The 115,343-nt window shown below is 63.2% G+C and carries 103 protein-coding genes, 4 tRNA genes and 3 riboswitches (2 of these 110 running past the window's edge); of the genes, 83 read left to right on the top strand and 24 right to left on the bottom strand.

Annotated features, from left to right (window positions below):
* From ACYQ0Z_RS02505 to ACYQ0Z_RS02485, 5 genes are all read left to right on the top strand, one after another.
* Positions 1 to 574, top strand: the 3' end of a protein-coding gene (locus ACYQ0Z_RS02505; RefSeq protein ID WP_459864118.1) for a PrkA family serine protein kinase. Its footprint begins 1,325 nt before the window's first position; 574 of the gene's 1,899 nt are visible here — the last part of the coding sequence; the start codon falls outside the window, past its left edge; it ends in the stop codon at positions 572 to 574.
* A gap of 36 nt (positions 575 to 610) precedes the next feature.
* Complete coding sequence (gene yhbH, locus ACYQ0Z_RS02500; protein ID WP_459865076.1) at positions 611 to 1,750, top strand: sporulation protein YhbH; 1,140 nt, start codon at positions 611 to 613, stop codon at positions 1,748 to 1,750.
* Positions 1,751 to 1,777: 27 nt separating this feature from the next.
* A complete protein-coding gene (locus ACYQ0Z_RS02495) occupies positions 1,778 to 3,202 on the top strand; it encodes a SpoVR family protein (protein ID WP_459864116.1) in 1,425 nt (474 codons plus the stop codon).
* Between the two features lie 117 nt (positions 3,203 to 3,319).
* Entirely contained in the window at positions 3,320 to 3,511 is a 192-nt protein-coding gene (locus ACYQ0Z_RS02490; protein WP_459864114.1) for a hypothetical protein, read from the top strand.
* Positions 3,512 to 3,816: 305 nt separating this feature from the next.
* Entirely contained in the window at positions 3,817 to 4,542 is a 726-nt protein-coding gene (locus ACYQ0Z_RS02485) for a C40 family peptidase (protein ID WP_459864111.1), read from the top strand.
* A gap of 73 nt (positions 4,543 to 4,615) precedes the next feature.
* Here the strand turns inward: ACYQ0Z_RS02485 and ACYQ0Z_RS02480 are convergent, their stop codons facing one another.
* Genes ACYQ0Z_RS02480 through ACYQ0Z_RS02460 form a run of 5 tightly spaced genes read right to left on the bottom strand, consistent with a single transcriptional unit; the run spans position 4,616 to position 10,306 of the window.
* Positions 4,616 to 5,092, bottom strand: coding sequence for a GNAT family N-acetyltransferase (locus ACYQ0Z_RS02480; RefSeq protein ID WP_459864109.1), 477 nt, complete (start codon positions 5,090 to 5,092; stop codon positions 4,616 to 4,618).
* A complete protein-coding gene (locus ACYQ0Z_RS02475; protein WP_459864107.1) occupies positions 5,089 to 6,384 on the bottom strand; it encodes a YheC/YheD family endospore coat-associated protein in 1,296 nt (431 codons plus the stop codon). Before ACYQ0Z_RS02475 ends, ACYQ0Z_RS02480 begins: the two co-directional genes overlap by 4 nt.
* Before the next feature lie 48 nt (positions 6,385 to 6,432).
* Positions 6,433 to 7,785 (bottom strand): YheC/YheD family endospore coat-associated protein, encoded by a 1,353-nt coding sequence (locus tag ACYQ0Z_RS02470; protein WP_459864105.1) that lies wholly within the window; start codon positions 7,783 to 7,785, stop codon positions 6,433 to 6,435.
* Entirely contained in the window at positions 7,782 to 8,906 is a 1,125-nt protein-coding gene (locus ACYQ0Z_RS02465) for a YheC/YheD family endospore coat-associated protein (RefSeq protein WP_459864103.1), read from the bottom strand. The genes ACYQ0Z_RS02470 and ACYQ0Z_RS02465 overlap by 4 nt, the downstream gene beginning before the upstream one ends.
* Positions 8,885 to 10,306: a YheC/YheD family endospore coat-associated protein gene (locus ACYQ0Z_RS02460; protein ID WP_459864101.1), complete on the bottom strand. Its 1,422-nt coding sequence runs from the start codon at positions 10,304 to 10,306 to the stop codon at positions 8,885 to 8,887. The genes ACYQ0Z_RS02465 and ACYQ0Z_RS02460 overlap by 22 nt, the downstream gene beginning before the upstream one ends.
* A gap of 103 nt (positions 10,307 to 10,409) precedes the next feature.
* On the opposite strand from ACYQ0Z_RS02460, the gene ACYQ0Z_RS02455 reads away from it, so the two are divergent.
* The 3 genes from ACYQ0Z_RS02455 (at position 10,410) to ACYQ0Z_RS02445 (ending at position 12,664) form a co-directional block, all read left to right on the top strand.
* Positions 10,410 to 11,561, top strand: coding sequence for a DUF445 family protein (locus ACYQ0Z_RS02455; RefSeq protein WP_459864099.1), 1,152 nt, complete (start codon positions 10,410 to 10,412; stop codon positions 11,559 to 11,561).
* 122 nt (positions 11,562 to 11,683) lie between these two features.
* Positions 11,684 to 12,373, top strand: a complete 690-nt coding sequence (locus tag ACYQ0Z_RS02450; protein WP_459864097.1) for a metal-dependent hydrolase — start codon at positions 11,684 to 11,686, stop codon at positions 12,371 to 12,373.
* Between the two features lie 48 nt (positions 12,374 to 12,421).
* Positions 12,422 to 12,664, top strand: coding sequence for a hypothetical protein (locus tag ACYQ0Z_RS02445; protein WP_459864095.1), 243 nt, complete (start codon positions 12,422 to 12,424; stop codon positions 12,662 to 12,664).
* 115 nt (positions 12,665 to 12,779) lie between these two features.
* Here ACYQ0Z_RS02445 and ACYQ0Z_RS02440 read toward each other — a convergent pair whose 3' ends face one another.
* The gene (locus ACYQ0Z_RS02440) at positions 12,780 to 13,094 is read right to left on the bottom strand and encodes an AzlD domain-containing protein (protein WP_459864093.1); all 315 of its coding nucleotides are present in this window, start codon (positions 13,092 to 13,094) and stop codon (positions 12,780 to 12,782) included.
* Positions 13,091 to 13,906 (bottom strand): AzlC family ABC transporter permease, encoded by an 816-nt coding sequence (locus ACYQ0Z_RS02435; RefSeq protein ID WP_459864092.1) that lies wholly within the window; start codon positions 13,904 to 13,906, stop codon positions 13,091 to 13,093. The genes ACYQ0Z_RS02440 and ACYQ0Z_RS02435 overlap by 4 nt, the downstream gene beginning before the upstream one ends.
* A gap of 139 nt (positions 13,907 to 14,045) precedes the next feature.
* Between ACYQ0Z_RS02435 and ACYQ0Z_RS02430 the strand changes: the two genes are divergently transcribed.
* The gene (locus ACYQ0Z_RS02430) at positions 14,046 to 14,600 is read left to right on the top strand and encodes a helix-turn-helix domain-containing protein (protein ID WP_459864090.1); all 555 of its coding nucleotides are present in this window, start codon (positions 14,046 to 14,048) and stop codon (positions 14,598 to 14,600) included.
* Positions 14,601 to 14,711: 111 nt separating this feature from the next.
* A complete protein-coding gene (locus ACYQ0Z_RS02425; RefSeq protein ID WP_459864088.1) occupies positions 14,712 to 16,022 on the top strand; it encodes a DRTGG domain-containing protein in 1,311 nt (436 codons plus the stop codon).
* Positions 16,023 to 16,150: 128 nt separating this feature from the next.
* Here ACYQ0Z_RS02425 and ACYQ0Z_RS02420 read toward each other — a convergent pair whose 3' ends face one another.
* Positions 16,151 to 16,636 carry a sporulation membrane protein YtrI gene (locus ACYQ0Z_RS02420; RefSeq protein ID WP_459864086.1) on the bottom strand — a complete coding sequence of 162 codons (486 nt, stop codon included), beginning with the start codon at positions 16,634 to 16,636 and terminating at the stop codon, positions 16,151 to 16,153.
* Positions 16,636 to 16,968, bottom strand: coding sequence for a YtrH family sporulation protein (locus ACYQ0Z_RS02415; RefSeq protein WP_459864084.1), 333 nt, complete (start codon positions 16,966 to 16,968; stop codon positions 16,636 to 16,638). Before ACYQ0Z_RS02415 ends, ACYQ0Z_RS02420 begins: the two co-directional genes overlap by 1 nt.
* Positions 16,969 to 17,184: 216 nt before the next feature.
* Between ACYQ0Z_RS02415 and ACYQ0Z_RS02410 the strand changes: the two genes are divergently transcribed.
* The 9 genes from ACYQ0Z_RS02410 to ACYQ0Z_RS02370 all read left to right on the top strand — a co-directional run bounded on the left by ACYQ0Z_RS02410 (position 17,185) and on the right by ACYQ0Z_RS02370 (position 28,086).
* The gene (locus ACYQ0Z_RS02410; RefSeq protein WP_459864082.1) at positions 17,185 to 20,700 is read left to right on the top strand and encodes a DNA polymerase III subunit alpha; all 3,516 of its coding nucleotides are present in this window, start codon (positions 17,185 to 17,187) and stop codon (positions 20,698 to 20,700) included.
* Between the two features lie 84 nt (positions 20,701 to 20,784).
* Complete coding sequence (locus tag ACYQ0Z_RS02405) at positions 20,785 to 22,038, top strand: NAD(P)-dependent malic enzyme (protein ID WP_459864080.1); 1,254 nt, start codon at positions 20,785 to 20,787, stop codon at positions 22,036 to 22,038.
* Between the two features lie 118 nt (positions 22,039 to 22,156).
* Positions 22,157 to 22,342 carry a glutamate decarboxylase gene (locus tag ACYQ0Z_RS02400; protein WP_188816626.1) on the top strand — a complete coding sequence of 62 codons (186 nt, stop codon included), beginning with the start codon at positions 22,157 to 22,159 and terminating at the stop codon, positions 22,340 to 22,342.
* A 32-nt stretch (positions 22,343 to 22,374) separates the two neighbouring features.
* Positions 22,375 to 23,277 (top strand): acetyl-CoA carboxylase, carboxyltransferase subunit beta, encoded by a 903-nt coding sequence (accD, locus tag ACYQ0Z_RS02395; protein ID WP_459864078.1) that lies wholly within the window; start codon positions 22,375 to 22,377, stop codon positions 23,275 to 23,277.
* Complete coding sequence (locus tag ACYQ0Z_RS02390; protein ID WP_459864076.1) at positions 23,274 to 24,248, top strand: acetyl-CoA carboxylase carboxyltransferase subunit alpha; 975 nt, start codon at positions 23,274 to 23,276, stop codon at positions 24,246 to 24,248. Before accD ends, ACYQ0Z_RS02390 begins: the two co-directional genes overlap by 4 nt.
* A 138-nt stretch (positions 24,249 to 24,386) precedes the next feature.
* Entirely contained in the window at positions 24,387 to 25,346 is a 960-nt protein-coding gene (pfkA, locus tag ACYQ0Z_RS02385; protein WP_459864074.1) for a 6-phosphofructokinase, read from the top strand.
* Positions 25,347 to 25,360: 14 nt separating this feature from the next.
* Positions 25,361 to 27,115: a pyruvate kinase gene (pyk, locus tag ACYQ0Z_RS02380; RefSeq protein WP_459864072.1), complete on the top strand. Its 1,755-nt coding sequence runs from the start codon at positions 25,361 to 25,363 to the stop codon at positions 27,113 to 27,115.
* A 47-nt stretch (positions 27,116 to 27,162) separates the two neighbouring features.
* Positions 27,163 to 27,618 (top strand): acyl-CoA thioesterase, encoded by a 456-nt coding sequence (locus ACYQ0Z_RS02375; protein ID WP_459864070.1) that lies wholly within the window; start codon positions 27,163 to 27,165, stop codon positions 27,616 to 27,618.
* Between the two features lie 54 nt (positions 27,619 to 27,672).
* Entirely contained in the window at positions 27,673 to 28,086 is a 414-nt protein-coding gene (locus tag ACYQ0Z_RS02370; protein ID WP_459864068.1) for an FxsA family protein, read from the top strand.
* Positions 28,087 to 28,199: 113 nt separating this feature from the next.
* Here ACYQ0Z_RS02370 and ytvI read toward each other — a convergent pair whose 3' ends face one another.
* Positions 28,200 to 29,321 carry a sporulation integral membrane protein YtvI gene (gene ytvI / locus ACYQ0Z_RS02365; protein WP_459864066.1) on the bottom strand — a complete coding sequence of 374 codons (1,122 nt, stop codon included), beginning with the start codon at positions 29,319 to 29,321 and terminating at the stop codon, positions 28,200 to 28,202.
* 257 nt (positions 29,322 to 29,578) lie between these two features.
* Here ytvI and citZ point away from each other — a divergent pair, with 257 nt between their 5' ends.
* From citZ to ACYQ0Z_RS02325, 8 genes are all read left to right on the top strand, one after another.
* Positions 29,579 to 30,694, top strand: coding sequence for a citrate synthase (gene citZ / locus ACYQ0Z_RS02360; protein WP_459864064.1), 1,116 nt, complete (start codon positions 29,579 to 29,581; stop codon positions 30,692 to 30,694).
* 66 nt (positions 30,695 to 30,760) lie between these two features.
* Positions 30,761 to 32,053, top strand: a complete 1,293-nt coding sequence (icd, locus tag ACYQ0Z_RS02355; protein ID WP_459865074.1) for an NADP-dependent isocitrate dehydrogenase — start codon at positions 30,761 to 30,763, stop codon at positions 32,051 to 32,053.
* A gap of 12 nt (positions 32,054 to 32,065) precedes the next feature.
* The gene (gene mdh / locus ACYQ0Z_RS02350; RefSeq protein WP_459864062.1) at positions 32,066 to 33,007 is read left to right on the top strand and encodes a malate dehydrogenase; all 942 of its coding nucleotides are present in this window, start codon (positions 32,066 to 32,068) and stop codon (positions 33,005 to 33,007) included.
* A 391-nt stretch (positions 33,008 to 33,398) separates the two neighbouring features.
* Positions 33,399 to 35,060: a peptide ABC transporter substrate-binding protein gene (locus tag ACYQ0Z_RS02345; protein WP_459864060.1), complete on the top strand. Its 1,662-nt coding sequence runs from the start codon at positions 33,399 to 33,401 to the stop codon at positions 35,058 to 35,060.
* 122 nt (positions 35,061 to 35,182) lie between these two features.
* The gene (locus ACYQ0Z_RS02340) at positions 35,183 to 36,115 is read left to right on the top strand and encodes an ABC transporter permease (RefSeq protein WP_459864058.1); all 933 of its coding nucleotides are present in this window, start codon (positions 35,183 to 35,185) and stop codon (positions 36,113 to 36,115) included.
* A gap of 3 nt (positions 36,116 to 36,118) precedes the next feature.
* Positions 36,119 to 37,060, top strand: a complete 942-nt coding sequence (locus tag ACYQ0Z_RS02335) for an ABC transporter permease (protein WP_459864056.1) — start codon at positions 36,119 to 36,121, stop codon at positions 37,058 to 37,060.
* A 13-nt stretch (positions 37,061 to 37,073) separates the two neighbouring features.
* Positions 37,074 to 38,087 (top strand): ABC transporter ATP-binding protein, encoded by a 1,014-nt coding sequence (locus ACYQ0Z_RS02330; protein WP_459864054.1) that lies wholly within the window; start codon positions 37,074 to 37,076, stop codon positions 38,085 to 38,087.
* Positions 38,084 to 39,082 carry an ABC transporter ATP-binding protein gene (locus ACYQ0Z_RS02325; RefSeq protein ID WP_459864052.1) on the top strand — a complete coding sequence of 333 codons (999 nt, stop codon included), beginning with the start codon at positions 38,084 to 38,086 and terminating at the stop codon, positions 39,080 to 39,082. The genes ACYQ0Z_RS02330 and ACYQ0Z_RS02325 overlap by 4 nt, the downstream gene beginning before the upstream one ends.
* 58 nt (positions 39,083 to 39,140) lie before the next feature.
* On the opposite strand, the gene ACYQ0Z_RS02320 is transcribed toward ACYQ0Z_RS02325, so the two are convergent.
* Entirely contained in the window at positions 39,141 to 39,542 is a 402-nt protein-coding gene (locus ACYQ0Z_RS02320; protein WP_459864050.1) for a DUF3899 domain-containing protein, read from the bottom strand.
* Between the two features lie 134 nt (positions 39,543 to 39,676).
* Here ACYQ0Z_RS02320 and ACYQ0Z_RS02315 point away from each other — a divergent pair, with 134 nt between their 5' ends.
* From ACYQ0Z_RS02315 to thrS, 20 genes are all read left to right on the top strand, one after another.
* Entirely contained in the window at positions 39,677 to 40,381 is a 705-nt protein-coding gene (locus ACYQ0Z_RS02315) for a response regulator (RefSeq protein ID WP_459864048.1), read from the top strand.
* Positions 40,378 to 41,703 (top strand): two-component system histidine kinase PnpS, encoded by a 1,326-nt coding sequence (pnpS, locus tag ACYQ0Z_RS02310; RefSeq protein ID WP_459864046.1) that lies wholly within the window; start codon positions 40,378 to 40,380, stop codon positions 41,701 to 41,703. Before ACYQ0Z_RS02315 ends, pnpS begins: the two co-directional genes overlap by 4 nt.
* A 151-nt stretch (positions 41,704 to 41,854) precedes the next feature.
* Complete coding sequence (gene polA / locus ACYQ0Z_RS02305) at positions 41,855 to 44,527, top strand: DNA polymerase I (RefSeq protein ID WP_459864044.1); 2,673 nt, start codon at positions 41,855 to 41,857, stop codon at positions 44,525 to 44,527.
* Positions 44,528 to 44,563: 36 nt separating this feature from the next.
* Positions 44,564 to 45,388, top strand: a complete 825-nt coding sequence (gene mutM, locus ACYQ0Z_RS02300; protein ID WP_459864042.1) for a DNA-formamidopyrimidine glycosylase — start codon at positions 44,564 to 44,566, stop codon at positions 45,386 to 45,388.
* Positions 45,389 to 45,398: 10 nt separating this feature from the next.
* On the top strand, positions 45,399 to 46,001 hold the full coding sequence (coaE, locus tag ACYQ0Z_RS02295) for a dephospho-CoA kinase (RefSeq protein WP_459864040.1): 603 nt from the start codon (positions 45,399 to 45,401) through the stop codon (positions 45,999 to 46,001).
* Positions 45,998 to 46,585, top strand: a complete 588-nt coding sequence (locus tag ACYQ0Z_RS02290; protein ID WP_459864038.1) for a lytic transglycosylase domain-containing protein — start codon at positions 45,998 to 46,000, stop codon at positions 46,583 to 46,585. Before coaE ends, ACYQ0Z_RS02290 begins: the two co-directional genes overlap by 4 nt.
* Before the next feature lie 184 nt (positions 46,586 to 46,769).
* On the top strand, positions 46,770 to 47,795 hold the full coding sequence (locus tag ACYQ0Z_RS02285; protein ID WP_459864036.1) for a glyceraldehyde-3-phosphate dehydrogenase: 1,026 nt from the start codon (positions 46,770 to 46,772) through the stop codon (positions 47,793 to 47,795).
* Positions 47,796 to 47,935: 140 nt separating this feature from the next.
* The gene (gene speE / locus ACYQ0Z_RS02280; protein ID WP_459864034.1) at positions 47,936 to 48,772 is read left to right on the top strand and encodes a polyamine aminopropyltransferase; all 837 of its coding nucleotides are present in this window, start codon (positions 47,936 to 47,938) and stop codon (positions 48,770 to 48,772) included.
* Positions 48,773 to 49,026: 254 nt separating this feature from the next.
* The gene (gene speD, locus ACYQ0Z_RS02275) at positions 49,027 to 49,431 is read left to right on the top strand and encodes an adenosylmethionine decarboxylase (RefSeq protein WP_459864032.1); all 405 of its coding nucleotides are present in this window, start codon (positions 49,027 to 49,029) and stop codon (positions 49,429 to 49,431) included.
* A 156-nt stretch (positions 49,432 to 49,587) separates the two neighbouring features.
* Positions 49,588 to 50,055: a transcriptional regulator NrdR gene (gene nrdR, locus ACYQ0Z_RS02270; RefSeq protein WP_459864030.1), complete on the top strand. Its 468-nt coding sequence runs from the start codon at positions 49,588 to 49,590 to the stop codon at positions 50,053 to 50,055.
* Between the two features lie 70 nt (positions 50,056 to 50,125).
* Positions 50,126 to 51,604: a replication initiation and membrane attachment family protein gene (locus ACYQ0Z_RS02265; RefSeq protein ID WP_459864028.1), complete on the top strand. Its 1,479-nt coding sequence runs from the start codon at positions 50,126 to 50,128 to the stop codon at positions 51,602 to 51,604.
* Positions 51,605 to 52,552: a primosomal protein DnaI gene (gene dnaI / locus ACYQ0Z_RS02260; protein ID WP_459864026.1), complete on the top strand. Its 948-nt coding sequence runs from the start codon at positions 51,605 to 51,607 to the stop codon at positions 52,550 to 52,552.
* A gap of 107 nt (positions 52,553 to 52,659) precedes the next feature.
* Positions 52,660 to 52,735 (top strand) — tRNA-Ala (locus ACYQ0Z_RS02255).
* 6 nt (positions 52,736 to 52,741) lie between these two features.
* Positions 52,742 to 52,818: transfer RNA gene (locus ACYQ0Z_RS02250), tRNA-Asp, on the top strand.
* An 8-nt stretch (positions 52,819 to 52,826) separates the two neighbouring features.
* Positions 52,827 to 52,902, top strand: a tRNA-Phe gene (locus ACYQ0Z_RS02245).
* 9 nt (positions 52,903 to 52,911) lie between these two features.
* Positions 52,912 to 52,986, top strand: a tRNA-Gly gene (locus ACYQ0Z_RS02240).
* Positions 52,987 to 53,229: 243 nt separating this feature from the next.
* Positions 53,230 to 54,342: a cyclic dehypoxanthinyl futalosine synthase gene (mqnC, locus tag ACYQ0Z_RS02235; RefSeq protein ID WP_459864024.1), complete on the top strand. Its 1,113-nt coding sequence runs from the start codon at positions 53,230 to 53,232 to the stop codon at positions 54,340 to 54,342.
* A gap of 75 nt (positions 54,343 to 54,417) precedes the next feature.
* Positions 54,418 to 55,398 carry a sporulation protein YtxC gene (ytxC, locus tag ACYQ0Z_RS02230; protein ID WP_459864022.1) on the top strand — a complete coding sequence of 327 codons (981 nt, stop codon included), beginning with the start codon at positions 54,418 to 54,420 and terminating at the stop codon, positions 55,396 to 55,398.
* An 85-nt stretch (positions 55,399 to 55,483) separates the two neighbouring features.
* On the top strand, positions 55,484 to 56,116 hold the full coding sequence (locus ACYQ0Z_RS02225; RefSeq protein ID WP_459864020.1) for a stalk domain-containing protein: 633 nt from the start codon (positions 55,484 to 55,486) through the stop codon (positions 56,114 to 56,116).
* 473 nt (positions 56,117 to 56,589) lie between these two features.
* A complete protein-coding gene (gene thrS, locus ACYQ0Z_RS02220; protein WP_459864018.1) occupies positions 56,590 to 58,542 on the top strand; it encodes a threonine--tRNA ligase in 1,953 nt (650 codons plus the stop codon).
* A gap of 73 nt (positions 58,543 to 58,615) precedes the next feature.
* On the opposite strand, the gene ACYQ0Z_RS02215 is transcribed toward thrS, so the two are convergent.
* Positions 58,616 to 58,915 carry an MTH1187 family thiamine-binding protein gene (locus tag ACYQ0Z_RS02215; RefSeq protein WP_459864016.1) on the bottom strand — a complete coding sequence of 100 codons (300 nt, stop codon included), beginning with the start codon at positions 58,913 to 58,915 and terminating at the stop codon, positions 58,616 to 58,618.
* Positions 58,916 to 59,196: 281 nt separating this feature from the next.
* Here ACYQ0Z_RS02215 and infC point away from each other — a divergent pair, with 281 nt between their 5' ends.
* The 8 genes from infC to sat all read left to right on the top strand — a co-directional run bounded on the left by infC (position 59,197) and on the right by sat (position 66,254).
* Positions 59,197 to 59,742 (top strand): translation initiation factor IF-3, encoded by a 546-nt coding sequence (gene infC / locus ACYQ0Z_RS02210; RefSeq protein ID WP_459864014.1) that lies wholly within the window; start codon positions 59,197 to 59,199, stop codon positions 59,740 to 59,742.
* An 11-nt stretch (positions 59,743 to 59,753) separates the two neighbouring features.
* Entirely contained in the window at positions 59,754 to 59,951 is a 198-nt protein-coding gene (gene rpmI, locus ACYQ0Z_RS02205) for a 50S ribosomal protein L35 (RefSeq protein ID WP_459864012.1), read from the top strand.
* 59 nt (positions 59,952 to 60,010) lie between these two features.
* Entirely contained in the window at positions 60,011 to 60,370 is a 360-nt protein-coding gene (rplT, locus tag ACYQ0Z_RS02200; protein ID WP_459864010.1) for a 50S ribosomal protein L20, read from the top strand.
* A gap of 164 nt (positions 60,371 to 60,534) precedes the next feature.
* A complete protein-coding gene (locus ACYQ0Z_RS02195) occupies positions 60,535 to 61,731 on the top strand; it encodes a trans-sulfuration enzyme family protein (RefSeq protein ID WP_459864008.1) in 1,197 nt (398 codons plus the stop codon).
* 67 nt (positions 61,732 to 61,798) lie between these two features.
* Positions 61,799 to 61,918, top strand: a riboswitch (SAM riboswitch).
* A gap of 134 nt (positions 61,919 to 62,052) precedes the next feature.
* Positions 62,053 to 62,961, top strand: coding sequence for a methylenetetrahydrofolate reductase (locus ACYQ0Z_RS02190; RefSeq protein ID WP_459864006.1), 909 nt, complete (start codon positions 62,053 to 62,055; stop codon positions 62,959 to 62,961).
* A gap of 145 nt (positions 62,962 to 63,106) precedes the next feature.
* Positions 63,107 to 63,220: riboswitch (SAM riboswitch) on the top strand.
* A gap of 215 nt (positions 63,221 to 63,435) precedes the next feature.
* Complete coding sequence (locus ACYQ0Z_RS02185) at positions 63,436 to 64,128, top strand: phosphoadenylyl-sulfate reductase (RefSeq protein ID WP_459865071.1); 693 nt, start codon at positions 63,436 to 63,438, stop codon at positions 64,126 to 64,128.
* Between the two features lie 23 nt (positions 64,129 to 64,151).
* A complete protein-coding gene (locus ACYQ0Z_RS02180) occupies positions 64,152 to 65,045 on the top strand; it encodes a sulfite exporter TauE/SafE family protein (protein ID WP_459864004.1) in 894 nt (297 codons plus the stop codon).
* A gap of 51 nt (positions 65,046 to 65,096) precedes the next feature.
* On the top strand, positions 65,097 to 66,254 hold the full coding sequence (gene sat / locus ACYQ0Z_RS02175) for a sulfate adenylyltransferase (protein WP_459864001.1): 1,158 nt from the start codon (positions 65,097 to 65,099) through the stop codon (positions 66,252 to 66,254).
* Between the two features lie 142 nt (positions 66,255 to 66,396).
* On the opposite strand, the gene bcaP is transcribed toward sat, so the two are convergent.
* Positions 66,397 to 67,800: a branched-chain amino acid transporter BcaP gene (gene bcaP, locus ACYQ0Z_RS02170; RefSeq protein ID WP_459863999.1), complete on the bottom strand. Its 1,404-nt coding sequence runs from the start codon at positions 67,798 to 67,800 to the stop codon at positions 66,397 to 66,399.
* Between the two features lie 833 nt (positions 67,801 to 68,633).
* Between bcaP and ilvB the strand changes: the two genes are divergently transcribed.
* The 5 genes from ilvB (at position 68,634) to leuB (ending at position 74,644) form a co-directional block, all read left to right on the top strand.
* On the top strand, positions 68,634 to 70,307 hold the full coding sequence (gene ilvB, locus ACYQ0Z_RS02165; protein WP_459865069.1) for a biosynthetic-type acetolactate synthase large subunit: 1,674 nt from the start codon (positions 68,634 to 68,636) through the stop codon (positions 70,305 to 70,307).
* Complete coding sequence (gene ilvN / locus ACYQ0Z_RS02160) at positions 70,307 to 70,819, top strand: acetolactate synthase small subunit (protein ID WP_459863997.1); 513 nt, start codon at positions 70,307 to 70,309, stop codon at positions 70,817 to 70,819. The genes ilvB and ilvN overlap by 1 nt, the downstream gene beginning before the upstream one ends.
* Positions 70,820 to 70,901: 82 nt before the next feature.
* The gene (ilvC, locus tag ACYQ0Z_RS02155; RefSeq protein ID WP_459863995.1) at positions 70,902 to 71,915 is read left to right on the top strand and encodes a ketol-acid reductoisomerase; all 1,014 of its coding nucleotides are present in this window, start codon (positions 70,902 to 70,904) and stop codon (positions 71,913 to 71,915) included.
* A gap of 10 nt (positions 71,916 to 71,925) precedes the next feature.
* The gene (locus ACYQ0Z_RS02150) at positions 71,926 to 73,557 is read left to right on the top strand and encodes a 2-isopropylmalate synthase (RefSeq protein WP_459865067.1); all 1,632 of its coding nucleotides are present in this window, start codon (positions 71,926 to 71,928) and stop codon (positions 73,555 to 73,557) included.
* Complete coding sequence (gene leuB / locus ACYQ0Z_RS02145; RefSeq protein WP_459863993.1) at positions 73,550 to 74,644, top strand: 3-isopropylmalate dehydrogenase; 1,095 nt, start codon at positions 73,550 to 73,552, stop codon at positions 74,642 to 74,644. The genes ACYQ0Z_RS02150 and leuB overlap by 8 nt, the downstream gene beginning before the upstream one ends.
* A gap of 72 nt (positions 74,645 to 74,716) precedes the next feature.
* Here leuB and ACYQ0Z_RS02140 read toward each other — a convergent pair whose 3' ends face one another.
* From ACYQ0Z_RS02140 to ACYQ0Z_RS02110, 7 genes are all read right to left on the bottom strand, one after another.
* Complete coding sequence (locus ACYQ0Z_RS02140) at positions 74,717 to 75,373, bottom strand: ABC transporter ATP-binding protein (protein ID WP_459863991.1); 657 nt, start codon at positions 75,371 to 75,373, stop codon at positions 74,717 to 74,719.
* Positions 75,370 to 76,053 (bottom strand): hypothetical protein, encoded by a 684-nt coding sequence (locus tag ACYQ0Z_RS02135; RefSeq protein WP_459863989.1) that lies wholly within the window; start codon positions 76,051 to 76,053, stop codon positions 75,370 to 75,372. Before ACYQ0Z_RS02135 ends, ACYQ0Z_RS02140 begins: the two co-directional genes overlap by 4 nt.
* A 4-nt stretch (positions 76,054 to 76,057) precedes the next feature.
* Entirely contained in the window at positions 76,058 to 76,891 is an 834-nt protein-coding gene (locus ACYQ0Z_RS02130) for a hypothetical protein (protein WP_459863987.1), read from the bottom strand.
* Between the two features lies 1 nt (position 76,892).
* Positions 76,893 to 77,696, bottom strand: coding sequence for a hypothetical protein (locus tag ACYQ0Z_RS02125; protein ID WP_459863985.1), 804 nt, complete (start codon positions 77,694 to 77,696; stop codon positions 76,893 to 76,895).
* A gap of 702 nt (positions 77,697 to 78,398) precedes the next feature.
* A complete protein-coding gene (locus ACYQ0Z_RS02120; protein WP_459863364.1) occupies positions 78,399 to 79,619 on the bottom strand; it encodes an ISL3 family transposase in 1,221 nt (406 codons plus the stop codon).
* Between the two features lie 308 nt (positions 79,620 to 79,927).
* Positions 79,928 to 81,868, bottom strand: a complete 1,941-nt coding sequence (locus ACYQ0Z_RS02115; protein WP_459863983.1) for a glycoside hydrolase family 15 protein — start codon at positions 81,866 to 81,868, stop codon at positions 79,928 to 79,930.
* Positions 81,869 to 81,973: 105 nt separating this feature from the next.
* Positions 81,974 to 83,014, bottom strand: a complete 1,041-nt coding sequence (locus ACYQ0Z_RS02110; RefSeq protein WP_459863981.1) for a LacI family DNA-binding transcriptional regulator — start codon at positions 83,012 to 83,014, stop codon at positions 81,974 to 81,976.
* 462 nt (positions 83,015 to 83,476) lie between these two features.
* On the opposite strand from ACYQ0Z_RS02110, the gene ACYQ0Z_RS02105 reads away from it, so the two are divergent.
* A complete protein-coding gene (locus tag ACYQ0Z_RS02105) occupies positions 83,477 to 84,604 on the top strand; it encodes an HAD family hydrolase (RefSeq protein ID WP_459863979.1) in 1,128 nt (375 codons plus the stop codon).
* A 57-nt stretch (positions 84,605 to 84,661) separates the two neighbouring features.
* Here the strand turns inward: ACYQ0Z_RS02105 and ACYQ0Z_RS02100 are convergent, their stop codons facing one another.
* On the bottom strand, positions 84,662 to 85,039 hold the full coding sequence (locus ACYQ0Z_RS02100; protein WP_459863977.1) for a hypothetical protein: 378 nt from the start codon (positions 85,037 to 85,039) through the stop codon (positions 84,662 to 84,664).
* 174 nt (positions 85,040 to 85,213) lie between these two features.
* Between ACYQ0Z_RS02100 and ytpR the strand changes: the two genes are divergently transcribed.
* The 5 genes from ytpR to ACYQ0Z_RS02075 all read left to right on the top strand — a co-directional run bounded on the left by ytpR (position 85,214) and on the right by ACYQ0Z_RS02075 (position 94,127).
* Positions 85,214 to 85,849: a YtpR family tRNA-binding protein gene (gene ytpR, locus ACYQ0Z_RS02095; RefSeq protein WP_459863975.1), complete on the top strand. Its 636-nt coding sequence runs from the start codon at positions 85,214 to 85,216 to the stop codon at positions 85,847 to 85,849.
* 130 nt (positions 85,850 to 85,979) lie between these two features.
* Positions 85,980 to 88,652 (top strand): DNA translocase FtsK, encoded by a 2,673-nt coding sequence (locus ACYQ0Z_RS02090; RefSeq protein WP_459863973.1) that lies wholly within the window; start codon positions 85,980 to 85,982, stop codon positions 88,650 to 88,652.
* A gap of 235 nt (positions 88,653 to 88,887) precedes the next feature.
* Complete coding sequence (locus ACYQ0Z_RS02085) at positions 88,888 to 90,573, top strand: L-lactate permease (protein WP_459863971.1); 1,686 nt, start codon at positions 88,888 to 88,890, stop codon at positions 90,571 to 90,573.
* A gap of 207 nt (positions 90,574 to 90,780) precedes the next feature.
* The gene (locus ACYQ0Z_RS02080) at positions 90,781 to 92,406 is read left to right on the top strand and encodes a methyl-accepting chemotaxis protein (RefSeq protein ID WP_459863969.1); all 1,626 of its coding nucleotides are present in this window, start codon (positions 90,781 to 90,783) and stop codon (positions 92,404 to 92,406) included.
* 92 nt (positions 92,407 to 92,498) lie between these two features.
* A complete protein-coding gene (locus ACYQ0Z_RS02075) occupies positions 92,499 to 94,127 on the top strand; it encodes a methyl-accepting chemotaxis protein (RefSeq protein WP_459863967.1) in 1,629 nt (542 codons plus the stop codon).
* Positions 94,128 to 94,261: 134 nt separating this feature from the next.
* Here the strand turns inward: ACYQ0Z_RS02075 and ACYQ0Z_RS02070 are convergent, their stop codons facing one another.
* Positions 94,262 to 95,638, bottom strand: a complete 1,377-nt coding sequence (locus ACYQ0Z_RS02070; protein ID WP_459863965.1) for a (Fe-S)-binding protein — start codon at positions 95,636 to 95,638, stop codon at positions 94,262 to 94,264.
* A complete protein-coding gene (locus ACYQ0Z_RS02065) occupies positions 95,616 to 97,052 on the bottom strand; it encodes an FAD-binding oxidoreductase (protein ID WP_459863963.1) in 1,437 nt (478 codons plus the stop codon). Before ACYQ0Z_RS02065 ends, ACYQ0Z_RS02070 begins: the two co-directional genes overlap by 23 nt.
* A 192-nt stretch (positions 97,053 to 97,244) precedes the next feature.
* On the opposite strand from ACYQ0Z_RS02065, the gene ACYQ0Z_RS02060 reads away from it, so the two are divergent.
* From ACYQ0Z_RS02060 to ACYQ0Z_RS01995, 14 genes are all read left to right on the top strand, one after another.
* The gene (locus ACYQ0Z_RS02060; protein ID WP_459863961.1) at positions 97,245 to 98,921 is read left to right on the top strand and encodes a lactate permease LctP family transporter; all 1,677 of its coding nucleotides are present in this window, start codon (positions 97,245 to 97,247) and stop codon (positions 98,919 to 98,921) included.
* Positions 98,922 to 99,042: 121 nt separating this feature from the next.
* The gene (locus ACYQ0Z_RS02055) at positions 99,043 to 99,792 is read left to right on the top strand and encodes a FadR/GntR family transcriptional regulator (protein WP_459863959.1); all 750 of its coding nucleotides are present in this window, start codon (positions 99,043 to 99,045) and stop codon (positions 99,790 to 99,792) included.
* 121 nt (positions 99,793 to 99,913) lie between these two features.
* A complete protein-coding gene (locus ACYQ0Z_RS02050) occupies positions 99,914 to 100,639 on the top strand; it encodes a (Fe-S)-binding protein (RefSeq protein ID WP_459863957.1) in 726 nt (241 codons plus the stop codon).
* A 1-nt stretch (position 100,640) separates the two neighbouring features.
* The gene (locus ACYQ0Z_RS02045; RefSeq protein WP_459863955.1) at positions 100,641 to 102,113 is read left to right on the top strand and encodes a LutB/LldF family L-lactate oxidation iron-sulfur protein; all 1,473 of its coding nucleotides are present in this window, start codon (positions 100,641 to 100,643) and stop codon (positions 102,111 to 102,113) included.
* On the top strand, positions 102,094 to 102,810 hold the full coding sequence (locus ACYQ0Z_RS02040) for a LutC/YkgG family protein (RefSeq protein WP_459863953.1): 717 nt from the start codon (positions 102,094 to 102,096) through the stop codon (positions 102,808 to 102,810). Before ACYQ0Z_RS02045 ends, ACYQ0Z_RS02040 begins: the two co-directional genes overlap by 20 nt.
* A 144-nt stretch (positions 102,811 to 102,954) precedes the next feature.
* Positions 102,955 to 103,854 (top strand): DUF1002 domain-containing protein, encoded by a 900-nt coding sequence (locus tag ACYQ0Z_RS02035; protein ID WP_459863951.1) that lies wholly within the window; start codon positions 102,955 to 102,957, stop codon positions 103,852 to 103,854.
* 115 nt (positions 103,855 to 103,969) lie between these two features.
* A riboswitch (SAM riboswitch) is annotated at positions 103,970 to 104,083 on the top strand.
* Positions 104,084 to 104,186: 103 nt separating this feature from the next.
* The gene (metX, locus tag ACYQ0Z_RS02030) at positions 104,187 to 105,308 is read left to right on the top strand and encodes a homoserine O-acetyltransferase MetX (protein WP_459863949.1); all 1,122 of its coding nucleotides are present in this window, start codon (positions 104,187 to 104,189) and stop codon (positions 105,306 to 105,308) included.
* A gap of 260 nt (positions 105,309 to 105,568) precedes the next feature.
* Positions 105,569 to 107,020 (top strand): ISLre2 family transposase, encoded by a 1,452-nt coding sequence (locus tag ACYQ0Z_RS02025; protein WP_459863947.1) that lies wholly within the window; start codon positions 105,569 to 105,571, stop codon positions 107,018 to 107,020.
* A 318-nt stretch (positions 107,021 to 107,338) separates the two neighbouring features.
* The gene (locus tag ACYQ0Z_RS02020) at positions 107,339 to 107,980 is read left to right on the top strand and encodes a succinate dehydrogenase cytochrome b558 subunit (protein ID WP_459863945.1); all 642 of its coding nucleotides are present in this window, start codon (positions 107,339 to 107,341) and stop codon (positions 107,978 to 107,980) included.
* Positions 107,981 to 108,001: 21 nt separating this feature from the next.
* Complete coding sequence (sdhA, locus tag ACYQ0Z_RS02015; RefSeq protein ID WP_459863943.1) at positions 108,002 to 109,768, top strand: succinate dehydrogenase flavoprotein subunit; 1,767 nt, start codon at positions 108,002 to 108,004, stop codon at positions 109,766 to 109,768.
* The gene (sdhB, locus tag ACYQ0Z_RS02010) at positions 109,765 to 110,517 is read left to right on the top strand and encodes a succinate dehydrogenase iron-sulfur subunit (protein ID WP_459863941.1); all 753 of its coding nucleotides are present in this window, start codon (positions 109,765 to 109,767) and stop codon (positions 110,515 to 110,517) included. Before sdhA ends, sdhB begins: the two co-directional genes overlap by 4 nt.
* A 60-nt stretch (positions 110,518 to 110,577) precedes the next feature.
* Positions 110,578 to 111,270 (top strand): DNA/RNA nuclease SfsA, encoded by a 693-nt coding sequence (gene sfsA / locus ACYQ0Z_RS02005; protein ID WP_459863939.1) that lies wholly within the window; start codon positions 110,578 to 110,580, stop codon positions 111,268 to 111,270.
* Between the two features lie 75 nt (positions 111,271 to 111,345).
* On the top strand, positions 111,346 to 111,822 hold the full coding sequence (locus ACYQ0Z_RS02000) for an acyl-CoA thioesterase (RefSeq protein ID WP_459863937.1): 477 nt from the start codon (positions 111,346 to 111,348) through the stop codon (positions 111,820 to 111,822).
* 183 nt (positions 111,823 to 112,005) lie between these two features.
* Positions 112,006 to 112,230 (top strand): helix-turn-helix domain-containing protein, encoded by a 225-nt coding sequence (locus tag ACYQ0Z_RS01995; RefSeq protein ID WP_459863935.1) that lies wholly within the window; start codon positions 112,006 to 112,008, stop codon positions 112,228 to 112,230.
* A gap of 40 nt (positions 112,231 to 112,270) precedes the next feature.
* Here the strand turns inward: ACYQ0Z_RS01995 and ACYQ0Z_RS01990 are convergent, their stop codons facing one another.
* Positions 112,271 to 113,191 (bottom strand): TIGR01777 family oxidoreductase, encoded by a 921-nt coding sequence (locus ACYQ0Z_RS01990; RefSeq protein WP_459863933.1) that lies wholly within the window; start codon positions 113,189 to 113,191, stop codon positions 112,271 to 112,273.
* Between the two features lie 299 nt (positions 113,192 to 113,490).
* Between ACYQ0Z_RS01990 and ACYQ0Z_RS01985 the strand changes: the two genes are divergently transcribed.
* From ACYQ0Z_RS01985 to ACYQ0Z_RS01975, 3 genes are all read left to right on the top strand, one after another.
* Positions 113,491 to 113,949, top strand: a complete 459-nt coding sequence (locus ACYQ0Z_RS01985; RefSeq protein WP_459863931.1) for a MarR family winged helix-turn-helix transcriptional regulator — start codon at positions 113,491 to 113,493, stop codon at positions 113,947 to 113,949.
* A gap of 47 nt (positions 113,950 to 113,996) precedes the next feature.
* Complete coding sequence (gene racE / locus ACYQ0Z_RS01980; protein ID WP_459863929.1) at positions 113,997 to 114,818, top strand: glutamate racemase; 822 nt, start codon at positions 113,997 to 113,999, stop codon at positions 114,816 to 114,818.
* A gap of 98 nt (positions 114,819 to 114,916) precedes the next feature.
* Positions 114,917 to 115,343, top strand: the beginning of a protein-coding gene (locus ACYQ0Z_RS01975) for a GerMN domain-containing protein (protein ID WP_459863927.1). The gene runs 653 nt beyond the window's last position; the window shows 427 of its 1,080 coding nt (coding positions 1-427); it begins with the start codon at positions 114,917 to 114,919; its stop codon lies off the right edge, out of view.

Raw genomic sequence — 115,343 nt, 5'->3', positions numbered from 1 at the left:
GGGGTTCGATCAGCATCCCTCGATCACCAAGGAGATGCGTGAAAAGTACCTCAATTTCATCGCGATCGCCCGCCAGGAGTACGATGAGCTGGCCAAGAAAGAGGTGCAGAAGGCCTTCGTCTACTCCTACGAGGAGTCGGCCAAGACGCTCCTCGACAACTACCTCGACAACGTGGAGGCCTACTGCAACGAAACCAAGCTGCGCGACCCGATCACCGGCGAAGAGGTGGAGCCCGACGAGAAGCTGATGCGCTCGATCGAGGAGCAGATCGGCATCTCCGAAAACGCGAAGAAGGCCTTCCGCGAAGAGATCCTTATCCGCATCTCAGCCTATGCGCGCAAAGGCAAACGCTTCGACTACAACAGCCACGAGCGGTTGCGGGAGGCCATCGAGAAGAAGCTGTTTGCCGACCTCAAGGATGTCGTGAAGATCACGACCTCCACGAAGGTTCCCGACGAAAACCAGCTGAAGAAGATCAACGAAGTGACCAAGCGGCTGATCGACGAGCACGGCTATTGCCCGATCTGCGCCAACGAGCTGCTCCGCTACGTGGGCAGCCTGCTCAACCGCTAGGGTGGCGCAGACTGGCTCAGAAAGGAGGGAACCGCGATCAACCCGGAATTCATCGTCTCCAAGGACGACTGGTCCCTCCACCGCAAAGGCTATCAGGATCAAATGCGCCATCAGGAGAAGGTGAAAGAGGCCATCCGTGAAAACCTCGGCGACCTGATCACCGAGGAGAGCATCATCCTGTCGAACGGCCGTGACGTCGTCAAGATTCCCATCCGCAGTCTTGACGAGTACCGCTTCCGGTACAACTGGCAGAAACAGCAGCATGTTGGCCAGGGCAACGGCAAGTCCCGCGTGGGAGACGTTATCGCGCGGGACGGCCAGGCGGCAGGACCGGGCAAGGGGAAGGGGGCCGGGGACCTGCCCGGCGATGACTACTATGAAGCGGAGATCACCGTGGCGGAGATCGAGGAGATGCTTTTTGCCGAGCTGGAGCTGCCCAACCTGAAGCAGAAAGAGATGGAGAACCTCGTCGTCGAGGATATCCGGTGGAACGACGTGCGCAAAAAGGGGCTGATGGGCAACATCGACAAGAAACGCACCCTCCTGACGGCCCTCAAGCGCAGCGCCCTAGCCGGCAAGCCCTTCCGCATCACCGTCGACGACCTGCGATTCAAGACATGGGAAGAGGTGGTTCGCCCCCACACCAACGCCGTCGTCATCGCCATGATGGACACCAGCGGGTCGATGGGCACCTTCGAGAAATACTGTGCGCGCAGCTTCTTTTTCTGGATGACCCGCTTTTTGCGCACCAAATACCAGTCGGTGGAGATCGTCTTCATCGCCCATCACACGGAGGCGAAGGAAGTCTCGGAGGAGGCCTTTTTCACCAAGGGGGAAAGCGGCGGCACAATCTGCTCGTCCGCCTACCGCAAGGCGCTGGAAATTATCGACACGCGCTATCCCCCTACCCGGTACAACCTGTATCCCTTCCATTTCTCCGACGGCGACAACCTGACCTCCGACAACGAGCGCTGCGTGCGCCTGGTAAAGGAGCTGATCAACCGGTGCAACCTGTTCGGCTATGCGGAGGTCAACCAGTACCAGAGACATTCAACCCTGATGTCGGCCTACCGGCACATCAAGGATCCCAAGTTCGTCCATTGCATCATCCGCGAGAAGGCCGACGTGTACAAGGCCCTCAAGACGTTCTTCAGCAATCCGCAGACGGCGAATTGACGGGGTGCGCGCGAGGAGGCGATCCGGATGCGCGACGACGAGAAGCGGGCGTTGGAGCGGGCCATCGCCGAGATCACCGAAGTGGCCAAAGGCTTTGGCCTTGATTTTTATCCGATGCGCTATGAGATCTGTCCGGCCGATATCCTCTACACCTTCGGCGCCTACGGCATGCCCACGCGCTTTTCGCACTGGAGCTTCGGGAAGGCCTTTCACCGGATGAAACTGCAGTACGATCTCGGGTTGTCGAAGATCTACGAGTTGGTGATTAACTCCAACCCCTGTTACGCCTTTCTCCTTGAGGGCAATTCCCTCATCCAGAACAAACTGATTGTTGCCCACGTGTTGGCCCACTGCGATTTTTTCAAGAACAACGTGCGCTTTGCCAACACCAAGCGCGACATGGTGGAAAGCATGGCGGCTAGTGCGGAGCGCATTCGCGCCTACGAAATCCAGTACGGCAAACTGGAAGTGGAGCGCTTTCTCGACGCGGCGCTGGCCATTCAGGAGCACATTGACCCGAGCCTCCTGCGGCCCAAGCTGCGGTGGAAACGGCATGAGCCGCCGTTGTCGGAAGAGCCGAAAAAGCCGCGCACACCCTACGACGACCTGTGGAAGCTGGATGAAACGGGCGAGGTGCGCGCGGCGAAGCGCGAACCCATCAAGAAACGAAAATTTCCGCCCGAGCCGGAAAAGGATCTGGTGTTGTTCATTGAGGAGTACAGCACCGTTCTCGAGGACTGGCAGCGCGACATCCTTACCATTTTGCGCGAAGAAATGCTCTATTTCTGGCCGCAGTTGGAGACGAAGATCATGAATGAGGGGTGGGCCACCTATTGGCACACCCGCATCATGCGCGAGCTGGACCTTACCGAGGACGAGATCATCGAGTACGCCCGTTTGCACGCCGCCGTCATCCAACCCTCCCGCACCAGCATTAACCCGTATCTCTTGGGTTACCGCATCTTCGAGGACATCGAGCGGCGCTGGGACCATCCCACCGAGGAAGAGCAGCGGCGCTTCGGGCGCAAACCGGGCCAGGGGCGGCGGAAAATCTTCGAGGTGCGCGAGCTGGATTCCGACACGTCCTTCCTGCGCGACTACTTGACCAAAGAGCTTGTGGAGGAACTGGACCTCTATTTGTACGCGAAATCCGGAAACGACTGGGTGATTACCGACAAGGCGTGGGAGACGGTGCGCGACCAGCTCGTCGCGCTGCGGATCAACGGCGGGTTTCCCTACATCACCGTGCAGGACAGCGATTACCTGCGCAACGGCGAGCTGTACCTCAAGCACCATTACGAAGGGGTGGAACTGGACCTCAAGTATGTGGAGAAGACGCTTCCCTACGTGTACCAGCTGTGGGGGCGCTCTGTCCATCTGGAGACGGTGGTGGAAAACCGCGGTGTGCTGTTTACGTATGACGGCAGAAAGGTCCATCGCCGCTTTCTGTGAACCGGGTGCCCATCCCCGCGGGACGGTACATCCGCTTTGTGGGACTCAATTTATATTGATTCTAAAGAAGGAATTTGTTTAAATTAGAGCAGAGGAACTGCGAAAGGAGGGGGTTGGATGGACCGGAAACTGTTGGCCAAGCTCGAAAAGGGGTCGATTCTGCTGTACGAGGACGAACGGGTGGTCGGCAAATTCGTGTGTGACGCGCGAGGGATCTGCCGCTTGTTGCCCGTGACGGATCCCCGCGGGGAGAACGGGGGACGTCCGACGTCCGCGTACGCCGAGAATTGCGACCTCGGTTGGTGTTGAGGACACCCATTGCACCGGGAAAACGTGGTTTGCCCTCGCGATTGGCGGGCTCCCAAGGCGGAGCCCGTTTTTGTTTTGATAAAAAATTATACATTTTCTGCTGAATTATTTTCCATTTAATTTCCATATTTTTTGGGTTGGTTTGGTGAAAGGGGTATGGTACCTTGGAACTGTCGGCGCGGTCCTGCTGTTTCCTGGCGGATGGGACAAGCCTTCCCAAACGGAGGGGACAAGCCTTCCGTTCGTTCCGGTTCGGAGGATGCGGAGGGCACGAATATGCCATGAAAATGCAAAGGAGGGATAGCGTGCGCAACCGCGCGCGAACGACGCTGAAGACGGTTGGGGCAATCTGTCTGACCACCGGTTTGACGTTTTCGATGATGGTGCCCAGCGCGGGAGCGGTATCCGTTGAAGAGATTTGGAAATCGGTAACATCGCAAACCGGAAAACCCGGAACCTTTGTTTCCGTCAACAACGGTACGGTTTCCACGGGGACCAGCTCGACGAACGGTTCGCCGACGACGGCTCCAACGCCAAAGGCAGGATCGGCACCGTCCACTTCGACGAACGGTTCGTCGACATGGGAGACGCCTTCCACCATCCCGACGAAACCGGCCGCGCCGAAAGCGGAAGCGCCAGGCCCGCGCCATGCCTCCCTGGCTGACGCCATCATCGCCACCGGCGAGAAGTATCTCGGCACGCCGTATAAGTTTGGGGCCAACTATGCGCGTGACCGCGCCTTCGATTGCTCGGAGTTCACCCGCGTGGTGTTCGGTGAAAACGGCATCACCCTGCCGCGCAGCTCGCGGCAGCAAGCCCAAGTGGGCCGCACCGTCGCGCTGAATGCCCTGCAGAAGGGTGACCTGATCTTCTTCGATACGTCGTCGGCCCGTGCCGGCATCGACCACGTGGCCATCTACGCGGGCAACGGCAAAATCCTGCACGCCATTCCGCGCGGCGGCGTCCAGTACGCCAGCTTCTCCGGCTACTGGGTGCGTACGGCCGTGACGGCCAAGCGTGTGATCCAGTGAGCAAAGCCACGCCCTCTGCCACTTACGGCAGAGGGCGTTTTCGTTTGAACGGCTGTTCCCATAGTGGGGTTTTCTACGCGTGTTTCGACGTGTCCACGTCTTCGGGCCGCCAGTCACCGCACCCGAGCCACAGTGTCGGCTTTCCGGTGGGGCCGGTGAACAGGTGAAAGGCGACCATGCCGAGGGAAAAGCAGGTTTTCAGGCTGGGGACATTGTCCACAGCGACACGGACATACAGTTTGCCGAGGCGGCGGATGACCGCGGCGGTCAGGGCCTTGGCGATGCCGCGCCGGCGGCAGGCGGAGTGGACGACGATGAGCGACTCACTCCGCCCGAAGTCTTTGGCGGCAAGGCATCCGGCGATCCTGCCTCTGTCCGTTCGGGCAAGGACAATGAGGGTACCGGGCTGGTTGAGCTCACCGGGTTTCAGATCGCGCAGCCAGCGGATGGCGCGGTGGGTGATGCGTCGGTCCCCGTGGCGATGCACCAATGCGAGTACGAGTGGGCGCAACCGCGGCCACTCCGCGGGGGTCACCACACGGATCTTCATTGCGTCGTGCCTCCGGTGCGAAAGCCGGCGGCCCATTGGGCGTAGCGGATGCGCGTTTCCAGGGCGCGACGCTGGATGGTTGGTTCGTCGAAGGTCATCGGTTTGGCGTTGGCCTCAAAGAACCACAGCTTGCCGTGGCGGTCGACCCCGAAGTCCATCGAACACTCGGCCAGACCGGGCATGTGCCGTTCGAGGGTGCGCGCGACGGCTAGGGCCACCGTTCTGAGCTGGTCCTGAACGTGGGAAGCCGCTTGGGACGGGAGCGCCCGTGCCAGCAGGAGACGGGGGTTGCCGATGTGCCCGCCTTGGGGCACATGGGTGGTAATGCCGCCCGCGGGTGCAACCCGAGCGCCGACGCCGGTGAGCTGCCACTGGCCGCTGCCATCCTTTTGCACGAGTGCCCGAAGGTCGAAGCGCTGCCCGTTGACATTCGCCAGCTCGATGCCTTGCTGGATCAGATACGGAACGTCGCCGATCCACCGCCGGCACCAGGATGCCAGCTCTTCAAAGCGGCGGAAAACGGCAGTCTTCCGCGTCCCGTTGGTCGATTGCCCAATCGCTTCATAGCCTGCGGGGGTTTTCGTGACGCGCAGGATGCCCACGCCGGCTTTTCCGCCGCACGGTTTGAGGTAGACCGTCGGGTAGCGTGCCAAAAAGGCGCGCAATGTCCCCGGGGTGGCGCGCGCCGTGTCGGGGAGGAGGGCGCGCAAGGATTTCGCGGTGCCCAGCCATTGCGCGAGCTGCCATTTGTCAAAGAAGCTGCGGTTGAACAGATGGACGCGTTTCGTCAGCCACGTAAGGAAGGCTTGTACGCCGGGCCGTTGTTCCCACTGGCGATAGGGGATGCGGTTGTACACCACGTGGGGCAGCGGAAGCGGGGCCTCGATCCACCTGCCGCGATGGGGCAGACGGCCCGTGACGGTCATGGTGGTGCGGTCCACGTCGTCCGGGGTAAACACGAAGGCGATGCCCCCGAGCCGGCGTGCTGTTTGGCAGATGGCCGCCAAATGGCCGTGGTTTCCGCGCAAGCGGCCCCGGGCATCGCGCAGGATGAGGATGCCCAAAAACGGGCCGATGCGGATGCGCTCGGGTTGGGGGTCGAGGAGGATGCGGCTGTGCCAGTGGCGCGAGCTGGACGGGGCGTCGGCCGGCCAGCGGCTGTGCATGTCAGCGGGCCACGGCTGGTCGAGGGCACCGGCCACGAGGGGCCGGCCGGACAATGGGAGGGTGGGACGGATCACATGCCACCGGTGGTCGGACAGGGAGAGCACCACGTGCGCGTGAGGCGCCATAAACGTCCTCCTTTCGAAGGGGTTGCGGTGGCCCGTTCGGCATGCCGGTCAAGCAAAATGGGCCAGGTACATGGCGTATTCGAGGAGGGCCTTTCGAGAGAGGCGGTCGGCCTCGCGCATACTTGGGTGGTGGAACACCGAACGCCCCGGCTTGGCGTTGGCTTCGAACATCCACACGTTTCCCGCGCGATCGACGCCGAGATCAAAGCCGAGTTCCCCGACAGGGGCGGAGAAGGATTCCTCCAGCGCGCGGGCCAGACGCAGCGCGGTCTGTTCAATCCGCGTCAAGACGTGCACTGCTTGTTCGCCGAAGGCGGCGCGGAGCGCCGTTTCCGCTTCCATCAGCCTTCCCCCGGTACGCAGGTGGGTGGTGACGCAGCCCGGCCCCGCCACCTTGGCGCCGACGGCGACCACCATCCACTGGTCGGCACGGGTTTTGTGGGCGTGCACGCGAAAGTCCACCGGGCGACCGTGGACGGTAATCAGCTGGATGCCTTGCTGGGCGATGTATCGGGGAAGTCTCGGGGTGAGGCCCAAGCGGCGCAACGCCTCGCCGACGCTCGAAAATCGGTAGAGAAGGTTTTTTTCTCCTCGTCGAAAGCGGACCAAGAGGCCCCAGCGCGGATGGCGCAGAAACATGTAGATCCCAAGCCCTAGGCTCCCGCCGGCCGGTTTGAGGTAGACGCGAGTATGGGTGTGCAGCAGCCGGACAATGTCCGCCACCGTGGGCATGAAGACCGTTTCCGGCAAAAGGGGGCGGATATCGGCAAAGCGGAGCAATCGCTGGTGGATTTCCCATTTGTGAAAGAATCCGGGATTGAAGATGGGGATGGCGAGGGCGCGGAGTCCGCGCTTGGCGTGTTGGACGGCTTCACGGGCTTCCGCCGTGCGGTTGGGCACGCGATCGTAGACGACGTCGGGAAACGGCGCCCAACCGGTGTGCCATTGTCCTCCCCGCCAGTAGGAGGCGCGTACGCGCCGGTTTTCCCAGTCGATATCCGCCGGTGTGAAGACGTAATAGAGGCATCCCACTTCCGGACCCACCGCCAGCAGGTGGCGGAAAAAGGGGCTGCGCAGGCCAAAAGGTTGATCGGGACGGGGCATGCGGCCGGTCGTGAGGATGCCGACAACCGGTCCGAGGCAAAGGGTGTTGCCGCTGACCTGCAGGTGAACCGGACCGCCGTGGGGGACGACCAACTCGTTCCATACCGGTGTGCCGAGTACGGCGGTGGAGGCGGATGCCCGATGCTGGCGCAGGGTGACGAGGATCGACCGCTGGCCCAAGCGCACGGACAGCGTTTGGCCAGGCGTGAGGTCCAGGGAACGCAGAACGGGCGACGAGAGGTACACAACCGGTTTGGCGATCGCATGGCGCTGGAGGGCGACGCGAATCGTGCTCATGGAAAGCGGCCTCCTGTACGTGGGGGACTCGCCGACAGCCAGCGGGCGTATTCCAAGGGGCGCAAGACCGACAACTGTGCGGCTTTCCGATCGCCCGTGTGCCAAAAGGAAGCACGCCCAGGTTTGGAATTGACCTCTAGGATCCACACGCGGCCGTCGGGTTCGATGCCCAAGTCAATGCCGAGCTCAAACAGCCGCCCGTGGTGCGCTTCCAGGTGGCGGGGCACGATGGCGGCGATGGTGTGGACTTGTTCGGTGATGGCGGCCACCGTTTGGGGAGGATAGTGGGCGTCCAGGAACGGTTGCGTGGCCAGCGCGGTCCCGCCGCCGTGGAGATTGGCGGTCAGGCTGCCGGGTTGGCCGGCGCGCACGGCAGTTCCCGTCAGCTGCCAGGTGCCCGTGCCGTCTTTTTGCACCAGCACCCGGAGGTCGAAGGGGATTTGGTTGGCGGTGTGCAGGGCGAGGTATGGCTGGATAATCAGGGAGCTGGAGCGGTGCAGCGGCAAAAGATGTGCCCACAGTGCCTCGATGCTGGCGATGTGCAGGGCCACGGGGCGGTTGCGGCTGTCCCGGCCGACCACGTGCCATCCGCCTCCCTCCGGTTTCACGCGAAGCACGCCCCGTCCTTGCGCCCCGCCGCGCGGTTTGACAACGACGCTTCCGTGACGGCGAAGCCAAAGGCGGAGTTGTGCCGCCGTGGATAAGGGAGCCGTTTCCGGCAGATAGGGCCGCAGCGCGGGTGCGGTGCGCAGCATTTGGTAGACGGCCCATTTGTGTGGCAGGCCGTGGCCGAGAAACGTGACGTGGGGCAGGGCCTTGATTGCCGCCACGAAAGGCGCAAGGCGACGGTATGCGGCGCGACTGGGGTAGTAGCAGCGATCGTACAGCAAGGCGGGCAATTCGACGGACGCGCGTTGCCATTGCCCCTTTTGCCAGCCGTAACCGGAGGCGCGCCGCGTGCCCGGGTGAACGGACCGCGGATCCAGGACCAGTACCTGGATCTTGCGTTCCTGTCCAGCTTTCGCCAATTGCGTGAAAAACGCCCCTTCGGCAAAGGGGAAGGGTGCGGATGTGGCCCTCGTGGCGAAGGAAAGAACACCTAGCGCGATCCAGGAGGCCATGTTGGTTCGCTCCTCGTGATCTGTTGGCGGTACACGTACCATGCATAATCGGCCAGGCGGAGGGCGGAAGGTCGTGGGCGGGGTAACGCCGCAGGCGATCCCGGTTCGTCCGGCCGTTCCTCGGTTTTTGACGGCTTGGCGTTGGCTTCAATAACCCATATTTTCCCATGTACATCGACGGCCAGATCGATCCCCAGCTCGGCGAAGTGTCCCGGTATGGTCTGCTCGATGCTTTTGGCCACGAGAAGGGCTTTTTGGCGCAGGGCGGTGAGCGACGGGCGTGGGGCCGAAAGGGGCAAGGCTTGTGTCAGCGCCTGTGCAGCTGGAAGGGATGCCCCGCCGCGGGCGAGGTTGGTCACGATGCCACCGGCCGGACCGGTGCGCGCCACGATCGAGGTGACGCCCCACGCACCGGTTCGCCCTTTTTGCACCAGCACGCGAAAGTCGACCGGCGCTTGCTGGTAGGTGAGGAGCAGGAGCCCCTGTTGCACGAGATACGGCCGTTTGCCGAGCCGAGGCACCAAAAACTGCGCCGCCTGTGCCCAACGCGAAAAGACGCGTCGTATCGTGCCCGACAGCGTGGTGTACGAGACGACAAACCGCCGGCGCTCCTTGCTGACGCGGTAGATGCCCCGCCCCAAGCTGCCGTTTGACGGCTTGAGGTAGATGAGGCCATAGCGGTCGAGCAATTCCTTTACCGTGGCCGGTCCCTGATAGAATCGCGTATCGGGCAAATGCGGTGCCAGTTCAGGAACGGCGGCCAGCTTGCGATGTACCGTCCATTTGTCGAGAAACCGCTCGTTGAAAATGGCCACGCCGCCGTTTCGCAACTGAAGAAGGAGCTTTTGGCTGGCGGCGGTCCCTTCGCTGAGCCGGGAAGAAAGCCGGTTGTAGACAGCGTGCGGCAGGGGCAGGTGGACGCGGTGAAAGGCGTTGTGGCGGTAGATCCATCCACAAATGGTGGACGGGTTGGTTGCGACGTCCTCCGCTGTAAAGGCGTAGACCAGCATACCGTGCCGCGCGCCGCTGGCGATCAGTTCGAGAAAGAACGGGGTAAAATGACCAAAGGGGCGCGCCGGTTCGTTTTCGTACGCCCGGGAGACCAACACCCCCAGGATTGGCCCGAGATCGAGGCGATGCTCGTCTCGGAAATACACAATGTGCGCCAAGCGCGGTCCCGGAAGGCACAAGGTTTGCGCGAGCGGCTGGTTGAGGCGGATGAGTGCCGTCGAGCTGCCGCCGATGGCCACCGCCGCTGCTGCTTGGCGCGAGCCAAAGGAGACGCGCAGGGGAAGCGAGGTCGAAAGGGCCATACGCTTCGCCAGGCTTTGGGGAAAGATGATGGTGGGGGGTTTCCCGGTATCCGCATCGATTTGGATGAACACGCGCATCACGAGCATGACGCCACCGTCCCCTTCTTTGTCTCCCGATTGGCTACTGTATCGTATGTAGGCTTGCGCGGGCCGGTGCGCGGATCGGGCTCGACCATGAGGAGGCGCTGCGGTGAACGAAGTGCTGGGGATTGGATTTGGGACGCTCATGGGGGCGTTTATTGGCGGGGCTACCAATTACCTGGCGATTCGCATGTTGTTTCGGCCGCACAGGCCGTGGCGGATTGGGCAGTGGACCCTGCCGTTTACCCCCGGCCTGATTCCCAAGCGACACGGTGCGTTGGCCCGGCAGCTGGGGGAACTGGTGGCCCGCCACCTCGTCACCGCCAAGGGGCTGCGGCGGGCCATGGCCAGCCCGGCGTGGCGTAACGCCGTCACCGCGTGGGTCCGTAGGTGCCTGCGCCGCGCCCTGACCGACGAGCGTCCGCTGTGCGACATTGTAGCGGCCTTGCCGGGCGAGGTGCGGCGGACAGGGCTGCGGCTCTTTTTACGTCTCGTGCGCGAGGGGGAAACGGTGGCAACGGCGGTCCTCCGGCGCCGGCTGGTGGGCGCGGGCGCGCAACCCATCGGCGCGCTCGTGCCGCCAAACGTGCGGGTGGGGGTGGAGCGGCTGGCCGAGCGGGCAGCACCGCATGTGGCGCGCCTGCTGGCGGATTTTCTGGCCAGCGAGCAAGGACGGCGGGCGCTGGCCCGGATCGTTCGGGAGGCGGTTGCCCAACGTGGCGTGGTGGGGGCGCTTGCCGGTGCCCTGCTGCCGGAGGAGCGGGTGGCGCTTGGATTGTCCCGCGTCCTCGCGGACAGGTTGAGGCGACCGGCGGCGGAGGATGCGCTGGCCCGCCTGCTGCGCGCGCTGGTGACCGAGCTGTGGCGGTGTCCGGCGGTGACGTTTGTCACGATGCTGCCGGAACGGCCCGGAAGCCACCTGGTGACGCGCCTCCTTCGCCTGCTGGCCTCTCCCCGTCGGGCAGGGGTGACTTTGGCCGAGATGGGCCGCCTCTTGCCCGCCCGGGTGGTGGACGTGTGGATCCCTGCCGCCGTGCTGGCGATTCTTGACGGGCTTGCCGCGCGCGCAGACCGGCTTCTCGGGTCGCTGCCGTTGGCCGAAGCGGTTCGAGAGGAAGTGGAAGCCTTCTCGCTTCCGGAACTGGAGGCGCGGATCGTCGAGGTGGCCGGACGTGAACTGCGGTGGATCACCTGGATCGGGGCCGTGATTGGCGGCGTGGTTGGTGCGGTGCAGACGGTCATCCTGTGGGGACTGGGATAGGCCGTGCGGCGGAACGCAACAAGGCTACGGAGCAGGAAACGGGGCATGGATCGCGAAATTAGAGAATACTAGCGTGAACGTGGAAAGCAAACCGGAAACACGCCGTTTCGGGAGGGATCGTCATGGAACTGGTGTACCACGGGCACAGCTTTGTGGAGGTGCGCCACGAAGGGAAAACCATCCTCATTGACCCGTTTGTCACGGGCAACCCGCTGGCCAAGGTGCAGCCGGAAGAGCTGTCCGCCGATTTCATCCTGCTCACCCACGGCCACGGCGACCATGTGGGGGACACGGTGGCCATCGCCAAACGCACTGGGGCGACGGTGGTGGCCGTCTTTGAGCTGGCCACCTACCTGTCTTGGCAAGGGGTTTCCGTCCATCCGATGCACATCGGGGGGGCGCGCGATTTTGGAGTCTTTCGCGTGAAGTTTACCCCCGCGTTTCACGGGTCGAGTTTTGTGGAGGAGGAGGGACGCCGGATCGTCTACACCGGGATGCCGGCGGGCATTCTGCTGTCTCTTGGAGGCAAGACGATCTACCACGCCGGGGATACGGCGCTCTTTGGCGACATGAAGCTGATTGGCGAGCGGCATGCGCCGGACGTGGCGTTCTTGCCCATCGGTGACAACTTCACGATGGGGCCCGAGGATGCGCTCTTGGCCGCGGAATGGGTGAAGGCCAAGACGGTGGTGCCCATCCATTACAACACCTTCCCGCTCATCGAGCAGAATGCCCACGCCTTTGTTCAGGCGCTGAAGGAGAAGGGCATTAACGGCGTGGTGTTGGAAAGCGGGCAGTCGCTGACCCTGTGACTGCTGCGAGGGTGGGGGATATGCGTTAGGAATCGGGGGAGGGAGCGCGTGAGCCGGGAGGCGTACATCGAGCGGTGGTTTGTGCGGGAAGACGAGGTGCTGCGCGCGGTGCGCGCGGGGATTGCCGGAGATTTCCGTGACGCCCAGTTGGGGCGGCTGTTGCATTTGCTCGTGAAGCTGGTCGGGGTGCGACGCGGGGCATCCGCGCGTTTCATGAGCGCCTGGTCTCCCATCCGCGCCTGGAGGCCACGTTGCTACCCCTCGACGACGGGTTCGCGGTGGCGCGCGTGAAAGCCGAGGCGACTGAGAACATCCGCGTCCCGGGTTGACGCGGGACAATACCGGCGGGCAGGACGTGAAGTGCCGGCGCGTCAAGCCGGCGCGCGTCTTGCCCGCCGTCATGCTGTTACCGGATCATGAGGTCGACAGCCAGTGCCCCGGCGATGCCGGCGGCCACGACGAGGAGGAGATGGGCACGACGCCATGCGAGGGCTGCTGCCGCCAGCGCGCCAACGGTGGCGGATGCGGGATGCCCCGTGGCGGTGAACACCCCGGGCACGATGAGGGCGCCGAGGGCGGCGTAGGGGAGGAAACGGAAAAAACGCTCCACAACCGGCGACCACGCGCGCCCCGGCAGGAAAACGAGCGGCAACATGCGCGGCAGGTAGGTCACCAGTCCCATCGCTGCAATGAGGGCCAGCAGGGCGGTTGTGTCGTTCACGGTCTTACCTCCTTGGTGGACGTTGCCGCGTTCTGGGGATGGGGGATTCCTTGCCCCGCGGAAACCTTCTTCTTCGTGGCGGCTGAGGACGCGCGCGGTTTCTTGCCGCCTTCGCGGTCCTCCATGAGGACGGTGCCCACGGCGGCACCGACGACGGTGGCCAGCACGATGCGCCAGCCTGGCGATAGCGGCACGGCAGTGAGGGTGGCCAAGGCGGCGTGGGTGAGGGCGGCTGTGGCGGCGACGGCGGCCACGGAGCGGGAGGTGCGCATCGGCGGGATCACAAGGCCGAGAAACATGGCGTACAGGGCGATGCCCAGGCTGGCTTGCAACGCCTCGGGAAGGGCTGCCCCGGCGACCAGCCCGAGGGCCGTGCCGATGTTCCACGCGGTAAAGGCGATGGTACCCAGTCCCAGCAGGAAGGCGGGGCGCAGCGTGGCGTCCGGCTCGAGGGACGCGACGGCAAAGGTTTCGTCCGTCACGCCGTAGGCCACGAGCGCGCGCAGCGGTTTCGGCACGCCCGGCTCGATGCGCCGGGAAAGGGCTGCCGTCATGAGCAGGTGACGCAAGTTCAGGAGGAACGTGGTCATCACGATTTCGCTCCACGCCACGCCCAGTGCGAGGAGGTTGACGGCGACAAACTGGCTGGCGCCGGCATAGACGAGCACCGACATCGCCACTGCTGCCACCTCCGGCAAGCCGGCCGACCGGGCGAGCACGCCAAAGGCCATGGAGATGGGCAGGTAGCCGACGGCAATCGGCACTCCCGTTCGAACGCCGCGGAAAAAGGCGCGGTGCGCGTCGCGGTTCATGGGTTGCGGCCTCCTTGTTCGCAAGTCGAAGAGTTTATAATGTATTATACATTCGTACAATATAACATACAACTTGGTTCACACGCGGGAAGGCCGATTCCTGTGGGTCAACACGTTTTCCGACAACCGGGGTGAGCCCATGGAACCCATTCACGTGCAGATTGGCCGCAACTTGCAGCGCCTGCGCAAACAGCGCGGGCTCAGCCTCGACAAGCTGGCTGAGCTCACCGGTGTGAGCAAGGGCATGCTTGCCCAGATCGAGCGGGGCGAGTCGAGCCCGACGGTGACCACGCTGTGGAAGATCGCCGCGGGGTTGAACTTGACCTTTTCGGCGCTGATCGAGCCCGAGCCCCCAACGGTTACCGTCGTCCCCCGCGTCGCCACCTCCCCCGTTGTCGAGGAAGGCGGCGGATATCGCGTCTACCCCGTCTTTCCCTTCGACCGTGCCACACGCCTTGAGGTGTACCGGGTGGAGATGGACCCCGGCGTGATCCACGCCTCCGAGCCGCATCCCGCCGGCGTCGAGGAATACCTGCTCATCGCCGAGGGGGAGCTGTCGGTTGACGTGGACGGCTGTACGTACACCCTGCGCGCCGGGGACGCCCTACGCATGGTCGCGGACCGCCCCCATACGTACCGCTGCGGTGACCGGCCGACACGGGTCCATATGCTGCTCGTATACCCGCCCCGCTGAGGGCGCGGTTGTGCGGCGGCCCGCTCGGCGCTATAATAGGGCAAAGCCATGTGGAGCACAGCAGCGGCGAGACGGTAAAACAGATTTTCCAACAAGCGTGGTGACGGGGATTTGACGACGAAACACGAGCAGATTCTCCAGTACATCGAGTCGCTGGACGTGGGGACGAAGATCTCGGTGCGCCAGATTGCCCGGGACATGGGGGTCAGCGAGGGGACGGCCTATCGGGCAATCAAGGATGCCGAGGCGCGCGGCCTGGTCAGCACCATCGAGCGCGTCGGCACGGTGCGCATCGAGAAAAAACAGAAGGAAAACATCGAGAAGCTGACCTTTGCCGAAGTGGTGAACATCGTGGAAGGCCACGTCCTCGGCGGGCGCGAGGGACTGCACAAAACCCTGAACAAATTTGTGATCGGGGCCATGAAACTGGAGGCGATGATGCGCTACGTTGAGCCGGGCAGCCTCTTGATTGTGGGCAACCGTGACCAGGCCCACAAGCTGGCTCTCCAGCACGGCGCGGCGGTGCTGATCACCGGCGGGTTTGACGCCAGTGACGAGGTGAAGCGTTTGGCCGACGAATACGCGCTGCCGCTCATCTCGAGCAGCTATGACACCTTTACGGTGGCGTCGCTAATCAACCGGGCGATCTTTGACCGGCTGATCAAGAAGGAAATCATCCTGGTCGAAGACATTCTTGTTCCCCGCCACGCCACGGTGGTGTTGCACCCGGACGACACCGTCGCCCGCTGGGAGGCCTTGCAGATGGAGACCGGGCATTCGCGCTATCCCGTTGTCGATGAGCACGACCGCGTGGTCGGCATCGTCACCACCAAGGACGTGATTGGCCTCGAGCCCGATACGCCGATTGAGCGGGTGATGACCAAGCAGCCGCTGACGGCATCGCCCAACATGTCGGTGGCGGCAGCGGCCCATCTGATGGTGTGGGAAGGCATCGAGCTTTTGCCCGTCGTGGACGGCCAGCGGCGCCTCTTGGGAGTCGTCAGCCGTCAGGATGTCCTCAAGGCCTTGCAGTACATGCAAAAGCAGCCGCAAGTCGGCGAAACCTTCGCCGATCTGATTACCACCCGCTTCACGGAAACCCGCGTCGATGGCCAGGTGGTCCTGGAGGGTGACGTGACGCCGCAGATGACCAACCATTTTGGGATGATGGCCACCGGCGTGCTCACCCAGGTGATCGAGGAAGCGGCCCGTCGCGCCCTGCGCCAGCACAAAAAGGGCGAATTTGTATGCGAAAACCTCAGCGTCTACTTTCTCAAGCCCATCCAGATCGACAGTGCCATCGACGTCCACCCGCGTGTTCTTGAAGTCAGCCGCAAGTTCGGGAAGGTGGACGTGGAAGTGTACCGCGAAGGCCAGCTGGTGGCCAAAGCCGTCCTGACGGCGCAGCTTTTTGAACGGTAACAATCCCCCGGCGGAACCCGTCGGGGGATTGTCTGTATCCCCACCACCCAAGCGCGGTTCCCGTCAAAGCGGCGGGGGTGGCGCCTGGGGCGGGCTTTCGCGCCCGAGAGTGGCAACGAAAGCGCATTTTATGGATTGGACGGATTTACTTCCATGTACAGGGCAATCGTTTCCCCGACAACGAGTGTGCGCAGGGCGAGGCGAAAGGTGCGGTCCTCGACGGTGAGGGTCTGGTTGTTCAGCAGGCGCACGAGGGCCCGGTGCGTTTCCAGCAGGCTGTCAATGGGAAGGCCGACCAGGAACCGGGTCTCCTTTTTTACATGACTGATCACTTCGGCCTTCAGAAAGGCGTCGAGGTTGTCGCCGAGGACCACCACGTCGACCTTGCGCACCACCGGTTTGGCCGACTGTGCCTTTAGCTTGTCCTGCAGGGCACGGATCTCTTCTTGGAGTTTGGCGTTTTCCAGGGTGAGGGTCTTGAGGGTCAGGTGGTAGCGGTCGATCTGCTGGCCGACGACGTAGAGGCACAACACGGCACCGCATAACAGGCCGAAGAGAAAGACCATTTCGTAGCGAAACAGGCGAGGATGGCGGCTCGCGGGGACGATGCGCATTACAGCCCCTCCCCTTTCGCAATCCAGTGCAGGAGGAGCGTGCCGCAGTAGGCACCGGCGAAAGCCGACGACAGGAGCAGCACCTGTTTGATGAGCACCGAGGAGAGGTTTCCGTCCGTGACGCCGCTTTCAATGTGCTTGATAACGTCGAAGGTGCCGCCCACGGCGGCAACCAGGGCCCAGATTTTCAGCTTTTCCGCCAGGCTGAGCATCGTGTGCAGCGGCGGCAGGTTCACCAGCAGGGCGCCGAGCCCGCCGACGGAGGCTCCTCCCACCAGTACACCGAAGGCGACGAAAAAGTACAGCACGGCGGTGGAGACAAATTCACTCATGGCTTCCCCCCGCATCCCGCGAGATTGGGGCCGCCCGCGGCGGCGCGGATGGCGTGCGGGTCGGCGCGCGTCTCGTCTGCTAGATTGTATGACTCGTCCGCCGCAACCATGCGAAGGCGAATATATGTTTGGTTTCGCCTTTCGGCTTGCGCTATGATAAGTAAAGAAAGGGAACGTGAGCAAGGATAGGGAACGTGACGCGAGGGAGGAAGGGACGTGGCCGCCTTCGTCCATCTGCATGTGCACAGCGAATACAGCCTGCTTGACGGTGCGGCGCGCATTGACGACTTGGTGGCGCGGGCGGCGGAGTTAGGGATGGAGGCCCTCGCCCTGACCGACCACGGCGTGCTCTACGGTCTCATTCCCTTCTACCGTGCCTGCCTCGAACGCGGCGTGCGACCGATTCTCGGCATGGAGGCATATGTGGTCAATGGCTCGGCGGCGGACCGAGCACCGCGGGACCGCCAGCCGGTGTACCACCTCACCTTGCTCGCCGAAAACGAGACCGGGTACAAAAACCTGATGCGCCTGGCCACGGCGGCGCACCTGTCGGGCATGCATTACGGCAAGCCGCGCGTCGACAAGGAGATGCTTCATCGCCACCGCGACGGCCTCATCGCCCTCACCGGATGCCTGAGCGGCGAAGTGCCGCAGCTGCTCCTTTCCGGAAAGACGGCGGAGGCCGAGCGGGCGCTGGGGCAGTACGTGGAGATCTTCGGGCGGGAGAACGTCGTGGTCGAAGTGCAGGACCACGATCTGCCCGACGAGCGGCTGGTGAACGCCCAATTGGTGGAGCTGGCCCGTCGCTTTGGCCTGGCGGTGGCGGCGACGAACGATGTCCATTACGTTCGTCGCGAGGATGCCCGTGTGCAAGAGGTACTGATGTGCATCGCCACCGGCAAGCGCCTGGCCGACGAGAATCGGTTGCGGCTGCCCAATGACCGGTTTTACTTCACGTCGGCCCAGGAAATGGCTGCGCGCTTTGCCCATCTCCCCGAGGCGCTGGAAACCACCGTGCGCCTTGCCGACCGCTGCCACGTGACCATTCCCCTCGGCCGGCCGGTCCTGCCACGCTTTCCCCTCCCGCCCGGCGAGCCGTCGGCCGAGGCTTACCTGCGCAAGCTGTGCGAGGCCGGCGCCCGCCGGCGGTACGGTACGGTGAGCGAGACGGTGCGCGCGCGGCTTGACCACGAGCTGGCCGTCATTGCCGAGACGGGCTTCGCCGACTACTTTCTCATCGTCTGGGATTTCATGCGCTATGCCCGCGAGCGGGGCATCCTTACCGGTCCGGGACGGGGATCGGCGGCGGGCAGCCTGGTGGCGTACTGCCTCGGGATTACCCAGGTCGACCCGCTCGAACACGGCCTTCTCTTTGAGCGGTTTTTGAACCGCGAGCGCGTCAGCATGCCCGACATCGACATCGATTTTTCCGACGAGCGGCGTGACGAGGTGATCCGCTACGTGGTCGAACGCTATGGTGCCGACCGCGTGGCCCAGATCATCACCTTCGGGACGATGGCCGCCCGCGCCGCGGTGCGCGACGTCGGGCGCGTCCTCGATCTGCCCCACGGCAAGGTGGACACCGTGGCCAAGCTGATTCCCGGCGGGCCGGGCATGACCCTCGAGCGGGCATTGCAAGAGGTGCCGCAGCTTCGCGCGCTGTACGAGCGGGACGCCGAGGTGCGCCGGCTGATCGACACGGCCAAGGCCGTGGAGGGGCTGCCCCGTCACCCGTCGACCCACGCCGCGGGGGTGGTGATCTCGCGCGACCCGCTCACCGAGCACACACCGCTGACGGCCGGCAGCGGCGTGTGTCCCCTCACTCAGTACGACATGGAGGCCCTCGAGGCGATCGGTCTCCTCAAAATGGACTTCCTCGGCCTGCGCAACCTGACGATCATCGAGCGCACCCTCGATCACATCGCGCGCATGACGGGCAAGCGGCCGCATCTCGAGGCGATCCCCTTCGACGACCCCGACACCTACGCCCTGCTCTCTCGCGCCGAAACAACCGGGATTTTTCAGCTCGAGTCGGCCGGCATGCGGCGCGTCTTGCGCGAGCTGAGGCCCTCGTGTTTTGATGACATCGTCGCCGTTCTCGCCCTGTACCGGCCGGGACCGATGGCCTTCATCGACCAGTACATCGCCGGCAAGCGCGGTGAGCGGCCGGTCATCTATCCCCATCCCGATCTCGAGCCGATCCTCGCTCCCACCTACGGCATTCTCGTCTACCAGGAGCAGATCATGCAGGTGGCGGCGAAACTGGCCGGCTTCACCCTCGGTGAGGCCGACATCCTGCGCCGCGCGGTGGCGAAGAAAAAGCGCGAGCTTCTGGACGAGATGCGCGAGCGGTTTGTGGCCGGCTGCCGGCGCCAGGGGTACGACGAGGCGCTGGCCCATGCCGTCTACGACCTGATCGTCCGCTTTGCCGACTACGGGTTCAACAAGGCCCACGCCGTCGCCTACGGGGTCATCGCCTATCAGATGGCCTACCTCAAGGCCCATTACCCGGCAGCGTTTATGGCCGCTCTCCTCTCCTCGGTGATGGGCAACCACGACAAGCTGGCCGAGTATGTGGAGGCCTGCCGGGAGATGGGGCTTGCGGTGCTGCCGCCTGATGTCAACGAGAGCGACGAGTCTTTCACCGTCGTCCCCGGTGGTATCCGCTTTGGCCTGGGGGCGATCAAGCACGTCGGCCTGCACGCTGTGCGGGCTATCCTCGAGGCGCGTAAGGCCGGCCCGTTCCGCAACCTGTACGATTTCTGCCTGCGCGTCGACCCGCGGGCGCTGAACCGGAAAGTGCTCGAGGCGCTCATCTTCTGCGGGGCGATGGACAGCCTGGAAGGGGACCGCGTGCAAAAGCTGGCCGTTCTCGACGACGTGTTGGACGCCGCCGTCGAGGCGCGCCGGGCGCGGGATGACGGACAGCTGGCCCTGTTTGCCGAACCGGTCCAAACGGCCATGCCCGTCTCCTATCCCGATCTGCCGCCCTTCAGCCTGCGTGAGCGACTCGACCACGAGCGCGAGTACCTCGGCTTGTACGTGTCCGGCCATCCCCTTGACGCCTACCGGCACATCCTCGACCGTCCGGGGATTTTTTCCCTTTCGGCCCTGGCCGAGCTGCGGGACCGCACCGTGGCCAAGGTGGCCGGCCTGGTGCGGGAGAAGAAGGGGATCCAGACGCGTAAGGGGGAGCCGATGCTCTTTCTCACCCTCGAAGACCGCGCCGGGCGTGTTGAGGTGGTGGTCTTCCCCGACGCGTATCGCCGGTACCGTGCCGTCATCGAGGGAGCCGAGGCCCTCGTAATCGAAGGCACGGTCGACCGCCAGGACGAGCAGGTGAAGCTGCTGTTGCGCCGCGCTTGGGACCTCGACGCCGTTGCCGAGCGCCTGCGCGCGTCGGAAACACGCGGCGTGGCGTCTTCTTCTCCGGTCGATCCACCGGTGTCCCCCGCGGCCGGTTCGCCGTCGCCTGCGGACGCGTCTCCTCCGCCGGACGCAGAGGCCAGTCGCGTGTATATCAAGGTGCCGCGCCATGCCCAGACCCGTACCCATCTGGCTCGGCTGAAAGCGGTACTGGCCCTGCACGCCGGAACGGTGCCGGTGGTGCTCTACCTCGAGGCCACGGGCGAGGCTCGCGCCCTTTCCGCCCGCTACGCTGTCGCCCCCAGCGATGCCCTGCAGGCCGCCGTGGAGCGGCTCTTTGGCCCCGGCACCTATGCCGTTCGATGAGCGACGGCGCCCTCGCGCCGTTTGTGAAGACTTTGCTATAATAGAAAAAATGCCCGGAAACCGGGCAAAAGGAGGAACGTGACGGTGGGGGAGTTCAGCCTGCGCGAGGCAGCGCTCAAGCTGCATCGTGAGTACCAAGGAAAACTGACAATCCAGGGCAGGATGGCGGTACGCAACGCCCATGACCTGAGTTTGGTGTACACGCCGGGCGTGGCCGAACCGTGCAAGGAGATTCACGCCGATCCCGACCGCGTCTACGACTACACCGTCAAGGGCAACCTGGTAGCGGTGGTGACGAACGGAACGGCGGTGCTGGGACTGGGCAACATCGGACCGGAGGCGGCCTTGCCGGTGATGGAGGGAAAAGCCCTCCTGTTCAAGTTGTTTGCCGACGTGGATGCAGTCCCGATCTGTGTCCGGGAGGTGGAGGTCGAGGCGTTTGTCGAGGCGGTGAAGCGCCTTGAGCCCACCTTTGGGGGCCTCAACCTGGAGGACATCGCCGCACCGGCATGCTTTGCCATCGAGGAGCGGCTCAAAACGGAGGTACGCATCCCCGTCTTTCACGACGACCAGCATGGCACGGCCATCGTTACCGCTGCCGGGCTCCTCAACGCCCTGCGCGTGGTCGGCAAATCTTTTTCCGCCGTACGGGTGGTGGTGAATGGCGCCGGTGCGGCGGGCATTGCTATTGTGCGCCTTCTGCTCCAGCTGGGCGTGGGCGATGTCGTCTTGTGTGACCGGTACGGCGCGCTCTATCCCGGCCGTCCCGAAGGAATGAACGCGATCAAGGCCGAGATGGCGGCGGTGACCAACCGCGAGCGCGTGCGCGGTACGCTGGCGGATTGTCTGCGCGGCGCAGACGTCTTCATCGGGGTCTCGACGGCCGGGGTGCTCACCCCCGACATGGTGCGCACGATGGCCCGGGACGCCATCGTCTTCGCCATGGCGAACCCCGTTCCCGAGATCCTGCCCGATGAGGCCAAGGCTGCCGGCGCGGCCGTTGTGGGAACGGGGCGTTCGGACTTTCCCAACCAGGTGAACAACGTCCTCGCCTTCCCCGGTGTGTTCCGCGGCGCGCTGGATGTGGCGGCGACGGAGATCAACGACGCGATGAAATTGGCGGCGGTAAACGCCATTGCCGGCCTCGTCGGGGAGGAACAGCTGTCGCCCGACTGCGTGATCCCCTCGCCCCTTGATCGGCGTGTGGCCCCGGCGGTGGCGGCGGCGGTGGCCGAGGCGGCGATGCGCACGGGCGTGGCCCGCAAAGCGGTCGACCCTGAGGTGATCCGCCGCCGGACGACCGCCCGCATCGCGGCCCAATTGCCTACGGGCGTGTAGGTCCTTCGTCCGCTTTTCCTTGACGGATGGCGGCGCGGTCCAAATAATAGATATGATGTGATCGCGCACAGCGCAACGAAGACGAAGCCGAGTTGCGGCAGGTGAAGGAGGAACCCCCATGTGGACCGTGATCTATATTGCGCCCAGCGAAAAGGCGGCCGAGCGGATCAAACAGCGGCTTGAAGAAGAGGGGTTTCTGGTGAAGATTCGCCCCAGCGGGGTGTCGAAGCAATACGAAGTGCTCGTTCCCGGCTCCGAAGTGCGGGAAGTCCAAGAGGTGCTCAGCGCCATTCTTCACGAATGAAGGGCGCCGAGTGTCGCAGGTGGGGTGTAAACGTGTTCAAGGACTGGTTTGGGAAACGGAAGCGGTACGCTACGCTGCCCGGCGTGCAGCCTGTGCGCCGGGAAGACGCGGCCGACGCGGCGGCGCGCGAGGAACGGCGGGAGATTCCCGAGGGGTTGCTCATCAAGTGCGACCGCTGCGGCACGATCACATATGTCAAGGAACTGGACAAAAACCTGAAGGTCTGTCGGGGATGCGATTACCACTTTGCCCTGTCTGCACCGGAGCGGATTCGCATTACGCTCGACGAGGGATCGTTTGTGGAGTACGATGCCGACCTGGTATCGGAAGACCCCCTGGGCTTTCCCGGCTATCCCGACAAGCTGGCCAAGTCCCAAGCCCAGTCGGGCCTGCGCGAAGCGGTGGTGACCGGGGAAGGCACGATTGACGGCTTCGCGGTCGTCATCGGCGTGATGGACAGCCGATTCATCATGGGCAGCATGGGATCGGTTGTGGGGGAAAAGATCACCCGCGCCATCGAGCGGGCCACGGAGAAGCGCCTTCCCCTCCTCCTCTTTTCCGCATCCGGCGGGGCGCGCATGCAGGAAGGCGTGCTCAGCCTGATGCAGATGGCCAAGACATCGGCGGCCCTGGCTCGTTTCCACCGCGAGGGGCTCCTGTTCATCAGCGTTCTGACCAACCCGACGACCGGCGGCGTGTCGGCCAGCTTCGCCTCCCTCGGCGACATCAACATCGCCGAGCCCGGCGCGCTGATCGGCTTTGCGGGGCGGCGCATCATCGAGCAGACCATTCGGCAGAAGCTGCCCGACGATTTCCAGACGGCGGAGTTTCTGCTCAAGCACGGCCAGCTCGACCTCGTCGTGCACCGCAAGGAAATGCGCGCCACGCTGGCCAAGCTGCTCGATCTTCACCAGGTGAGGAGGGTCGGCTCGTGAGCGGGGAACTGCCTTTTGAACAGCCGCTCGTGGAGCTTCGCCGCAAGATTGCCGAGCTGCGCGCCTTTTCGGAGGAAAAGGCCCTTGATTTGTCCCAGGAGATTGCCCGCTTGGAGGAGAGGCTGCGCGAGCTGGAGCAGGAGATTTACGGCAATCTGACCCCGTGGCAGAAGGTGCAGATTGCCCGCCATCCGGGTCGGCCCACCACACTGGATTTCATCGAGCGCCTGCTTGACGACTTTGTCGAGCTGCACGGCGATCGCGTGTTTGGTGACGATCCGGCCATTGTGGGCGGCATTGGCAAGTTCCGCGGTATTCCGGTCACCGTCGTCGGGCACCAGAAGGGCAAAGACACGAAGGAGAACATCGCCCGCAACTTCGGCATGCCCCATCCCGAGGGTTACCGCAAAGCGCTGCGGCTCATGCAGCAGGCCGACAAGTTCGGGCGCCCGATCCTTTGCTTCATCAACACACCCGGCGCCTACCCCGGCATGGCCGCCGAAGAGCGCGGGCAGAGCGAGGCCATCGCCCGCAACCTGCGCGAGATGGCGGCGCTTCGCGTGCCCATCATCTGTGTGGTGACGGGCGAGGGTGGAAGCGGCGGGGCGCTGGCCCTCGGCGTGGGCAACCGGCTGTACATGCTGGAGAACAGCTTCTACTCGGTCATTTCTCCGGAAGGGGCGGCCGCCCTGCTGTGGAAGGATGCCTCCCAGGCGCAGCGGGCCGCGGAGACGATGAAGATCACCGCTCAAGACCTGCTGGAAATGGGGGTCATCGACGGGATCATCCCCGAACCGATGGGCGGGGCGCACCGGGACGTCGACTGGACGGCCCAGCGCCTCGGCGAGGTGATCGCGAAGGCCCTCGACGAGCTGATGCGCCTCAGTCCGGAGGAGCTGATCGAGGACCGGTACGAAAAATATCGGCGGTTGGGCGTCTTCACGTCCCTGGTGGGGATGGCTGATCGCTGATCCCGAGAAAGCTTCCCGTAGCCGTGCGGGAAGCTTTTTCGGTACAATGGGTGTACCATCATCGTGGTCACACGGCCGTTTCGTATGGCAGGCTCGTGCATCTCAGAGAAATCAGAGAAATAAGGAGAGGTGATCGGCGTGAAGCGCATCGCCGTCCTGACGAGCGGCGGCGACGCCCCGGGCATGAACGCGGCGATCCGGGCCGTCGTGCGCAAGGCGCTGTACCACAAGGTGGAGGTGTTCGGTGTCTACCACGGCTACCGTGGGCTGATCGAAGGGGATATCCGTCCGATGGATGTCGGAAGCGTGGGCGACATCATCCACCGCGGCGGAACGATTCTCTACAGCGCCCGCTGCGAGGAGTTCAAGACGCCGGAGGGGCAGGAGAAGGCCGTCGCGCAGCTTCGCGCCCGCGGCATCGAAGGGCTGGTTGTGATCGGCGGGGACGGCTCGTTCCGTGGCGCCTTGGGGCTGCACGCGCGGGGCATCTGCACCATCGGCGTTCCCGGGACCATCGACAACGACATTCCCGGCACCGATTTCACCATCGGCTTCGACACCGCGGTCAACACCGTGATCCAGGCCATCGACAAGATCCGCGACACGGCAACATCCCACGAACGGACCTACGTGGTCGAGGTGATGGGGCGCCACGCCGGCGACATCGCCCTGTGGGCGGGCTTGGCCGACGGCGCCGAATCGATCCTCATCCCGGAGGAACCCTATAACCTGGACGACATCGTCGAACGGCTCCAGCGCGGCCACCGGCGCGGCAAGAAGCACAGCATTATCCTCGTCGCCGAGGGCGTGGGCAGCGGAGTGGACATCGCCCGTGAAATCGCCGCCCGCACCGGTTTCGAAACGCGCGTTACCGTGCTGGGCCACATCCAGCGCGGCGGCTCGCCAACGGCCTTTGACCGTGTCCTGGCCAGCCGCATGGGGGCCATGGCCGTCGACCTGCTGCTTCAAGGCCGTTCCGGTCGCATGGTGGCCATCCGGAACAACCGGCTCGTCAACCTGGACATCGCCGAGGCCCTCGCGCAGACGCATACCGTTGACCTTTCGATGTACCATTTGGCGCGGATTCTGTCGATTTGAGGGGGAGGAGCGCGGTGATTCGCAAGACGAAGATTGTCTGCACCATTGGTCCGGCGAGCGAAGACGTGGCCACGCTCAAACGGCTCATCCAGGCGGGGATGAACGTGGCCCGGCTCAACTTCTCCCACGGCACCCACGAGGAGCATGCGCGGCGGATTGCGAACATCCGCCGGGCAGCGGCCGAGCTGGGCGCGACGGTGGCCATCCTCCTCGACACGAAAGGGCCGGAAATCCGTACCGGCATGCTCAAGGAAGAGCCGGTGACGCTGCGTGAGGGAGACATCTTCACCCTGACCACCGAGGACGTGCCCGGCGATGCCACGCGGGTGTCGATCACCTACGATGGGCTGCCCCGTGACGTGAAGCCCGGCAACACCATCCTCATCGACGACGGGCTGATCGCCCTTACCGTCCTGGAGACGACGGAAACGGAGATCCGCTGTCGGGTGGAAAACGGCGGGGAGCTCAAGTCGCGCAAGGGGGTCAACGTGCCCGGCGTGCGGGTGCGCCTGCCGGGCATCACCGAGAAGGATGCCGCGGACATCCGTTTCGGCATCGCCCAGGGCGTTGATTTCATCGCCGCCTCCTTCGTCCGTAAAGCGGCCGACGTGCTGGAGATTCGCGAGATTCTGGAAGGGCACGGTGCCGACATCAAGATCATCGCCAAGATTGAAAACCGCGAGGGCGTGGCCAACGTCGACGAGATCCTCGAGGTGGCCGACGGTCTCATGGTGGCCCGCGGCGACCTGGGCGTGGAGATTCCGGTCGAGGAAGTGCCGCTGGTGCAGAAGGAACTGATCGCCAAGTGCAACCGTGCCGGCAAGGTGGTCATCACCGCGACGCAGATGCTGGACTCGATGCAGCGCAACCCGCGGCCGACGCGGGCGGAGACCAGTGACGTTGCCAACGCCATCTTGGACGGCACCGACGCGGTGATGCTCTCCGGCGAGACGGCGGCGGGCAAGTACCCCGTCGAGGCCGTGGAAACGATGGCCCGCATCGCCTTGCGCACCGAGCAAGCCCTGCCCTACGCTGAGTGGTTGGCCAAACAGAAGGCGGCTCAGGGGCAGACGATCACCGAGACGATTGGCCAGGCGGTGGCGGGTGCCTCGGTGGCCCTTAACGCGGCGGCGATTATCGCCCCGACGGAAAGCGGATACACGGCCCGAGTGATTGCCAAGTATCGTCCCAAGGCGCCCATTGTCGCCGTCACCCCCCACGAGCGGGTGCAGCGGCAGCTCACCTTGGTGTGGGGCGTTATCCCCCTCGTCGGCCAGACGGCGACGACGACCGACGAGATGCTGGAGGAGTCGGTCGCTTGTGCGGTGGCCTCCGGCGCGGTGCGCCACGGCGACCTCGTCATCATCACGGGCGGCGTCCCGGTGCGCGAGGCGGGGACGACCAACCTGATGAAGATCCACGTCGTCGGCGACATCGTGGCCAAGGGCCTGGGGATCGGTCGCACAGCGGTAACAGGCAAGGTAGTCGTTGGGCGGACGGCGGAGGAGGTGCTGGCCAAGATGACCGACGGGGCCATCCTCGTCACGGTGGCCACCGATCGGGACGTGATGCCGGCCATCGAGCGGGCGACGGCGGTCATCACCGAGGAAGGGGGGCTCACCTCCCATGCGGCCGTGGTGGGGCTTTCCCTCGGCATTCCCGTCGTTGTCGGCGTAAAGGGCGCCACCGAGCGGTTGAAGGACGGCATGGTGGTGACGGTTGATCCCGAGCGAGGGCACATCTATGCCGGGTACGCCAAGGTGCTGTGACCGGCTGCCGCGGCGCCAAGCCCATCCGGGCAACGGGAGGTGGACTGATGCGTACGCCAGGGGAGAGCCGGGTGCGGTGGACGGAAACGTCGCTGCGGGTGCGCTATGCCGAAACCGATCAGATGGGCGTGGCCTATTATGCCAACTATCTGACGTGGTTTGAGATCGGGCGCACCGAGTGGATCCGCGCGGTGGTTCCGTATCGCGAAATCGAAGCGCGGGGTCTCCTGCTTCCCGTGCTCGAAGCGCGGTGCCGGTACCTCGCCCCGGCGCGTTACGATGACGAGCTCATTGTGCGCACGGCTCTCACCCGGTGGGGCCCGGTGCGCCTGACCTTTGTCTATGAGATTCGGCACGCGGATCACCCGCAACCGATTGCCGAAGGGGAGACGGTGCACGCGTGGGTAGATCGGGCGTTTCGCCCCGTCAACCTCAAGAAGCACAGCCCCGATCTCTACCGGCTTCTGTCGGCGGCGGTTTCGGACGGGCCGGAATCGGCATGACCGGGACGAGCGCAGCCGCTCCGAGGGCTGCAGGCAGTGCGCGCAAGGGAGGCGATGGTGCTGGTTCGGCTCTTGCTGTTCTTGGTGTTCCTGGTTGTTCCGCTCCTCGAGCTGTGGGGCCTGATTCGCGTGGGCCAGTGGATCGGTGCGTGGCCGACGGTGGCTCTCGTGCTGGCCACCGGCCTGGTTGGCGTCTCCCTGGCCCGTGCGCAGGGGTGGCGCATTTGGCGAAGGGCGCAGGAGAAACTCGCGTACGGCGAGCTTCCCGGGGACGAGCTCCTCGACGGTTTGGCCGTATTTGTCGGCGGCGTGCTGCTCTTGATGCCGGGATTTTTCACCGATGTGCTTGGGCTCGTCTTCCTGCTGCCCCCGAGCCGGGCGCTCATCAAGCGCAGGGTCAAGCGGCGGCTGTGGCACCAGCTGGCGCGCGGGACGCACGTGGTGTGGTGGAGGCGCCAATGGTGGTAGATGCGCGGGATACGGAGCGGACAGCACATGCGCATCGACGGTCGGCGCCCGAAGGACAGGGTGGAACCCAAGCAAAAACGCGGGAGGACGCGCATCGTCCTCCCGCGTTTTTCTCATACCCGCGTGATGTAGGTCCACAGGTCGCGGAACACGCCCGCCCGCTTGAGGGCACCCAGGATGACAACGAAGGCAGGTCCCGCGATGAGGCCGACAAATCCCCATAGCTTCAGCCCCACAAACAGGGCGATGAGCGTCACCAGGGGATCCAGCCCGACGTTGGTGGCCAGCACCTTGGGTTCGAGAATCTGGCGGACAATAATGATGATCACGTACAGTGCCGACAGGCCGATGGCCAGCGCAATCTGCCCGGTAATGAACAGGTAGGCGATCCACGGAACGAAGACCGCCCCGGTGCCGAGATAGGGGAGCAGGTCAACCAGGCCGGTGAGCAGGGCAATCGTGACCGCGTAGGGCACGCGGAGGAGAAGCAGCCCGACCAGGACGAGCAGGGCGGTCACCGAGGTCAGCGTAAGCTGGGCTTTCACGAAGCCAACAAGCGCCCGCCGCAGGTCGACCATCACCGCCCGCGTGCTGTCGTGCAAGGGAACGGGGATCCACTCCACGAGGGTGCGCCGGATGCGCCGGAAGTCTTTGCTGATGAAAAAGGTGGCCAGCAGCACGATGACCATGACCGTCGCCGCGTTGGGGAGCGACAACAACAGATTTTGCAAGGCTTGCAGGAAACCAACGGCCAGTTTGCCCCCGCTATCGGCCAAGCGCTCCACGACATCCTGCACATGCTGGTGGATGCGCGCCTGGCTTTCTGGATCAAGGGCCTCGTAGAAGTGGTTGAACCGCTCGTACAGCGACTGGGTCAGCTCGACCGTGAGCAGCTGGGTGAGCCGGTAGCGGAATTCGGTGATATACCGCGGAATTTGGTTGGCCAGCGTGCCGATTTCGCCGATGATCTCCGAGATCACGATGCCGAGGATCGAGAGCATCAGGGAAAGCAGCAGGGCCATGGTCAGGATGACGGCTAGCCAGCGCGGCAGCCGGGCCTGTTTTTCCAACCGGTTGACGAGCGGATTGAAGGCGATGGCCAGCAAGAACGCGATGAGAAACGGGTAGATCAAGGGCAGAACGGTGTACACGCCCCACGCGAGGAGGCCGACGATTACCGCCACCTTGAACAGTCGGTACAGACGAACCGCATCGCGGATCCATTCCGGAGACACCGCGTTCGCTCCTTTCCCTCGCGTTGGACCAAATTCTCTTTTCATTGCCATTGTACGGGTATTGCGGACGTGTACGCAATGTGCCGGGCTTGCGGATTTGCCGTTTGGAATCTGGTTTCACCTTGTGCTACAATGAAAAACGTGGTGAAACACGGAGGTTGGCGCGGAGCGACGGAAGCGTGTCGTCTCTTGCCGCTTAGCTTTTTCGTGTCAGGAGACGCAGTTTTTCGAAAATACGCGCGGAAGGAGAGATCTGCATGACGGCGAACACGGGGCTTGAAGGCGTGGTTGCCTGTTCTTCGGCGATCAGCTCCATCATCGACGGTGTGCTGACGTACCGCGGCATCAACATCGACGAGCTGGCGGAGCGGGCCACCTTTGAAGAAGTGGTCTTCCTGCTGTGGAACGGGCGGCTCCCGAAACGGGACGAGCTGGAGACGCTCAAGCGGGAGCTCGTAGAAAACGGCTCCATTCCGGACGAAATCGTGACGCTGCTCAAATCCCTTCCGATCCGCACCACCCATCCAATGGCCACCCTGCGCACGACGGTGTCGGCGCTGGCGGCATTTGATCCGGAAGCCGAAGACAACAGCGAAGCGGCCAACCGTCGCAAAGCGCTGCGCCTCCTGGCCAAGGTCGGCACCCTTGTGGCGGCCATCTCGCGCGTGCGGGAGGGTAAGGAGCCCCTCATGCCGCAGCCGGGACTGTCGTTCGCCGAGAACTTCCTCTACATGCTGAAAGGCCAGAAGCCGGAACCCGTGGCGGCCGAGGCCTTTGACAAGGCACTCATCCTCCATGCCGACCACGAACTGAACGCCTCCACCTTCGCCGCGCGGGTCACCGTGGCCACCCTCGCCGACATATATGCCGGGGTGACGGCGGCCATCGCCACCCTCAAGGGACCGCTGCACGGCGGGGCCAACGAGCGCGTCATGGCCATGCTCGAGGAAATCGGCGATGTGGACCGCGTGGAGTCCTACTTGGACGACAAACTGGCCAAGAAGGAAAAGATCATGGGCTTTGGCCACCGCGTGTACAAGAACGGCGACCCGCGGGCCAAGCATTTGCAGAAGATGGCCGAGAAGCTCTCTGCCCTTACCGGAAACGAGCGCTACTATCAGATGTCGGTGAAGCTGGAACGCTTGATGCTCGAGAAAAAGGGCCTGAAACCCAACGTGGACTTCTACTCGGCCACGGTCTACCACTGCCTGGGCATTCCCCGCGACCTGTTTACGCCCATCTTCGCCGTCAGCCGCACGTCGGGGTGGACGGCGCACATCCTCGAGCAGTATGCCAACAACCGCCTGATCCGTCCGCGGGCGGAATACGTCGGGCCGCAAAACGTCCGCTACGTGCCCATCGACCAGCGGTGAGGGGCGGTCGACCGCCTCTCCCGCCGGGTTTGGTAGGTTAGAAACGTGGGAGGGATTGCCTTGGCCTTGTTCCAGTTATACGAGGAGCCGAAAACCGGGGAGAAGATCACTATTGAAGGCGGAAAGCTTCGCGTTCCGGATCACCCCATCATCCCCTTCATCGAGGGGGACGGCACCGGTCCGGACATCTGGGCGGCGGCAAAGCGCGTCCTCGATGCAGCCGTGGAGAAAGCCTACGGCGGGAAGCGCAAAATCGCGTGGTTTGAGGTGTATGCCGGCGAAAAGGCATACAAGACCTTTGGCACGTGGCTGCCCGAGGACACGCTGACAGCGATTCGGGAATACCTGGTGGCGATCAAAGGGCCCCTCACCACGCCGGTTGGCGGCGGGATTCGCTCCCTCAACGTCGCCCTGCGCCAGGAGCTCGACCTGTACGCCTGCGTGCGCCCGGTGCGGTGGTTCCCTGGGGTCCCCTCTCCGGTGAAGCATCCTGAACTGGTCGACATGGTCATCTTCCGCGAGAACTCCGAGGACATCTACGCCGGGATCGAATGGCCCGCGGGGAGTGAAGAGGTCCGGAAGGTGATCGCCTTCCTGCAGAACGAGATGGGCGTCAAGAAGATTCGCTTCCCCGAGACGTCGGGCATCGGCATCAAACCGGTGTCGAAGGAGGGTACGCAGCGCCTGGTCCGCGCGGCCATCGAGTACGCCCTCCAGCACGGCCGCAAGAGTGTGACGCTCGTCCACAAGGGCAACATCATGAAGTTTACCGAAGGGGCCTTCAAGAACTGGGGCTACGAGGTGGCCGAACAGGAGTTTGGCGACAAGGTCTTCACGTGGGCGCAATACGACCGCATTAAGGCCGAACACGGTGTTGAGGCGGCCGACAAGGCCCAGAAGGAGGCGGAAGCGGCCGGGAAGATCATCGTCAAGGATGTCATCGCCGACGCCTTCCTGCAGCAGATTCTCCTACGCCCGGCGGAGTACGACGTGATCGCCACCCTCAACCTGAACGGCGACTACATCTCCGACGCGCTGGCGGCGCAGGTGGGCGGCATCGGCATTGCGCCGGGGGCGAACATCAACTACGTGACCGGGCATGCCGTGTTCGAGGCCACGCACGGCACGGCGCCGAAGTATGCCGGATTGGACAAGGTCAACCCGTCATCGGTCATCCTTTCCGGGGAAATGATGCTGCGGTACCTCGGCTGGACCGAGGCGGCCGACCTGATCATCAAGGCGATGGAACGGACCATTGCCAACAAGACGGTCACCTACGATTTTGCCCGCCTGATGGACGGGGCCAAAGAAGTGAAGTGTTCCGAGTTTGGCTCGCTGCTCATCGAGAACATGGGATGAGGGGGAACAACCATGGCATTTCGACGGCACAAAATCGCGGTGATCGGCGCCGGCTTCACCGGCGCGACGACGGCCTTGATGCTGGCGCAGAAAGAGCTGGGCGATGTCGTGCTGGTGGACATTCCGCAGCTCGAGAACCCGACGAAGGGCAAGGCCCTCGACATGTACGAGGCGACACCGGTGCTGGGCGTTGACAGCCGCATTGTGGGCACGGCGGACTATGCCGACATCCAGGGGTCCGACCTCGTCATCATCACCGCCGGCGTGGCCCGCAAACCCGGCATGAGCCGCGACGACCTCGTGCACACCAACGCCAAGATCATGAAAGCGGTGGCCGAGCAGGTGAAGGAACACGCGCCGAATGCGACGGTGATCGTGCTCACCAACCCGGTCGACGCGATGACCTATGTCGTGTACAAAACGACCGGTTTCCCGAAAAACCGCGTCATCGGGCAGTCGGGCGTGCTCGACACGGCCCGCTTCCGCGCCTTCCTGGCCGAAGCGCTGGGCGTCTCTGTGGAGGACGTGACGGGCTTCGTCCTCGGCGGCCACGGTGACGACATGGTACCGCTCGTCCGCTATTCCTACGCCGGGGGTATCCCGATCGAGAAGCTCCTACCCAAGGAGACCATCGACGCCATCGTCGAGCGCACCCGCTACGGCGGCGGCGAGATCGTGAAACTCCTCGGCACGGGCAGTGCTTACTACGCGCCGGCGGCAGCCCTCGTGGAGATGGCCGAGGCCATCCTCAAGGACAAGAAGCGCATCCTGCCGGCCATCGCCTACCTGGAGGGCGAATACGGCTACCGCGACATGTACCTCGGCGTGCCGACAATTCTTGGCGGAAACGGGCTGGAGAAGGTGATCGAGCTCGACCTGACGCCGGAAGAGAAGGCGGCCCTCGACAAGTCCGCCCAGTCGGTGCGCAACGTGATGGCGCTGCTTGATGTGTGAAAGGAGCGAAGAGGAAACGGGGCCGGGCATTCGGCCCCGTTTCCGGTTTTTTGGGGCCGTTTTTGACCGGGGAGGAATGCGGAAGGCTGGTGTGTCCCTCGCCTTGGTTGTAAGCGTTTACGGAAGAAGCCGTTTGTGGGCTTGGGAAACGCTCTTGCACCAAACGAGGGAGAAAAATGACGCGAATTTGTAAGAAATCGGTCTTGTATGACGGTGGCCAAACCGGTAGAGTAGAAAGTAGTGCATTTTCAACTCGTGGGGGATTCAGACACTTGAATCGATTCTTTCGGATCCTTCGTTTTTCGGAATTGAGAAAACCGGTAGGGGTCTTCGGCTGCCCGCGGTGCAGCCCTGACCATAGAACACCAAGGACAAAGGGGGTTTGCTTCGCATGGGCAAGCGCAAATGGCTTGCATCGCTTCTGTCTCTTTTCCTCGTGACCAGCTTGGCCCTTGCCGGGTGCGGTTCCACGGAGACCGCACAGCAGGGCGGGCAGTCCAGCGGTGGCGACGCGAAATCGTCGGAGCCGCAAATCCTCACGGTTCAAATCCGTTCGGAGCCGCCGTCCCTTTCGCCGACGAAAGCAACGGATAGCGTCTCCGGTGAGATCCTTAACCACCTTATGGAAGGGCTCACGCGCCTGAACGACAAGGGCGAGCCGATTCCGGGGATTGCCGAAAAGTGGGAGGTTTCGAACGACGGCCTGACCTACACGTTCCATCTGCGCAAAGACGCGAAGTGGAGCGACGGCCAACCGGTCACGGCCCACGACTTCGTGTACGCATGGCTGAAGTTGCTGGACCCCAACTCGGCGGCTGACTACGCGTACCAGCTCTTCTACTTGAAGAACGGCGAGGCCTACAACCAGGGCAAGGTCAAGGCTGAGGACGTCGGCGTCAAGGCGCTGGACGACTATACGCTGCAGGTGCAACTGGAAAAGCCCACGCCGTACTTCTTGAGCCTGTGTGCATACAAGTCGCTGTTCCCGATCCCGAAGCATGTGGACGAGAAAAACCCGAATTGGCACGCCGAGGCGTCTACCTATGTGAGCAACGGGCCGTTCGTGTTGGCTGAATGGGCCCATGACTCGAAGGTCGTCCTGAAGAAGAACGAGCACTACTACGCGAAGGACGAAATTAAGCTGGAACAAATTAATTTCCTCATGATAAACGATCGAAATACGGCGTACCAGATGTTCGAAACCGGGCAACTCGATGCCTTGGAGGACAACTCCATCCCGAACGACCTGCTGAAACAGCTGATCGACGAGGGCAAGGCCAAAGTGATGCCGTATTTTGGCACGTACTACTACGTGTTCAACACGAAGGACAAAATCTTCAGCAACGCGAAGATCCGCAAGGCCTTCGCCCTGGCCATCGACCGTCAGGCCATTGTCGAAACGATTACCCAAGGCGGTCAGAAACCGGCCCTTGCCTTCGTGCCGCCGGGTGCGCAGGGTGCAAACGGCGACTTCCGCGAAGAAGGCGGAACCTACTTCAAGGACAACGATGTTGAAACGGCGAAAAAGCTGCTTCAAGAAGGGCTTACGGAGCTTGGCCTGAGCAAGCTCCCGCCGGTTGAGCTGAAGTACAACACCGACGAAGGGCACCAAAAGATTGCCGAGGCCATCCAGCAGATGTGGAAGCAAAATCTTGGTGTCGAGGTCAAGCTGTCCAATCAGGAGTGGAAGGTCTACCTCGATTCCATCGACCACGGCAGATTCCAAGTGGGCCGCATGGGATGGATCGGTGACTATGTTGATGCGATGACGTTCCTCGACCTCTTCGTCACGGGGGGCGGGAACAACTATCCGAAATGGTCCAACAAGCAATATGACGAGCTGATCGCCAAGGCGAAGTCCTCGAACGATCAGGCGGAACGGGCCAAGTACATGCACGAGGCCGAAAAGATCCTGATGGACGAAATGCCGATCGCCCCGATCTACTTCTACACGCGCCAAGTCCTCGAGAAGGACTATGTCAAAGGTGCGGTCCGCGTGCTGTTGGGTGAGCCCGATTACACGCGGGCGTGGATTGAGGGCAAGCAGCAGTAAAATCTTCGGTTTTCGGTCTGCAGGGCACGATACCGGTAATTGGGACGAGGTATACCCCGTTGACGGGGTATACCTCTTGTTCCGATCGAAAGAATTTGCCGTGCGATTGGAGTGGGACGACCATGGTGCGGTATCTCCTGAAACGCCTTGGATGGATGGTCTTGACGTTGTGGCTGATCGTAACCTTGACCTTTATTCTCATGCACAGCATTCCCGGGGATCCGTTTAGTCAAGACGGGAAGAAGTATCCGGAGCAGATCCTCAAAAACCTCCGCGAGAAATACCACTTGGATGAGCCGCTTCCGGTGCAATACGTCCTGTACCTGAAGAACCTGTTGATGTTCGACCTCGGCCCTTCGATCAAGTCGGAAACGCGCACGGTCAACGATGTAATCGCGGACGGGTTCCCGGTATCGTTTCAGTTGGGGATGGCGGCAGTCACATTGGCCTTGGTGGTGGGGATTGCGCTGGGCATGATTGCCGCGCTCAAGCACAATTCCGTCCTTGACAACACGGCGACGGCACTGGCCGTCATTGGGGTGTCGGTGCCGAACTTCATCATGGCACCGCTGTTGCAAAAGTATTTCGGGTTGAAATGGAAACTTCTTCCCATCGCACAATGGGGCTCCTTTGAGCACGTGATCCTACCGGCTGTTGCGCTGTCCTTCCTGCCGCTGGCCGTCATTGCCCGCTTCACCCGTTCGAGCATGCTGGAGGTCCTCAACCAAGATTACATTCGCACGGCGAAGGCAAAAGGGCTATCCCAAAGCGCGATCATCTTTCGTCATGCGCTGCGAAACGCGCTGATGCCGGTCATTACCTACCTGGGACCGTTGCTGGCCACCATCTTGACGGGTACGTTCGTGGTGGAGAAAATATTTTCCATTCCTGGGCTTGGAAGATATTTTGTGGAAAGCATAACCAACCGTGACTACCCCATGATCATGGGCACGACCATTTTTTATGGCGCGGTCTTGGTGGTGATGATGCTGTTGGTGGACCTGGCCTACATGTTGGTGGACCCGCGCATCAAGCTGGCGAGCGAGGAGGATTGAGGCATGGCGGCGACGATTCCCAACGAGCTGTTTCGCCCGTTAGACCGAACAGAGCTTAACGCCGAGCGCATCGCCCGCCCTACGGTGACGTACTGGCAGGATGCGTGGCGGCGTTTGAAACAGAACAAGCTGGCCATGGTCGGGCTGGCGATCATTGTGCTGTTGGCGGTGTTGGCGATTGTCGGTCCGCTCTTGACGCCGTACAGTTACGAGTATCAGGACCTGCGGCAAAAAAATCAGGCTCCCTCGGCGGAGCACTGGTTTGGCACGGACGACCTCGGCCGTGACGTGTTTACGCGCACGTTGTACGGGGCACGAATCTCCCTTACCGTCGGCGTGGTGGCCGCGCTGCTTGACTTGATCATTGGTGTCATCTATGGCGGTATTGCCGGCTTTATGGCAGGGCGAGGCAAGCGGGGCGAGCAGATCGACAACGTGCTCATGCGCATCGCCGACGTCTTGTACGCCATCCCGTATCTCCTTGTCGTCATCCTGCTGCTTGTGGTGATGGAGCCCGGGATGGTGCCGATCATCATCGCCCTCGTGGTGACCGGATGGGTGAACATGGCCCGTCTCGTGCGGGGGCAAATCTTGCAAGTGAAGCAGCAGGAGTTTGTGCTTGCCGCGCAGACGTTGGGGGCCGACGTGCCGCGCCTGTTGCGCAAGCATTTGATCCCCAACGTCATCGGCGTGATCATTGTGCAGCTGACGTTCACCATCCCCAACGCCATTTTTATTGAATCGTTTTTGAGCTTTCTGGGCCTCGGCGTGCAGGCCCCGATGGCCAGCTGGGGAACGATGGCCAGCGAAGCGGTGGGCGTGGTCTTCAGTGGGCAGTGGTGGCGCCTGTTTTTCCCGGCCTTCTTCATCTCACTAACCATGTTCGCCTTCAACGTGTTCGGCGACGGGTTGCGCGATGCGCTCGATCCGCGGCTGCGGAAGTGAGGAGGGAGAGGAAATGCGCGAAAAACTGCTGGAAGTGCGCAACTTGGCCGTGTCCTTCAAGACGTACGGCGGTGAAGTGCAGGCCGTGCGCGGCGTCAGCTTTCATGTGTACAAGGGGGAGACGGTGGCCATCGTCGGCGAGTCGGGCTGCGGCAAGAGTGTCACGTCGCAGACCATCATACGCCTGACACCCGGCATCGTAAAAAGCGGAGAGATCCTCTTTGAAGGGCGTGATCTCCTGAAGCTGACGGAAAAAGAGATGCAGCGGGTACGCGGCAAAGAGATCGGGATGATCTTTCAGGATCCGATGACCTCCCTCAACCCGACGATGACCATCGGGCGGCAGATCGCCGAAGGCCTGATGAAACACCAGGGGCTGAGCAAGAAGGACGCCCTTGACCGCGCGGTGGAGATGCTGCGCCTTGTCGGGATTCCGCAGCCGGAGTCGCGCATCAAGCAGTATCCGCACCAGTTCAGCGGCGGGATGCGCCAGCGGGTGATGATCGCCATTGCCCTGGCCTGCAACCCGAAGCTGCTCATTGCCGACGAGCCGACGACGGCCCTCGACGTGACGATCCAGGCGCAGATTATCGACCTCATGAAGGAGTTGCAGCGGAAGACGGGGACCTCGATCATCCTGATCACGCACGACCTCGGCGTGGTGGCCGACATCGCCGACCGCGTGATCGTCATGTACGCCGGCAAGGTGGTGGAAGAGGGCACCGTCGACGAGATCTTCTACAACCCGCAGCATCCCTACACCTGGGGGCTGTTGCGGTCGGTGCCGCGCCTCGACGCCGATCGTTCGCAAGAGTTGGCGCCCATCCCCGGAACGCCGCCGGATCTCTTCGCCCCGCCGAAGGGCTGCCCGTTTTGCGCGCGCTGTGACTATGCGATGGAAGTGTGCCGTGACCACATGCCCGAAGAGACGGCCGTCTCGGCGACGCACCGCGTCTCGTGCTGGCTGCAGGACCCGCGTGCGCCGAAGGTTGAGCGGCCGCTTGTGGCGGAAGGGGTGAACGCATGATGCAGACGCTCACGCAGCCGAAGGTGGCGCAAGCGCCGCAACAAGACATCATTCTCGAGGTGCGCAACCTGAAAAAGTACTTCCGTGTCGGCCGCACCGGCGTGCTCAAGGCCGTCGACAACGTCAGCTTCTTCATCCGCCGCGGCGAGACGCTGGGGTTGGTCGGCGAGTCGGGGTGCGGGAAGTCGACGACCGGCCGGACGATCATCCGCCTGTACGACGCCACGGACGGCGAGGTGCTGTTCAAGGGGAAGAACGTCCACAAGCTGAAGGGGGCCGAGCTGAAGCGCTTCCGCCGCGAGATGCAGATGATTTTCCAGGACCCCTATGCGTCGCTCAACCCGCGCATGACCGTGGCCGACATCATTGCCGAGGGGCTGGACATCCACGGCCTGGCCTCGGGTAAGGAGCGGATGGAGCGTGTGTACGAGCTTCTGGAGACGGTCGGCTTGAACAAGGAGCACGCCAGCCGCTTCCCCCACGAGTTTTCCGGCGGCCAGCGCCAGCGCATCGGCATTGCCCGCGCCCTGGCCGTGGAACCCGACTTCATCATCGCCGACGAGCCAATTTCGGCCCTCGACGTCTCCATTCAGGCCCAGGTGGTCAACCTGATGAAACGCCTGCAGCGGGAGAAGGGGCTCACCTACCTCTTCATCGCCCACGACCTGTCGATGGTCAAATACATCAGCGACCGCGTGGGCGTGATGTACCTGGGCACACTGGTCGAGCTGACGGAAAGCGAGCGGCTGTACGAGAACCCGCTGCATCCGTACACCGAAGCGCTGTTGTCGGCCATCCCCATTCCCGATCCGCGCGTCGAGCGCACGCGGGAGCGCATCATCCTCCAGGGGGATGTACCTAGCCCGATCAACCCGCCGAGCGGCTGCCGGTTCCGCACGCGCTGCCCCAAGGCCAAGCCGGTCTGCGCCGAGATGGAGCCAGTGTGGAAAGAGGTGGAACCCGGGCACTGGGTGGCTTGCCACCTGTACGCGTAGGCGCAGAGAGCATGAAAAAGCCGTGGGTCGTGCAACCCACGGCTTTTTCGTCGCATCATCAGGTTTGCTCGAAGAAATAGAGCAGGCCCAGCGAGAGGCCGAGGAAATAGACCGCCATCAAAAACGGCACCAAAAGCAGGCGCGCGCGGCGTTGGGCGCGCCGCACCTCTTGCGGGGCGCTTCGGGCGGGAGAGGGGGCGAGTTCCGAACCGTGCGAAGGGTTTCCCGAACGGGCGAGCCGCCGGAAACCGGCGAAAAAGGCGTCAAGAAACCCCGACTGGTAAATGGCGGCGGCTGCGGTGAACGACAGGAAGGTCAGACCGATCAGGAAGGTGGTGTTCACAATCCATAGCTTTTGTGTGGGCGTCGTCAGCGGCACGAGTGCCACCAGTGTCAACACGAGGGCGAGCACGGTGAGGTTGAAGCGGGCAATCCAGGCGTGCTTGGGCTCGCGAGGCACGGCGGTCCCTCCTTTTTGGCGAAGCATTCTTCGGCGCGGTCGGCAATCTTTACGCGGACTTAAAATTTTCCTTCTTCTCTCTATGGTATCATGATGGAGCGAAGGGTAGGACCATCCCATCGGGGGGACCCCACGTGGAAAAGATCTTGGTCGTCGATGACGAGGTGCCCATTGTCACGCTGCTGCAGTTCAACCTCGAAGCAGCGGGATATGTGGTGGTGACGGCGCTCGACGGTCAGTACGGGTATGAGCTGGTGAAAAAGGAGCGTCCCGATCTGATCATCCTCGACCTCATGCTGCCGGGGATGGACGGGATGGAGTTTTGCAAGCGGCTGCGCCAGGAGAACGACCACACGCCGATTTTGATGCTCACCGCCCGCGACGACGAGTTGGACAAGGTCCTCGGCCTGGAACTCGGGGCCGACGACTACCTGACCAAGCCCTTCAGTCCGCGGGAACTGGTGGCGCGCGTCAAGGCCATCTTGCGCCGCGCGCGGCGGCCCGCACAGGAAAGCGGCGAGGAGGCGGAACGGCTGGCCGTGGGCGAGCTGGTTCTTTACCCGGAGAAGCGCGAGGTGTACAAGGGGACGGAACCGGTTGAGCTGACGCCCAAGGAGTTCGACCTGCTGTGCTATTTGATGCGTCACCGCGGCAGGGTGATGACGCGCGACCAGCTCCTCAATGCGGTGTGGAACTACGAGTACGTCGGCGATTCGCGCATCGTGGACGTGCACATCAGCCACTTGCGCGAAAAAATTGAGGACGACACCAAGCGCCCGGTGTACATCAAGACGGTGCGCGGCATTGGCTATAAGCTGGAGGGACCGAAAGACAGATGACAGGGCAACCGGGGAGCGGACCGGTGGCGGGGATTGTCTTCCGCTGTGCCGCCTTGTTTGCCGCGGGATTTCTTGCCGCCTGGGTGGTCAAGGACGTGGGCGGGGCCGCCGGAGGTGCGGCCCCGTCGTACAATGGCTGGCTGGGGGCGGGCGTCATCCTGCTGGTCGTCCTTGTTTTCGCCGGAGCGGCCGTTGTGTCCATGGTGCGCGCGTTTTCCCGACTGGGAAGCGCCTTGGGCGCCCAGATCACGAGCCTGGAAGAAAACGCGGCGCGCCTATCCGGCGTCCTCCAACAGATGGCCAGCGGCGTGCTGGTGGTGGACGACGCCGGGCGGGTGGTGCTTGTGAACCGGGCCTTCGAGCAGCTCAACGGGGTTTCCCGGGAGCGCGTCATTGGTCGCTCGTACAAGGAAGCGGTGCGCTCGATGGAGCTGGCCCGACTCGTGGAGCGCGTCTTTCGCCGGCAGGAACCGGCACGGGACGAGCTGCGCTGGACGTTTTCCCGCGAGTGCATTCTGGACGTTCACGCCGTGCCGTTCCGCCGCGGGACGACAGGCGAGCTGGTTGGCGTGGTCGTCGTGTTGCACGACATCACCGAGATTCGCCGCCTGGAGCAGGTGCGCCGCGAGTTTGTCGCCAACGTGTCGCATGAGCTCAAAACGCCGGTGACGTCCCTCAAAGGCTTTGCCGAAACCCTGCTCGATGGGGCGATGTACGACGAGAAGACGTGTCGCGCCTTTTTGGAAATCATCTACGAGGAAAGCGAGCGCCTCAGCCGGCTGATCCAGGACCTCCTGCAGCTGTCCCAGATTGAAAACCGGCAGATTGTCCTGCGCAAAGGGCTGCTTTCCGCCCGCGACGAGATGGCCGACGTGCTCCGGCTCATCGCCCACACGGCAGAGGCGAAACGGCAGACGGTGGAAAATCGCGTGCCCGAAGGCGTGCGCGTGTATGCCGATCGCGATCGCCTGCGCCAGATCCTCCTCAACCTACTGAACAACGCGATCGCCTACACGCCGCCGGGTGGCCGCATCACGCTGACCGGCGGCGAAAACGAGGAGAGCACCTGGCTGACGGTCCGGGACACCGGCCCCGGTATCCCGCGCGAGCATGTCAGCCGCATCTTTGAGCGCTTCTATCGCGTTGACAAGGACCGCTCGCGGCGCTCGGGCGGCACGGGATTAGGACTGGCCATCGTCAAGCACCTGGTGGAAGCCCATGGCGGGCGAATTGAGGTGAAAAGCAAGCCCGGCAAAGGTACCGCCTTCACGGTGTACCTGCCCAAGCCCGAGCACACGGAACCGGAAACGGGGGTCGAGTAAGGGGCCCCCGTTTCCCGTTTTTATGAGAAGGAAGGATCGCCTTACAGGTGGGCGGTGCCGAGGCTTGCCGGGCAGTCCGGCCGACTCGTTTTGCCCGCCGCTTCGGCCCTGTGGTATGATGGACGGGAGAGACGAAGAGGAGCGGGTGTGAATGGAAAAGCTGGTCCTCATCGACGGCAACAGCATCGCCAACCGGGCGTTCTACGCGTTGCCGCCGCTCACTCTGGCCAGCGGGCAGCACACCCACGCGGTGTACGGGTTTACCACGATGCTGCTGAAGGTGCTGGAAGAGGAGCGGCCCACGCACCTTTTGGTCGCCTTTGACGCCGGCAAGGTGACCTTTCGCCATGCCCGATTTGAGGCGTACAAGGGCAAGCGACACAAGACGCCGAACGAGCTTTCGGAACAGTTCCCGCTGATCAAGGACGTCCTCGACGCCTTTGGCATTCGCTATCATGAGCAGGAAGGGTTTGAAGCCGACGACATCATCGGCACGGTAAGCGCATGGGCCGAAGCGCGCGGACTGGCCACGCGCATCGTAACCGGCGACAAGGATCTGCTTCAGCTGGTGTCGCCCCATGTCACGGTTGCCCTCACAAGAAAGGGCATCAGCGAGACGGAGCGCTACGATGAGGCGGCCATCCGTCAGAAGTATGGCCTGACCCCGGCGCAGCTTGTCGACCTGAAGGGGCTGATGGGTGACGCATCGGACAACATCCCCGGCGTGCCGGGGGTGGGGGAAAAGACGGCTCTCAAGCTGCTTGCGCAATTCGGGTCGGTGGAGGAAGTGGTGCGCCGGGTGGACGAGATTTCCGGCCCCAAGCTGCGCGAGGCGATTGCCGCGCATCGCCAGCAGGCCCTCGTGAGCAAGGAACTGGCGATCATCCGGCGCGATGTGCCCCTCCCCTTTGCGCTGGAGGACCTGCGCTACGAGGGGTTTGCACCGGAGTCGGTGCGCGAGGTGTTTCGCCGACTGGAATTCCGGTCGCTCATCGAGCGCCTGCCCAATGTGCCGGGGGCGCGCACACCGGAAAACGCCGCGAGCGGAGGGGGAGAAGGGGATGCGGCGCCGGCCGTCCTCGATGTGGCCATCGCGGGGACGTTGGAGGATACCGAGCTGGAGCGCCTGTTGACGGCACCGGCGGCGGTGGTGATTGAGCTCGACGGCGACAACTACCACGAGGCGGAGCTCTTGGGTGTCGGCGTTTACAGCGACGCGGGGGCTCTCTTCGTGCCGGCCGCCGAGGTGAAGCGATGGGCGGCCTTTCGCGCTTTCCTTGCCGATCCGGCGCGGGAAAAATGGGTGTACGACGGCAAGCGCGGCGAGGTGGCCCTGCGCTGGCGGGGCCTTGCGCTGGAGGGCATCGCCTTTGACGTCCTGATCGCTTCCTATCTCCTGAACCCCACGGAAAGCCGCCACGCCCTTTCCGATCTGGCCCCGCGGGTCGGCCTGCCGCTTGCGCCTGACGAGGAGGTGTACGGCAAGGGGGCCAAACGCCGCACGCCGCCGGTGGGTGAGCTTGCCGCCCACGTATGCCGCAAAGCGCAGGCCATCTACCGGCTCAAGCCGCTCCTGGAACGCGAGGTGGAAGAGGCGGAGATGAACGGCCTCTTCTATGACCTCGAATTGCCCCTTTCGCGCATTCTAGCGGCGATGGAGCACGCCGGCTTCCGCGTCGACACCGATCGGCTCAGGGAGATGGGCGCAGAATTGGAACGGCGCCTGGAGGAGCTGACCGATGAAATTTACCGCCTGGCGGGCACGCCCTTCAACATCAACTCGCCCAAACAGCTCGGGGAGATCCTCTTTGACAAGCTGGGTTTGCCGCCGCTGAAAAAAACGAAGACCGGTTATTCCACGAGTGCCGATGTGCTTGAGAAGCTGCAGGATGCCCATGAGATTGTGCCGAAGATTTTGTATCACCGTACCTTGGGCAAGCTGAAGTCGACGTATGTGGACGGCCTGCTGAAGGAAGTTCACCCCCGTACGGGGAAGATCCATACCATCTTCAACCAGGCCCTGACCGCCACCGGGCGGCTCAGCAGTGCCGAACCCAACCTCCAGAACATTCCCATACGCATTGAGGAGGGCCGGCGCATTCGCCAGGCCTTCGTCCCGTCAGAGCCGGGATGGAAGCTCCTTTCCGCCGACTATTCGCAGATTGAGCTGCGCGTCTTGGCCCACCTGTCGCAGGATGAGGTCCTGGTTGACGCCTTCCACCGCGACATGGATATTCACACGCGCACGGCGATGGACGTTTTCGGTGTGCCGGAGGAGGCCGTCACCCCGCTGATGCGGCGGCAGGCCAAGGCGGTCAACTTCGGCATCATCTACGGCATCAGCGACTATGGGCTGTCGCAGAACCTTGGCATTCCACGCAAGGAGGCGGCGGCGTTCATTGCACGCTACTTCGACGTGTTCCGCGGCGTCAAGCGGTACATGGAGGACGTGGTCGAAGAGGCGCGCCGAAGGGGGTATGTGACGACACTCCTCGGTCGGCGCCGCTTCTTGCCAGACATCCACAGCCCCAACTACAACCTGCGCAGTTTCGCTGAGCGGACGGCGCGCAACACGCCGATCCAGGGCACGGCGGCGGACATCATCAAGCTGGCGATGGTCAACCTGGCGCGCCGCCTGAAGGAGGAAGGGCTGCGCAGCCGGCTCATCCTGCAGGTACACGACGAGCTGGTGTTCGAGGTCCCGGAAGAGGAACTGCCCGTCATGCGCGAGCTGGTGCCGGCGGTGATGGAGCGCGCCGTGCGCCTTTCCGTGCCACTCAAGGTGGACGTGCACGTCGGCGCCACGTGGTACGACGCGAAATAGGCCCGGGGGTGACAGGGGGAGAAGGGAGGGACGGCTGTGCCGGAACTGCCCGAAGTGGAAACGGTGGCCCGCACGCTGCGCGAGCTCGTCGTCGGCAAGCGCGTGCAGGAGGTGGACGTGCGCCTGACCAAAATCGTCAAGTACCCGCCCGATCCGGTGCGGTTCGCCGACCACCTGGCCGGCCAAACGGTGCGGGGAACGGGCCGCCGCGGGAAATACCTGAAGCTCGTGTTCGACGATGTTGTTCTCGTGTCGCACATGCGCATGGAGGGACGCTACATGCTGCATGCCGCGGGCGATCCCGAGGAGCCCCACACCCATGTCGTGTTCCGCTTTACCGACGGCACCGAACTCCGCTACCGCGACACGCGCCAGTTCGGGACGATGCACCTGTTCCCGAAGGGTGCGGAGGAGTGCCAGCCGCCCCTGTCCGCCCTGGGGCCCGAACCGCTTGACCCGGGATTTTCCGCGGAGGACTTTTCCACCCGCCTGCGTGCGCGGCGGACGCGGTTGAAGGCGCTGCTCCTTGATCAGACGTTCCTGGCCGGACTGGGCAACATCTATGTCGACGAAGCGTTGTTTGGCGCCGGCCTGCATCCGGAGCGTCCGGCCCATACCCTGACGGCGGACGAGGCGGTGCGGCTGTTCCACAGCATTCGCCGGACGCTGGCGCGCGGAATCGCCCGCGGCGGGGCGTCGGTCCGTTCGTACCGAAACGGGAAAGGCGAGATGGGAATGTTTCAATTGGAGCTGGACGTATACGGCCGGCGGGGGGAGCCCTGCCGCCGCTGTGGAACGCCCATCGTGCGCATTGTGGTGGCCGGACGGGGCACCCACCTGTGCCCAACGTGCCAAACGTGAGGAAGGAGCGGTGGCCGTGCGATTGGGATTGACCGGGGGGATTGCCTGCGGGAAAAGCACTGTCCTGGCGATGTTCGTCAAGTGGGGCATCCCGACGGTGGACGCCGATGTGCTCGCGCGCCGCGTGGTTGAGCCGGGCGCACCGGCGTGGCGGGAGATCGTCGAACGGTTTGGGCCGGACATCTTGCTTCCCGATGGCCGGATTAACCGCAAGCGCCTGGGCGCGCTCGTCTTTGCCGACGAACAGGCCCGGCGCGAGTTGAACCGCATTGTCCACCCGCGGGTGCGCGAGATCATGTGGCGCGATGTGGAGGAGGCCGAGCGGCGGGGTGCGAAGTTGGTCGTGTGCGACGTGCCGCTCCTCTACGAGAGCGGGTTGGAAGACCGCTTTGATGCGGTGATGGTCGTCTACGTTCCGCCGGAAGAGCAGCTCCGGCGGCTGATGGTCCGCGACAGCCTTACCCGGGAGGAGGCCCTGGCCCGCATCCACGCCCAGATGCCGATCGAGGAGAAACGCCGCCGCGCCGATTACGTGATCGACAACAGCGGCTCCCTCGCGGAAACCGAACGGCAGGTGAACGCCTTTCTCCGCCAAGTGGGGGTGGCGCCATGAGGTTTTCGCGGCGGGAGTGGGCGCTCCTCTTCCTGCTGGCCACGCTCTTTGCCCTGTTCAACGCCTCGCTCGTGTGGGAATGGCTCTACCCCATTCGGTATGAGGGGGAGATTGCCCACGCGGCGGCGCAATACGAGGTGGATCCCTACCTGCTCTTGGCCATCATTCGCATCGAAAGCAAATTTAACCCCTACACCGTTTCCGAAAAGGGAGCCGTCGGCCTCATGCAGCTCATGCCGGAGACAGCGGCGTGGGTGGCGAAAAAGGCCGGTTTGCCGCGGGAGCTGGCGATGCACCTCGAGGATCCCGCCGTCAACGTGACCCTGGGGGCATGGTATGTTCGTTACCTGCTGGACCGGTTTGCGGGAAATACTGCGCTGGCCGTGGCGGCGTACAACGCGGGGCCCAACGCCGTTGACCGCTGGCTGGACCGCAAGGTATGGGACGGGCGGTGGGAGACGGTGTCGGCCATCCCGTATGGGGAAACCCGCCATTTTGTCCAGCGCGTCCTGTACTACCACGGTCGATACCGGGCGGTGTACGAAGACCGCTTTGCCCACCTGTTGGAAAGGGCACAGCGGTAAGCCCTCCATCCGCACGTGGCGCGAGGTGTTGCGTTGCGTGCGGGTTTTTTGTTTCCGCGCGGCGTCGGACGGCAGGTAGATGATATACCATTGCCAAATGTGACATACTGATTATAATAAAAATGGGGTTATCGTATGGATGATTTTCGGGGAACGGAAAGCCAGTTGGAGGGGATGCGTGTTCATGGCGGTAAAGATTGGGATTAACGGATTTGGACGCATTGGCCGCATGGTGTTTCGCAAGGCGATCGGCGATCCGGAAATCGAGGTGGTGGCCGTCAACGCGACATACCCCGCGGCGACGCTGGCCCACCTCGTCAAGTACGACACGATCCATGGCCGCCTGGATGCCACCGTCGAGGCGAAGGAAGACGCGTTGATTGTTAACGGCAAGGTGACGAAGCTGCTGGCCGACCGCGATCCGGAACGCCTAGCGTGGGGAGAGCTGGGCGTTGACATCGTCATCGAAGCCACAGGAAAGTTCCGTGACCGGGAAGGAGCATCCAAGCACCTCAAGGCCGGTGCCAAGAAGGTGATCATCACCGCGCCGGGGAAGGACGAGGACGTCACCCTCGTCATGGGGGTCAACGAGCACGTCTACGATCCGGAGAAGCACCACATCATCTCGGGTGCCTCGTGCACGACAAACTGTTTGGCCCCGGTGGTGAAAGTGCTCCATGAAGCCTTCGGTATCGAAAACGGCCTCATGACCACCGTGCACGCCTATACCAACGACCAGAACAACCTCGACAATCCCCACAAGGACCTGCGCCGTGCCCGGGCGTGCGCGCAGTCGATCATCCCCACCACCACCGGTGCGGCGAAAGCGGTGGGCAAGGTTCTGCCGGAGCTGGCCGGCCGTCTGAACGGCATTGCCCTGCGCGTGCCGACGCCCAACGTTTCCATTGTGGACCTGGTGGCCGATCTGAAAACCGATGTGACGGTGGAAGACGTCAACCGTGTGCTCCGCGAGGCGAGTGAAGGGCCGATGCAGCCCTACCTCTTGTACACGGAAGAGCCTCTCGTGTCGAGCGATTTCATCGGCACCGAGCAGTCGGCCATCGTGGACGGGCTGTCGACGATGGTGATGGGCTCGCGAAAGGTGAAGGTGTTGGCATGGTATGACAACGAATGGGGGTATTCTTGCCGGATGCTCGACCTGGCCAAGTTCGTGGCCAAGCGGCAGATGGCGGGCGTCTACGCGGGTTAACCATAAAATAACAAACAATTGTCTCGGATCCACGCGCCTCGGTGAGGCGCGTTTTCGCTTGTTTACCGGGACAAAATTGGATACAATAACGATGAATTTTTGTTGGGGGAAGGAAAATGGAGCCAAAAGGAGGGATTGGCGTGAAGGCGACGCAGCTGTGGTTTACCGAGGATCAGACCCCCAGTTACAAGGTGCAGTGGCGCCTGCGCGAGGTGTTGCATACGGAACAGACGCCGTTCCAGGAGCTGGCCATCGTTGACACCTACGATTTCGGCAAGGCATTGCTTCTTGATGGCATCATCCAGGTTACCGAGAAGGATCACTTCATATATAATGAAATGATTACGCACATTCCCCTGTCTGCCCACCCCAACCCGCGGCGCGTGCTGATCATCGGCGGTGGTGACGGCGGGGCCCTGCGGGAATGCCTGAAGTACGAAACCGTTGAACGGGTGGACATGGTGGAAATCGACGAACGGGTGGTGGCCAACTGCGAAAAATACCTCCCCGAGATCGCCAGCGAGTTTCGCAACCCGCGTGCCCGCCTGATTTTCGAGGACGGCTTGAAATACATTAAAACGGTGCGCAACGAATACGACGTGATCATCGTCGACTCCAGTGACCCCGTCGGCCCGGCGGTGCAGCTGTTCGAGCGCCCGTTCTATGAAGATGTGGCGCGCGCGCTGAAAGACGACGGGTTGATGGTTTGCCAGAGCGAATCGCCCTTTTTCAACCTGGACGTGCTGCGCAAGGTGGTGGCCGCGCTCCGCGACCTGTTCCCGATCGTTCGCCCCTATCTGGCGGTGATCCCGACGTACCCGAGCGGCTTGTGGAGCTTCACACTGGCCTCAAAGAAAGTGGACCCGCTTGCCGTTCCGCGGGAGCGGCTCAAAACGTTCGATACCCGCTATTACAATCCGGACTTGTTCTACGGGGCGTTCGCCCTTCCGGAAATGGTGAAGCGCGCCATAGAATAAGCAGAGGAGAAGGAGAGGTACGGTACCCGGTTTTCCGGCCGGCGGTGTCCGGCCGGAAACTGGGTAAAGTTTTTATTGCATTCCGAGGGTGAACGACGTATACTATCTCTCGTGAACTTTTTTCAACAAGAAAAGGGAACCAGCATCTACTTAAAGGGTTAGGACCTCTTCGGACTAACTTGCCCCCGTGGTAGATGGCGCAGGTCCCTCATGCTTGAAAAGCATGCGAATTTCAAGTAAAGGGGGATTCTTCCATGGACACGATGGGTCGTCACGTCATCGCTGAACTTTGGGGATGCGACTTCGATAAGCTGAATGACCTGAAGTTCATCGAAAAGGTGATGGTCGAAGCCGCGCTGGAAGCCGGGGCGGAGATTCGAGAGGTCGCCTTCCACAAATTTGCGCCACAAGGCGTCAGCGGCGTGGTCATCATTTCGGAATCCCATCTGACGATCCACAGCTTCCCAGAACACGGCTACGCTAGCATTGACGTCTACACGTGCGGGCATCGCATTGATCCCCAAGTTGCAGCGAATTACATTATAGAGAAACTGGGTGCGACCACCGTCGAAGCGGTCCAGGTACCACGTGGGATGGGTCCGGTGAGGGTGGAACACGTCCAGCCCTTCAAGCCGAAAGCCAAAGCGAAGGCCGTTTGACCGCACAGGAAAGTGCCGATGCACTTCGGTGCACTTCCCTGTTGACATACGCGCGCAGGAAATGAGGAACCCGCTGCCGGGTTCCTCATTTCCTATGTAGCCATGGTATCATGAAAGGGACAGGGAAACGACAGGCCAGCGAGTGAGGGACGGCCCATGCGTTGTCCGTACTGCGACCATCTCGGCACGCGGGTGCTTGACTCGCGCCCCGTCAACGACGGCAAGTCAATTCGCCGACGCCGCGAGTGCGAAGCGTGCAGCCGACGCTTTACCACCTTCGAGGTGGTGGAGGAGACGCCGCTGATCGTGATCAAGAAGGACGGGACGCGCGAGAGCTTCAGCCGGGAAAAGGTGTTGCGCGGGATGATTCGCGCCTGCGAAAAGCGGCCGGTGCCGCTCGAGACACTGGAGCGGATCGTCGATGACATTGAACGCCAGCTCCGGGCCAGCGCCCAGTCGGAAGTGCCGAGCAAGACGATTGGCGAGATGGTCATGGAAAGGTTGTATGAGGTGGACGAGGTGTCCTACGTCCGCTTCGCCTCCGTGTACCGGCAGTTCAAGGACATCAACGTGTTCATGAAGGAACTGCGTGAACTGCTTGCCCGAACCAAACAGCGGGAATAAACCGGGGGGATGTGCGGGCGGTGTTGGCGGACGGAGCGGGCCGGCCATTGGGCGGAAGGGGGAAACCGGGATGACCGCGCCGACTTTGAAGGATGCCTATGTGGTTCGGTTCATCCGGCCCATTGCCCCGGCGGAACTGGGGTATGTGCTGCACTTGTACCAGCCGATCGTTGGTCATGCTGCCTGCGCGCTGTACCTGACGCTGCTGTTCAGCGTACCGCAGGACAGTGGTGTGCCCCAGACGGGAATGTTTCGCTGGCTGGTTGCCACCACCGGCCTCAGCCTTGACGCATTAACCCAGGCGCGTCGCCGGCTGGAAGCCGTCGGGCTCATGCGGACATTTCATGTCTCGCAGGATGACGGTGAGGCGGTGTTCGAGTTCTTGCTGTATCCCCCCCTTCCGCCGGCGCGCTTTCTGGCCGACGACGTGCTCAACGTGCTCCTCTTCAACGCCCTCAGCCCCAACCAGTACCGAATGCTGTGCGACCGGTACGGGGCCGATGCCCGCGATGTCCACGCCGCGCACCGCCTCCTGTCTCCCCATGCCGCGCGCACGGAGCTGACCGCCTCCTTTGGCGACGTCTTTGTGGCCGTATCGCCCGAAAAGCTGTCCCGCGAGGGCGACGCGGAGGCGGAGCGGGAGATCGCCGCCGCGCGCGAGGGGCGGGTGTTACCGGAGATGGATCCCTTCGTGCAGGGGGCGGTTTCCTTCGGCACGGTCATCGATGAGGGGGAGCTGGAGGCGTACCTGCCTCCGGATTTTCCCCGCGTCGCCGAATGGCCTCCCGACGCGCGCGATGCGGTGCAGCGCCTGGCTTTTCTGTTCGGGCTGGATGCCTATGCCTTGTCCGTGCACCTGCAGGATCCCTTTGTATGCGGCGATGACGGCATGCCTGACGCCGAGCGGCTCAAGCAGGTGATCAAGCAGGCGTACCTCCACCGCAGCAAGGGCAAATGGCCGCGCGTTGCTGAACGCGTGCAACCTCCCGCTCTGCGCACGGTGCAGGGGGAACCGAAGAGCCGCGAAGAGGCCCATATCCGCACCCTGGAGACACTGTCCCCGGTACGGCTCATCGAGCGCCACCAGGGGGGTGCGCCCGTCTCGGAGGCCGACTTGCGGATTGTGGAGGCGCTGCTGGACGACTACCAACTTCCGCCGGGTGTGGTGAACGTTCTCATCGAGTACGTGATGATTACCAACGACTACAAACTGCCGCGCAACCTCGTGTTCAAAATCGCGGCCCACTGGAAGCGCAAAAAGGTGAAAACGGTGCCCGAGGCCATCGCCGTGGCCCGTGAAGAGCACCAACTTTACCAATCCTGGCGCGGGGGCCGAGACGCTTCTGCGACCAAGGGGCAGGCCAAGGGCGAGCGGCGCACGCGTCGGGCGTCGGGCGGGGAAGACAAGCTGGCCTCCAGTATCGCGCATCAGCTGGAGCGCGAGCGGGAAGGCGCGTACGAGGAACGTCGCGAACGGCCCATCGCCGAAGACGAGGAGCTGCTGCGCCTGGTTCATGAACTGGAGGAGCGGAAAAAGGGGAAATCGTAGATGCGAAGGATTGGCGAGCTATTGGCCAAGTGGCGCGAACAGGACCGGGAAGTGGCCAAGCGCCGGGAGGCGCTTGTGCGGCACCCCGATGTGGCTGCGTTTTTGGACGAACATCCGAACGTTCCCTCGGTGGCCATCGACCGCAGCCTGCCTACGCTGGCCCAGTTTGTGCGCGAACAGGAGAATTGTCGGCGGTGTCCCGGTCTGGAAAGCTGCCCCAACATGATGAAAGGCCACGTCACGCAACTCGTCCTGCACGGCGAGCGCATCGTGCCCGCGCTCAAGCCCTGTTCGCTCTACGCGGCCGAAGCGCGACGGCGCCAGCAGCAGGCCCGTTTTCGCAGCCACCACATCCCCGCCGACGTGCGGGCGGCCCGTTTCACGGAGAACACCATTTTCGATCAGTACAACCGCGAGGCGATTGCGGCGGCGATCCGCTTCTGCCAGCGGTTTCAGCCAGGGAAGAGCCCCATGGGACTCTATTTTTATGGGCCCTTCGGCGTGGGAAAAAGCCACCTGATGGCTGCCCTGGCTAATGAGCTGGCCGCCATGGGGTACGATTCGCTCATGGTGTATGTGCCCCTGTTTTTGCAGGAGATGCGCGATGCCGTAAAGGACGGGACCTTTTCGGCCAAACTAGAAGAGGTGTGTGCCGTCCCCGTTCTCATCCTCGACGATATCGGGGCCGAAACGCCGTCGCCGTGGGCCCGCGACGAGGTGTTGGGAGCGGTGCTCCACCACCGTGTGGCCCACAATCGACCAACGCTCTACACCTCCAATCTGAGCTACGACGAACTGGAGGAGGCCCTCGCCGCCGTGGGGGGCAGCGCCGCCGACCGCACCAAGGCGAAGCGAATCATGGAGCGCATCCGGCACTATACCGAGGCCTATTTTCTCGATGGGCCCAATCGTCGCAAGCGGAACAAAGAGGCGGGTCGACCATCCTGAAATTTTTTTTTGCACGAGGGGTTGATTTTTACGAGACCATGGTATATACTCAAAACTGTCGTGAGCGGACAACACGACAGCAAAACGAAATATGCAAGCGAACGCGTGGGGCCATAGCTCAGTTGGGAGAGCGCTTGCATGGCATGCAAGAGGTCAGGGGTTCGAATCCCCTTGGCTCCACCATCACGCGGAGCTGTGGTGAAGCTGGAGTTCACGCCGGTCTGTCACACCGGAGGTCGCGGGTTCGAGTCCCGTCAGCTCCGCCATATCCCGTGGTCCGGTAGCTCAGCTGGTAGAGCAGAGGACTGAAAATCCTCGTGTCGGCGGTTCGAGTCCGTCCCGGACCACCATTTTTCTTTGCGGAAGTGGCTCAGGGGTAGAGCACCGCCTTGCCAAGGCGGGGGTCGCGGGTTCGAATCCCGTCTTCCGCTCCATATCTTTTTGCGTCTTTTGTATTGAATTTTTTATTTCTTTAGGTATTTTATCGCGTAGCGGCATGTGCGGCGCGCACCGATGGGGTGCGCGCTTTTTCATTGGCTGGCTTGCGGGCTGCCAAACGGATGCCGTTGTGCTAGGATGAAGGAAGGACGGGATGGCGAACGGGAAGGATAAAACGGGGCGGAATGCGGGAGGGCGCCTGCGGTGGCGCGCCCGCTGACGGAAGGGAGGAGAAACGGATGTCGGCCATCGACCGCATCTTGGCGCGGGCCCTTGCCGGGGAGCGTCTGGGGCTGGAGGACGGCATTGCGCTATTTGAGAGCGACGAGGTGGAAAAGATCGGATACGCCGCCGACCAGATCATGAAACGGTGGCATCCGGAGCCGATTACCACCTTCGTCATCGGACGAAACATCAACTACACCAACGTGTGCGACACCTACTGCCGGTTCTGCGCCTTCTATCGCCCGCCGGGCCATCCGGAAGGCTACGTGTTGCCCAACGAGATCATCTTCCAGAAGATCCAGGAGACGATCGACGTGGGCGGCACGGAGATCTTGATGCAGGGCGGCACTCATCCCGATTTGCCGTTTGACTACTATTTGAATTTGCTGCGGGAGATCAAGCGGCGGTTTCCGCAGATCCACATCCACTCCTTCTCCCCGGCGGAAATCTGGAAAATGGTCGAGGTATCCGGGCTTCCGCTGGAGGAGGTGATTCGCCAGCTCAAAGAGGCGGGCCTTGACTCCATCCCGGGCGGTGGGGCGGAGATTCTCGACGATCGCACGCGTCTGCGCATCAGCCGCAGGAAAGGGTCGTGGACGAAATGGATGGAGGTTATGCAAACGGCTCACCGTCTTGGCATGCACACCACGGCGACGATGGTGATCGGCTTCGGCGAGACCCTTGAGGAGCGCGTGCTGCACCTGCTCCGCATTCGCCAGGCTCAAGACGAGACGCGCGGATTTCTTGCCTTTATCGTGTGGACGTTCCAGCCGGAAAACACCCGCCTTCCGCGGGAGAAGCTTTCCCCGGAGGAGTATCTCAAGGCGGTGGCAATCAGTCGCCTGATGCTGGACAACATCCCCAACTTCCAGTCGTCGTGGGTGACGATGGGACCGGAGATTGGCAAAATGTCGCTGTCGTATGGCTGCAACGATTTCGGCAGCACGATGATCGAGGAAAACGTCGTCTCCGCAGCCGCCTGTACGCACAAGGTGAACACCAACCTGATCCTGCGCCTGATCCGCGAGGCCGGAAAAATTCCCGCCCAGCGCAACACGCGGTACGAGATCTTGCGCGTGTTCCGGGAAGGGGAGACCGTCGAGAGGGACTTCGTGATGCAAAACTGAGAAGCATGGCCGGGGCATATTCGTGCTGGCGTCCCCATATGCTATCCATGATCGTCCAATTAAGGGGGCGCGATCGTGGAAGGCGTGTACATGGTTTTCGATTTTCAGCGCAGACCGATCGACGCGCTGAAACCGTATGTGGTGCACCAGCTGACGCCGATAAAAGCCGAGGGGATGCCGGTGCGCGTCCTGGTCCGGCCGACCGAAAGCGGCTACGCGCTGTGGTGTTACTCGTTGTCGGATGGGCCACATACCGTGGGTTCCAACGCGGTGCGCCACGCGTTGGCCTCGGCCCTGGCCGACTACATCGTCGCCGAGCGGGAAAAGGAGCTGGTTCGGGGTTGGCTTCGACGCATCTTGCGTCATGCCGACGCCGAGGAAACCGCCCTGATCTTGCGCTATGCTCAGGCGTATTTGGGAGCCGAAAACGGTGAAGCCGCGAAGGGCCGGCGCGCGAAGCGGAAACGCTTCCTCGTCGCCGGCCTTCTTCCGTTTCTGGTTCCGGGCAAGCCCCTCATCCTCGAGGGGGTACTACGCTTTCGCCTGCGCGCATACCAACGGGAGCTGGTTCGCGCGGTAGAAAAGGGGATTGACGACTACCGGAGCGAGTGCCAGTACCGGAACTTTGTCCGCTTGCTCCGCTTGTTTGTGGGCAGCAAGCCGCCCCGCCTCCCCCATCTCCACCTGGTTTATACGGACGAGCGAACCGTGCGCCTGCTGGACGACGCCCTTCGTCCCATCGAGGCGGAGGCGATGCGCGCCGTGTTGCGGGAGGTTCCCGATGCCCTGGAGGACGCCCTGATGAGCACCCTGGTGGCCCTCGCCCCCGAGCGGCTGACGCTGCACGTTCGGGCAGCCAACGGCCGCACGGTGGAGACGTTGTGTCGGGTGTTTGAGGGGAAAGTTTCGCTGTGCCCTGGATGTGCGCTGTGTGCTGTCCCCGATTTCGCCCCTTCCACTGCCCAACGCGTACAAAGCGAGGCAGAGGATCGCCGGACTGCTGTGGTGGAAAGGACGACCGTGCGGAAAAGGCACGAGGACGCGGCGCCCCGATAAGCGAACGACCCCGGCGGCGTGCGGCAAGGCTGGGGGTGGAGGGCCCAAAAGCCGATCGATGGTGGGGTGGAAGGAGGCCATTTCCGTGCACAAGCGGTGGGGAAGGATTCTGATTATCGTGGTCGCGATGTTGGCGGTGTGTGGAGGCCTTGCTTCTGCGCATCTTCCCGTGCAGGTCCTGGTCGACGGGAAGGAACTGGAAGCGAAACGACCGCTCCAGATCGTGGAAGGAACGGTGCTGGTTCCTGTGCGGACGCTGGCGGAAGCCCTCGGGGCCACGGTGGACTGGGACGCGAAAACCCGGACGGTTCATGTCGACAACCGCGCCAAGCGCAGTCTGGAACGGCGGGTGGCACGGTTGGAGGAAGCATTGGCTCCCGAGACGCCCCAGGCAGCGGTTCACACCTGGGCTCGGGGGGTGAAGGCGCGCAACGGTGCGCTGCAGTTTGCGGTGATGACCCCAGAGTTGAAAGCGAAAATGGAACCCTACTTGAGTCCGTCGTGGGTCACGGGGGTTTCCAGTCCCTGGGTGGACGATTATACCATCACTGAGGTTAACGGCGCAGGTGACCGGCGGCAGTTTACCGTGCGCTTTGCCCTGAGGACCTCCACCGGGCCTGCCGGCTCCTTTGCCTCAACGGTAACCGTCGAAAAGCGAGACAACCACTGGTATGTCGCGGCGGCACGGCCCTATCCTTGGCTGAACCTGGAAAACTGATCGTGCCGCGCCCGGTGGAATCCTTTCGCTCCGCCATTGACGAACGGCATAAATGCGGTAAAATAGATCACGACACGGTTATACTGGGGAATGCGATGACGAGGCCATGGATCCGTTCCCACGGTTCCCAGAGAGAGGGGCCTTGGCTGGAAGCCCCTCAACACGGGGAGCGGGTTCACCCCCTCGGAGCAGCAGCGGGGAAACGGGGGTTGTACGTCCCGGAGTATCCGCTTGCCGGCGATGTGCGCCGTTATCGCAAGGAAGGGCAGGCCAACGCCGCATCTGTGGCGTGCCGTTTGAGCCTGTGCGCGCGACCCGAAAGGAGGCGGATACGCCTCATGGTGTTGCGCCAGAAGCGCATGGCATGCGCTGCCGGCCTGCCAAAGTAGGGTGGAACCACGACACGCTCGTCCCTATGGATGGGCGTGTTTTTTGTTTGGGGAAAACACACCACGAGGAAAGGAGCGAGGGGCATGACGGTGCAGGTGACGTTGCCGGACGGTTCGGTACGCACCTACGAACGCGGTGTCACGCTGGAGGCGATCGCCGCGTCCATCGGCCCGGGCCTGAAGAAAGCGGCCGTGGCCGGCAAGCTCAATGGCAAGCTGGTGGACCTGTCCACGCCGGTGGAGGAAGACGCGGCGGTGGAGATTGTGACCGTTGATTCGCCGGAAGGGCTGGAGGTGCTGCGCCACAGTGCGGCACACCTGTTGGCTCAGGCGGTGAAGCGCCTCTATGGGGCCGACAAGGTGAAACTGGGCGTGGGGCCGGTCATCGAAAACGGCTTCTACTATGACATGGACGTGCCCCATCCCCTCACGCCGGAGGACCTGGAAAAGATCGAGGCGGAGATGCGCAAGATCGTGCAAGAGGACCTGCCGGTGCGCCGCCGGGTGGTGACGCGTGAGGAAGCCAAACGGCTGTATGAGGCGATCGGCGACCACCTGAAGCTGGAGCTGATCGACGAGATTCCCGAGGGCGAGCCGATCACGATTTATGAACAGGGCGAGTTCTTCGACCTTTGCCGCGGGCCGCACGTGCCGTCGACAGGTAAGATTAAGGTGTTCAAGTTGCTCTCGGTGGCCGGGGCGTACTGGCGCGGCGATGCCAATCGGCCGATGCTCCAGCGCGTCTACGGCACGGCGTGGGCCAAGCAGAGCCAGCTGGAGGCGTATCTGAAGCAGCTGGAGGAGGCGAAGGAGCGCGACCACCGCAAACTGGGCAAGCAGCTGAAGATCTTCACCTTCTCCCCCGAAGTGGGGCAGGGCCTGCCCATCTGGCTGCCCTACGGGGCGACGGTGCGGCGGATTATCGAGCGGTACATTGTCGACAAGGAGCTGGCCCTCGGCTACCAGCACGTCTACACGCCGCACCTGGCCAGCGTGGAGCTGTATAAGATCTCCGGTCACTGGGATCATTACCACGAGAACATGTACCCGCCGATGAAGATGGACAACGAGGAACTGGTGCTCCGCCCGATGAACTGCCCGCATCATATGATGGTGTACAAGCAGGAGGTGCGCAGCTACCGGCAGCTGCCCATCCGCATTGCCGAGCTGGGCACGATGCACCGCTATGAGATGTCCGGGGCGCTAACCGGGCTACACCGTGTGCGGGCGATGACGCTCAACGATGCCCACATCTTCTGTCGGCCGGACCAGATCAAGGAGGAGTTCACCAACGTCGTCAAGCTGATCCTCGCCGTGTACGACGACTTTGGCATCCGTGATTATTGGTTCCGCCTGTCGTATCGCGACCCGAACGACAAGGAGAAATACGTGCAGAACGATGAAATGTGGGAGCTGGCCCAGGGCATGCTGCGCGAGGCGATGGAGGAAATGGGCTTTGACTATGTCGAGGCGGAAGGGGAGGCCGCCTTCTACGGCCCGAAGCTGGACGTGCAGGTGCGCACGGCGACTGGCAAGGACGAGACGCTGTCGACGGTGCAGCTCGATTTCCACCTGCCGGAGCGTTTTGGCCTCGAGTACATCGGCGAGGACGGCAAGCCGCACCGCCCGGTGGTGATCCACCGCGGGATCGTCGGCACAATGGAGCGCTTCGTTGCCTTCCTTCTCGAGTACTACAAGGGGGCCTTCCCGGTGTGGCTGGCGCCGGTGCAGGCGCGCATCCTCACCATTACTGACGCCCAGGTGCCCTACGCGCGCCAGGTGCGCGACAAGCTGGCCCAAGCCGGCATTCGCGTGGAGCTGGACGAGCGGAGTGAGAAGATCGGCTACAAGATTCGCGAAGCGCAGTTGATGAAGATCCCCTACATGCTCGTGGTCGGGAACAAGGAGGTCGAAAACGGCACCGTCGCGGTACGTAAGCGTGGTGCCGGCGATCTCGGTCCGCAGCCGGTCGACGAGGTGATTGCGACCATCGTGGAGGAGGTACGGTCGAAGAAAGACGCGCAGCCCGGCGCCTAGAGCCGGGCTGCCGCCGTGCCGCATGGGGCTTTCGCACCGGGACGCGAGGTGCAGCGGCGCGCGGGCGGAGCCCTTAGTGCAGCTGCGCCTGCACCGTTTCCACCTGCTGGCTCATCGTCAGGGGTTTGTCTAGCCGGTCGTCGATGGTAATGTGCGTCACCAGACGCGTCGCCCCGTTCTGCAGGCAGGCGCGATGCACGTCCTGGACGCAGGCCAGGAGCTGGTCCAGGGGGCCTTCTATCACCGTTGCCGTCGGCGTGACTTGGTAGGGCAGCCCCTTCTCCTCGATGATGCGGCAGGCCGTGGTCACGAGGGCGCTAAAACTGGAACTCCCCGTACCCACCGGTGTGACGCTGATTTCCAAGATGGCCATGAAACCTTTCCCTCCTTCCGCGGTTGGTTCCTGCCTAGGACAGGGCTATGGTTAGTGTGGGCGAAGGCGTTGGAAATCAAACTTGACGTCCGGTCGGGAAGCGTGATAAAGTGTAGAAGAAGTAAACGTATAACGGAACAGGAACGGATGGGAACCAAGCAGAAGCACCCGCTGCTTCTCACCTGATCGGCGCTCGGCGGAGCAGCTGACAGGTTCGCGCGTACGAATCCTCGCGATGTTGCCTGGAGTCGGCGGGTGGCGTTCGCCCGCCGATTTTTGATTTGAGTTTTTCCTGGAGGTGGCAAGCAATTAGCAAGGAATTTTTGGTCAACGAACAGATCCGCGCACGGGAAGTCCGTTTGATTGGGCCGGACGGCGCACAGCTGGGCATCAAGCCGTTTCGCGAAGCCTTGCGCATCGCGCAGGATATGGGCCTCGATTTGGTGAACGTGGCGCCGCAGGCCAAACCGCCCGTTTGTCGCATCATGGATTACGGCAAATTCAAGTACGAGCAAAGCAAAAAGGAGCGGGAGGCCCGCAAGAAGCAAAAGGTTGTCCAGATCAAGGAAGTGCGCCTGACGCCGAACATTGAGGAGCATGACCTGCAGACCAAATTGCGCAACGTGCGCAAGTTTCTGGAAAGCGGGGACAAGGTGAAGTTGACGATTCGCTTCCGCGGGCGGCAGATTACCCATGCCGAATTGGGGCAGCAGGTACTCGACCGCCTGGCTAAGGAAGTTGAAGATATTGGCGTCATCGAGCGCAAGCCTGTGCTTGAAGGACGCCAGATGATCATGATTCTCGCGCCGAAAACGCCAAAAGGATAGGAGGAATCACCATGCCCAAAATGAAGTCGCGGCGCGCTGCAGTGAAGCGCTTTAAAAAGACGGCTACGGGGAAAATCAAGCACTATCGGGCCTACAAGAGCCACCTCAATGAATGGAAACCGGCCAATCGCAAGCGTCGCCTGCGTGGCTCGGCCATTGTCAGCAAGGGCGATGCCAAGCGCATCAAGCAGTTGATCGCCTACCTGTAAACGCTCCGTACACGTTTTGATTCGCCAAGGGATGTGCGCAACGTAAAGGAGGGATTACGATGCCGCGCGTAAAAGGTGGACCATATACGCGCCGTCGTCGGAAAAAAATCTTGAAGATGGCCAAAGGGTACTTCGGGTCGAAGCATGCCCTGTACCGCACCGCGAAGCAGCAAGTGATGAAGTCGCTGATGTACGCCTACCGCGACCGTCGTCAGCGCAAGCGCGACTTCCGCAAGCTGTGGATCGCGCGCATCAATGCGGCGGCGCGGATGAACGGCCTGTCCTACAGCAAGTTCATGCACGGCCTGAAGTCGGCCGGCGTGGCCATCAACCGCAAGATGCTGGCCGAGCTGGCCGTCAACGACCAGAAGGCCTTTGCCGAGCTGGCCAATCTGGCCAAGCAAAAGCTGAACGCGTAACGCTCGAGAACCAGAAGCGGCACCCTCGACGTACCGAGGGTGCCGCTGTTTTCTTTTGGCCCGTTGGGCGCTACCGGATCACGTCGGTGGGTAAGGGTCCGTAACGAATATGGTATCCTCAAGAAAAAGCCCTGCGCAGAACCGGAGCGAAGGAGGACCGAGCGATGACCTGGCGATTCGACACCCGCGTCGTCCATTTCCGCCCCAAAGGCCTGGAGCGCGAGACCCCCAAGGCGCCGCCGATTTACCAAACGTCGGCCTTTGTCTTTTCCAATCTCGAGGAGCTGGAGGCGTACTTTACCGGCGAGCGGCCGTACCTGTACACGCGGTATCGGAACCCCAACGCTGACGACTTCGCCCGCGGCGTAGCTGCGCTGGAAGGCGGCGAGGACGGGGCGGCGGCAGCGTCGGGCATGGCGGCGATCCTGGCCGCGACGCTGGCCGCTGTGAAACCCGGGGAGCGCATCCTGTGCCCGGAAGAGGTGTACGGCGGGACATACCTCTTGTTCACACGCGAACTGGCGCGCCTCGGCATCGGCGTCGACTTCGCACCGGCGCAGGATGTGGACGCCTTTGCCCGCGCCTTTACGTCGGCCACACGCCTCGTGTTTCTGGAGACCATCTCCAACCCGCTCCTCCGCGTACCGCCGCTCCCAGAGCTGGCCGCCCTCGCCCGGAAGCGCGGTGCTGTTGTTGTGGTGGACAACACCTTTGCTACGCCGTACCTGGCGCGGCCCCTCGAGTGGGGCGCCCACCTCGTTGTGCACAGTGCGACGAAGTTCCTCGCCGGTCATGGCGACGTGACGGCGGGGGTGGTGGTCGGCGAAGGGCGCTTCGTAAAGCGGGCGCGGGAGATCATCGCCGCATACGGATGCCACCTGAGCCCCTTTGAGGCGTGGCTGGCCGCACGGGGTCTGAAAACCCTGTCCGTGCGCATGGAACGGCATTGCCAAAACGCCGCCCGGGTGGCGCGTTGGCTTTCCGAACACCCGGCTGTCGCACATGTCTTCTATCCCGGGCTTTCCCACGACGAGGATCGCGTTCACACCCTTCTCGGCGGGCGCGGCGGGGCGCTGGTCACCTTTCGCCTGCGCGAGGGGGCGAACGTGCGGGACTTTTTCCGCGGCTTGACCTGGATCAAGCTGGTTCCCACCCTGGCCGGCGTGGAGACCACGGTGGCCCACCCGGCTTCCACGTCGCATCGCGCCATCCCTCCGGCGAAGCGGCGCGCGCTCGGTGTGACCGAAGGCGTGGTGCGCGTTTCCGTCGGCCTGGAGGATCCTGCTGACATTTGCGAGGAGCTGGCGCGGGGATTGGCGGAGGCGGAAGGAAACGGCGAACGGACGATGCCATCCGATTGACAACCGGTTCTTTTTGCGGTACAGTACGAATAACAACAATCGCATATTCTTGGAAAATGCGGACCTTTTCTTATCCAGAGAGGTGGAGGGACTGGCCCGATGAAACCTCGGCAACCGGCTTGCCGTCTGTGGGCAAGCAGCGGTGCCAACTCCTGCGGAAACGCCTGGCGTTTCCGAGAGATGAGAAAAGGCCGAGCCGATACCCGTGTATCGACAAGGCCTTTCTCGCGCAGAGAAAGGCCTTTTTTCATCCGCGCGGTGCTTGGATTTGGCGGTTTGAAACGGGCGTCCGATAAGGAGCGGGAAAGGAGCGACGTGGGGATGGTGTATCACGTTCACCGTTTGCGGGAAAAGCTGCGGTTGGGGAAGTTTGTCGTCACGGCGGAGGTGGAGCCGCCAAAAGGGTCCGACCCGACCCCCACGCTGGAAAAGGCCAGTCTGCTGCGCCACGTGGTTGACGCGCTCAACGTGGCGGACTGCCCGATGGCCAACCTGCGCATGAGTCCCATTGCCTTGGCCCACATCTTGCAGGATGATTTGGGGATCGAGGCCATCTTTCACCTGACGTGCCGGGACCGCAATGTGCTCGGATTGCAGGCCGAGTTGCTCGGGGCGGCGGCCCTCGGCGTGCGGAATATCCTCACGCTTACGGGCGACGCGCCGGAACGGGGCGATCATCCCTTGGCCACCGGTGTATTCGACGTTGATGCGGTGGGGCTGATCCGGCTGGCGTCCACATTGAACACGGGACGCGACGTGAACGGCAACCGCCTCGAGTCGCCCCCGGAGTTTTTTATCGGGGCGGCAGCCAATCCCGGAGCGGAAGACTTGGCGCGGGAAGTGCGGCGGCTCGAGGAGAAAGTGGCCGCCGGGGCGGCGTTTGTCCAGACCCAGCCGATTTATGATGTCGAGACGGCCGAGCGATTTTTGGACGCGACGCAGCACTTGGACGTACCCATTCTGTTTGGGCTCATGCCGCTGAAAAGTTACAAGATGGCCTGTTATCTGAACGAGAACGTGCCTGGCATCACCATACGCGAAGAGGTGTTGCGGCGGGTAGAGCGCGGCGGACGGGAAGAGGGGGTGGCCGTGGCGCGCGAGCTGTTTGAGGCGTTGCGCGGTTTTGCCCACGGTGTGCACCTGTTCCCCCTCGGCGATGTGACGATGGTGCACGAGATCCTCGGCGTGCCCGTTCCGGCGCCACGGCGCATTGTCGGGATAAACCGATAGGCGTACTGAGAAATTCGGTCTTGACAGGCCGAAAACAAGGCGCTAAGATGAAATCAAAATTATTCAATCCCATCTGAATACACGGTTTTCACCAAATCACCAATCTTTTCTGTAACGTTTTACAACCGTATACGGATGGAAACGGCTCTTATCCAGAGAGGCGGAGGGACTGGCCCGATGAAGCCCGGCAACCGGCCAGCCGTTTGTCGGCGGGCACGGTGCCAATTCCTGCAGAGGGATCCCCTCTGAGAGATGAGAGCTTCGTAGGCGAAGCCTCCTCTTTCAGAGAGGAGGCGTTTTTTGTGTCGCTCTTCTAGACGGGCGCCACGTTTTCGGCCGTTGTCTGAGCCTTGCGGCGGTGCACAGGCGGACACCTGGTGCAATAAGGTAAAAGGGCAAGGGCGCCATCTAGAGGGAGCGCGCAGTCGGGAAACCACGGAGACAGGAGGCGTAGGTAGGGTGGAAGCGGTGCGCATCGAGTGGACGCCGGAAGGAATCGCCAAGCTAGCGGATTGGTGGGAGGAAAAGACGCCCCAGGAGCTTCTGGCCCTGGCGGTGGAACGTTTTGGCACAAAGGTGGCGCTGGCCTGTAGTTTCGGTGCCGAGGATGTGGTCCTCGTCGACATGCTGGTGAAGATCAATCCGGAAGTGCCGATTTTCTACCTGGACACCGACAAGCATTTCTGCGAGACCTATGAAACCCGCGACCGCCTGTCTGCCCGGTACGGCATCTCGTTTGTGCAGGTGAAGCCGGCGCTGACCTTGGAGGAGCAGGCGGCGCGCTACGGGGAGCGGTTGTGGGAGCGTGATCCCAATTTGTGCTGCAATCTGCGGAAAGTGGCACCGCTCGCCGGGTTTCTGCGGGAGTTTGACGCGTGGATTACCGGCATTCGCCGCGAGCAGGCGCCGACACGGGCCAATGCGCGCAAGGTGGAATGGGACGCCAAGTTCGGGGTGGTGAAGTTCAATCCCCTGGCAGACTGGACGTTCAAGGACGTGTGGCGGTACATTCACGAAAACAACGTGCCATATAACCCGCTGCATGACCGTGGGTACCCCAGCATCGGGTGCGAATGTTGTACGCGGCCGGTAAAGCCGGGCGAGGATTTCCGCGCCGGACGGTGGGCCGGTTTCAACAAGACGGAGTGCGGCCTGCACACGACGTAGGTTGACGACGGGGAGGGTGTACCGTGCAGAAGCTGATTGTGTTGGCGTTGATTGGACTGCTGGCGCAGCTGGTGGACGGGGCGTTGGGCATGGCGTATGGCGTCACGTCAACATCGCTGCTCCTCTTGTTTGGCTTGAGTCCGGCTGCCGCCTCCGCTTCGGTGCATCTGGCCGAGGTGGTCACAACGGCGGCTTCTGGTCTGTCCCATTGGCGGTTTGGCAACATCGACCGTCACGTGGTCCGCACGCTTGTTCTCCCCGGTTCCATTGGCGCGTTTGGTGGGGCCTATTTTTTGGCCAGCGTGTCCGGTGAGACGATCAAGCCGTTTGTTTCGGCCTTTCTGTTGGCGCTGGGTGCGTACATTCTGCTCCGCTTTCTTGTGGCCCGGCCGGGGTTCCGACCGAAACGCGGTCGCGTGCCGCGGCGGTTCCTCGCTCCCTTGGGGCTGTTTGCCGGCTTTGCCGATGCGGTGGGGGGCGGCGGTTGGGGGCCGATCACCACACCAGCGCTGATGATGCGTCGCGACCTGGAACCGCGTCGGGTGATCGGCTCCGTTGATACCAGCGAGTTTGCCATTGCCCTGTCGGCCACGGTGGGGTTTGCCCTGTCCATGGGCTTCGAACCCGTTCATTGGCTCTGGGTCGGCGCGCTGGTCCTCGGCGGGATCATCGCCGCTCCCATTGCCGCCTGGCTGGTGAGGGTGATGCCGTCCCATGTGTTGGGGGTCCTGGTTGGCGGGGTTATTCTGCTGACGAACATGCGCACGCTGCTGATCGCGTTGGAGGTGCCCGAGACGGCCAAGATGTGGGTGTACGGCGCGCTGTGGACAGCGCTCATTTCCGCGTTTGGCTATACGTTGCACAAGCACCGACATGCGGCGAAACGCGCGTTGGCCACGGAGAGCACACCGGGGTGATGGCCAAAAGGACGTGTCCTGCATCACACATTCGGAGGTGTCGATGTCCCAATGGTGTACGAACCGATTGTGCCACATGGGAAGCGCTTGGTTGAGCGCTACTTTCGACGGGAAGACCTTCCCGCCGCTCCCGAGGAACTGCCGTATGTCGAGGTGGACGGCTGGACCATGGCCGATTTGACGTGCCTGGCCTACGGCGCCTTCTCTCCCCTTGACGGGTTCCTGGGACGCGACGATTACGAGAGCGTACTGGAGCGCATGCGACTCGCCAACGGCACAGTGTGGACGATTCCCATCACCCTGCCCGTTCCCCGCGATGTGGCCAGCCGGGTCGGACACGGCGAGTTCCTTGCCCTCGGGCAAAACAGCACGATCTACGCCGTTGTGCGCGTCGACGATTGCTATGCACCGGACAAAGAACGGGAAGCTAGGGCCGTCTACCTGACGGATGAGGTGGCCCATCCCGGTGTGAAAAAGCTGTATGCGCGTCCGGACGTGTACATCGGCGGCCCCGTGTGGGTCTTCCGCTTGCCGCCCTCGCCCTTTCCGCAGTACACCTTTACGCCGGCCCAGGCGCGCCGCCTGTTTGTCGAACGCGGATGGAAAACCGTTGTGGGGTTCCAGACGCGGAACCCGGTGCACCGGGCCCACGAGTACATCCAAAAGGTCGCCCTGGAAATCGTGGACGGCCTGTTCTTGCACCCCCTTGTCGGCGAGACCAAGTCCGACGATATCCCGGCCGATGTGCGGATGAAAAGCTACGAAGTGCTCCTGGAGCATTACTATCCGAAAACGCGCGTCATTCTCGGGACCTATCCCGGCGCCATGCGCTATGCCGGGCCGCGGGAAGCGGTGTTTCACGCCATTGTGCGCAAGAATTATGGTTGCACCCACTTTATCGTCGGGCGCGACCATGCCGGCGTGGGCAACTACTATGGCACGTACGACGCCCAGCGCATCTTTGACCGCTTCCCGCCGGAGGACATCGGCATCACTCCCCTCTTCTTCGAGCACACCTACTATTGCCGCCGCTGTGGGCAGATGGTGTCGGCCAAGACCTGCCCCCACGGGGAGGCGGATCATGTCAAGCTGTCCGGGACGAAGGTGCGGCAGATGCTGCGCGAGGGCAAGCCGCTCCCGCCGGAGTTTACACGCCCGGAAGTGGCCCAGGTGTTGATCGAGGGGCTCCGCGTCAAGACCAACGCGTAATTGTTCGGATGCCGGGGCACAACAAAAACCGCCCGGGGAGCGATGCCCCCGCGAGCGGTTCCACCTGCCTTTTCCGGGACGAATGGCAGTCCTTTTGGGGTGTGGTCCCCATCGCGTTGCCGGCTACGAGGCAGCCCGGCGATCACGCGCTCTGCCGCTCGTACGCGGCGGATTGTGCCAGCTTGCTGTTCCGGTAGCCGTAGAGGAAGTAGACGGCGAGGCCGACGCCGAGCCAGATGAAGAAGGCCGTCCAGGTGACCGGCGGTAGGTTGAACATCAGGAAGAGGGCCACCAGGGAGCCGAGGATGGGCGTGATCGGCACGCCGGGAACGCGGAATCCGCGCGGCAGGTTGGGCTGCTTGTAGCGCATGACGAGGACGCCGATCTGGATGAGCACGAAGGCGGTCAGCGTGCCCATGTTGACGAGCTCGGCCAGCCGGCCCAGCGGAATGAAGCCGGCCAGCGTGGCGGCTACCATCCCGGTGACCCAGGTGCCGAGGTAGGGCGTCTTGTACCGCTCGTGCACGCGGGCAAACACCGTTGGCAGCAGGCCGTCACGCGACATGGCGTAGAAGATGCGCGTCTGGCCGTAGGTCATCACCAGGATGACCGTCGTAATGGTGATGACCGCTGAAACGGAGATGATGCCGGCCAGCCAGTTCTGGCCGACCATTTCCAGGGCGAAGGCCACCGGCGCGCTGTGGTTCAGCTCGGTGTACGGGACCATTCCGGTGAGGACGGCCGCCACCACGATGTACAGGAGGGTGCAGATGGCCAGGGAGCCGATAATTCCGATCGGCAGGTCGCGCTTCGGATTTCGTACCTCTTCGGCCGCCGAGCTGACGGCGTCAAAGCCGCAGTAGGCAAAGAAGACGACGGCAGCGCCGCTAAATACGCCCGCCCATCCGAAGGGCATGAACGGCGACCAGTTCTCCGGCTTGACGTAGAAGGTGCCGACGAGGATGAACAGGAGCACAATGGCGACCTTCAGGAACACGATCAGGTTGTTGACGCGGGTGCTTTCTTCCACCCCGCGCGACAGGAGCCAGGCGATGAAGAGCACGATGGCCGCGGCTGGGAGGTTGATCAGCCCGCCCTCAAAGGGTGTCTTGACGAGGGCGTGGGGGAGGGTGAGGCCGAGACCGGACAACAAACTCTGGAAGTACCCCGACCATCCGACGGCCACGGCGCTGACGGCCAGCGTGTACTCGAGGATGAGATCCCAGCCGATAATCCAGGCCAGAAACTCGCCCATCGTGGCGTACGTATACGTATAAACGCTGCCCGAAATTGGGACGCTTGAGGCGAACTCTGCGTACGACAGCGCGGCGAAGGCGGCGGCGAGCCCCGACAGGATAAACGAAAGGATCAGGGCGGGACCAGAATGTTGGGCCGCCGCCACGCCCGTGAGGACGAAGATTCCCGTCCCGATGATGGCGCCGATACCGAGCAGCACCAGGTCCAGGGCGCTGAGGGCACGGCGCAGTGACGTTTTTTCGCTTTCCTGCAACAGCTGGGGAATCGGTTTCTTGCGCCATACACTCATCGGACGTAACCTCCAAGAGATGCGGTAGGTAGGATTGCCTTACCGAAAGAAAGCGATTCGAATGATGGGTAAATCCTATCTGAAAATGTTTGCAACGTCAAAGTCGGTATGCGTGGATTGTTCCGGCCACACGCCTGCATGCTTTTTTCTTCCCCTTTTAACGCAAAAACGCGAATGTGCTTTGCAGCAAAAAAGCGATAACGCATTTCCCCCGCCGTCCGGTTTGTTTCGCGGTGCGGAGCGGCCGCCATCCGGGCGGTGGGGGTTTTGCCGTTTGGCCGTTGACACGTACCGGGGAGGCGGTTATAATACCAACTAACATCTCACACCAATATTCCGACTGTTCCGAGTGAATGTCATTGCATTCCAATACTGATCATTCGGAACAAAATCACAAGGGGAAAGGCGAGGAAAAGGCCATACGCCGTGGAACGCGACCCTCCAGAGAGCCCGGCCTGCGGCTGGAAGCCGGGCGGGTACCGTCTGCGGCGTGCTCTCCTTGGAGCCGTATTCCTGAACGCGGCGGGACCGAGCCGCGCACGAACAGGCAAGGCATCCTGCCGTCAGTAGGGAATGACGGAGGCCCCCGTTACGGGCCGGGGTATGCGTCGCATACCCGCTGAGGCCACGTGTCGCGAGACCGTGGCGAAGTTGGGTGGTACCGCGAAGTCCTTTCGCCCCAGCACCTCCCGTCGGGGAGGCGGGGTGAAAGGGCTTTCATTTTTGAGGATGACCTTGTGCGATCGAGAGAGGAGGAGTGGGGGATGACCAGCAAAGCGGCGACGGCTGAAACGTTCATACTGGAACGCGTACAGGAAGATGTGGGGCGCGAAATGACCGGAGCGGAAATTCTTTTCCGCTGCCTGATCCTGGAGGGCGTTGAGGTCTTGTTTGGCTATCCGGGCGGCGCCGTGCTGCCCATTTACGACACGCTGTACGATGTGGCCATTCGCCACGTGCTGACCCGCCATGAGCAGGGTGCCGTGCATGCCGCCGACGGCTACGCCCGGGCCACGGGGAAACCCGGCGTGGTGATTGCCACCTCCGGGCCCGGAGCGACCAACCTGGTGACGGGCATCGCCACGGCGCAGATGGATTCCGTCCCGCTCATCGCCATCACCGGCAACGTCAAGCAGCAGCTGATCGGCACCGACGCGTTTCAGGAAGCGAACATCGTCGGCATCACCATGCCGATCACGAAACACAACTACTTCGTCCGCGACGTACGCGACCTGCCGCGCATCGTGAAGGAGGCCTTCCACATCGCCACGACGGGGCGACCGGGGCCGGTGCTGATCGACATTCCCAAAGACGTGTCGGAGGCGAAGGCGCCCTTTACCTATCCCGAAGACGTAAACCTGCGCGGTTACCAGCCCACTGTCGATCCCCACCCGTTGCAGGTGGAGCGGCTCCGGCAAGCGATCAAAGGGGCGAAAAAGCCGGTCATTCTCGCCGGCGGTGGGGTGATCGCATCCGGCGCCCATGAGGAGCTCATCCGCTTTGCCGAAACGGCGCGCATCCCCGTCATCACCACGTTCATGGGGATCGGCGGCTTTCCCAGCGGTCATCCGCTTCATCTGGGCATGCCGGGGATGCACGGGACATACGCGGCCAACATGGCCATCTGCCAGTGCGACCTTCTGATCGGGATCGGTGCCCGCTTCGATGACCGCGTCACGATGGGGCGGCTCGACGCCTTCGCCCCGCACGCCAAGATTGTGCACATCGACATCGACCCGGCGGAAATCGGCAAGAACGTCGACACGTACATCCCCATTGTCGGCGATGTCAAGCGTACCCTTGCCGTGGCGCTGGAGGGTCTTACCCCGGCCGACTCGGCGGCGTGGATTGCCCAGCTGGACGCGTGGAAGCGGGCGTATCCGCTGCGCTACCGGACGACCAACGGCCGCCTGAAGCCGCAGTATGTCATCGAACTCCTCGACGAGCTGACCGGCGGCGAGGCGATCATCACCACCGACGTGGGCCAGCACCAGATGTGGGTGGCCCAGTTCTACCGCTTCAAGCGACCGCGCTCCCTGGTGTCGTCGGGTGGCCTGGGGGCCATGGGTTTCGGCTTGCCAGCAGCGATTGGCGCGAAGTTGGGGTGCCCCGACAAGCCGGTGATTGCCGTGGTCGGCGACGGCGGATTCCAGATGACCATGCAGGAGCTGGCCGTGGTGAAGCAGTACAACATCCCGGTCAAGGTGGTCATCATCAACAACCGCTTCCTCGGCATGGTCCGCCAGTGGCAGGAGCTGTTCTACCAGAAGCGCTACTGCGAGGTGGATCTGTCTGTGAGCCCCGACTATGTCAAGCTGGCCGAAGCCTACGGGCTGCGCGGACTGCGGGTCGAGACGCCGGAAGCGGCGCGGGCCGTGCTGCAGGAGGCGCTGGAGGTCGACGAGCCGGTGGTCGTCGATTGCGTCGTCGAGCCGGAGGAAAACGTCTACCCGATGGTGGCGCCGGGCAAGCGATTGGACGAAATGGTGCTGGGAGATGAGGCCTGATGCGACGCGATGAGCAGCGGCACACCCTTGCGATCCTCGTCAACGACCAGCCGGGCGTGCTGGCGCGGGTGGCCAACCTGTTCGGGCAGCGCGGGTTCAACATCGAGTCGATCACCGTGGGGCCTTGTGAGGAGCCGGGGCTTTCGCGCATGGTGATCGTCACCCGCGGTGACGAACGGGTGGTGGAGCAGATCAGCAAGCAGCTGCACAAGCTGATCGACGTCATCAAGGTGCAGCGTGTCAGCGAGTTCCCGATGGTCGAGCGGGAGCTGGCCCTCATCAAGGTCGGCGCCACGCCGGCGGTGCGGACGGAAATCCAGGGAATTGTCGAGCCGTTTCGCGCGTCGGTGGTGGACGTGGGGCCCCAGTCGCTCATCGTTCAGGTGACGGGGGATCCGGAGAAGATCGATGCGCTGATCGAGCTGTTGCGCCCCTACGGCATCAAGGAGCTGACGCGTACCGGCGTGACGGCGATGATGCGCGGTTCGGTCAAGCAGGCCGTTCATGGGTGAGGTCGCCGGGGGAATCCCCCGAGGAGCAAGGCGTTTCTACCTATATTGATTTCCCGAATCCAGAAGAGGAGGAGACGTGCGCATGGCGACGCTGTATTACGAAAAGGATGTCAACCGTTCCGTTCTGGAAGGGAAAACGATTGCCGTCATCGGCTATGGAAGCCAGGGACATGCCCAAGCGCAGAACCTGCGCGACAGCGGGTTTTCGGTGATCATCGGCGTGCGGCCCGGCAAGTCGTGGGAGCAGGCCGAGCGGGACGGCTTTGCCGTGTACACGCCGGACGAGGCGGCGGCGCGGGCTGACGTGATCCAGCTCCTCCTGCCTGACGAGAAGCAGCCGGAGGTGTATCGCGCGCAAATTGCGCCCCACCTCACCGCCGGTAAAGCCCTGTTCTTTTCCCACGGGTTCAACATCCACTTCGGACAGATCGTCCCGCCCGAGAATGTTGACGTGGTGATGGTGGCGCCCAAGGGGCCGGGCCACCTCGTGCGCCGCGTCTTTACGGAAGGTTTTGGCGTGCCGGCCCTCCTCGCCGTGCATCAGGACGCCACGGGCCATGCCAAGGCGCTGGGACTGGCCTATGCCAGCGGCATCGGCAGCACGCGGGCTGGGGTGATCGAGACGACCTTCCGCGAAGAGACGGAGACCGACCTTTTCGGCGAGCAGGTGGTGCTGTGCGGCGGCGTCACCGCGCTCATCCAGGCCGGGTTCGAGACCCTCGTCGAAGCCGGCTACCAGCCGGAAATCGCCTACTTTGAATGCCTGCACGAGCTCAAACTGATCGTCGACCTGATGTACGAGGGCGGGCTGGCCAACATGCGCCACTCCATCAGCGACACGGCCGAGTTCGGCGACTACCTCATCGGCAAGCGGATCATCGGCGACGAGGTGCGCCGCGAGATGAAGAAGGTCCTCGCCGAAATCCAGAACGGTACCTTTGCCCGTACGTGGATCCTGGAGAACCAGACGGGCCGGCCGTACATGAACGCCCGCCGGTGCCAGGAAGCCGAACACCCCATCGAGCAGGTGGGTGCGCGGCTGCGGGCACTCATGGCGTGGCAGAAGAAGCGGGAAGACGTGCCGGTGAGCCGGTAAGCGCCGGAGGATCCCGCGCCCGTCGCGGCGCGGCGGGCGCGCACCATGGCGTGGCCAGCATACGACATGCAAGGAGGTTGGGCGGATGCGCAAGATCCTGGTATTCGACACCACGCTGCGCGACGGCGAGCAGTCGCCGGGCGTCAACTTGAGCATCGAGGAGAAGGTAGAAATCGCCCTGCAGCTCGAGCGGCTGGGGGTTGACCTGATCGAAGCGGGGTTTGCCGCCTCGTCTCCAGGCGATTTCGCCGCGGTGAGGGCGGTGGCTGAGCGGATCAAGGACGCCCGTGTGGTCAGCCTGGCGCGGGCGGTGGAGGCCGACATCGACGCCGCGTGGGAGGCGCTGCGCGGCGCCGCCCAGCCCTGCCTGCACACCTTCCTGGCCACCTCGCCCATTCACCGCCAATACAAGCTGCGCATGAGCAAGGAGGAGGTCCTCGCGCGCGTCGAGGCAATGGTGCGCTACGCGGCGGCCAAGTTTCCGGAGGTGGAGTTTTCGCCCGAAGACGCCGGGCGCACCGAGCACGATTTTCTCGTCGAGGTGGTCACCGTGGCGGTGCGCGCCGGGGCCACGACCATCAACATCCCCGACACCGTCGGCTACCTGACGCCCGAGGAGTACGGCTACCTGTTCCGCCTGTTGCGTGAAAAGGTACCGGGAATCGAGAAGGTGCGGCTGTCGGCCCACTGCCACGACGACCTCGGCCTGGCCACGGCCAACACCCTGGCGGCGATCCAAAACGGGGCCGACCAGTTTGAGGGGACGATCAACGGCATCGGCGAGCGGGCCGGCAACGTGGCCATCGAGGAGGTGGCGCTGGCCCTGGAGACGCGCAAGGGGGTCTACCAGGCGACCACCGGGCTGAGGCTGACGGAGATTGCCCGCACCAGCCGCCTCGTCAGCCGCCTGACGGGAATGATCGTGCCGCCGAACAAGGCCATTGTTGGGGCCAACGCCTTCGCCCACGAGTCGGGGATCCACCAGGACGGCGTCCTGAAGGAGGCCAGCACCTACGAGATCATCCGTCCCGAGACGGTGGGCTTGGCATCCAACCGCCTCGTGCTTGGCAAGCATTCCGGACGCCATGCCTTCCGCGAGCACCTTCGCGCGCTGGGGTACAACCTGGAGGGGGAGCAGCTCGACGCGGTGTTCCGGCAGTTCAAGGAATTGTGCGACCGCAAGAAGCAGGTGACCGACGATGATATTCTTGCCCTCGTCGAGCAGCGCCTGGCCCACCCACCGGAACATTTTGTACTCGATGGCCTGCAGCTGACCTACGGCAGCGCCTTTGTGCCCACGGCTACCGTGCGCGTGCGAACGGCAAACGGCGAGATGCGGGAAGAGGCGGCTTGTGGAAACGGGTCGGTGGACGCGATTTACAAAGCCTTGCACCGGGCCACGGGGGAGGCGGTGGAGCTGGTCGACTACAAGATTGCCTCGGTGACCGACGGAGCCGACGCCCTCGGCGAAGTGTTCGTCCGCCTGCGCCAGGGGGACGTGACCGTGCAAGGGCGCGGCGTCAGCACCGACGTGCTGGAGGCGAGCGCCAAGGCGTACCTGAACGCCCTCAACCGGATCGTGGCGAGACGCGGCGGTGCGGTGCGGGAGGCCGACGCGTTGGAGGTGACGCCCCGTGGCTGAACGCTGGCGCGTTGCCGTTCTTCCCGGCGACGGCATTGGGCCCGAGGTGACGGTGCAGGCGGTGCGCATCCTCGAGGCGGTGGCGGCGCACCGCGGCGTGGTGCTGGAGGTGCGCGAGGGCTTGATCGGGGGCGCGGCCTATGACGCCGTCGGCCGTCCCTTGCCCAACGAGACGCTCAACCTGTGCCGTGCGAGCGACGCCGTCCTCCTCGGCGCCGTGGGCGGGCCAAAGTGGGACGCGTTGCCTGCCGACAAGCGGCCCGAGGCGGCCCTCCTCGGCCTGCGTAAGGCCCTCGGACTGTATGCCAACCTTCGGCCCGTCACCCCCTTCGACGCGCTGTTGCCGGCTTCCCCGCTAAAAAGCGCCTACCTGGCGGGGGCCAACGTGCTCATCGTGCGCGAGCTGACGGGGGGCCTCTACTTCGGCGAAAAGCGCCGCACGCGCACGCCGGAGGGGGAGGAGGAGGCTGTCGACACCCTGGTGTACCGCACGTCGGAAATTGAGCGCGTCGTGCGGCGCGCCTTCGAGCTGGCCCGCGGGCGGCGGAAGCGGGTTACGTCGGTCGACAAGGCTAACGTGCTGGAAAGCTCGCGCCTGTGGCGGGAGGTGGCCACACGGGTGGCGGCGGAGTACCCGGATGTCGAGCTGGAGCACCTCCTTGTCGACGCCTTTGCCATGGAGCTCATCCTCAACCCGCGCCGGTTTGACGTGGTGGTGACGGAAAACCTCTTCGGCGACATCCTCAGCGACGAGGCCGCGGTGCTGACGGGGTCCATCGGCATGCTGCCGTCGGCCAGTCTCGCCGACGGCCGGTTCGGGCTGTACGAACCGGTACACGGTTCGGCGCCGGACATTGCCGGCGAAGACCGGGCCAACCCGCTGGCGGCGATCCTCTCGGTTGCCCTCATGCTGCGCCACACCTTCGGCGACGAGGCGGCCGCGGCGGCGGTGGAGGACGCGGTCAAGCGCGTCCTCGAGTCGGGCGTCCGTACCATCGACCTGGCCGAGCCCGGCGACCCCGTCGTCGGCACGAAGGCTATGGGCGATCGGGTGGTGGCGGCGCTGGAGGCGGCGCTGGTGAAATAACGCATGCCAATCCAAAAGCGGCTGACGACGGAACGCGGTCGTCAGCCGCTTATGTTGCGCAAAAGGTTTTCTTCAGATCGGTGCGGGGTCCAGCGCCTTCAGTACCCCGCTCTCCATCTCCAATACGCGGTCGCTCAAGGCCGTAATGTCTTCGCGGATGTGGCTCGTTAGCAGAATCGTGACGCCTTCCGCCTTCAGCCGCTTGACGAGATCGTGCAGCATGGCCACGCCGTCCGCATCCAGCCCGCTTGTGGGTTCATCCAGGAGCAGAAGGTTGGGTTTTTCCATGATCGCCTGTGCAATCCCGAGGCGCTGTTTCATCCCGACGGAGAACTTCCGAACCTTCGTCCGGGCGGCATGTTCCAGTCCGACAATGCGCAAGGCTTCCCGAATTTCTGCGTCGCCGATCTTTCCTTGAATCGACGCGAGGATCTTGAGGTTTTCGTACGCGGAAAGGGATCCGATAAACCCGGGCTTTTCAATCAACGCGCCGAGGTTGGGGGGAAAACGTCTCTCGCGAACCACCGCAAAATTGCCCACCCAGATTTCCCCTTGTTGGGGAATGATCAGACCGGCAATGCACTTGAACAGCATGCTTTTTCCCGACCCATTGCGGCCGACGATGCCGACCACCTCACCGGGGTAGGCTTCGAATGAGACATTCTTCAGGATCGGTTCGTTTTTCAAGGTGAGGGAAATCGCGTCGACTTTTAGAAAAGGGGATGTCACTGGTACTCACTCCCTCGTCTTGTGATTGTTGTGGGGGTTGTTTTCCCGATCATCATCCCGATCATGAGAACAAGTAGCCCGGTGACAATGGCCAAGGAGGCAATCCCCGCCTGTTCACCGATCAGGAAGTATTGGAGCGTGTTGGGCCAACCCACCCCATCCAGCAGCAGGTTGAGCACATGGTACGACAGCGTGCAGGTAAACGCGTAAGCCGTTTTTGCTCCCAGCAGCGTTGCAAGGAGAAAGAGAACCGATAAATGGGTACTGTACAGGAAAAGAAAGGCGGTCAGCAAAAGAACGGAAACCCCCTCGCCGGGATAGGAGACGAGCAGAAAAGGAAGAGGCGTCAACCCGTATACGACCGCGTTGAGAAGCAAGACGAACCGAATTTTTTGCCCGATCCACGATTGGAAGGAAGCGTGGCGCCATGCTTCGAGGGCGAACCGGTCGTTTACCTCGGTACTCCAGTAGGCTCCGACCCCGATAAGCCCGATGGCCATAAGCCAGGTCCAAAACAGGACGAGCACACTGCTGAAAGCGGTGGACACACTGGACAGCCAACTTTCCTGGAGGACGGGGGAAGGGCTGAAAAAACGAAAATACGGCACCCAGCATGTCAGAAGCTGAAGCCCCAAGACGGCTCCCAACAGGATGCGGTGTTTCAGCAAATCGGTTGCCACGTCATCACCCCAGAATGGCCCTGTTGGTTTTCATCTGCCCCAGCATGAAGGACAAGACAAGGGTTGGGACAAGGTACAGGAACGAGACGGTAAAGGGGAACGCAAACGAGCGCGTTTGCAAAAGCAGATGCGCCTGCGGCGAGAGAAACGTCAGGACGGGGGGAACGATTCCTGCAGGCGTCTGGGCGATGATCCAATACATTGCGACAAGGATAAGGGTGACGGCTGGTCGCTGAAAGATCTGCGCGAACACCGCACTCAGTACACCGACGAGCACAAAGCTTGCGAAGAACAACAGCACTTGAAGAACGAGCACCGACAACGGGTTGTGGGTTTGGTACAGGTATGCATTGGCCACGCGATAACCCGGGCTTTCGGCCGGGTTGGTGGAGGACTTGGCCAATTGTGCATATGCGTCGCTCCATTCAAACGCCACCGGGTACTGAAGCGCGGTGATCGCCAGAGCGATGAGGAACGCCGTACTGAGGAAAACGATGGTGATCTGCACGATGGCCAAGACCTTTGCGATCCAGAGATCGGATCGCTGGGAAGCGCGATAAGCAATGAGCCGCTCCATGTCTTTGAAATAAAACAAAGGAGAAACGATGACAAGAAAAGGGACAAACAATCCATAGGTGGTATAGAGCGGGTTATCAAAGATCTGGAACATCGCCTCCAGCAGGTTCAATCGCAGCCCGTTGTGTTGGAGCCTTGTTGCTTCATCCATGCTTGTGAGTACGGTATAGCCGATTGCTCCGCCCATGGCAAAGAGCGTGGCGGGATTCCGTAGGGCGAGCTTGGCGTAGAAGCGAGCCAGGGCATACGCGGAACGGTTCACCTTACTCCTCCTTTGCCCGGAAAAATCGGATGTAGACAAACAGGCTGATGGACCACACGACCAGGTATTGCAGGGCAACGGTGGCCGGGGTGGCGAACGTGTTGTTGCTGGGTCGCCACATAACGGAGGGTTCAAGATACCCCAGTCCAAAAAGGCCGAAGAGGAAGCCGAAGATGATATAAATGGCAAAGGGAATGACGTTGGCATAATAGGGGTTGCGGAACAGTACGGAGGTTGCCAGTCCGACCGTTGCGTAGGTGGCGCCAAACAAAAACGCCAGGCCAATGAGCAACCCCATATGCACGAGCGGATCCGGGGGATCGAGGTTTTGGAAAAAGGGGGGGGTTCCGTTCGGATCGGGTACGGTCATGGGGTACTTCGCCGTTACCCAAATGAGGGCGCTCACCAGTGGAATTACAAGAACAAGCCCCCCTGCCAACGCGTTGCTCACCAGTTTTGCGGTCTGATAGCGGGCCAGCGAGAGTCGCTGCATCACAAATCTTGAAAACCCGCTGTTTCGTTCAATCGCGTAGGATTGTGCGAAGGGAATCGTTGCGATAACCGGCGCAAGAAGGGAGATGTATCCGTCGTGTAGCCAGAGAAACAGGCGAAGCGCTCCCATTTCGCTGGCAAACTGCAATTTCGGAAGGGTCCATGCCGCAATACCGGCCATGGCGATCAACAAGCCGATGAGGAATGGATAAGAGAAAATAGATCGTTTGATTTCAAGTACGAGATAGCGTCTCATATCCTTTTCACCCCTATCAACAAAGGAGCCAGAGAGCCAAGAATTCTTGCTGGCCACTCTGGCCCCTTAAAAAACCGTTAAGAATAGTTTACTATATTTTTAGCGTTTTAGAACCTTAGTACTCGTCTGGGCTCCATGTTCCTCGTGCTTGAACGTTTACGAGCGTAGTCAGTTTATTGGTATGACCCAATCGGTAGCCTGTACCGGGTTGGTTCTGCCCAGAATAGTACGGAAGGATTACGCGGGATCCACTCCTAATTTCTACTTGCTGTGTCACTTGAGTGGTGGTACCCCGATAAATGGCGGTATATTGGACGTATCCTCCACCAATGCTCGTGTTGTTGTCCACACCTCTTGAGGAGTTGACCTTGACAGTCGGATTTGTATATGCGGTTCCTCCCAAGCGTGGAACAATTAGGTCATAGGATTCAATGTTTCGGGCGAATGCGAGGCTTGTCCCCAATAAGGTCAGACTTGCCGAAAGGGTCAACAGTGCCACGGGTTTTTTAATACGAGTAGAAATCATGTTGCTCCCTCCTATAATCTAAATGATTTGCATTTAAGGTGAATTAAATCAATTAATTAAATTAATTTATACCCTTGTGACTTTCATCCCTCCTCTCTTGTTGCCCCACGATGTTGCCCCATATCCTGCAGAACCCCTGTACCGACTTAAGCACCGTTAAAAAGTACTTGTTTTTCAAATCATCTACTCCAATGATAGATTCACGTCGATCAATTGTCAATATCTTCATGGCTCTAAGTCAATAACTGTGGATGGGAGGTCAACCAAGCCAAGGGTATAAAAGCGAGGAGCATCTTTCGCACATAGATCTCACGGTTACGGAAGCCGTAGCTGATTCGTTTGAGCAGCTTGATCTTGGTGTGCACGCCCTCCGTGTAGCCGTTCGAAACACGCCAGGTGTGGTAAGCCAGAATCGCCTCGCGCCAGCGGCGGAGCGTGCGTCCCCACTGCAGGAGCGCGGCATCGCTTGCCGACTGGGCCTCAAAGATCACGCGGTCCAGGATGGCTGCGGCTTCGTCTCGATTGGAAGCACGGTAAACGTCTCGCAGCTGCTCTTTGACCCAGTGAAAGTGGGCCACGTTCTTGTGATGCTTCCGAATGGCGGCAAGCTGGGCAGCTTGGCGTTCGGTGAGGTCGTCCTCGTTCTTCAAAAGCGGCCAGCGCCTCAGGCGCACCCCGGTCACCTGCTGTTCCACAAGCCGTGCTTCGTCAACCCGCCGATTCGCGTCCTGGATGACGTGAAACGGATCCGCCACGATGACAGCGCCGGGCAAAGCGCGCTTCACGGCATGACGCCAAGCATCCTTCAGGTCGATGCACACGGCCTGAATCCGCTGACGAACCGTCTCCGGCAGCTGGCGCAAAAAGCGCTCCAGTGTTTTCATGCGGTCATCCGGCAAGATGGCCAAAAGGCACCGTTTTGGCCACACGCATGTGACCGTAACCATCATGTCACGGCCACGATAGCTGTGTTCATCGATGCTCAGCACGAACGCATCAACATCCCGGAGGGCTTCCTCGAGATTTACCTGCTGGCCTACGCACCGGAAAAGCAGACGGCGCAAGGTGCTGGTGCTTGTTCCGCTTTCCTGGGCGGCACGACGAAAACTGCCTGCTTTCAGGCGCTGGAGCAAAAGGGCTTCGGCCCGTTCGGTCCTGCGTGCCCAGGGGCGAATACCAGGAAAGCGTTCGGTGAACACTTTTCGACAGGCCGTGCACTGGAAGCGCCGGGGACGTACCCAGAGGTAAACCGGTTTCTCGTTGCACCAGGTGTGCAGCTTCCGTTTCCATTCGCGCGCACGATCGTAGACGCGGCGTGTCAGCTGTCCACAATCCGGACACCGCGCTTCCTTACGCGGCCGACCGGCGTAGATGTGAATACCATCGGATTGATGCACGATACGGTAAACAATCCACGATTGTAAGCCGAACATTTCTGCGGTAAGCTTGTTCATAGGCGGTCGCGAGCCTCCTTCGGGATGTGGTGTGCTTAACTATCCCTTGGCTCGTCGACCGCCTTTTCCTCTTAGAACCCACACTTTTTAGCGTAGAGCCTATCTTCATGGGAAATCACGACAAATCTAGATCGTTATGCAACATCATCGCAACTTTTGTTCGAATATGTCGGCAGGCGAAAATGGATACGGTTCACAAGACGCGAAAACGCCCTCGGCCGTGTGAAAGCCGAGGGCGTTTCTTTGCCGTTAGCCAGGGGGAGACAATGAACCGGAAGGCGGCGTCTGTACGGTTTTTGCCTGCCGGTTTACACCCACCCCGCCTCGTCGAGCGCCCGCACCGCAAGCACGAACATGGCATGGGACCACGTGAGTGGGATCACCCACGCCGGTTCGCCGGTCTTGCGGTGCACCTGCTCGGGTAAAAGGTCGAGGGGCGTGCGGTGCTCCACGGCCCACTGGAAGAGGGTCCGCGCCCGCTCGCGATTGCCGGCGGCGATGTCGTACAGGGCCAGCCACAGCGTGGTGAGGATCCACGGGTTGCCGCCGGCGTAGGTGTCGTCCTCGTAGCGCTTGAGGCCGCCGACACCGGGGACGGTGAGTCGCTCGGCCACCGCCTCGGCCGTGTGGCGCATCCGCTCATCGTGGGGGGAAAGGAGGCCGAAGGGCACGGCCAGGCCGAGCAGGCTGACGTCGATTACCGGATCGACGGGCAGCTCGTAGCGCGTGTAGCCCTTCCATGTGCGCACGACGCGCTTGCCGGGCACGTCGGAGCGTTCGTAGGTCTCCCGGTCGACGCGGAGGCGGGTCGAGCGATAAAACACGCCGGCATCGGCGTTCCACAGCCGCGTCAGCACGGCGCGGCGCATGGCGTCGGCCGCCTCCTGCCAGCGACGCGCGTGGGGGGTGCGGCCCAGCGTCTCGGCGATGCGCGCGGCACCCACAAGGCCCCCGTAGACGGCGGCGGCCGAATAGGTGTGCACGCCGTCCCGCTCTTCCCACAGGTCGCGGCTGGGAAGGGGCAGCCCTGTCTCGGGGTCGCGGAAGGCCAGCAGGAATTCCGCTCCCCTTTCCACCGTCGGCCACAGCTCGTCGAGCAGGGCGCGGTTGCCCGTAGCCTGATAGTGCTGCCACAGCCCCCACAGGATGGAACCGCCCTCGTCGACCTGCAGCCCCCACGAGGGCGCAAGGAACCCGTCGTGGTAGTGGCGCTGCTGCCAGGATCCGTCCGGGCTCTGCGCCCGGGCCGTCCAGCGGTAGAAGGCTTGCGACAGGTTGGTGAGCCCGGCGCGGTCGAAGGCGACGGTGATGTACGCCGCGTCGCGCCCCCAGCAGTAGGCGTAGCCGCCGCACCGGGTGAAGGCCTCGTCAAACTCCGGCGCGGCCAGCACGCTGCCCGTCTCGCGGTCGGCCATGAGGTGGAAGACGAGCACGGAGCGACGGTACAGGCGCTGGAGCGTCTCGTCCGCCGCGGACAGGGGGGCCGCTCGGGCCACCTTGGTCCGCCAGTGCTGCACCGTTTGCGTCAGCCACTCGTGTGCCGGCGTAGCCAGGGCGCGCTTAAGCCGGGCGAGGGCGTCGTTCGGGGACAGGCCGGCGGCAATGAAGATCGGCAGTGTCACGCGGCCGCCGGGCGGCACCGTGATGTCCCACGACAGGGCCGCCTCGGGGTGCATGGCGATGTCGCTGCCCGACAGGCGGCCGTCGGCGGCGTCGGCAAAGGCGTGCCCGGCCTGAAAACCGGACGTTTCCCGGCTGCTCCCGACGGCAAAGGCGTAGGGACGCCGGTAGTGGACGACGGCGTTGCCCTCCTCCGCCACGTAGCAGGCCTGGTAGTAGGGGTGCTCCTCGATGACGAAGGCGGCGCAGTGGATCACACGCAGCGGAAGGGCCGTCCCGCCCGTGTTGACGAGGGTGAGGGCGCGCACGAGCAGCGCTTTTCCCGGGACGGCAAACGCCGTTTCCGTGACGCGGACGGGCCACGTTGGGTGAACGGCTTCCGTCTCCAGGACGTTGGTGTCGTCCAGGTACCGTTGGCGGTGGGACCAGGGTGAACGGTCGAGCCAGGAGGGGGGAGACGGCGCAGCCGGGTTATCCAGGCGAACTAGGCCGATGCGCGCCTGGCCGATGTGCTGCGGGCCGTCACCGTGGGGCCACCAGAGTCGAAGCAGCTCCCCGGTGCAGCTGAAGGCGGCCAGCATGAGGCCGTCGCCAACAATCGCGTCATTGCGCAGCGGTTTGGATGACACGAAATTCGCTCCTTTCCTTCCATCGCGTGTTCGGTCACGATGACGCTCGACCCTCTTGCAGCCGGTGGGAGAGGGGACCGTGGCGGGGGGAGAAAGGGTTCCCGCTCAGTGGCGGCGCAGGGTGGTCGATTTGCACGATTCCCGCACGATGAGGCGGTGGGGAACGATGACGCGCGGGGAGGGTAGCACTTCGCCGGTGATGCGGCGCAACAGCAGGCTGATTGCCGTTGTACCCAACCGGTAGATGTCGATGTCCACCGTTGTGAGCGGCGGCGTGGTCAGTTCTGCCAGGGCCACATTGTTGAAGCTGACCAGGGCCAAGTCGTCGGGAACGCGCCATCCGTATTGATAGAGCCTGCGCAGGATGCCGATGGCGATGATGTCGTCGGTGACCACCAGCGCCGTGGGCCGCTCGGGCATGTGGAGCAGGCGGTCGAGGGCCAGATAGCCGCCTTCCTGCAGGAAGGGGGCTTCGATCACCCATTCCGGGCGGACGGGGATGTCCGCTTCCGCCAGGGCTGCCCGATAGCCGGCCAGGCGGTCCTGACTGACGACAAAGGTTTGCGGTCCGCTGATGAAGGCGATGCAGCGATGTCCCTTCTCCAACAGGTGGCGGGTGGCGTCGTAGGCAGCACGCACGTTGTCGGTGTCGACACTGACAATCTCGCCGCTTCCCTCGTCGTCTTCGGCGCGACCGATGAGCACGAAAGGAAAGCGCTGTTCCCGCAAAAAGCGGATGACGGGATCACCCGAACGGGAACAAAGGAGAAGGACCCCATCCACCCGCCGCCCCAGCACCAGGCGTGCCACCGCTTCCCGCTCTTCCCGGTCTGTTGAGCCGGCGGCGAGCAAGAGGTCGTAGCCGGCCTGCTGGGCCTGTACGGAGATCCCGCGCAACACCTCGGGGAAAAAGGGGTTGACGAAGAGCTCCTCGGCTGCACGCGGCAGGATGATGCCGAGGGTTTGTGTGGTTTGGGACACCAGGCTTTTGGCCGCCGCGTTGGGCACGTAGCCGAGCCGCTCCATCGCTTCGCGCACGCGGCGTGCCGTTTCCTGGCTGATTTTCGGATGGTTGGCGAGAACACGCGACACGGTGGACGGCGAGACGCCGGCCAGCCGCGCCACGTCCTTGATGGTGACCGACATGGGCGCCTCCTGTTGACTTGGCCGTGGGATGTCGTGGATAATGCAAACGTTTGCCTTAGCAGTACTGTATCCCCCGGTCCACTCCCCTGTCAAGGGGAAAAGGTCCAAGAATTTTCGTCGAGGACCAAGAGGAAAACCGCCCGATTGTAGTGATTATGGATAAAGCAAGCAGAGCTGGAGGCGTTACTATTGTCAGATAAGAAACAGTTTTCTGTTATTCAGTGCAAACGTTCGCACCAACAGGTTGCCGGGTGGCAATGGAGACGCTTGGCTTTCCCTTGGATCGAACCCAGAGGCAGCCGTTGGCGTAGGCCTGTATGCCTTGAATATCTACGACGCCTACCGCGTGGCCAGCTGCGGGACGCGCAGGGGTCCACCGGGATTTTTGGAGGGTGTTGGATTGGCGGAACCGTTCTGTCGTGGTACAGTGATAGAAAAATGCAATTTGGAGTGAGCGCAACCGTGTACCGCACCATCCTGTTCGACGTAGACGGCGTATTCTTGAGCGAGGAACGCTACTTTGACGCCTCGGCCTTGTGCGTGTGGGAACTGTTGGGGAGCCGGCAGTACCTGGGGCTCGACCTCGGCTTCACGCCGACGCCGGACGAGCCCACCATCCGCCGCGTGCGGCGCGAGGTGTTCGCCAACGACCGCGTCCTGTCCTTCCTCAAGAGCCGGGGCCTCAATTCCAACTGGGACATGGTCTTCCTGACCTTCTCCTACCAGCTGATCCTGCTTCTTGAACAGTTGGCCCGGAAGGACCGCTCTTTTGTGCGCGACGTGCTCCGCGGTCCCATCGACCGCGGCGTGCTGCAGGAGATCGGCGCGCGCGCCCGGGGCCTCGGCTTTGTGCCCCGGTACGACGCCTTTGTCGACGCCTTTGCGCCGTCGCCGGCCGTCAAAGCGGAGCTGCTCTTCCACCTGAACGAGGTGGCGGCCCGGGGAACGGGGGTGGAAACGGAGATCTTCTCGCGCAACAGCGCGCTGTGGGAACTGTGCCGGGAGGCGTTTCAGGAGTGGTACCTGGGCGACGAGCGGTATGAAGAGACGACGGGCCGGCCAACGAGCCAACCCGGAAAGCGCGGCTTTCTGGAAGACGAGATTCCCCTCGCCCCGCCCGACGCGTTGCGCGATCTCCTGGCTTCGCTTCGCCGGCGGGGGATCCGCCTCGGTGTCGGCACGGGCCGCCCGACGACGGAAACGGTGGTCCCCCTCTCGGCGCTGGGGCTGCTGTCCTTCTTTGACCCCGACGCCGTGGTCACCGCCAGCGACGTGCTGGCGGCCGAGCGGGTGCACCCGGACGCGGCACCCCTGGCCAAGCCGCACCCGTACACGTACCTCAAGGCCCTGTTCGGCAAATCGACGCCCGACGAGGTCGTGCTCCGCACCGCACTGCCCGTCGGCGAAGCCGATGCGGTGCTGATCGTCGGCGATTCCTTGGCCGATCTCCTCGCCGCGCGCCGCATCGGCTGCCGGTTTGCCGCAACGCTGACCGGGCTGGAAGGAGCCAGGGCGCGGGCGAAATTTGTGGAGCACGGGGCCGACTACATCCTGGAGGATGTCACGCAGCTCGTCACCCTGCTGACGTAGCGAGGGGCTCGAGGGCTGTCGCACCGCAGCGGGGCGCCGACGTGCGCCCCCTCCCCGTCAGCGAAAAACGGTGAGGCGGCTGTAGCAGGCGAGCTGTTCCAGCAGCACGCGCGATAGGGGAACGACGAGATCGGCGCGCGACCAGTCGCGTTTTCCGTTTCGCGTATACACCGTCATGCCGGTGACGGTGATGCGGTAGGGGCTTCCCGCAAAGGGGATGGCAGCGGGAAGCGGCAGCGGCGACGACGGCGTCAGCGGCATGTCGGGGGTATACGGAACGAGGCTGACAATGTTGGCGAGGGGAATGCGGAAGGAGACGTGCGGACGCTGGATCACGAGTTCCTCCGTGGTCACCGTCGTGCGCACGTCGCGCAGCACGTGGCAAAACTTCACTTCCCCGGCGATGTCGCGAACACGGACGAAGCTTGAACGCACGGCAATCCCATCCTTTACGCGCAAACGGTTTCCTTTCATTGTAGCACACCGAGTCGTGGGGAACAGAAGGGGGAGATTGGAAGGCCGGGCGCGGCCTGTGTTTCGTTTGGCGCGTCCGGAGGCTCCGTGGTATGATGGGGGGCGGAAACGCGAGCGAGAAGGAGTGGGGTGGAGATGTATTTTGTGTACAATCCGCAGGGGCTAGGCGACGTCGTCCTGGCCGCTGTCGACCATGCGCCGGAAGGGGAGCGCGTGGTCGAGCGGGCGGGCGATGCGGTTCTGATCCGGCGTCGGGAAGACGGGACGCTGGCGGGCATCAACCTGTTCCGCTTTTCCCAATACACCACCTGGCCGGTTGTGGGCGTGGCCCTGGCCAGCCAGGAGCGGGTTGACCTGTTCAACGCGGCGTTGGCGCAGGCGGGCGTTGGGGAACGGCTCACCTTTGTCCCGCGCATTGTTGTTGGACGCGTGGTGGAGAAGGCGCCCCATCCGCAGGCGGACAAGCTGAGCGTGTGCCGGGTGGACGTAGGGGACGGCCGGCTGCGGCAGATCGTGTGCGGCGCGCCGAACGTGGCCGCCGGGCAGACCGTGGTGGTGGCCCTCCCCGGCGCCGTCCTGCCCAATGGCCTGCGCATCCAGCCGGCGCAGCTGCGCGGCGTCGATTCCGAGGGCATGATTTGCGCCGCCCGCGAGCTGGGAATGAAGGGCGCGCCACAGCAAAAGGGCATCCTCGTGTTGGATGAGCGTGCCTATCCCGTGGGTGCGCCCTTTGCCGAACACGATTACGCACAGGTGAAACGCGGGGCCTGATCGGTTCCGCGTTCTGTTTTGCGGCCGATTTTCGCGTGGCGGACAGGAATTTGGCCTGCCGTCGCGAAAACGAGGTAAGTAGGAAAGATGAACGGAACCGTCCCCATTGTTCGAAAAGGGAGTTTTCGCGATGGACTGGAAGAAGCTCTGGAAACAAGTAAAAGCATGGCTGGCAAAGGAAGCGTCAACGCCAAGCGGTTTGGATGATGACCCGGTTCAGGCGATGAAGCGGGCCAAAGCCCGCATCATGACGGTGTATCCGGATGAAACGCCCCCGTTGACGAAGCCCGTCGCGGGACCTGTGATGCCCAGTGGGCCGCTACGCCCCCGTGCCCGGAAGCGGCCGTTTCCTTTTCCCGCCGTGCCGGATGACGAAGGGCTGTCGGCACCGATACCTGGGCAGCGCGGGAACCGCTTTGGGGAACGGAGCGGGTTGACGATGGGAAGCGAGCTGGCGAGCGAGCGGATCCGGTCGAACACCTCCGATACAGAGCCGCGGCCGGCACCGTTTCGCCCGACGGATGTGCCATCGCCGGTGTTCGGCTTCCGGTCGCGACCGCAGCGTCCTTCGCCGCCCCGGAGCGAAGGAACCCCTCAGGTGGAGCAGACGACACCTCCTGCGGCGAAGGAAGCCTCTACGCCCAGCGGGGAAGAGACCGCCTCTCCGGCAGAAGCGGTTACCCGCGCCGTTGAGGAGGCCGCCGCAACGAGGGCGGCGGAACCCGTGGCGGACGTGGAGGACACCTCCCGTGTGGACGAGGGGATTCCCGCAAGCGTGAACGGGCTTGCTTCCGCGGCAGACGAAGCCGCCCCCGCTGCGGAGCCGGCGGTGCGGGTGGTGGAAGGCGTTCCGGAGGGGGAGGACGAGTCCCGAGGAACGGAGGGGGAAGGGGACACGCCCGATGCCGACGGGAAAGGTTCCGGCGCGGATCCGGATGCGTGCCCGCCGGCGGATGCCGTTCCCCCGCCGGTTGCCTACACTGTGCGGTATGCGATCCCGCCGAGGCTCAAAGCCCAGTTGGCTGCGCAAAACGTGCCGTTTAACGTGCTGGCGCGCCCGGTTCCGGGTAGTATCGCCATCGTGCGTTTTCACGGAACAGCGGCGTCGGACAGTGCACCGGGTTCAACGGCGGATGCGGCCCATGCGGAGGATTCGGCCCATAGGCAAGGGAGAGCGGATGGCGTGCCGGAGGGCTCCGGCGTCACGGCAGACCATGGGGGCCAGCGGCCCGCGCCGGCGGGAATTGGTGCCTCGGGCGGTCACCCGGCGATGTCCGGTGCGCCGCAGAGCAAAGCCGTCGGTGCGTCTCCGGAACGGTCGGACGCTGCGGCTGCAGGGGATGACGCACGCCGGGACGCCGACACGCCCTACGTCCCGCCTTCCCTCGACCTGCTTGACGATCCCCTGCCCTGTGCCGGGGAGGACGAGGCGTTTATCGCCGAACAGATGCGCAGGCTCGAGGAGACGCTGCGCCATTTTCACGTGCGGGCCAGCGTGACGGGTGCTACGCACGGGCCCACCGTGACGCGTTTCGAGGTGCAGCCCGAACCGGGGGTAAAGGTGAGCCGGATTACGGCGCTGGCCGACGACATCAAGCTCAATTTGGCGGCGCGGGACATCCGTATCGAGGCGCCCATTCCCGGGCGCTCGGCCGTCGGCATCGAAGTGCCCAACCGGACGCGGGAGCCGGTGTTCCTCAAGCGCATCGTCGCCCACGAAGCGTTTCAACACCACCCGTCGCCCTTGGCTGTAGCGGTGGGCGTGGACATCGGCGGGGACGTGGTGGTGGCCGACTTGCGCAAGATGCCGCACCTCCTCATCGCCGGCGCGACCGGGTCGGGCAAAAGCGTATGCATCAACGCGCTGCTCATCAGCCTGCTGTACAAGGCGTCGCCGGAAGTGGTGCGCCTCTTGCTCATCGACCCGAAGATGGTCGAGCTGACGCCGTACCAGGACATCCCGCACCTGGTGGCGCCGGTGGTGACCGATGCCAAACTGGCCACCGCAGCGCTCCAGTGGGCCGTGCAGGAGATGGAGCGGCGCTATGAGCTTTTTGCCCGCTGCGGCGCGCGCGATTTGGAACGGTACAACCGCCTGGCCAAAGCGCGCGACGAGGAGGGCACGGGCCCGCTCCCGTACATCGTCATCGTCATCGACGAGCTGGCCGACCTCATGATGGTTGCGCCCGGTGACGTAGAGGAGGCCATCTGCCGCATCGCCCAGAAGGCGCGTGCCTGTGGCATCCATTTGGTGCTGGCCACGCAGCGCCCGTCGGTGGACGTGATCACCGGGCTGATCAAGGCCAACATTCCGACGCGCATCGCCTTCGCCGTTTCGTCGCAGGCCGACTCGCGGACCATTCTGGACATGGCCGGGGCGGAGAAGCTCCTCGGGCGCGGCGATATGCTGTACCTCGACAGCGGCGACCCCAAACCGCGCCGCCTGCAGGGCTGTTTTGTCTCCGATGAGGAAATCGAGCGCGTCGTCGCGCACGTTCGCCGGCAGCGTGAAGCAGCCTATTGGTTCGACCGCGACGACCTGCTCCGCTCCGTGGGGGAAGCCGGCGACGTGGACGACGAACTGCTGGCCGAGGCGGTGCGATTTGTGATTGAACAAGGCCAGGCCTCGGCCTCCATGCTCCAGCGGCGCTTTCGGATCGGGTACAACCGTGCCGCCCGCCTCATCGACGCGATGGAAGCGCGCGGATGGATTTCTGCCCCGTCCGGATCGAAACCGCGAACGGTGCACATCACCGAGCAGGAGTATCGCGACCTGTTTGACCGGCCGGTGCATCCGGCCTGAAGCCGGGCGAGCCGCCGTCCCCTTGCTGCCGGGGGTGACGAGGGCGGTCGGCCGCCTGACCGACCGCCGAACGATGTAGAAAACGCCTTGCCAATGGGCAGGGCGTTATTTTTTTTGTCGCGTTGCCCTGGTTCCGATGCCCGCGCTCAGGTTGCCGGAGCGGAAGGGGTTGCCAAAGTGAGCTAAAACAGATAAGATAATGCTATGACTGTTATATAACAAGGGGCGGTTGCCGATGTGGGAACAGGTGTACACGCCGGTGGGCGGACAGTTGGCGGCGTCGGCGGCGTGCGCCCTCGTGCCCGTTGGGGCGTTTGTGTATCTGTTGGCTGTGCGCCGTGTTCGGGGATACCGGGCTGCCCTGATTGCCCTTGCGCTGGCGATCTTGTTGGCCGTTGGCGTTTGGCGCATGCCGCCCGCGATGGCCCTGGCCGCGGCGGGATACGGCGTGGCCTATGGCCTGTGGCCGATTGGCGGGGTGGTGCTAGCGGCGGTATTCTTGTACAAACTGGCGGAGACTAGCGGGCTCGTGGCGGTGATTCGCGCCTCGATTGGGCAGATCACCGCCGACCGGCGGCTGCAGGTGCTCCTCATCGCGTACGGGTTTGGCGGGTTCCTGGAGGGGGTGGCCGGTTTTGGCACACCGGAGGCCATCACGGCGGCGCTGCTCGTGGGCCTGGGGTTTCGACCTCTGCTCGCGGCGGGGCTGTGTCTGGTGGCCAACACGGCACCGGTTGCGTGGGCCACAGTGGGCATCCCTATCGTCGTGGCCGCCCAGATGACGGGGCTTGACGCTTCGTCCATCAGCCGGGCGGCAGCCCTTCTGGTGATGCCGTTGTCGCTTATTGTCCCCTTTCTCTTGGTGGCGATCGTCGATGGCTGGCGCGGCGTGCGCGAGACATGGCCTGCCGCGGCGGCAGCCGGCGGTACCTTTGCCCTCGTGCAGGTTGTGCTCGCATCGAAGGGACTGTACGAATTGCCCAGCGTGTTGGCGCCCTTGGCCAGTATGGCGGCGCTGGTCGGATTTGTGCGGGTGGTGCAGCGGAGGGGCAGGACGGCCCGTGCGGGTGCGGCGGCGTCTGTCCGGTGGCTGGCCGCAGATGAAGTGGCGGCTGCGGCTGCCCAACGTGGAGGCCCGTCCCTTTGGCCACGGGGGGCGGAGATGGGCGAGGGGCGTCCTGAATCGATACCGGCAGGGCAGGTGCTGCGCGCCTGGTCACCCTTCTTGCTGTTGATTGCCGTCGTTGGCGTCTGGAACGTGCCGGCGGTAAAGGAGTTGTTGGACCGCGCAGCGATCGTGGTGCCGGTTCCGGCGCTGCATGAACGGGTGTGGGTGACGTCGCCGGCCGCCTCCGTCCCCATGCCCCTTCCGGCGGTGTACGTTTTCAACGGGCTGGGCGCGGCGGCAACGGCCGTGTTCCTCGCGGCGCTGGCGGCCAAGCCGCTGTTTTGCCTGTCGTGGCGGGCGTACCTGACAGTAGGCGGCCAAACACTGCGGGAGCTCGGGCGTTCGTTGGTGACGATCAGCCTCCTGCTGGGTGTAGCGTATCTGGCCCGTTATGCCGGACTCTCGGCGACGTTGGGCGTGTTCCTGGCCAAGACGGGCTCCCTTTTTCCGCTTGTGTCTCCGGTGTTGGGCTGGCTGGGGGTTATGGCAACGGGCAGCAACACGTCATCCAATGTGTTGTTTGCTCCGTTGCAACACGTTGTGGCGCAGCGGGTTGGTGTGGATTCGGCGCTCTTGGTGGCGGCCAATGCCGCCGGCGGTGCGGTGGGAAAGATGGTTTCCCCGCAGTCCCTGGCCATTGTGTGTGCGGTGACGAATCTGGTGGGGAAGGAAGCGAAGCTGTTTCGGTTTGCCCTCAAGTACAGTTTGGGCTTGTTGGTGTTGGTGTGTGGGCTTGCGATTGGATACGCGTGAGGGCTTTGCCGGGGTGGATGGCGGGCATCGGGAGCAGACAAGACGACCAAAAGCGGGAATTTTCAGGTGGCCGGAAGGGCCGGTTTTTTTTGCATTTCGTGATGTATCCCGTCCAGCGGGCGGAAAACGGGCAAAAATGGGGCAAAAGATTTTCGATCTTTTCGCCGATTTAAATGGTAACGAATTCTGGGAACAGGAGGTGTTTCGATGGAGAGGGAACCGGTGCGCATCCTGCGGAGCAAGGCGGCACGAGACGCGCTGCGGAAGGTGCAGCGGGTGGCGGAACGCATCGCGCCGCTTCTCCGGCAGGCGCGGGATCTGGAAGACGTGCGGGCGCGCGTGTACGAGCTGCTGGACGGCGAGCTGGAGGACGATGAATACCTGCTGCTTGTAGACCCGGAGGGGCGCGCGCTTGTCCACACCAACCGGCTGCGCGAGGGAACGCGCTTCACCGATCCGGTGGGGCAGAAGGCCGCGCAAACGACGGAGCCGCTTTTGCAGCTGTATTCCCGCAACACCGGTGAACTGGTCATCGACGCTTCCTGTCCGGTGGTGGCCGAAGGGGCCCGACGGTACAACCTGCGCTTGGGTCGCCTCCTTCATCGGCCGTTTTCGAAGCCGGCCATGTACGGGGTGGGGCTGATTCCTCCCGCTGCCGCCGGGAGCACGGTGTTGGCCTTCGCTTGGCCGGAAGGGGCCATTGCCACGGTGATCGGCCTGGCCGTCGGCGCGGTGGGCGCTGCCTTCTTCCACGCGGTTCTGGAAAGGCGTGTGGAGAAGTGGTTGCGCATCGCGCGCCACATTTCATCCGGTGATTTGACCCGGCTGGTAGAAGAAAAACGCCGGGACCGCTTTCACCAGGTTGGCTACGAGCTGAACAAGATTGTGCTGGGCATGCGGGCCATCCTGTCGGAGCTGGCCCAGGCGGCGGCAACATCGCGGGAGATCAGCGCCCGGCAGGCCGGCGAGACCCGCGAGCTGGCCGAGGCGTTGCGTGCGCTGAACGGGGAGGTGCAGAACATCCGTCAGGGAACGGAACAGCAGTTTGCGGCGCTGGAGGAGGCGCTGGCGATGATCGAGGAGGTGGCCAAGGCGGCGGAAGCGATGAAGGCGAACACGGGGCGGGCGATGGAGCTCAGCGACCAGGCCGCCGAGGCGGCGGCCGGCGGGACGCGGGCCGTCGGGGAAGCGCTAGCGAAGATGGAAGGGATCGAGCGGGCAGTCGAGGAGGCGGTGCGCACGGTCAACCGGGTGGCGGCGGACGCGGCGGAGATCGGCAGCCACGCGCAGGCGATCACGGCCATTGCGCGGCAGACGAACCTGCTTGCCCTCAATGCCTCCATCGAGGCGGCCCGGGCCGGGGAGAGCGGCCGCGGCTTTGCCGTGGTGGCCGACGAGGTACGCAAGCTGGCCGCGGAGACGAACGCCTTTGCCAAGACGATCCTGGAGATCATCGAGAAGATGCAGGGCGAGGCGGCGCAGGCGGTAGAGGCGGTGGAGCGGAGCGTGGCGGCCATTGCGGAGGGTGTCGAGGCGGTGGGGGTGGTAGGCGAGACGCTGCGGCAGTTGCGGGAGACGGTGGAGGAGGCGCAGGCGCAGGTGTCGGCGAACCACGGCCACGCGGAGGAGCTGCTTGCGGAATGCACGGAGATGGAGAAGGTGATGGGGGACTTGACGGGGATTGCCCAGCGTTTTACCGAGGCGGCGGCGGAGATGGCGGCCACGGCGGAGGCGCGGAGCGAGACGGTGCGCCACCTGGCCGGCGAGGCGGAAACGCTGGCCCGACAGGCCCGTGAGTTGACGAGGATCGTGCATCGGTTCCGGCTGCAATGATCGGCTGACGCGCCAGGCGATGGTGCTTCGTCTTCTCCAGAGCGGTTGGACGCGTGAGGGAACACTTTACGGGAACGGAAGGAGGATCTGCGTTGGATCAGAATACACGCATTCTTCAGAGCAAACAGGCCAAACAAGCATTGGAGAAGGCCAAGCGGATCGCGCAGGAGGTTTCCTCCCTCATTCGCCAAGCTGGTGAACTGGAACCGGTGCGAGGCGAAATCTACGCGCTCTTTGATCGTGAGCTCGGGGATGACGAATACATCGGCATTATCGACGACGAGTTGCGCGGGGTGATCCACACCAACCGGTTGCGCGAAGGGGTAATCTATACCGACCCCGTGTCGAAAAAAGTGGCCGCGACTGATGTGCCGCTTCTGCAGTGGTATCCGCGCAACACCGGCGAGCTGATCATTGACGCATCCTGTCCCATCGAGTCGACGGGCACCAAACGCTATACCCTGCGGTTGGGGCGCGTCGTCCAGGAGCCGTTTTGGGGGCCGGCCCTAGCCGGACTTGCCCTGGTTCCGTCCCTGTGTACCGGTGTGGTGGCGCTGCTCATGACTGGAAAATGGGGAGTCGGGGCCGTTGCCGCTGGGACCGGAGCGGTCGTCGGCGGCATTGCGGCAGGGGCGTTTTACGGCGCCATCCAACGTGCCGTGCGCAAGTGGATGCGCGTCACGCGGAACATCGCCGCCGGTGACTTGACCCGGCTGGTAGAAGAAAAACGCCGGGACCGCTTTCACCAGGTTGGCTACGAGCTGAACAAGATCGTGCTGGGCATGCGGGCCATCCTGTCGGAGCTGGCCCAGGCGGCGGCGACGTCGCGGGAGATCAGTGCCCAGCAGGCCGGCGAGACCCGCGAGCTGGCCGAGGCGTTGCGTGCGCTGAACGGGGAGGTGCAGAACATCCGTCAGGGAACGGAACAGCAGTTTGCGGCGCTGGAGGAGGCGCTGGCGATGATCGAGGAGGTGGCCAAGGCGGCGGAAGCGATGAAGGCGAACACGGGGCGGGCGATGGAGCTCAGCGACCAGGCCGCCGAGGCGGCGGCCGGCGGGACGCGGGCCGTCGGGGAAGCGCTAGCGAAGATGGAAGGGATCGAGCGGGCAGTCGAGGAGGCGGTGCGCACGGTCAACCGGGTGGCGGCGGACGCGGCGGAGATCGGCAGCCACGCGCAGGCGATCACGGCCATTGCGCGGCAGACGAACCTGCTTGCCCTCAATGCCTCCATCGAGGCGGCCCGGGCCGGGGAGAGCGGCCGCGGCTTTGCCGTGGTGGCCGACGAGGTACGCAAGCTGGCCGCGGAGACGAACGCCTTTGCCAAGACGATCCTGGAGATCATCGAGAAGATGCAGGGCGAGGCGGCGCAGGCGGTAGAGGCGGTGGAGCGGAGCGTGGCGGCCATTGCGGAGGGTGTCGAGGCGGTGGGGGTGGTAGGCGAGACGCTGCGGCAGTTGCGGGAGACGGTGGAGGAGGCGCAGGCGCAGGTGTCGGCGAACCACGGCCACGCGGAGGAGCTGCTTGCGGAATGCACGGAGATGGAGAAGGTGATGGGGGACTTGACGGGGATTGCCCAGCGTTTTACCGAGGCGGCAGCGGAGATGGCGGCCACGGCGGAGGCGCAGAGCGAGACGGTGCGCCACCTGGCCGGCGAGGCGGAAACGCTGGCCCAAAAAGCAGACGAGTTAACGCGCATCGTGCACCGGTTCCGACTGCAGTGACGCAAAAGGGGGTTACCGCGTGGAACGGGAACAGGGCCCCGTTCTCGCCAGCAGGCGAGACGGCGGCCCTCGTTTTTGTTCCATCTGCATAAGCCGGCCGGACGTGGGGAAGAGGGGGCAGGGCGGATAACGCGTTAGCGAGGCGCCGCATCCAACGCTTCGGCCAGCACATCCACCCAGTGCACGGCACGCACGGAGCCGTGAAGACCCGCACGAGAGAGGCCCAGCTGCATTTGCAGCAGGCAGCCGGGGTTTCCAGTGGCGACGAGATCGGGCGAAAGGCGTGCCACATGGTTTATCTTCCGCTCGAGGATGCGCCCGGCCATCTCCGGCTGGGTCAGGTTGTAAATGCCGGCCGAGCCGCAGCAGCGGTCCGCTTCGGGCAGCTCGCGGAAGGTCACCCCGGGGATGGACGAAAGGAGCTGGCGCACTTCCCGGTGCACGCCCATGACATTGCGCAGGTGGCAGGAGTCCTGGTACGTGACCGTCGCTTCCAGCCGACCGAGGGGCAGCGGACGGCCGATTTCCACGAGCAACTGGCTGGCGTCGCGCACTCGCGCGCTCAGCCAACGCGCCCCCTCGTTGTCTGGCAGCAGATGGGCGTATTCCTGGAGCATCGCTCCGCAGCCGCCGGCAGCGAGGACGACGAAGTCGACGCCGGCGCGGCGGAACGCCTCGATGTTCCGGCGGGCCAGCCGGCGCGCCGTCGCCGTGTCGCCGGCATGGGCGTGCAGGGCGCCGCAGCAGGTCTGTTCCGGCGGGATGACGACGTCAAAGCCCGCTTCCGAAAGGAGCCGCGCGAGGTTCGCGTTGGTTTCGGCGTACAGCACGTCCATCACGCACCCGCGGAAGAGGCCCACCGTGGTCAGGGCGCGGCCTTTGGCCGGGATGCGGGTGCCCAGAGCCTCGGCGACACCGCGGGGAGAAGGGACGGGCAGGATGGCCTCCATGTCGCGCAGGTGGGCGGGAAGGAGGCGCAGCAGGCCGCTTTTGCGCACCGCCGTTTGCAGCCCCGACGTTTGGTAGAAGCGCAGGAGGCGACCCAACCGCTTCAGCCTCCGCGGATGGGGAAACACGTGGGTGAAAAACACCTTGCGCGCAAGGCGCACACCCCACGGCATCGGCGCGTGGGCGGCGAGGGCTTCGCGGGCCTGTTCGAGCAGATGGCCGTACCGGACGCCCGAGGGACAGGCCGGCTCGCAGGCCCGGCAGCCGAGGCACAGGTCGAGCTGGTGTCGGAAGGCCTCGTCGGGCACGAGGAGGCCGTCTTTGACGGCCTTCATCAGCGCGATGCGCCCGCGGGGCGACGCGGCCTCGTACCCGGTTTCCTGAAACGTGGGGCAGGCCGGCTGGCAAAATCCGCAGCGCATGCAGTTTTCCAGCTCGTCGCCGTCCAACACCTCCTGCAGGTGTCGCTGAAGCCGGGCGGTGCGGGCGTCGGGAACGGGCCCTTGCTCCTGTTCTGTTGGCGGCATCGCGATGGTCGGATCAGGCGTGGGGGTGCGGGACACGATAGATCACCTTCCGTTTCCGCCCATCCGGAGGGAAGATTTTCCCGGGATTGAGCAGCCCCTCGGGATCGAAGGCGCGCTTGATCCCTTTCAGTACCTCCAACCCGGTCGGTCCCACCTTCCATTCGAGATACGGCGCTTTGACGGCACCGACGCCGTGTTCGCCGGTGACGGTGCCGCCCAGTTCGATGGCGGCGGCAAAAATCTCCTTGAACGCTTGCTCCACGCGAGCGATTTCCTCCGCGTCGCGGGCATCGGTCGGGCAGGTGGGGTGGAGGTTGCCGTCGCCCGCGTGGCCGAAGGTGCAGATGAGCAGGTCGTATTTTTTCGCGATCTGTGCGATGCGTTCCACCATCGGTGCGATCTGCGCGCGCGGGACGGTGGCGTCTTCGAGGATCGTCGTCGGGCGCAAGCGGGCCAGGGCCGACAGCGCCGTGCGGCGGGCGGTGCGCAGCGTTTCGCCCTCCTCCTCGGTGGCGGCCACCCGGATCTCCCGCGCGCCGGAATCCTCGCAGATGGCGGCGATGCGCTGAAGGTCGCGTTCCACCACTTCCTCCGGCCCGTCTTGTTCGATGAGCAGGAAGGCGGCGATGTCGGTGGGAAGGCCGATGCGCATGTAGTCTTCGACCACCTGGACCGTGGCCTGGTCCATAAACTCCAGCGTGCACGGGATGATGCGGTGGGCGATGATGCGGGACACCGCGCGGGCGGCGCTGTACAGATCGTCGAAGAGGGCGCTCATCACTTTGCGGTATTCCGGTTTGGGCAACAGGCGCAATGTCGCCTCGGTGATGACGGCCAGCGTACCTTCCGACCCGACGAGGAGGCGGGTGAGGTCGTAGCCGGCCACGTCCTTGACCAGCTTGCCGCCGGTGCGCATTACCTCCCCGGACATCAGGACCGCCTCGAGGCCGAGCACGTAGTCCTTTGTGGTGCCGTACTTGAGGCCGCGCAGACCGCCGGCACATTCGGCGATGTTGCCGCCGATGGTGGAAATGCGCATGCTGCCGGGGTCGGGCGGATAAAAGAGACCTCGCGCCTCGACGGCCTCGTGCAGGTGCTGCGTGACGACGCCGGGTTGGACCGTTGCCGTCAGGTTTTCCTCGTCGATCTCGAGGATGCGATTGAGCCGCGTCAGCACGAGGACGATGCCGCCCTCCACGGGAACGGTCCCGGCGCTCAGGTTGGTCCCGCTGCCCCGCGGGACAATCGGGATGCGATGGCGGCTGGCGATGCGCAATACCGCGGCCACTTCCTCGGTGCTTCCCGGAAAGACCACAGCGGCGGGCATGGCCTGAAACAGCGGGGTCGCGTCATACGAATAGGCGAGAAGGGCCTCCGGATCATCCCGCACGTGCGCTGCGCCGACCGCGGCGACCAGTTCCCGTTTCACGGTTGCGGGCAGGCTGCCCATCGGTGCGTTCCTCCTTCACCCCAATGATCAGATGACCCGATATTTACAGAATCCTTCTTCTATTTTATCGGCAGGTGGTGTATCATTGCAAGAACATTTCGATGATCTGATGACTTGACAAGTTGATCATTTGGTTTTAATATCAATTACGAGTACAATAAAAATTCTGAATAAGATGAGAGGGGGGAGCGCATGGCGTGGAACCAAGTCTATGCGCCGGTAGGCGGCAATCTGTGGCTGTCGGTGTTTGTCGCCTTGCTTCCGATCGTCTTCTTCTTCTACGCCCTGGCCGTTCGCCGCATGCCGGGGCACAAGGCCGGCCTGATCACCGTCGCGCTGACCGTCTTGATCGCTGTGTTCGTCTACCGCATGCCGGTTTCGATGGCCCTGGCGGCAACCGGCTACGGGATTGTGTATGGCTTGTGGCCGATCGCGTGGATTATCGTAACCGCTGTCTTTCTGTACAAGATTACGGTGAAGAGCGGGCAGTTTGCCATCATTCGTTCCTCCGTGGTGGCGATCACCGAAGACCAGCGGCTGCAGGCCATCTTGGTGGCCTTTTGCTTTGGCGCCTTCCTTGAGGGGGCGGCGGGTTTCGGCACGCCGGTGGCCATTACCGCAGCGCTTCTGGTGGGCTTGGGTTTCCATCCGCTGTACGCCGCCGGGTTGTGCCTCATCGCCAACACGGCACCGGTAGCCTGGGGTGGCGTGGGCATCCCCATTACCGTCGCCGGATCGGTATCGGGAATCGACCCGATGCTGATCAGCCAGATGGCCGGACGCCAGTTGCCGCTGTTGTCGATCCTCGTGCCGTTCTGGCTGGTGGCCATCATGGACGGCTGGCGCGGCATCCGGGAAACGTGGCCGGCCACCCTCGTGGCGGGTCTCTCCTTTGCCGCCGCCCAGTATGTGACGGCCAACTTCATCAGCCACGAGCTGCCGGACATCACCTCGGCGCTGGTTAGCCTGGCGGTGACGGCGGGCTTCTTGAAGGTATGGCGGCCGGCGTACATCTTCCGCTTTGTGCAGGGACGTCCCGTGCACATTCCGGCCCGCGAAAGCGGTCACCGGGAAGCGGCCGCAACGGCCGGCGGGACGGGGTACACCCTGGGCCAGGCGGTCAAGGCGTGGTCGCCGTTCTTGCTCCTCACGGTTGTCATCGGGATCTGGAGTCTCAAGCCGGTGAAGGATGTGCTCAGTTCCTTTACGATCCAGGTACCCGTGCCGTTCCTGCACAATGGGGTGCAAAAGGTGCCACCCGTGGTGGAAACGGTGACGCCGTACGCGGCGGAGTTCAAATTCGATTGGATCGGGGCAACGGGGACGGCCATCTTCGTGACCGCTCTCCTGACCAAGTTTCTGATCCGCATGCCGTGGCGCGACTGGTTCAAGCTGTTTGGCGAGACGGTGTGCGAGCTGTCCCGGCCGATTGTTACCGTCGGCGCCGTCCTGGGCTTTGCCTACATCGCCAATTATTCCGGGCAGTCGGCCACGCTCGGGCTGGCGCTGGCGGCGACCGGCAGCCTGTTCCCGTTCTTCTCTCCCGTGCTGGGGTGGTTGGGGGTCTTTCTGACCGGCAGCGACACGTCATCCAACGCCCTCTTTGGCAACCTGCAAAAGGTGACCGGCGAGCGCATCGGCATCGATCCGACGCTCTTCGTTGCGGCCAACACCACGGGCGGCGTGACGGGGAAGATGATTTCGCCCCAGTCCGTCGCGGTGGCCTGCGCGGCCGTGGGCCTGGTGGGGAAGGAGTCCGACCTGTTCCGCTTCACCCTCAAGCACAGCCTCCTGCTTCTTCTCGTCCTGTGCGTGTTGACCGCGCTGCAGGCGTACGGGATGCCATGGATGATCCCCGGGGGCCATTGACGAGGCGGTTGGTGCGGGATGGCCGTGACCCTTGCAGGCGGGACGGTGCTTCCCGGTGCATGGGGGTCGGTTGCGGTTGTTCGCATCGTGACAGGTTCGCTACAATGGAGGCACAACCACGATGGTTGAGGTGACGACCTCCTTGAACATCCGTCCGATCCGAACGAAGAAGCTGTATGAAGAGGTGGCCGAGGAGCTCAAGCGAATGATTCGCGAGGGCGAGCTGAAACCTGGCGATCGGCTTGCATCGGTGAAGGAGCTGGCGGAAGCGTTCAATGTGGGCCGTTCGGCGGTGCGGGAGGCGCTGAGCGCGCTCCAGGCCATGGGGCTCGTCGAGATGCGCCAGGGGGAAGGGACCTTCGTGCGCAACTACGACCCCTCCGCACTGGTCCAGCCCATTGCCGCTGCCGTCCTGATGAACCGCGAGGATATCTGCGCGTTCCTGGAGGTTCGCAAGATCCTGGAAGTGGGGGCGGCGGGTCTGGCCGCCACGCGGCGCACCGAGGAAGATCTGGCCCACATGGAAGAGGCGCTGCGGGAGATGGAGGCGAGCCTGGGGTCCTGCGAAGAGCTCGGAGAGCGGGCCGATGTCCGGTTTCACCTGGCCGTCGCCCGGGCGACGAAAAACCGCATCCTCATCAAGCTGATGAACACCATTGCCGACACGATGCAAGAGACGATGCGCGAAAGCCGCCGCCTGTGGCTGTATACCGAGGAGGCGACAGCGGAGCGCCTATACCGCGAGCACGTGCGCATCTACGAAGCCATCCGTGCGCAAGATGCGCCGTTGGCCCAGCAGCGCATGCTCGCCCACCTGGTGAAGGTGGAGGAAGTGCTGAACCAGGCTGCCGAGGCGGAGGACGACGAGTAGGCCGGGCGAAGGCCGGGGGCGAACCGTACAGCAGGCCCGAACCGGTTCACGGGAGGGGAGCGGGGCAGCCGAAGCTGCCCGACGTGAGGAAAGGCCGACGTCCAGCAAGGAGGAAAAGACGATGCGGGTCGCGCTGTTTGTCACCTGTTTGGTTGATGTCTTTTTTCCGGACGTGGCCAAGAGCGTAGTCCGGGTCTTGCGGCGCTACGGGGTGGAAGTGGAGGTCCCGCGAACCCAAACCTGTTGCGGCCAGCCGGCTTACAACAGCGGCTACCGTGCCGAGGCGCGGGAGGTGGCCAAGCAGCTGATCCGCGCCTTAGAAGGCAGCACCTACGTGGTGACGCCGTCGGGGTCGTGCGCGGCGATGATCCGTTGCGAATACCCCCGGCTGTTTGCCGATGATCCCGAGTGGCACCCGCGGGCCGAGGCGCTGGCCGCCAAGACCTATGAATTTTCCGAATTTATCGTGAACGTCTTGGGCGTGGAAGACCCCGGGGTCACGTTTCCGGCCCGGGCGACGGTCCACACGTCCTGTCACATGACGCGAGGGCTGGGGGTACAGGAGGAACCCTTGACTCTGCTCAAGAGGGTCGAGGGCCTCGAGTTGTGTCCGCTGCCCAACCGCGAAGACTGCTGCGGGTTTGGCGGTACCTTTGCTGTGAAAATGGCCGACATTTCCGCGGCCATGGCCGACGAGAAGATCGACCACATCGAGGAGACGGACGCCGAGGTGCTGATCGGCTCAGACATGGGCTGCCTGTGGCACCTGGGCGGGCGCCTGAGCCGAAGGGGGAAGCGGCTGCGCGTGCTGCACGTGGCCCAGGTTCTCGATGGGGGGAGGGAGTAGGATGCGGACAAGTGCGGAGCGATCTTTTGTCCGACGTGCCCGGCAGGCCCTTGCCGATTCCACATTGCGGGCGGCGGTGCGGAAGGCCCAGGAGCGGTTCCGTTCCGGCAAGCGGAACGCCGAAGCGGAGCTGGGCCACTGGGAGGCGTGGCGGCGCTTGGGCGAGGCGATCCGCCGCCACACGATCGAGAACCTGGATTATTACCTGGAGCAGTTGGCGGACAACGTGGAGAAGAACGGCGGCACGGTGGTGTTCTGCGCCACGGAACGGGAGGCCGTCGAGTACATCGTGCAGGTGGCGCGGGAAAAGGGCGCGCGCCGCGTGGTGAAGTCGAAGTCGATGGTCTCCGAGGAACTGCACCTCAACCGCGCCCTCGAGGCATTGGGGGTTGAGGTGGTCGAGTCGGATCTCGGGGAATACATTATCCAGCTGGCCGGCGAGCCCCCGTCGCACATCATCGCCCCGTCGATCCACAAAAACCGGCGGCAGATCGCCGAGCTGTTTTCCCGGGTGGCCGGCGAGCCGGTTCCCGACGACACCCCGTCCCTCACCCGGTTCGCCCGGCGCCGGCTCCGGCGCGCGTTTCTCGAGGCCGACATCGGCATTACCGGCTGCAATTTCGCGGTGGCCGAGACGGGCACGGTCGTGCTGGTGAGCAACGAGGGCAACGCTCGCCTGACGACGACGCTGCCGCGCGTGCACATCGCCATCATGGGCGCAGAGCGCCTGGTGCCGACGTGGGACGACCTCGATGTGATGCTCCACCTCCTGCCGCGGGCGGCGACCGGGCAGAAGATCACAAGCTATGTGACGGCCGTTTCCGGCCCCCGCCGCCCGGGGGATGCCGACGGGCCCGAGGAGTTTCACCTCGTCATTGTCGACAACGGCCGCCTGGACATCCTCGGCACCGCCTACCAGGACGTGCTCCATTGCATCCGCTGCGGGGCATGCCTCAACGTGTGCCCTGTCTATCGGCACATCGGCGGGCACGCCTACGGCAGTGTCTACTGCGGCCCCATCGGCAAGGTGCTGACACCGCTCCTCGGCGGGATGGAGGAGTGGCAGGAGCTCCCCCACGCCTCCAGCTTGTGCGCCGCCTGCAGCGAGGCCTGTCCGGTGCGCATCCCGCTCCATGAGCTCCTGATCGAGCACCGCACCGAACAGGCCTCCCGGGGCATGCGCCCGTGGGCGGAGTGCTGGGCCTTTCGCCTCTACCGGTGGGCGGCCACCCACCCGGCCTTCTACCGGCGAGCGGTGCGGTGGGCGCGCCGGGTTTTGGCCCCGCTGGCCGACCGGGAGGGCAAGGTGCGCCTTGCCGTCGGACCGCTCAAGGGCTGGACGGCGCAGCGTGACCTGCCGCTTCCGGCGCGCCAGTCCTTCCTCGACTGGTGGGAAGCGGAGGGCCGGAGGGAAGCGCAGGGGTCCAATGGCCGCACGAAAGGGGAGGAGCGCGATGGCGAACGGAGTGCGTGATGCGCGGCGGGAAGCGTTCCTGAACCGCGTGGCTGCGCGGCTGGGCAAGCCGCGGGGGCGGCGGGTGATGCGCCCCGATTTTGGACCGCTTCCCTCGCAGGCGGAGGAGCAGCTCACCACACCGGCGGCGCGCGCCGCGGCTTTTTGCCGGGCCCTGGAAGCCCTGAAGGGGCGCCCGCAGCGCGCGGCCGACCTGTCGGAACTCGACGATGCGGTGCGCGCCATCGTCCGCCGCCATGGGGTTCGGCAAGCGGTGTTGTGGGATGCGGCCCATCCGGCGCTGGAACGGGTTGAGGCGGCGCTGTGCGCCTCCGGCGTCACCGTGCGGCGCTGGCCCGACGGCGGCACGGTTTTTGCCGAGGCGTGCGAGCTGGGCGTCGTGGTGGCGGAGATGGCCGTGGCCCAGACCGGGAGCGTGGTGCTGCCGGCGCGGGGCGGGCAGGGCCGGAGCGTCAGCCTGCTGCCACCCGTTCTGTTGGTGTTGGTCGACGAGGAGCGCATCGTCGGCACGCTGACCGATGCCCTGCGCGCCATTGGCCGGCGGGCCCGCGGCGGCGACCTGCCCGCGTGCGTCAACCTCGTTACCGGTCCGAGCCGTAGTGCCGACATCGAGATGGACTTGTCCGTCGGCGTGCACGGACCCGGCGCGGTGTACGCCGTGGTGGTCGGGGCGTTGGGCTCATCGCGCGCGCGGTAGTGCAGGGCAACCCTCCCCGAGGAAACGGGGAGGGTTTAACCTTTTTGTAAACAAGCTGGTCTTTTCCTGTAGATGTGTGATTATGTATAAAGAGAAGGCCTGCGAACAAGCCCTGTCGAGTCGGGCAAGGAGGGATGCGCTGTGGTGATACGTCCGAAGGGCAAGGCTTGGCGTGTGGTCCTGATCGGTCTGTTTATCCTGGCGCTCCTTGTCACCTCGTTGCAACCCGTTTTCGCCGATGCAACGGTTGGCGAAACGGTGGTGACGCTGGGTAAAGACCTGACGCCGTCGCAGCGGCAGGCGGTGCTCCAGGAGATGGGGGTCGACCCGAACGCGGTGACCATCGTCGAGGTGACCAACGACGAGGAACACCGCTACCTGGGCAATGTCCTGCCGAAGAGCGCCATTGGGCGTCGGGCGATCTCCTCGGCCAAGATTACCCTGGAACAGCCAGGTTCGGGCGTGAACGTGGAGACGCACAACATCACGTGGGTCTCCGAGTCGATGTACGTCAACGCGTTGCTGACGGCAGGGGTAAAGGATGCCTCGGTGTACGTGACGGCGCCGATGCCGGTATCGGGGACGGCCGCCTTGACGGGCGTGATCAAGGCCTTTGAGCAGGCGACCAACACCTCTATCAGCGAAGAGCAAAAGCAGGTGGCCAACGAGGAGATGGTGCGCACGGCCCAGCTTGGCGAGAAGATCGGGAACCCCGACAAAGCGGCCGAGCTGATGCTCCGGCTGAAGGAGGAGCTGGCCAAACAGGGCGGTGACCTTTCAAACGAGGCGCTGCGCCAGTTGATCATCAATGTCGCCGGCGACCTCAACATTCAGCTGTCGGATCAGGACGTGGCGCAGCTGACCCAGCTCCTGCAGCGCATTGCCAACCTGCCGATCGACTGGTCCAGCGTGCGCGACCAAGTCGCGCTGGTGCGGGACAATCTGGACCAGATCCTCAATTCCGAAGAAACGCGCAGCGTGCTGCGGGCGTTTCTCGATTTTCTCGTCACGCTCTTTGATGCCGTGGTGCGCCTGTTCGGCTGACGCGCGTCTGCCGCGGGGCGCTTTTTTTCTGCGCGCGGAAAAAACGTTGACATTTCCGCCGACGCGGCGTATGATTATTCTCAACAACCGCACAATCGTATAGGCAGTGCACCTACTCTTATCCAGAGCGGTGGAGGGACTGGCCCGATGAAACCCGGCAACCCCGGAACGCGTTTCCGGAGAGGTGCCAATTCCAGCAGAACCCCTCAGGGGTTCTGGAAGATAAGAGGAAGGCGACGCACGGCTTGACCGCAAGCGCCCTCTTCTTATCGGAGAGGGCGTTTCTTTGTCTGAGGGCGCAGCCTTGGCGTCGTGAAGGGAGGAGGTCGGGGATGGACCGTCATGCGCGCAACACCCTTTCCATCGGTTCGTTTCAAGTGGAATGCGGCGCGGTGTTGCCCGAGGTAACCGTAGCCTACGAAACGTGGGGAACCCTTTCCCCCGAGCGGGACAATGTGGTGCTCGTCTGTCACGCACTGACCGGCGATGCGCGCGCCGCCCGCACCCCGGACGGCCCCGGGTGGTGGGAGGGGCTGATTGGCCCCGGGCGGTACATCGACACCAATCGCTATTTCGTCATCGCGTCCAACGTTCTGGGCGGTTGCTACGGGACGACGGGGCCGTCGAGCCTCAATCCGGCCACGGGCAAGCCCTACGGATCGGCGTTTCCGCCGGTGACGATTCGCGACATGGTGCGCGTGCAGGCCCGCTTGCTCGACGCCCTGGGCATCGAGCGTGTCTTGGCTGTCGTTGGCGGCTCGATGGGCGGCATGCAGGTGCTGGAATGGGGCGTGATGTATCCCGACCGCGTTGGTCGTCTGATCCCCATGGCCACGGCGGCATACCTGTCGGCCACGGCTATTGCCTACAACGACATCGGGCGGCAGGCCATCTTGGCCGATCCCAATTGGCGCGGAGGCGACTACTACCCCGGGCCCGGGCCGGAAAAGGGGCTGTCCATTGCCCGCATGGTGGGGATGGTGACGTACCGCTCGGCGGCGCTTTTTGATGCGCGCTTTGGGCGCAATGTGCGCAACGGGAAAGCACCGATCGATCCGGACGTCCTCTTTGAGGTGGAGAGCTACCTGCGCTATCAGGGAGAAAAGCTGGTTCGGCGGTTTGACGCCAACACGTACTTGCTTCTGTTGCGCGCCATGGACACCCACGACATCGGCCGCGACCGCGGCGGACTCGACGCTGCCCTTTCCCGCATTGCGGCGCCGGTGCTTTTCGTGGGGATTACGGAAGATCTCCTCTATCCGCCCGCGCACTTGCGCGAGCTGGCAGAGCGGCTGCGCCGGATGGGCAAGGACGCGCGCATGGTGGAAATTTCCACACCCTATGGCCACGACGGGTTTCTGGTCGAGTTTGACAAGATTGGTCCACACGTGCGCGCGTTCCTCGCCGAAGCGCATGCGGATGCGGTGGAAACGGCCTCACGCCAGGTGGTGTGAGGCCGTTTTACGTGTGCGCAGCCGGTCGGCAGATGGACGCACAACGGAACCTGCGGAAGCGCCCGCTTCGATACGGGACAGGCCCGTCCCTCGACAGGGGGAAACGGGGGCAGGGAAGCGAAAAAGGGATCGCGCGCGGTTCCTGAGCGTGTAAAGTTTCAGTAGGAACACGGTGAGGAAAAAACGAAAAGAGACCTCACCGCAAGTTGTCTGGCCAGGCAACTTGCCCCGACACGAAGTCGAGGAGGCGGTGAGGTCTCATGGAATGGATTCGCGAAACCGCGCAAGAAATCCTCCTTCTTGTGCAGGAAATGGCTGACCTCCTGAAGCAAAGCCCGGATTTTGAGGCATTGGAGAAGGGCATCTACCGGCTGGTGCAGCAGGCAACCCTCCGGCTTTTGCAGGCGGCCTGTGCGGAGTTGGATCAACAGTTTATGAAAAACCGGGATCGGAAGCATTTAAAGATCGTGCATCGCAAGGAGCGCACGGTCCTGACGCCCTTTGGTGAGGTGCGTATTGAGCGGCGGTACTACGTGGACCGGGAAAGCGGTCAGGGCCGGTACCTTCTGGATGAGGCGCTGGGCTTGGCACCACGCCAGCGGCTTTCGCCGTGGGCAAGACAGTTGGCCGTAGCCCTGGCGGTGGAGATGCCGTATCACCGGGCAGCGGAAGTGCTCAAGCACGTGACGCTTGGGAATGTGGACATCCGGGCCATGAGCATCTGGCAGGAGGTACAAAAGGCCGGTAGGGAATTGGGGCAACAGATCGAACAGCGGCGGCGGGATGTGTTTGAACGGGGCGTAAGCCCCAAAGGGCAACGAAAGAGCTCGGCAGTGTATGTGGAAGCGGATGAGGTTTGGGTACCAGCCCGGCGTTCGGAAGGGAAGCGGGCAACGATTCCCGTCAAGGTGGCGGTGGCCTACGAGGGAAAAGGGGACGTTTCGGCCCAGCGGCGTCGTTTGCAAGAACGTTGTGTGCATGCCGGTGTAGCAGAAGGGACGACCTTTTGGGAAGAGTGCGTGGCGAAGTTTGGTGAACATTGGGATTTCGGCGCAGTGGAGCGATGGTATGTGGGGGGTGATGGAGCGGCGTTTGTAAAAGAAGGGTGTGCGTATTTTCCGGGAGCGCAATACCGGCTCGATCCGTTTCACCTTCGTCGGAACCTGGTGGAGAGTCTTCGACATGACGAGAAGGCGTATCGGGAGGTTTGTGCTGCGCTGGCAACGTCCGATTGGGAAGGGGTTGAGCAGGCTCTGAAAGCAGCCGAACATCGCAGCCGCGGGGCACAGCGGCAGCGGGTGGTTCAGTTGCGGCGCTATCTGCGGACCAACTGGGAAGGCATTCGGGAGTTGGGAGAGCCCGTGCGATTAGGGGCGATTGAGGGACAAGTGTTTCATCACATTGCACGGCGGATGAAGCGTCATGGAGCGCGTTGGAGCGTCGAGGGGGCCGGCCGGTTGGCGCGGCTTTTGGCGTCGCGGGCAAATGGGGAACTGGCTGAAGTGGTGAAAACCAAGTGGACAGCCCAACCGGAAAGAATGAGCCATGTGTTTGGCAAAGGAGCGGCGGAGGAAAGGGAAAAGAGTTGGAGAGCAGACATAGAGGGATGGCTGCGCGCAAGGATTCCGGCCCTTAACGGGCCTGGATCCGGTGCGCCTTGGGTAAAGTATGTGCTTCGTGAGCTTGTGCGGGCGATTCCAAGAAGGGTGTAAACCGATCACTCAAATTTTTGTGTCGGGGTACCTACTGAAAGTTGACACGCACGCGGTTCCTCCGTTTCTTGACGCTTTTTTGGGACAAGGGGTACAATAATCGTGTCATAAATTGTTCAATCTTTTTACGCAAGGCTTCCGCTGGAAGCTTTTGTGTTGTTTTTCACGAAAAACGGCGGCTGCGGCAAAGGGGGGGCGTGACACGGCGGCGCGGAAAGCGACGAAAGCAGATGACAGACCTCGGATAGGAGTCGGAGGCGCTTTTGGGCGAGCGAGCGGACACAACCGTGCGGGAGAACCGTGAAGGAGGGACTTGCGTTGTCCAGCGATCGGGCCTTTGTGTACCGCCGGTTGCACTCCCTGCTGGGGGTCATCCCGGTCGGGGTGTTTCTGGTGGAGCACCTGATCACCAACTACTTTGCCACGCGCGGGGAAGAAGCCTTTACGGAGAAGGTTCTGTGGATCAACAACCTGCCGTTTTTGATCTTGCTCGAGGTATTCTTTATTTTCTTGCCCATTCTGTTCCACGGTGTCTACGGTCTGTACATTGCTTATCAGGCCAAACCCAACTTGGGCAGCTTTGGCACGTTCCGCAACACCATGTTCGTGCTGCAACGCGTAACGGGTGTCCTGACGCTCATCTTTATCGCCTGGCATGTGTGGGAGACGCGTGTGCAGGTGGCGCTCGGCAACGTGGCGAAGGAAGAGTTGTATGACCTCATGGTGTCGATCCTTTCGAATGGCTGGATGTTCGCGTTTTACCTGGTGGGCGTGATTGCGGCGGTCTTCCACTTTGCCAATGGCCTTTGGTCCTTCCTCGTTAGCTGGGGCATTACGGTGGGGCCACGGGCGCAACGCATTTCCACCTACGTGACGATGGTCATCTTCGTCTTTGTTTCGTACATCGGCGTTGCGGCGCTCCTGGCCTTCCGGAACGCAGCGGTGGCGCTTGGTTCATAATCGGGGAAGGAGTGACACGGAATGAGCAAACAGAGCCTGATCGTTGTCGGTGGCGGCTTGGCCGGCCTGATGGCTACGATCAAGGCGGCCGAAGCGAATGTGCCGGTGAAGTTGTTTTCCATCGTTCCTGTGAAGCGTTCCCACTCTGTCTGTGCCCAGGGCGGCATCAACGGTGCGGTGAACACGAAGGGGGAAGGCGACTCCCCGTGGCAGCACTTTGACGACACCATCTACGGCGGCGACTTTTTGGCCAACCAGCCTCCGGTCAAGGCGATGTGCGAGGCCGCGCCCGGCATCATTTACATGTTCGACCGCATGGGCGTGCCCTTCAACCGCACGCCGGAAGGGCTGATCGACTTCCGCCGCTTCGGGGGGACGCTGTACCACCGGACGGCGTACGCCGGAGCGACGACGGGGCAGCAACTTCTCTACGCCCTCGACGAGCAGGTGCGCCGGCACGAGGCGCGCGGCATGGTCGAGAAGTACGAGCATTGGGAGTTCCTCTCCATCGTGCTGGACGACGAGGGGCGCTGCCGCGGGATCGTGGCCCAGGACTTGCGCTCCATGGAGATCCGGTACTTCCGCGCCGACGCCGTCATCCTGGCCACCGGCGGGTGCGGGATGATCTTCGGCAAATCGACTAACTCCGTCATCAACACCGGCTCGGCGGCCTCGAGCGTGTACCAACAGGGGGCCTACTACGCCAACGGCGAGTTTATCCAGGTGCACCCGACGGCCATCCCGGGCGACGACAAGCTGCGCTTGATGTCCGAGTCGGCCCGCGGTGAAGGCGGACGCGTGTGGACGTACAAAGACGGCAAGCCGTGGTATTTCCTCGAGGAGAAGTATCCGGCGTACGGGAACCTGGTGCCGCGCGACATCGCCACGCGGGAGATCTTCCACGTGTGCGTCGACCTCAAGCTCGGCATCAACGGCGAAAACATGGTCTACCTCGACCTGACGCACAAGGATCCCAAGGAGCTGGACATCAAGCTTGGCGGGATCCTCGAGATCTACGAGAAGTTCGTCGGCGAAGACCCGCGCAAGGTACCGATGAAGATCTTCCCCGCCGTGCACTATTCGATGGGCGGGCTGTGGATCGACTACAACCACATGACGAACATTCCGGGTCTCTTTGCCGCCGGGGAGTGCGATTACCAGTACCATGGCGCCAACCGGCTGGGGGCCAACTCCTTGCTCTCCTGCGTCTTCGGCGGAATGGTGGCCGGTCCGAAGGCGATCGAGTACATGCGCGGCCTGGAAAAATCGGCCGAGGACCTGCCCAGCTCGCTGTTTGAGGCGCAGCAGAAGAAGGAGCAGGAGAAGTTCGACCAGATCCTCAAGATGGACGGAAACGAAAACGCCTACCTCCTGCACAAGGAGCTCGGCGAGTGGATGACCGACAACGTCACTGTCGTCCGTTACAACGACCGCCTGCTGAAGACCGACGAGAAGATCCAGGAACTGATGGAGCGGTGGAAGCGCATCAACGTCAACGACACGGCGAAGTGGTCCAACCAGGCGGCGACGTTCACGCGCCAGCTGTGGAACATGCTCGAGTTGGCCCGCGTGATCACGCTGGGCGCCTACTACCGCAACGAGAGCCGCGGGGCGCATTACAAGCCGGAGTTCCCGGAACGGAACGACGAGGAATGGCTGAAGACGACCAAGGCCAAGTGGACGCCCGACGGCCCGGTCTTCGAGTACGAGCCGGTCGACGTCTCCCTAATCAAGCCGCGTCCGCGTCGGTATGACGTGCCCAACAAGGCGAAGGGGGCGAAAGCATGAGCGAGCAAAAGACGGTGCGCCTGATCATCAAGCGGCAGGACGGCCCCGACAGCCAGCCCTACTGGGAAGAGTTTGACGTTCCGTACCGGAAAAACATGAACGTGATCAGCGCGCTGATGGAGATCCAGCGCAATCCGGTGAACGCCAAGGGGCAGAAAACGCGTCCCGTGGTCTGGGAGTCGAACTGCCTGGAAGAGGTGTGCGGCGCCTGTTCCATGGTGATCAACGGCCGGCCGCGGCAGGCGTGCACGGCACTGATCGACAAGTTGGAGCAACCCGTGCGCATCGAGCCGATGGCCACCTTCCCGGTGATTCGCGACCTGATCGTCGACCGCAGCCGCATGTTTGATGCCCTGAAGCGCGTCAAGGCGTGGATCCCCATTGACGGCACGCATGATCTCGGCCCCGGTCCGCGCATTCCCGAAACGGAACGGCAGTGGATGTACGAGCTGTCCAAGTGCATGACCTGCGGGGTGTGCCTGGAGGCGTGTCCGAACGTTAACGCGAAGTCCTCCTTCATGGGTCCCTTCATCTTCAGCCAGGTGCAGCGCTTCAACATGCACCCGACGGGGGCCATGCACAAGGAGGAGCGCCTGGACGCGATTATGGGCGAGGGCGGCCTGGCCGAGTGCGGCAACGCGCAAAACTGCGTCCAGGCCTGTCCGAAGGGAATCCCGCTGACCACCTCAATTGCCGCACTGAACTGGGAGCTCACCAAATACTCCTTGAAGAAATGGCTACGCTCGTGAGGCAAGCGGAGTGTATGATTCCCCGCCCGGTGCGGGGGTTTTTTGTTCGGGAGGGAATCGATGAACCTGCCGTTTCCTGAGCTGACCCCGGCCATCTTTGTGCGCCGGCTCAACCGGTTTGTGGCGGAGGTGGACCAAGACGGAGAGCGGATGCTCGTGCATGTTCCCAGCACCGGACGCCTCGATACCGTGCTTGTGCCGGGCCGTTCTTGCTACCTCCGCCTCGGAAAGGGCGGGGCGCGCCGCTATCCCTATTCGCTTTTCCTCGTGCGCGCCCCGGAAAGCTGGGTATGCATCGACGCGCTGGTGGCTAATTCGGTGGCGGCGCGTCTTCTTGCCGCCGGAACGGTGCCGGGCGTCCCCGACGGTGACGTGCGTCGCGAGGTGGCGTGGGGCGGACACCGCGTCGATTTTGCCCTTTCCGCCGAAGGCCGGCTGCATCTCATTGAAGTCAAGTCCGTCAACCTGGCCATCGAGGGCCTGGCCCTCTTTCCCGACGCGCCGACAGCGCGGGGGACGCGTCACCTGCGCGCTTTGAAGGCCGCTCAGGAAAGCGGGGCGGCCCAGGCGCATGTCCTCTTTATCGTGCAGCGCGCCGACGCCGACGCCTTTGCCCCCCACCAAGCGGTTGACCCCGCTTTTGCCCAGGCGCTGCGTGCGCTGGCGGCCGCCGGTGCAAACGTGCAGGCGGTGCGAACCCGGGTTTCTCCGGCGGGCCTGTCGGTTGCGGAGTGGCTTCCCGTCCGGTTGTAAGGGATGCGCGTACGTCCGCAGCGGACGCGTATCCCCCGTTCTCTTCCCCTTATTCCCGAAGCGGGAGGGATCATGATGCGCGCCTCGTTTGTCCAACCTGACCTCGATACGTGGTTTGGGTCGTTCCGTTTTTCCGTGCCGATCAAGGTACGTTTTTCGGAGACCGATGCCCTCGGGCATCTCAACAACGTTTCCTACATTGCCTATTTTGAACAGGGCCGGCTGGACTACTTCGAGTCCCTCGGCGTGATGCATGACCTGCTGGATCCGCGCGGTGAGCGCGCTGTGGTTACGGCCGACATTGAATGCCATTACTTGGCCCAGGTCTTCTATGGTCAGCCGCTCCGGATGTACGTGAAGACGGCGCGGATGGGCACGTCCTCCCTCGACTTGCACTACGCCCTTTGGAACGAGGCGACAGGCCAGATGGCGGCCGTGGCGCGGGGAGCGTTGGTGATGATCGACCGCCGTACCGGCAAGAGCACACCGATTCCGGAGGCCATCAAGGAAACGATTGCGGCGTACGAAGGCTTGCCCCTTACCAATCGTTGACCCCGGCCACTTGTGTCCATGCGGGCGAGCGTGCACCGCCCGTGGTTTCGGTGAGCTGTTCGGCTGAGCATTGTGCCTATTTTGCCTTCGTTCTTGCACCGTCAATGCGGCTGGCACATACGTTGGTTTTGACCGTATCCCCTCAGCCTGCAGGTGTGGACTGCACAAGGAGGTATAGCCCATTTGAAGGAGAGGGGTACCACCAAAAAGCCGCTGTTGACGAAGCGAGAGAAAGAAGTGTTTGAGCTCTTGGTGCAGGACAAGACGACGAAAGAAATCGCCCGCCAGCTCTTTATCAGCGAAAAAACGGTCCGGAACCATATATCCAACGTGATGCAGAAGTTGGGTGTTAAAGGGCGGTCACAGGCCGTGGTTGAGCTGGTGCGACTTGGCGAACTGAAAATTTAGTCGCGATCCCCTCCCCTTGCTTCTCGCCGAAGCTGGGGGGTTATTTTTGTCGGGCTGGCCGGTTTTCCAGTAGGTCGTTCAGCGCGCCGACCAGGTCGGGGTAACGGAAGCGGTACCCGAGCTGTCGGGCTTTGGCGGGCACGACGGCCTGGCCGGAGAGAAGGAGAGCCTCAGCCATTTCGCCGAATGCCGCGCGCAGGATGATGCCCGGCACGCGAAGCCAACTGGGCCGTCCCAAGACATGTCCCAGCGCGCGCGAAAAAGAAGCCTGGGTGTGCCGTTCGGGGGCCACGGCGTTGATCGGCCCGGACGCCTCCGGATGGTTGAGGCAGAAGCGGACAAGCCCGATGACGTCACGGAGATGAATCCACGGAAAGGGCTGGGTTCCCGAGCCGAGGGGACCGCCGAGAAACAGGCGAAACGGCAGGATGAGCCGCGCCAAGGCCCCGCCTTCGGGGGTGAGTACGACGCCCAGGCGCAGGAGGACAACTCGAACGCCCAACGTTTCCGCTTCACGGGCAGCCGCTTCCCAATCCCGGCAGACGCTGGCGAGAAAATCGTTGCCGGCTGGTGCTGTTTCGTCAACCGGGTCGGTGGTGGGACCGTAAATCCCCACCGCCGAGGCGCTAATCAACACACGCGGCCGTGGGGATGCGTCGCGCAAGGTTTGCACCAACAGCCGTGTGGACAACACGCGGCTGTCCCGAATGCGGCGTTTGGCTTGCGGGGTCCAGCGTTGGTTGATGGTCTCACCTGCGAGATGGACCACGGCGTCGACGCCGCCCAGTCGCTGCTCCCAACCATTATTATTCAACCACTCGGCTACGGTGGCCCGTGGGTCAATCGCTTGCGCGGCGGCCGCGTGGCGTGTCAACACGGTGATCCGGTGCCCTGCATCGAGCAGGTCAGCAACCAGCGCGCGGCCAATGAGACCGGTTCCGCCGGTAACGAGGATGTGCATGATCCCTTCCTCCTTCTGTTGCTGTGCCTTGAGTGCCAGGAAACTCGGGGTAGATGGGGCGAATTGCCTTCGTTATCCGTTTCAATCCAATTTTATCTGCGCTGCAATGACCGCGGGGCTTCCATGGCGTAGGCGGCGGGCGCTTCCCGTTACCTGGCTCCGGTGTGCGCTGCGCACTGCGAACACAGGGGCTTTCCACCCGACGTTGGTTGGGGAAGGAGTCCGAAACGGGTTCCGCTTCCGTTTGTTTGCTATAATATCCTGAGTATAAACCATCCGAACCGAACGGGAGGACAAGAATGAGCGGCCGCTTCCGGCATGATCTCGATAACGTGAACGAAATCGAGCGCCTGTTGCGCCACATGAGTTGTATCGTCAAGCAAAAGGGACGGGAGATCCTCAATCATTTCCCCATTACGCCGCCGCAGTTTGACGCCTTGCAGTGGCTTGACGAGTGCGGCGATTTGACGATCAGCGAACTGTCGAACCGCATGTACCTGGCGTGCAGTACCGTAACCGACCTCGTTGACCGCATGGAGAAAAACGGCCTGGTGGAGCGGGTGCGCGACCAGAACGATCGCCGGGTTGTGCGCATTCATCTGCTTGATAAGGGTCGGCAAATTATTCAGGAGGTGCTCAAGCGTCGGCGCGAGTACTTGGCCGAGGTGCTGGCCTTCGTGCCGCCAGACGAGGTGCGGGAGATTCGCCGTGCCCTGATCCGGCTCAACGAGACGATGGACAAGTGCTCAGGAACGTAACGGCAACATACGATACGGTACATCCTGTGAGAGAAGGGGACTACGGTATGGATGCTGCGATTGGTGTACTCGATTCTGGTGTAGGTGGATTGACGGTAGTCAAGGAGATCCTGCGTCAGCTTCCGCGTGAGCGGATCGTTTATTTTGGCGACGAGGCGCGGTGTCCCTATGGCCCGCGTCCCGCTGAGGAGGTTCGGCGGTTTACGGAAGAGATTGCGGCGTTTCTCATGCAATTCCCGCTTAAGCTGCTGGTCATCGCGTGCAACACGGCGACGGCGGTGGCACTGGAATCGCTACAGGATCGTCTTCCCATTCCCGTCGTCGGTGTGATCCAGCCGGGTGCTCGCGCGGCGATCAAGGCGACGAAGAACGGCCGCATCGGCGTGATCGGGACGGTCGGCACCATTCGCAGCCGCGCCTATGAGAAGGCCATTTTGCGCATCAATCCCCAGGTGACGGTCGTCAGCCACGCCTGTCCCGAGCTGGTTCCCCTCGTTGAATCCGGTGTTCTTCACGGTCCTGCGGCGCGGGCCGTGGTGGAGCGGGCCCTAGAGCCCCTTCAGGGGTCGGGTATCGACACGCTGATCCTGGGCTGCACGCATTATCCCTTATTGCAGCACGTAATCCAGGATGTGGTGGGCGACGGCGTGATGCTGATCAGTTCGGCGGAGGAGACCGCGCGGGAGATCAGCGCCATTCTCGCCCACCACGGGCTATTGGCCGAAGACGTGCTGGCGGATGACGGCCATCGCTTTTTCACCTCGGGAGATGTTGTGCTGTTTCGCCGCATTGCGGAACAGTGGTTTGGGTTTCCCGTTGACGTGCGGCACGTGTCACCCTCGATGAGCCTGGTGCATTTCCCGGCATAACGGTACGGGGGTGCGGAGCGGGCCGGACAACGGAGGCATATTTTCTTCCCGCAGGCTCGTATACATGGGAGTAATCAAGCCTGCGAGGAGGGAACGCCATGATGCGGTTTCGCGCGAAAGGGGGCGTTGTGGCCGCCGTTTTTGCCATCGTGATGCTGCTTGTGGCTGGCTGCGGCTTGTTTGGCCCCAATGAATCGTCCGCCCCCATCGACCCGCCACCCGACTCCCCAGGAAACGGCAATGCCGGGGCAAGCCCCAATCCGCCCGCGGGGGAAGGTGCGACACCGGCGGCGGGCGAGATCACCCAAGTGGTGTATCTGAAAAGCCCGGAAGGCTACATCGTTCCGTGGGCGCTCCAGCTGCCCAAACCGGAGGGGAACGAGTACGCCAAGCAAGTGCTGGCCTATATGGTGAAGGGCGGTCCGGTGGAAGGGCTCCTTCCCGAAGGATTTTCTGCTGTCCTGCCAGAGGGGACGAAGGTGCTCGGCCTGTCCATTAAGGACGGCGTGGCCACCGTGGACTTTT

It is taken from the genome of Calditerricola yamamurae, assembly GCF_054654135.1.
Note: the sequence above shows the minus strand (reverse complement) of the source record. Positions and strands in the feature narration are given on the sequence as shown.

Coding starts and splice junctions, on each gene's coding strand:
- ilvN (WP_459863997.1), top strand. CDS start 70,307: ATGCGACGCGATGAGCAGCGGCACACCCTTGCGATCCTCGTCAACGAC.
- ACYQ0Z_RS02415 (WP_459864084.1), bottom strand. CDS start 16,968: ATGAGTGAATTTGTCTCCACCGCCGTGCTGTACTTTTTCGTCGCCTTC.
- speD (WP_459864032.1), top strand. CDS start 49,027: ATGGACACGATGGGTCGTCACGTCATCGCTGAACTTTGGGGATGCGAC.
- polA (WP_459864044.1), top strand. CDS start 41,855: ATGGAAAAGCTGGTCCTCATCGACGGCAACAGCATCGCCAACCGGGCG.
- ACYQ0Z_RS01990 (WP_459863933.1), bottom strand. CDS start 113,191: ATGCACATCCTCGTTACCGGCGGAACCGGTCTCATTGGCCGCGCGCTG.
- ACYQ0Z_RS02060 (WP_459863961.1), top strand. CDS start 97,245: ATGGCGTGGAACCAAGTCTATGCGCCGGTAGGCGGCAATCTGTGGCTG.
- ACYQ0Z_RS02475 (WP_459864107.1), bottom strand. CDS start 6,384: ATGGCGCCTCACGCGCACGTGGTGCTCTCCCTGTCCGACCACCGGTGG.
- citZ (WP_459864064.1), top strand. CDS start 29,579: ATGACGGCGAACACGGGGCTTGAAGGCGTGGTTGCCTGTTCTTCGGCG.
- ACYQ0Z_RS02460 (WP_459864101.1), bottom strand. CDS start 10,306: ATGCTCGTGATGCGCGTGTTCATCCAAATCGATGCGGATACCGGGAAA.
- ACYQ0Z_RS02000 (WP_459863937.1), top strand. CDS start 111,346: ATGCGCGCCTCGTTTGTCCAACCTGACCTCGATACGTGGTTTGGGTCG.
- rplT (WP_459864010.1), top strand. CDS start 60,011: ATGCCGCGCGTAAAAGGTGGACCATATACGCGCCGTCGTCGGAAAAAA.
- ACYQ0Z_RS02265 (WP_459864028.1), top strand. CDS start 50,126: ATGACCGCGCCGACTTTGAAGGATGCCTATGTGGTTCGGTTCATCCGG.
- ACYQ0Z_RS02375 (WP_459864070.1), top strand. CDS start 27,163: ATGCGTACGCCAGGGGAGAGCCGGGTGCGGTGGACGGAAACGTCGCTG.
- ACYQ0Z_RS02040 (WP_459863953.1), top strand. CDS start 102,094: ATGGCGAACGGAGTGCGTGATGCGCGGCGGGAAGCGTTCCTGAACCGC.
- dnaI (WP_459864026.1), top strand. CDS start 51,605: ATGCGAAGGATTGGCGAGCTATTGGCCAAGTGGCGCGAACAGGACCGG.
- thrS (WP_459864018.1), top strand. CDS start 56,590: ATGACGGTGCAGGTGACGTTGCCGGACGGTTCGGTACGCACCTACGAA.
- sdhB (WP_459863941.1), top strand. CDS start 109,765: ATGAGCGAGCAAAAGACGGTGCGCCTGATCATCAAGCGGCAGGACGGC.
- ACYQ0Z_RS02335 (WP_459864056.1), top strand. CDS start 36,119: ATGGCGGCGACGATTCCCAACGAGCTGTTTCGCCCGTTAGACCGAACA.
- ACYQ0Z_RS02285 (WP_459864036.1), top strand. CDS start 46,770: ATGGCGGTAAAGATTGGGATTAACGGATTTGGACGCATTGGCCGCATG.
- ACYQ0Z_RS02190 (WP_459864006.1), top strand. CDS start 62,053: ATGGTGTATCACGTTCACCGTTTGCGGGAAAAGCTGCGGTTGGGGAAG.
- ACYQ0Z_RS02090 (WP_459863973.1), top strand. CDS start 85,980: ATGGACTGGAAGAAGCTCTGGAAACAAGTAAAAGCATGGCTGGCAAAG.
- sdhA (WP_459863943.1), top strand. CDS start 108,002: ATGAGCAAACAGAGCCTGATCGTTGTCGGTGGCGGCTTGGCCGGCCTG.
- sfsA (WP_459863939.1), top strand. CDS start 110,578: ATGAACCTGCCGTTTCCTGAGCTGACCCCGGCCATCTTTGTGCGCCGG.
- sat (WP_459864001.1), top strand. CDS start 65,097: ATGGTGTACGAACCGATTGTGCCACATGGGAAGCGCTTGGTTGAGCGC.
- ACYQ0Z_RS02435 (WP_459864092.1), bottom strand. CDS start 13,906: ATGAACCGCGACGCGCACCGCGCCTTTTTCCGCGGCGTTCGAACGGGA.
- ACYQ0Z_RS02290 (WP_459864038.1), top strand. CDS start 45,998: ATGAGGTTTTCGCGGCGGGAGTGGGCGCTCCTCTTCCTGCTGGCCACG.
- mqnC (WP_459864024.1), top strand. CDS start 53,230: ATGTCGGCCATCGACCGCATCTTGGCGCGGGCCCTTGCCGGGGAGCGT.
- ACYQ0Z_RS02370 (WP_459864068.1), top strand. CDS start 27,673: ATGGTGCTGGTTCGGCTCTTGCTGTTCTTGGTGTTCCTGGTTGTTCCG.
- nrdR (WP_459864030.1), top strand. CDS start 49,588: ATGCGTTGTCCGTACTGCGACCATCTCGGCACGCGGGTGCTTGACTCG.
- ACYQ0Z_RS02110 (WP_459863981.1), bottom strand. CDS start 83,014: ATGTCGGTCACCATCAAGGACGTGGCGCGGCTGGCCGGCGTCTCGCCG.
- ACYQ0Z_RS02045 (WP_459863955.1), top strand. CDS start 100,641: ATGCGGACAAGTGCGGAGCGATCTTTTGTCCGACGTGCCCGGCAGGCC.
- bcaP (WP_459863999.1), bottom strand. CDS start 67,800: ATGAGTGTATGGCGCAAGAAACCGATTCCCCAGCTGTTGCAGGAAAGC.
- mdh (WP_459864062.1), top strand. CDS start 32,066: ATGGCATTTCGACGGCACAAAATCGCGGTGATCGGCGCCGGCTTCACC.
- ACYQ0Z_RS02050 (WP_459863957.1), top strand. CDS start 99,914: ATGCGGGTCGCGCTGTTTGTCACCTGTTTGGTTGATGTCTTTTTTCCG.
- ACYQ0Z_RS02330 (WP_459864054.1), top strand. CDS start 37,074: ATGCGCGAAAAACTGCTGGAAGTGCGCAACTTGGCCGTGTCCTTCAAG.
- ACYQ0Z_RS02340 (WP_459864058.1), top strand. CDS start 35,183: ATGGTGCGGTATCTCCTGAAACGCCTTGGATGGATGGTCTTGACGTTG.
- ACYQ0Z_RS01985 (WP_459863931.1), top strand. CDS start 113,491: ATGAGCGGCCGCTTCCGGCATGATCTCGATAACGTGAACGAAATCGAG.
- ACYQ0Z_RS02480 (WP_459864109.1), bottom strand. CDS start 5,092: ATGAAGATCCGTGTGGTGACCCCCGCGGAGTGGCCGCGGTTGCGCCCA.
- ACYQ0Z_RS02420 (WP_459864086.1), bottom strand. CDS start 16,636: ATGCGCATCGTCCCCGCGAGCCGCCATCCTCGCCTGTTTCGCTACGAA.
- ACYQ0Z_RS02470 (WP_459864105.1), bottom strand. CDS start 7,785: ATGAGCACGATTCGCGTCGCCCTCCAGCGCCATGCGATCGCCAAACCG.
- ACYQ0Z_RS02465 (WP_459864103.1), bottom strand. CDS start 8,906: ATGGCCTCCTGGATCGCGCTAGGTGTTCTTTCCTTCGCCACGAGGGCC.
- ytpR (WP_459863975.1), top strand. CDS start 85,214: ATGTATTTTGTGTACAATCCGCAGGGGCTAGGCGACGTCGTCCTGGCC.
- ACYQ0Z_RS02490 (WP_459864114.1), top strand. CDS start 3,320: ATGGACCGGAAACTGTTGGCCAAGCTCGAAAAGGGGTCGATTCTGCTG.
- ilvB (WP_459865069.1), top strand. CDS start 68,634: ATGACCGGAGCGGAAATTCTTTTCCGCTGCCTGATCCTGGAGGGCGTT.
- metX (WP_459863949.1), top strand. CDS start 104,187: ATGGACCGTCATGCGCGCAACACCCTTTCCATCGGTTCGTTTCAAGTG.
- rpmI (WP_459864012.1), top strand. CDS start 59,754: ATGCCCAAAATGAAGTCGCGGCGCGCTGCAGTGAAGCGCTTTAAAAAG.
- ACYQ0Z_RS02495 (WP_459864116.1), top strand. CDS start 1,778: ATGCGCGACGACGAGAAGCGGGCGTTGGAGCGGGCCATCGCCGAGATC.
- ACYQ0Z_RS02430 (WP_459864090.1), top strand. CDS start 14,046: ATGGAACCCATTCACGTGCAGATTGGCCGCAACTTGCAGCGCCTGCGC.
- ACYQ0Z_RS02120 (WP_459863364.1), bottom strand. CDS start 79,619: ATGAACAAGCTTACCGCAGAAATGTTCGGCTTACAATCGTGGATTGTT.
- ACYQ0Z_RS02325 (WP_459864052.1), top strand. CDS start 38,084: ATGATGCAGACGCTCACGCAGCCGAAGGTGGCGCAAGCGCCGCAACAA.
- racE (WP_459863929.1), top strand. CDS start 113,997: ATGGATGCTGCGATTGGTGTACTCGATTCTGGTGTAGGTGGATTGACG.
- ACYQ0Z_RS02055 (WP_459863959.1), top strand. CDS start 99,043: ATGGTTGAGGTGACGACCTCCTTGAACATCCGTCCGATCCGAACGAAG.
- ilvC (WP_459863995.1), top strand. CDS start 70,902: ATGGCGACGCTGTATTACGAAAAGGATGTCAACCGTTCCGTTCTGGAA.
- ACYQ0Z_RS02065 (WP_459863963.1), bottom strand. CDS start 97,052: ATGGGCAGCCTGCCCGCAACCGTGAAACGGGAACTGGTCGCCGCGGTC.
- ACYQ0Z_RS02450 (WP_459864097.1), top strand. CDS start 11,684: ATGGAACTGGTGTACCACGGGCACAGCTTTGTGGAGGTGCGCCACGAA.
- ACYQ0Z_RS02400 (WP_188816626.1), top strand. CDS start 22,157: ATGTGGACCGTGATCTATATTGCGCCCAGCGAAAAGGCGGCCGAGCGG.
- ACYQ0Z_RS02215 (WP_459864016.1), bottom strand. CDS start 58,915: ATGGCCATCTTGGAAATCAGCGTCACACCGGTGGGTACGGGGAGTTCC.
- ACYQ0Z_RS02345 (WP_459864060.1), top strand. CDS start 33,399: ATGGGCAAGCGCAAATGGCTTGCATCGCTTCTGTCTCTTTTCCTCGTG.
- ACYQ0Z_RS02080 (WP_459863969.1), top strand. CDS start 90,781: ATGGAGAGGGAACCGGTGCGCATCCTGCGGAGCAAGGCGGCACGAGAC.
- ACYQ0Z_RS02025 (WP_459863947.1), top strand. CDS start 105,569: ATGGAATGGATTCGCGAAACCGCGCAAGAAATCCTCCTTCTTGTGCAG.
- ACYQ0Z_RS02085 (WP_459863971.1), top strand. CDS start 88,888: ATGTGGGAACAGGTGTACACGCCGGTGGGCGGACAGTTGGCGGCGTCG.
- pnpS (WP_459864046.1), top strand. CDS start 40,378: ATGACAGGGCAACCGGGGAGCGGACCGGTGGCGGGGATTGTCTTCCGC.
- ACYQ0Z_RS02195 (WP_459864008.1), top strand. CDS start 60,535: ATGACCTGGCGATTCGACACCCGCGTCGTCCATTTCCGCCCCAAAGGC.